This is a genomic window from Streptomyces mobaraensis NBRC 13819 = DSM 40847 (assembly GCF_017916255.1).
Taxonomy (GTDB): domain Bacteria; phylum Actinomycetota; class Actinomycetes; order Streptomycetales; family Streptomycetaceae; genus Streptomyces; species Streptomyces mobaraensis.
Window position 1 is genome coordinate 3,364,277 of the sequence record NZ_CP072827.1, and the last position, 115,343, is coordinate 3,479,619.

Sequence of the window (115,343 nt, forward strand, 5' to 3'; positions counted from 1 at the left end):
GGCCTCATGGTCACCTTCATCGGCCTGCCCGTGCTGGCCCTCGGCCTCGCCGGGGCCCGGGTGCTGGGCGCGGTGGAGCGGACCCGGACCCGGCTGCTGCTGGACGCGGACGTCGAGGGGCCGCTCCCCGTCCAGGCGGAGAACCGGAACGGCGGCTTCATGGGCTGGGTGTGGGCGCTGCTCAAGAGCGGTGCGTCCTGGCGGCACCTGGTCTACGCGGTGGTGCAGATGCCGTGGGCCGTCTGCACGTTCACGGCGTCGCTGATCCTCCAGTGCCTGGGCTGGAGCCTGTTCCTCTACCCGGCCTACCAGTGGATGTACCCGACGTGGTGGGGACAGCCGGGCATGCAGGTCTTCAGCGACCGCGACCACGAGGTCTACCTCGACAACCCCTTCGAGGTCGCCTCCGCCTCCGCCGTCGGCCTGGTGATCGTCCTGGCCACGCCGTGGCTGCTCCACGGCATGGCCACCATGGACCGGATGCTGGTGAAGTCCCTGCTCGGCCCGTCGAAGCTGGCCGTCCGGGTCGCCCGGCTGGAGCAGGACCGCGGCGTCGTGGTCGACACGGCCGCCGCCGACCTGCGGCGCATCGAGCGCGACCTGCACGACGGCGCCCAGGCCCGCCTCGTCGCCCTCGCCATGGACCTCGGCATGGCCAAGGAGAAGCTGCTGGAGGACCCGGAGGCCGCCGCGAAAATGGTCGACGAGGCGCACGGAGAGGTGAAGATCGCCCTCCAGGAGCTACGCGACCTCGCCCGCGGCATCCACCCCGCCGTCCTCACCGACCGCGGCCTCGACGCCGCCCTCTCCTCCGTCGCCGGCCGCTGCACCGTCCCCGTCGCCGTCCACGTCGACCTCGACAGCCGCCCGGCCCCCGCCATCGAGGGCATCGCCTACTTCACCGTCTCGGAACTCCTCCAGAACGTCAGCAAGCACAGCCGGGCCCGGAGCGCGCGGGTGGAGGTGTGGCGCTCGGGCAACCGCGTGATGCTCCAGGTGTGGGACGACGGGCGGGGCGGCGCGTCCACCGCCGAGGGCAGCGGGCTGGCCGGGCTCGCCGAGCGGCTCGGCTCGGTCGACGGCCTGCTGGTGGTCGACTCCCCCGCCGGCGGCCCCACCACCGTCACCGCGGAGCTGCCCTGGCGCGACCGCTGACGCCGCCCGGCCCCCTTACGGCCCCGGAACGTCCGTCCCGGGGCCGTTCGCCACGATGCCGAAGCGTTTCCCCTGCGATGCCCGGGGCCGATTCCCCTGCGATGCCCGTGGCCGTTTCACTGCGATGCCGGGCCCGTTTTGCTGCGATGCTGTGAGGCGTCGATGCTGTGGGGCGTCGCAGTCGTAGCGCGGGCCGGAGCGTCCGCCGGAAACAGGGGGCCGGACGCGTGGTCGAGAACGCCGCGGACAGGGTGCGGGTGGTCATCGCCGAGGACTCGGTGCTGCTCAGGGAGGGCCTGACCCGGCTGCTCACCGACCGCGGCCACGAGGTCGTGGCGGGGGTGGGGGACGCCGAGGCGCTGCTGAAGGCGGTGCGGGTGCTGGCCGACGAGGGGGCGCTGCCGGACGTGGTGGTGGCGGACGTCCGGATGCCCCCGACCCACACGGACGAGGGTGTCCGCGCCTCCGTCCAGCTCCGCCGGGACCACCCGGACCTGGGTGTCCTGGTCCTTTCGCAGTATGTCGAGGAGCAGTACGCGACCGAACTGCTCGCCGGCAGCAGCCGCGGGGTCGGCTACCTGCTCAAGGACCGGGTGGCCGAGGTGCGGGAGTTCGTGGACGCCGTGGTCCGGGTGGCCCGCGGCGGCACCGCGCTGGACCCCGAGGTCGTCGCGCAGCTCCTGGGCCGCAGCCGCAAACAGGACGTCCTGGCCGGACTCACCCCGCGCGAGCGGGAGGTGCTGGGGCTGATGGCGGAGGGCCGGACGAACGGCGCCATCGCCCGGCAGCTCGTGGTGAGCGACGGAGCCGTGGAGAAGCACGTCAGCAACATCTTCATGAAACTTGGGTTGTCGCCCAGTGACGGGGATCACCGGCGGGTGCTCGCGGTGCTCACCTATCTGCGGTCGTGAGGGGCGCGGCGGTCGCGGGGGCCCGCCGGTTCCGGGGGCCGCGCCCCCGGGCCTCCCGGGAACGCGCCGTCCCCAGGCCCCGGGCGGACCGGAGCGTCCGGCGGGACGCGCTTGAACACCCGCCCGGCGATTCCGCTTCCGCTCACCTGACACCCCGTCAGCCCAGCCGGGATCGCGATCGGACGCCCGGCCTCCTCCTCCGGTCCTGGTCCTCGGGACGGAGGGCGTGCGCCGGAGCACCGGCGGGATCGAGGATGGCCGGAAGCGGGCATGCCAGGATGGGGGTGCTGCGGGGCCTTCCCATCCCGTGATCCGTCCCGGATGGCCATGCCCCGCCCACGTACGATGGCGATGGGAACGCCGGTCGGCACCTCGTGTGCGGGACCGCCGTCACGAGGGAGGTCCGAAGCAGTGACCAGCCAGGTCAGCAGCCCGGCCGAACAGGCCGAACCAGCCGAACAGCAGCCAGGCTTCTCCCCGCCCGGGGACGGGGACGAGCCGTCGCACCTCACCGGACAGCGCGCCTCCGCGCCGGAAGCGGGCTCGGGCGGCAAGGAGGTCCGCCGCCTGGACCGGGTGATCATCCGGTTCGCGGGTGACTCCGGTGACGGTATGCAGCTCACGGGTGACCGTTTCACGTCCGAGACGGCCTCGTTCGGCAATGACCTGTCCACCCTGCCGAACTTCCCCGCCGAGATCCGCGCCCCCGCCGGCACCCTGCCGGGCGTCTCGTCCTTCCAGCTGCACTTCGCCGACCACGACATCCTCACCCCCGGTGACGCCCCGAACGTCCTGGTCGCCATGAACCCCGCCGCCCTCAAGGCCAACATCGCGGACGTCCCGCGCGGCGCGGAGATCATCGTCAACACCGACGAGTTCACCAAACGCCCCATGGCCAAGGTCGGCTACGCCACCAGCCCGCTGGAGGACGGCTCGCTGGACGCCTACAACGTCCACCCCGTCCCGCTGACGACGCTGACGATCGAGGCGCTCAAGGAGTTCGGACTTTCCCGCAAGGAGGCCGAGCGCAGCAAGAACATGTTCGCGCTGGGGCTGTTGTCGTGGATGTACCACCGGCCGACGGAGAACACCGAGACGTTCCTGCGGAAGAAGTTCGCGAAGAAGCCGCAGATCGCCGAGGCGAACGTGGCGGCGTTCCGGGCGGGGTGGAACTTCGGCGAGACGACGGAGGACTTCGCCGTCTCCTACGAGGTCGCCCCGGCCGCCTCCGCCTTCCCGGCCGGTACCTACCGCAACATCTCCGGGAACCTGGCGCTGTCGTACGGGCTGATCGCCGCCTCCCGCCAGGCGGATCTGCCGCTGTACCTGGGCTCGTACCCGATCACCCCGGCCTCGGACATCCTGCACGAGCTGTCCAAGCACAAGAACTTCGGGGTGCGCACCTTCCAGGCCGAGGATGAGATCGCCGGCATCGGCGCGGCGCTGGGCGCGGCGTTCGGCGGGTCGCTGGCGGTGACGACGACGTCGGGGCCGGGCGTGGCGCTGAAGTCGGAGACGATCGGGCTGGCGGTCTCGCTCGAACTGCCGCTGCTGATCGTGGACATCCAGCGCGGTGGCCCCTCGACCGGTCTGCCGACCAAGACCGAGCAGGCCGACCTGTTGCAGGCGATGTACGGGCGCAACGGTGAGGCGCCGGTGCCGGTGGTGGCGCCGAAGACGCCGGCGGACTGCTTCGACGCGGCCCTGGACGCGGCGCGCATCGCGCTGACGTACCGGACTCCGGTGTTCCTGCTCTCCGACGGGTACCTGGCCAACGGCTCGGAGCCGTGGCGGATCCCGGAGCAGGACGAACTGCCGGACCTGCGGGTGCAGTTCGCGACCACGCCCAACCACGAGCTGGCGGACGGCACGGAGATCTTCTGGCCGTACAAGCGCGACCCCGAGACGCTGGCCCGCCCCTGGGCGGTACCGGGGACGCCGGGGCTGGAGCACCGCATCGGCGGGATCGAGAAGCAGGACGGCACGGGCAACATCTCCTACGACCCGGCCAACCACGACTTCATGGTCCGCACCCGGCAGGCGAAGATCGACGGGATCGCGGTTCCCGACATCGAGGTGGACGATCCCGCGGGCCAGGCGAGGACGCTGGTCCTGGGCTGGGGTTCGACCTACGGTCCGATCACCGCGGCCGTGCGCCGGGTACGCGCCGCCGGCGGACAGGTGGCCCAGGCGCACCTGCGTCACCTCAACCCCTTCCCGCGCAACCTGGGCGAGGTCCTGGGGCGCTACGAGACGGTCGTGGTGCCGGAGATGAACCTCGGCCAGCTCGCCACGCTGCTGCGTGCCAAGTACCTGGTGGACGTGCGCTCGCATACTCAGGTCAGCGGCATGCCGTTCAAGGCCGAGCAGCTCGCCACCGTGCTCAAGGAGGCCATCGATGTCTGAGGCGCTCAAACTGGTGCCCAAGGCGGAAGCCAAGCAGTCCATGAAGGACTTCAAGTCCGACCAGGAGGTGCGCTGGTGCCCGGGCTGCGGCGACTACGCCATCCTCGCCGCCGTGCAGGGGTTCATGCCCGAACTGGGGGTGGCGCGGGAGAACATCGTCTTCGTCTCCGGCATCGGCTGCTCCTCCCGCTTCCCGTACTACATGAACACCTACGGGATGCACTCCATCCACGGCCGCGCCCCGGCCATCGCCACGGGACTCGCCACCTCCCGCCGCGATTTGTCGGTGTGGGTGGTCACCGGTGACGGCGACGCGCTGTCCATCGGCGGCAACCACCTCATCCACGCGCTGCGCCGCAACGTCAACCTCAAGATCCTGCTGTTCAACAACCGGATCTACGGGCTGACCAAGGGCCAGTACAGCCCGACCTCCGAGGTCGGCAAGATCACCAAGTCGACGCCGATGGGCTCCCTCGACGCGCCCTTCAACCCGGTGTCCCTGGCGATCGGCGCCGAGGCGTCCTTCGTCGCCCGCACCATCGACTCCGACCGCAAGCACCTGACCGAGGTCCTGCGCCAGGCCGCCGACCACCCCGGCACGGCGCTGGTCGAGATCTACCAGAACTGCAACATCTTCAACGACAACGCCTTCGAGGCTCTGAAGGACAAGGAACAGGCGCAGGAGGCGGTGATCCGCCTCGAGCACGGGCAGCCGATCCGCTTCGGCGCGGACCTGTCCAAGGGCGTCGTCCGGGACCCGGCGACCGGTGACCTCGCGGTCGTCGAGGTCACGCCGGAGAACGAGGCGCAGGTGCTGGTGCACGACGCGCACTCCGCCTCCCCGACGACGGCGTTCGCACTGTCGCGGCTCGCCGACCCGGACACGCTGCACCACACCCCGATCGGGGTGCTGCGGAGTGTGGAGCGGCCGGTGTACGACACGTTGATGGCCGATCAGTTGGAGACGGCTGTGGAGCAGCGGGGCAAGGGGGACCTCGCGGGGCTGCTCGCGGGGGGCGACACGTGGACGGTGGTCGGGTAAGGGGTCCCCAAACCCGCCCTTTCACCGTTTCTTCCAGGGCTGCGCCCCGGACCCCGCATCGCGGCTTCGCCGTGAGGTCCTCAAACGCCGGACGGGTATTCAGCCCGCCCGGCGTTCGAGGTGAAAGGGCGGGACCGGGGCACCACCAAACGAGTGCCCCCGCCGCGTCGGGCCCGCCCGCCCCTACGGCGGCCCGCTGTCATAGGGGCATGGCCGATGCCGACGTCCCCCTCCCCCCCGACCGCCTCCGCTACCGCGTGAAGCGCGCCTTCCTGGGCCCCCCACTGGTGACCGAGCGGCTCGCCCAGGAGAAGCTGTCCAACCCCCTGGCACTGGGCGTCCTCGCCTCCGACTGCGTCTCCTCCACCGCGTACGGCACGGAGGAGATGCTCCGCATCCTCGTCCCCGTCGCCGGGGTCGCCGCGTTCACGCTGGTGCTGCCGGTGACCGGGGCGATCCTGCTGGTCCTGCTGCTGGTGACGCTGGCCTACCGCGACGTGGTGTCCGTCTACACCCGGGCCGGCGGCTCGTACGTCGTCGCCCGGGAGAACCTGGGGCCGCGCGTCGCGCAGGTCGCGGCCGTGGCGCTGCTGGTGGACTACACGGTCACGGTCGCCGTGCAGACCGCCGCCGGCACGGACGCGCTGATCTCGCTCGCCCACCTGATCGGCCACGGCTACCACGGCATCGACCATCTCAAACTGCCGCTCACCATCGGCGTCGTGGTGCTGCTGATGTACGGGAATCTGCGCGGGATCCGTGAGGCGGGCCGGGCGTTCGCACTGCCGGCCTATCTCTTCATGGCGGCGGTGGCGCTGCTGCTGACCGTCGGGCTGGTCCGGGGGCTGGTCGGCGGCGGGCTGCCGCACGCCGACACGGCCGCGCCCGGTGCCGTCCCGCTGGGCACGGGCGGGCACGGCTGGCTGTACGGCGCGTCGCTGTTCATCGTGCTGCGCGCGTTCGCGAACGGCGGTTCGTCGCTCACCGGTCTGGAGGCGATCTCCAACGGCGTGTCCGCCTTCCGGCACCCGCAGGGCCGCAACGCGCGCCGCACGCTCACCGTGATGAGCGTGATCCTGGGGATCATGGTGTTCGGCGTCTCGGCGCTGGCCCACTTCACACACGCGATCCCGTACGAGGACGGCAACCCGACCGTCCTCGCCCAGGAGGCGCACCTGGTCTTCGGCGACGGGCGGGCGGGGACGGCGGGTCTGGTGTTCGTGCTGCTCGCCACCGCGCTGATCCTCTACACCGGCGCCAACACGCCGTTCACCGGCTTCCCCTTCCTCGCCAGCTTCGTCGCGGAGGACCGCTTCCTGCCCCGCCAGCTCACCCGGCGCGGGCACCGCCTCGCCTTCTCCAACGGCATCATCTGCCTCACCGTCGTCTCGCTCGGGCTGCTGCTCCTCGCCGGCGGCAATGTCGACAAGCTGGTCGCGCTGTACGCGATCGGCGTCTTCACCGGCTTCACCATGGCCGCCGCCGGGATGACCGCGCACCACCTGCGCTCGTCCGGGCCGGGCCGGCGGGCGAAGGTCGCGGTGAACCTGGCCGCCGCCGTCGTCTCCGCGCTGGTGGTGCTGATCTTCGCGATCACCAAGTTCACGGAGGGCGCGTGGCTGGTGGTCGTCGTGTTCCCGCTCGGGGTCTGGGCGCTGATCCGCATCAACCGCCACTACCGGACGGAGGCGGCGGTGCTGGAGAACGTCCCCGCCTTCACCACCGGCCGGCCGCACTGGCGGCGGCACCTGGTGTTCGTCCTGGTGGACAGCCTCGACCTGGCCGCCGTCAAGGCCCTGCGGTACGCGCACGAGCTGCGGCCGGACGAGGTCCGCGCCCTGCACTTCGTCATCGACGAGGCCCGGGCGCGGCGGCTGGCCGAACGGTGGGAGGCGACGCCCGGCACGAACGTCCCGCTGGAACTGATCGACTGCCCGGACCGGCGGCTGCGGCGCGCCGTCCTCGAACTCGCCGCCCGGACCACGGCGGACGGTTCGACCGCGCTGACCCTGCTCGTCCCCCGGCGGACGTACTCGACGCCGCTGGGGCGGCTGGCGCACCGGGGCACGGGCGAGCAGATGGCACGGGCGCTGGCCCAGCTGCCGAACGTGGCCGTCACGGTCCTGCCGTTCGACGTCTCGCGGGCGGTGGAACGGCTGCGGGGGACGCTGGGGGCGGAGTCACCCGGTCCGTAACCGTCCGGCGTCATGACCGTCATTCGGTACGGACATGACAGGCACCCCCGGACGGCGTTACCTTCGCGAGGTCGTCGTCGCACCGCCGGGAGGGATCCGTGAAGCCGGACACGCAGCAGAACGAGACGCGCACGGGGTTCCTGTGCGGTCTCGCCGCCTACGCGATCTGGGGGCTGTTCCCCCTGTACTGGCCGCTCCTGGAGCCGGCCGGGGCGTTCGAGATCCTGGCGCACCGGATGGTGTGGTCCCTGGTGACGGTGGTGGCCGCGCTCGCCCTCACGCGGCGCTGGGCCTGGATACCCCCGCTGCTGCGGCAGCCGAAGCGGCTCGGGATGATCGCGCTGAGCGCCGCGACGATCTCGGTGAACTGGGGCATCTACATCTGGGCCGTCAACGCGGGCCATGTGGTCGAGACGTCGCTCGGCTACTTCATCAACCCGCTCGTCGTCATCGCCCTCGGCGTCGTCGTCCTGCGCGAACGGCTGCGGCCCGCGCAGTGGGCGGCCGTCGGCGTCGGCGCGGCGGCGGTGATCGTGCTGGCGGTGGGCTACGGCAAGCTGCCGTGGATCGCGCTGGGCATCTCGGCCTCGTTCGGCACCTACAGCCTCTTCAAGAAGCAGGTGGGGCTGGGCGGACTGGAGTCGATGGCCGCCGAGACGGCCGTCCAGTTCCTGCCCGCGCTGGGCTTCCTGCTCTTCCTCGGCGCGGACGGCAAGAGCACGTTCGCGAGCGAGGGCGCGGGGCACTTGCTGCTCCTGCTGGCTTCGGGCGCGATCACCGCCCTCCCCCTGGTCTCCTTCGGCATGGCGGCGGTCCGCCTGCCGCTGTCGGTCCTCGGGATGCTCCAGTACCTGGCCCCGATCTTCCAGTTCGCCCTCGGCCTCGCGGTCTTCCACGAGTCCATGCCGCCGGAGCGGTGGGCGGGCTTCGCCCTGGTGTGGCTGGCGCTGGCCGTCCTGACCTGGGACGCGCTGCGCTCGGCGCGGGCGACCCGGGTGGAACTGGCCGCGGCCCGCGACCGGGCGGCGGCGGACGCCGCGACCCCGGCGGATCTTCCGCGGCCGGAGGCCGCCGTGGAGGCGGCGACGGGCGGCGTGGGCGAGCGGGACGCAACGACGGGGCGCGGCGGGGCGTGAACGCCCTGTGGTCCCCGCGCACGCGGGGCCGCCCCGCCCGATATCCGGATAGCGAACCTCCCTGTCCGAATTCCGCCCTTGACGGATCTCCGAAAACCCCTTGAACATCATGGGCACGTCAAAAGGACGGGAGCCCCCCATGCTTGATGTCCAAGGTCCCACCCTGCCCACCAGCCCCCGAAGACGCCACCGGTCCGCCACGCTGCTGGCGTGCGCCGCGGTCGCGGCGGCGACGCTCATCGGCGCGTCGCCGGCCACCGCGGCACCGGCCGCGGCGGCGACCACGGCGGTACGGGCCGCCGACGCGCCCGAGATACCCGCCGCCAATGTCAAGGCGCACCTCAATCAGCTCCAGTCGATAGCCAACACCAACGGCGGCAACCGGGCCCACGGCCGCGCCGGGTACAAAGCGTCGCTCGACTACGTCAAGTCGAAGCTGGACGCGGCCGGTTACAAGACGACCGTGCAGCAGTTCACCACCAGCGGCGCGACCGGCTACAACCTGGTCGCCGACTGGCCGGGCGGGGACGCGGACCACGTCGTGTTCGCCGGGGCGCACCTCGACTCGGTCAATGCCGGGCCGGGGATCAACGACAACGGATCCGGGTCCGCGGGCGTCCTCGAAGTGGCGCTCACCGTGGCCAAGTCCGGCTACAAGCCGGACAAGCACCTGCGGTTCGGCTGGTGGGGCGCGGAGGAGCTGGGGATGCGCGGCTCCTCGTACTACGTCAACCAACTGCCGTCCACCGAGCGGTCGAAGATCGACGCGTATCTGAACTTCGACATGATCGGGTCGCCCAACCCCGGCTACTTCGTCTATGGATACGACGCCTCGCTGAAGAGCCTCTTCGAGGACTGGTTCGCGGCCCGGCAGATCGCCACCGAGGTCGACACCGAGGGCGACGGGCGTTCGGACCACGCGCCGTTCCAGCAGGCGGGCATCCGCGTGGGCGGTCTGTTCAGCGGTGCGGACTACACCAAAACCGCCGAGCAGGCCCGCAACTGGGGCGGGACGGCCGGCAAGGCGTTCGACAGCTGCTACCACCGCTCCTGCGACACCATCGCGAACATCGACGACAAGGCGCTCGGCACCAACAGCACCGCCATCGCGGGCGCCGTCTGGAAGCTCAGCGGCGGCGGGTCCACCAACCCGCCCACCGGCACCAGCTTCGAGAGCAAGACGCCCGTCGCCATTCCCGACAACGGCCCGGCCGTCGAGTCCCCGATCACCGTCAGCGGCCTCACCGGCAACGCCCCGGCCGCGCTCAAGGTCTCCGTGGACATCACGCACACCTACCGCGGCGACCTCACCGTGGACCTCGTCGGCCCGAGCGGGCGCACGTACCGGCTGAAGGGGTCCAGCGCCAACGACTCGGCCTCCGACGTCGTCGCCACCTATACGGTCGACGCCTCGTCCGAGACGGCCAACGGCACCTGGAAGCTGCGCGTCCAGGACGTCGCCGCCCAGGACACCGGCACCGTCAACAGCTGGAAGCTCACCTTCTGAGCCCGAGCGGCGCGGGGCGGGGCGGACAGCGGCCCGCCCCGCGTCGTCATGCCGTCATGCCGTCATGCCGTCACGTCCTTCGACGTGAAACGGGCCCACGCCGCCGACCCGAACACCGCCGCGTACAGCGCCTGGAGGCCCAGGTTCCGTCCGATCTGGTCCCAGTACACCGGGTCCCGGAGGAGGTCGGAGAAGCTCAGCCAGTAGTGCGGGAACAGGTACGGCTGGACCGCGTGGAGCTGCGGGAACTGGTCCAGGATCTGCACGGTGATCAGCAGCCCCACCGTCGTCGCCATCGCCGCGATGCCGCTGCCGGTGAGGGTGGAGACGAACAGGCCCAGCGCCGCGACGCCGATCAGCGACGCCGCCACCACCCCGGCGATGGCCACGCCGCGCAGCAGCCCGTCGCCGAAGGACACCGTCGTCCCGCTGATCAGCGTGACGTCGCCCAGCGGGAACAGGAGCGCGCCCACCAGCAGGGCCGAGCAGGCGACGACGAGGGTGGCGGCGAGGCAGAAGACGACCGTGGTGGTGAACTTCGCGAGCAGCAGCCGGGTGCGGCCGGCCGGGGCGACCAGCAGGTAGCGCAAGGTGCCGCTGCCCGCCTCGCCGGCGATCGAGTCCCCGGCGATCACCCCGATCGCCATGGGCAGGAAGAACGGGAGCGTCGCGGCGAGCGAGGCGAAGACGAGGAAGAGGCCGTTGTTGGTGACCTGGCTGATGAACGCCGGGCCCTCGCCGCCGCTCCCGCCGCCGAACGAGCCGTCCCCGTCGCTCGTCTCGATCTTGACCGCGATGCCGACCAGCACCGGCACGGCCGCGAGCACCCCGAGCAGCGCCAGCGTGCGCCAGCGCCGGAAGACGGTGGTGATCTCGTTGCGGAACAGCGACAGCCGCCACACCGCGCGCGGCGGGCGGACGGCGGACGCGGGGACGGGCGCGGGGGCCGCTCCGGGCTCAGCCCGCGACATCGAAGCCCTCCCCGGTGAGCGCGACGAACGCGTCCTCCAGCGAGACCCGTTCGGTGCCGAAGGAGCGCACCCGGACGTCCGCCCGGACCAGGGCGGCGTTGAGGTCCGCGAGGTCGGGCGGCGGGGTGCCGGTGGGCAGTTCGCCGGTGACGCGGTCGTCGGCGACCGCCAGATCGTTCACGCCGTGCTCCTTGAGGACGCGGACCGCGTCCGCCGTGTCGGGGGTGGTGACGGCCAGCCGGCCGCGGGTGGACGAGGCCAGGTCGGCGACCGTGCCCTGGGTGAGCAGCCGGCCGCGCGCCATCACCGCGGCGTGCGAGCAGACCTGCTCGATCTCGTCGAGGAGGTGGGAGGAGAGGAAGACGGTGGTGCCGCCGGCGGCCAGCCCGCGCACCAGGGCCCGGATCTCGCGCATGCCCTGCGGGTCGAGACCGTTGGTCGGCTCGTCCAGGACCAGCAGCTCGCGCGGCTGGAGCAGGGCGGCGGCCAGGCCGAGCCGCTGCTTCATGCCGAGCGAGTAGGCCCGGGCCTTCTTCCCGGCCGCCCCCGCCAGGCCCACCCGGTCCAGGGCGTCCGCCACCCGGGCGGCGCGGGTGCGCGGGTCGGCGGTGGGGTCGGCGGCGTCGTACCGGACGAGGTTGTCGCGGCCGGAGAGGAACCCGTAGAGGGCCGGGCCCTCGATGAGGGCCCCCACCCGGGGCAGCACCCGGCCGCCGGCCCGGGGCATCGGCTCGCCGAGCACCCGGGCCTCCCCCGAGGTGGGCTCGATCAGCCCCATGAGCATCCGGATCGTCGTCGTCTTGCCCGACCCGTTGGGGCCGAGGAAGCCGAACACGCTGCCGCGCGGCACGACGAGGTCGAGGCCGTCCACCGCGAGCTGCCCGCCGCGGTAGCGCTTGGTCAGCCCCCGGGTCTCGATGACCGGCTCGATGACCGGCTCGGGGCCGGAGGCCGGGCCGGGCCCGGGGCGCGGCGGCGCGGGCTCCGCACCGGGGTTCGGCGGCCCCGGCGCGCGCTTCGGCCCCGCTCCCGGCGGCGCCGCGGATCCCGGCGCCGGGTCCGCGCTCGGTTGCGGCCCCGGCCGCGCCCCTGGTCGCGGCCCCGGCTCAGCCTCCGGCTCCGTCCCCGGTTCCGTCACAGGCCCCTCTCCCCTCCCCCGTGCCGCTCGCGCCCTACCGAGCCGTACCGGTTCCTACCGGTGGGCTTCCGCGGCCTTCAGCAGCGCTTCCTTGGTCACCGCGCCCGCGTACACCTTGCCGTCGTCCGTCAGCAGCACGTTCACCAGGCGGGTGCTGACGATCCTGCCGGAGCCGAACGAGCCCGTCACCTTGCCGCCGAAGCTGTCGAGCAGCTTCTCCGCGTCCTTGCCGTGGGCACCGCCCCTCGGACCGACGCCCTTGCCGGAGCCCATCGCACCCGGGCCCTTGCCGGCGTCGAGCTCGGCGATCGTCGCCCAGCCGGTACCTGTCGTCTTCGGGGCGGACGCCGCGTCCGTCCCGGGAGCGGCCGGGAGCCGGCCCTTGCCGTGCCCGTCCGCACCCTGGCCGTCCGCACGGTGGCCGGCGTCCTTGCCCTGCCGTCCCTCGGTCACCTTCGCGCCCTTGGGCGGGGTGAACGAGAAGGTGGACGCGCTCGGCCGGTCGAAGGAGACCTTGGTGAAGGCCACGTCGACGGCCGCCTTGCCGCCGCCCTTCGGGGTGACCGTGAACTTCAGCGGGACGCCGTTCTTCGCGTCCACGGCTATCCGGACCGACCCGATCGTCGACTCGCTCTGCTTGGGCGTGAGGGTCAGCCGGTAGGCGTCCCGGCCGGCCACCTTCGCCGTGCCGTCGACGGCCACGTCCGTGGTGCCCTGGGCCGCGGCGAGGGCCTTCTTCGCCAGCTCCTGCGGGGAGGCGTCGGCGAGCCCACGCGGAAGCTCGCGTTCCTTCCTCGCGCCGGCCGCGTCCTTGGGCGCCGTCGTGTGGTACGCCGTGTTGCTGCCGCTGTCGTACGCCCAGACCTGCTGCCCGTCGCGGACGACGCTGTACTCCGCGGCCCGTTCGACGATCGACACCCGCTGCTTGTCCGGGCCGTCCGCCGCGACACGCAGCGTGTGCGAGCCGGAGGCGAGTTCGGTCAGCTTGCCGGCCGGGTTCGCGTCGCCCTTGCCCGCGCCGCCCCCCTTGCCCATCGCCCCGCCGAGCGAAACGCCCGAGGGGAGGGAGGGCAGGCCGAGGTCGGTGGTGACGCGGACGGAGCCGGAGAACTGCTGCACGTCCGAGGCGGCGACCTTGGCCAGCAGGTCCTGTGCGCTGATCTTCGGCAGGTCGGGGTCGCCCGAGGTGGCGAGGGCCGAGCCGATGCCGATCGTGGCGGCGGCGACCCCGGCCACCGCGACGGGGACCGCGTAACGGACGGCCTTGCGGCGGCCGGCCCCCGAGGGCCCGGTGGCCCCGGCCGGCTCGTGGCCGTCGGCGCCGGGTGTCGGTTGGTTCCGTGCCATGTGCTCTACCTCCGTCGTCTGCGGCGGTCTCTCGCGTCGTGCACTCGCCCATCCCCTGGCTCATGGTGGCCCGACCGCTCGGTGGGGGCGCCGGAGTCGGGAGGGCCGCTGCCCCGCCCTCCCGCACGACTCCGTCCATTCCACCAACGCGCGGTGCCCCGGTCATCAGCCGCCGGACTCAACTCACGGTACCTCTCGGGTATGACAAGCCCTAGGGGACGAACCGCCGGGAGGATGAGCCGGGTTCTTCCCGGCGACCGGCCGCGCCCGGTCCGTCAGCCCGGCCGGTGGCGCAACGGCGGGCTCACCACTGTGACTTGTGTGTGCCCGTTTCGCCCTGAATGAAGGGTGGTGCGTACGGGCCGGTGCTCACCGGCCCCACCCGTCACCCGCTGCTCGTCACCCGCCACCCGGTGGCCGGTTCGCGCCGTCCGGCTCCGGCGGCCGGTTCCCGCCGGTCGCGGAAACCGCCCCGGAAGCCACTCCGCAGGGCACAGCGGAGCTGCCGCAAAATGCCCGAAAGCCCCTGAAAGCCGTCTGGAAGCCGCCTAGGAGCCGCCGCCCCCGGACCGTCAGCCCGCGCGGTGCACGACCGCGTCGCAGAGCTCCTCCAGCGCGGCCCTGGCCGGGCACTCGGGCAGCGGCGCGAGCGTGGCGCGCGCCTCCTCGGCGTAGCGGACGGTGTCGCGGCGCGCCTGCTCCAGGGCCGGGTGGGCGCGCAGCCGGCGGAGCACCTCGGCGAGCCGGCCGTCGTCGGCGAGGTCGCCGTCGAGCAGGGCGCAGAGCTCCAGGTCGTCCGGGTCGCCGGTGGCCTCGGCGCGGGCCCGCAGGTGCAGGACGGGGAGGGTGGGGATGCCCTCGCGCAGGTCGGTGCCGGGGGTCTTGCCGGACTCGTGGGAGTCGCTGGCGATGTCGAGGACGTCGTCGGCGAGCTGGAAGGCGGCGCCGAGCCGTTCGCCGTAGTGGGTCAGGGTCTCCACGACGCGCTCGTCCGCACCGGACATCATGGCGCCGTAGCGGCCCGAGACGGCGATCAGCGAGCCCGTCTTGCCGCCGATGACGTCGAGGTAGTGCTCGATCGGGTCGCGTCCGTCCAGCGGGCCCGCGGTCTCCAGGATCTGGCCCGTCACCAGGCGTTCGAACGCCTCGGCCTGGATCCGGACGGCCTCGGGACCGAGGTCGGCGAGGATCCAGGACGCGCGGGAGAAGAGGAAGTCGCCGGTGAGGACGGCCAGGGAGTTGCCCCAGCGGGCGTTGGCGCTGGGCGCCCCGCGGCGCATGTCCGCCTCGTCCATGACGTCGTCGTGGTAGAGGGTGGCGAGGTGGGTGAGCTCGACGACCACGGCCGAGGGCACGACGCCGGGCGCGTACGGGTCGCCGAACTGGGCGGCGAGCATCACCAGCAGCGGCCGGAAGCGCTTGCCCCCCGCGCGGACGAGGTGCTGCGCGGCCTCGGTGATGAAGGGCACACCGCTCTTGGTGGCCTCCAGGAGGCCCTCCTCGACAGCGGCCAACCCGGCCTGGACATCGGCTTCAAGAGCCTGGTCCCGCACGCTCAGCCCGAAGGGCCCGACGACGGTCACGAGGGGTACTCCTGTCTGCCTGCGATCACGGGGATTGTCGATGTGTCGCTGTCTTCACCAAAAGTCAGCGTATCCGGTCGGTTGTGGATCACCGTGGGCGGCTGCCCGAACAGCGGCCCGCCACCGACCCTCCCCAGGGCGTTTTGTCCCCTTCTCCGCGGCTTCCCCTCGACTGCTTACCGGCCGTTTTCCCGGCCCCCGCCACCCCTCGCCGGGCCATACCGGCCGCCCCCGCCCGTCGAAAAGGGGCCGGACGGGCCGGAATCAGCCCGTCCGGCGGGTGGACGGAGGGGAGGGGGGCCGGACGGGAACGGGCGGGCGCGCACCGGAGGCGACGGGAAACGGAATTGTCGACTCCGGCACCGTTGCCGGCTCCGCGGCCGCTCTCGACCCCGCCGCCGACGGCGTTCCCGACCCCGACGCCGGACCCCACCTCCGTGGAATCGGCATGACGAGAAGTGCCCCTTCCGGGGGACACCGCCCGGTGATCACGGTCCGTCAGAGCGCGGCCACCGCCCGTGCCAGCCGCGGCGACGCGTACGCCGTCCCGCAGACGAAACGCATCACCGGGCCGTAGCTCGCCGCCGCGGGCAGACCGGTGAAGAAGAGGCCGGGGACGGATGAGTGGTAGCCCGCGCCGAGGCGGGGGCCGCCGGCGCTCGCCGCCAGCCGGGCGCGGACACTGTCGCCGAGGAAGTCCAGGGCGCCGAGGTCCACCCGGTAGCCCGTGGCGGCGATCACATGGTCCGCGACGAGTTCGCTCTCCGGCCCGGCGGCGGACTCCGCGAGCGTCAGCACCGGCCGGCCCTCGGCAAGCCGGGCCCGGACGACCCGCTTGCCCTCGGTCACCCGCACCCGGCCCACGAAGCGCTCCCGCAGCCACCAGGCGCCGAGCGGCCCCAGCACCCGGCGGACCAGGTACGCGCGGGTCCGCGGGGGCAGCCGGCGGAAGCCGTCCGCGTGGTACGAGAACGCGTACAGCGACCAGGCCCGCCCGAACGGGGTGTCCGGCCGCAGCGGCGGCTGCCCGTCCGGTGGCGCCCCGAACCGGACCGCCCCGCGCCGCCGGGCCACGACGCGTACCGAGGCGGCGCCCGCCTCCACGAGCAGCACGGCGGTCTCCAGCGCCGACTGCCCCGCCCCGATCACGGCCACGTGACGGCCCGCGAAGCCGGACAGGTCGCGGTGGTGCGAGCTGTGCGAGAACGGGACGCCCTCGGCCGGCCCGCCGGGCGCCGCCGCGGCCAGCTCGGCGGGCATCCGGGCCAGCCCGCTCAGCCCGGTGGCCACCACGACCGCGCGGGCGGCGAACTGCTCGCCGGAGTCCAGCTTGAGCTCGAACCCGGGGCCGCCCTGGCGCCGCTCCACGGACGTCACCCGCACCTGTTCCAGCCCCGGCACCAGCCGCCGCTGGAACCACTGCCCGTATGCTGCGAAGGTCTCGACGGGGATGACGTCCCAGTCCGACTCGTAGCGCCGCTCCCCCACCTCCAGGCAGTAGTCGAGCAGGGTGTGACCGGGCTGCGGGGCGTCGATGTCCGAGGCCGAGGGGGTGGATTTCAGCAGCATCCCGGCGGGCATCGCCTCCCGCCAGCTCACCATCGGCGAGCCGAAGACCCGCGTCGGAACCCCGCGCGCCGCCAGGTGGGCCGCGGTCGAGAGGCCGTACGGGCCGGCCCCGATGACTGCTACCGGAAGTGTCACGTGTCCCCTCCCAGGGCGTCTCCCGGCCCACGCGGCGCTCGCGGGACCGGCCTGCTGCGTCACTTCCGCGCACGCGGTGCGTACGCGGGCGTTGCGGGGCGGGCGTGACCGAGGGGAGTGCGGGAGCCTCGCGAGGCGGGTGCGGCCCTTACGCGCACCGAGTACGTGCACCGAGCCGAGCGCCCCCTCACACGGCCGGCCGAAGGCACCGGTCCCGCCGCCGTCGCCCGTCGTCCCGGCCGCCCCCGACCGCCGTCACCCGTCGTCCCGGCCGCCGTCACTCCGTCCGCTCGGCCACCGCCGCCGGGGCGGCGGGCACCGCCCGGGCGGCGGCCGCGTGGGCCCGGCGCCGGGAGCGCCACAGCTGCCACAGATGTCGCGTCCCCGGCCGGACGAGCCGGGCGAGCATGGTCAGGAACGGCTTCATGTCGTCGCGCGCCGCCCAGGCCAGCTCCGTCCCGTTGGCGCGGGCCGGGGCGTGCGGGGTGGTGTAGCCGCTGCGCCGGTAGGCGGCGAGGGCGGGCAGGTCGATGTTCTCGACGACGAACCGCCGGCCCGTGAGCTGTTCGCCCTCGGGGACCGGCCGTCCGGTGAGGTCGAGGTGCTGGGCGCGGACGACGTCTATGCCCGCCTCGTTCTCGAAGAGGCGGAACTGGGCGCCCATCCGGGGGTTGAAGTCCAGCAGCTTGTACCGGCCGTCACGGCGGTCGAAACGCCAGTCGAGGTCGACGATGCCGCAGAAACCGATCTGTTTGATGAACTGCGCGGTCATGGAGGCCAGTTCGGGGTTGTCGACGACGTAGGCGTTGGCGGTCATGCCCGCGTGCGGCGGCCACGAGCGCACCTTGACACCGGTGAACAGGGCGCGCGGCACGCTGTCGGCGTCGAAATAGGCGTGGACGATCCAGTCCTCGGCCTCCTCGCGCGGCAGGTACTCCTGGAGGATCACCCCCGGTTGGGGCCCCCAGTCGCGGGCCAGCTCCAGCAGCCGGCGGGCGTCGGCGATCCGCGTCGTCCCGGCCACGGCCGGCCTGCGGCGGCGCTCGAACGCCTCGCGGTTCTTGGCCACCAGCGGGAAGACGGCGGTGGCGGCGTACTTCTCGATCTCCTCGTAGGTGGCGGGGAACAGTGTCGTCGGGGCCGGGACCCCGTGTTCCACGCACAGCTCGTACAGCCCCTGCTTGCTCGCCAGCCGCCGGGGCAACTCCCGTTCCACCGGCGGGAAGAGGAACGGACCGGCCAGCGCCTCCGCGTGCTCGGCGATGAGGACGGCCGCTTCCTCGTCGGTGGGCAGCAGCACGGTGGGACGGCCGATCCGCTCGGCTATCCGGAGCAGGCCCCCCACCAGCTCCGCGGCCCCCTCGGTGCCGGTCGTCGGCCAGACGAATCCGGCGCTCAGATAACGCGAGACGGCCGCCGGGGTCCACCGGTCCTCGGTGATGGCGTACATCGGTACGCCGAGTCTGCCGAGGCTGCGGATCGCACCGACGCCGCCGTGGTGCAGGGGATAGTCACCGAACTTCACGATCAACCCGGGCACTGACCCGTCCGCCGATACGGACGCGCTCCTGCTCGCCACCAGCTCCCCCCTCGGCCACCCCGCCCTCAGCGGCCCCCCACTCTGTGTGACCCGACTTAGGACGCTACTTCGGAATCATCGGCTCCAGCAAGGAGTTACCGGACATTGCCCTACCTTTTCCCCGCATTGGAACACCGTTTCCCAGAGCGGGAACGCCGCTCGAACAGCTCTTGCCCGTCGGCCGTCAACCCGTAATGTGAGGCTCCCGTGCATCCGACGTGCACTCCGAGTGGAGAAGGCGAGGCCGCGAGACCCATGCCCCAGCACAGCCCCCACGAACTGCCCGAAGGCGACCCCTTCGGCGCGGACGCACTCCCCTATGGCGTCTTCACCACCCCGGGCGCTCCCGACCACCCGCGCATCGGCGTGCGCTACGGCGCGTACGTCCTCGACGCCGCGACCGCCGCCGCCGAGCGCGGGTCGGCGTACGCCGATCTGCTGGACCAGCCGGTGCTCAACCCGCTGATGGCCGCCGGACGCCCGGTCTGGCAGGCGGTACGCGCGGAGATCCGCGGCATGCTCGACGACGGCACCCTGCCCGGCGGGCACGCCCACCCGCTGGACGAGGTGACCCTGCACCTGCCGTTCGAGGTCGCGGACTACGTCGACTTCTACGCGAGCGAGCACCACGCGACCAACGCGGGCCGCATCTTCCGCCCCAACGGCCAGGCGCTGCCGCCGAACTGGAAGCACCTGCCCATCGGTTACCACGGCCGCGCGGGCACGGTCGTCGTCTCCGGCACGGACGTGGTGCGCCCCCAGGGGCAGCGCAAGGCACCCGACGAGGAGCTGCCCTCGTTCGGTCCGTCCCGGCGGCTCGACATCGAGGCCGAGGTCGGCTTCGTCGTCGGCACCCCGGCGCCCGCCCGGACGCCCGTACCGCTGGACGCCTTCCGCGACCACGTCTTCGGCGTCTGCCTCGTCAACGACTGGTCCGCGCGCGACATCCAGTCCTGGGAGTACGTGCCGCTCGGCCCCTTCCTCGGCAAGTCCTTCGCCACGTCGGTCTCCGCCTGGATCACTCCTCTGGAAGCGTTCGACGCTGCCCGCGTCGCACCGCCGGCCCGTGACTTTCCGCTCCTCCCGTACCTCGACGACTCCTCGGCGCCCGAGCCCGGCGGCATCGACATCCGCCTGGAGGTCCGCATCAACGGCGAGGTCGTCTCGCGGCCGCCCTTCTCCGCCATGTACTGGACGGCGGCGCAGCAGCTCGCCCACATGACCGTGAACGGGGCGTCGCTGCGGACCGGTGACTTCTACGCGTCCGGGACGGTGAGCGGGCCGGAGTCGGATCAGCTCGGGTGCCTCCTCGAAATCACGGCGGGGAAGGGGCCGTTCCTGGCGGACGGGGACGAGGTCGTGATCACGGCTTGGGCGCCCGGGCGCGACGGGGCGCGCATCGGACTGGGGGAGGTCACGGGGCGCGTACTTCCGGCCGGGGGCCGGTAAGGGTCCCCGATCCCGCCCCTTCACCGTTTCTTGCGGGGGCTGCGCCCCCGCACCCCCGAAGCGCCCTTCGGGCGCTGTCCTCAATCGCCGGACGGGCTGATTTCAGCCCGTCCGGCGATTGAGGACGAGCGGCGAAGCCGCGATCAGCGGGGTCTGGGGCGGCAGCCCCAGGAAACGGTGAAGGGGCGGGACCGGGGCACCCTCACCGCACGAACACCCCCGCATCCCCGGCCAGTTCCAGGAAGTACTGCGGCGCCACCCCGAGCGCCAAGGTCACCACGACCCCCACCCCGATCGCCACCGACGTCAACGCGCTCGGCACGGCGACCGTCGGCCCGTCCGCCCGCGGCTCGTTGAAGAACATCAGCACGATCACCCGGATGTAGAAGAACGCGGCGATCGCCGACGACACCACACCCACGATCACCAGCGGAGCGCCCCCGCTCTCGGCCGCCGCCTTGAAGACCGCGAACTTCCCGGCGAAGCCGCTGGTGAGCGGGATGCCGGCGAAGGCGAGCAGGAAGACCGCGAAGACGGCCGCGACGAGCGGCGAACGCCGCCCGAGCCCGGCCCACTTCGACAGCTGCGTCGCCTCGCCGCCGGCGTCCCGCACCAGGGTCACGACGGCGAACGCGCCCAGCGTGACGAAGGAGTAGGCGGCCAGGTAGAAGAGGACGGACGAGACGCCGTCGGGGCTGATGGCGATGACGCCGGCGAGGATGAAGCCGGCGTGGGCGATGGAGGAGTAGGCGAGGAGCCGCTTCACGTCCGTCTGGGTGACGGCGACGATCGCGCCGACCAGCATCGTCAGGATGGCGACGCCCCACATGACCGGCCGCCAGTCCCAGCGCAGGCCGGGCAGGACGACGTACAGCAGCCGCAGCAGGGCGCCGAAGGCGGCGACCTTGGTGGCCGCGGCCATGAAGCCGGTGACGGGCGTGGGGGCGCCCTGGTAGACGTCGGGCGTCCACATGTGGAAGGGCGCGGCGCCGACCTTGAAGAGCAGGCCCATGAGGACCATCGCGCCGCCGATCAGCAGCAGCGCGTCGTTGCCGGTGGAGGAGGCGAGGGCCGGGGAGACGGTGCGGACGGTGCCGTTGACGACGTCGGCGATGCCGGAGTAGGTGACGGTGCCGGCGTAGCCGTAGAGCAGGGCGACGCCGAACAGCAGGATCGCCGAGGAGAAGGCGCCGAGGAGGAAGTACTTGACCGCCGCCTCCTGGGAGAGCAGCCGCTTGCGGCGGGCCAGCGCGCACAGGACGTACAGCGGGAGGGAGAAGACCTCCAGCGCGACGAAGAGCGTCAGCAGGTCGTCGGCGGTGGGGAACACCAGCATGCCGGCCACCGCGAACAGCAGCAGCGGGAAGACCTCGCTGGTGGTCCAGCCGGCCTGCACCGCTTCCTGTTCGGCGTCGCCGCCGGGGACGGCGGCGCCCTGGGCGGCGAAGGAGTCGACGGGGCGGCCGTGCGCGGCGGGGTCGAGCCGGCGTTCGGCGAAGCCGAGGGCGGCGACCAGGGCGACGAGGAGGATCGTGCCCTGGAGGAAGAGGGCCGGGCCGTCGACGGCGACCGCGCCCATCGCCGCCACGTGTGCCTTGCCGGTGGCGTAGCCCTTGGCGGCGAGGGCGACGACGGCGGCGAACGCGGCGGCGAGCCCGACGACGGTGGTCGCCACCTGGGCGAGGTGGCGGGACCGGCGCGGCAGGAACGCCTCCACGAGGACGGCCACCACGGCGGCGCCGAGGACGATCAGCACCGGTGAGAGCTGGGCGTACTCGATGTGCGGGGCGGGGATCTTCCTGGGGGCGTCGGCGAGGACCGCCGACGCGGACGAATCCGTCCACAGGCTGTGGACGGCGGCTGCTCGGCTCACTTCGCGCCCTCCGCGGTGCTCACCCGGACATCGGGCCGGGGGTCGGTCTTGTGGACCTGGGACATGGTGTGTTCGACGGCGGGATCGAGGATCCGCGTCACCGGCTTCGGGTAGACGCCCAGGAAGAGGAGCAGGGCGATGAGCGGCGTGACGACGACGAGTTCACGGACTCGCAGGTCGGGCATGCCCTTCACCGGCTCCTTGACCGGGCCCGTCATGGTGCGCTGGTACAGCACCAGGACGTAGAGGGCGGCGAGGACGATGCCGACGGTCGCGATGGCGCCCGCTACGGGGTAGCGGGTGAACGTGCCGACCAGGACCAGGAATTCGGAGACGAACGGCGCCAGCCCAGGCAGGGAGAGCGTGGCCAGGCCGCCGATCAGGAAGGTGCCCGCGAGGACCGGGGCGACCTTCTGCACCCCGCCGTAGTCGGCGATGAGCCGGGAGCCCCGGCGGCTGATCAGGAAGCCGGCGACGAGCATCAGCGCCGCCGTGGAGATCCCGTGGTTGACCATGTAGAGCGTGGCGCCGCCCTGGCCCTGGGTGGTCATCGCGAAGACGCCCAGGATGATGAAGCCGAAGTGGGAGAGCGAGGCGTAGGCGATCAGCCGCTTGATGTCGCGCTGGGCGACGGCGAGCAGGGCGCCGTAGAGGATGCTGACCAGCGCCAGCACGATGATCACCGGGGTGGCCCACTTGGACGCGCCGGGGAAGAGCTGGAGGCAGAACCGCAGCATCGCGAAGGTGCCGACCTTGTCGACCACGGCGGTGATCAGGACGGCGACGGGCGCGGTGGCCTCGCCCATGGCGCCGGGCAGCCAGGTGTGCAGCGGCCAGAGCGGCGCCTTGACGGCGAAGGCGAAGAAGAAGCCCAGGAACAGGGCGCGTTCGGTGACGGTGGCGAACTGCAGCTTGCCGGCGGCCCGCGCCTGGACGATCTCCTGGAGCGAGAAGGTGCCGGTGCCCAGCTGGTCGGCGGTGACGGCGTACAGCCCGACCACCGCGGCCAGCATGACGAGCCCGCCGGCGAGGTTGTAGAGCAGGAACTTCACGGCCGCGCGGGAGCGGCGGGCCGCCGCCTCGCCCGCGTCGGCGGGGTCCCCGGTCCGGTCCCCGAAGCCGCCGATGAGGAAGTACATCGGGATGAGCATGGCTTCGAAGAAGACGTAGAAGAGGAAGACGTCGGTGGCCTCGAAGGAGATCACCACCATCGCCTCGACCATGAGGATCAGGGCGAACAGGCCCTGGGTGGGCCGCCAGCGCCGGTCGGTCGCCGCGGTCTCCAGGGGCTCGGCGTCGTGCCAGCCGGCCAGCATGACGAACGGGACGAGCAGTGCCGTCAGGGCGACGAGGACCACGCCGATGCCGTCGACACCCAGGTCGTAGCGGACCCCGAAGTCCTTGATCCAGGCGTGGGATTCGGTGAGCTGGAAGGTGGACCCGCCCGGGTCGAAGCGGGCCAGCTGGACGGCGGCCAGGGCGAGCGTGGCGAGCGAGAAGGCCAGGGCGAGCCATTTGGCCGCCTCGCGGCGCGCGGCCGGTACGGCGGCGGTGACGACCGCGCCCACGGCGGGGACCGCGGCCGTCGCGGTGAGCAGGGGAAATGACATGATCAAACCGCCCTCATCAGCAGGGTCGCGGCGATCAGCACCGCCGCGCCGCCGAACATCGAGACCGCGTACGACCGCGCGTAGCCGTTCTGCAGCCTGCGCATCCGGCCGGAGAGCCCGCCGACGGTGACGGCGGTGCCGTTGACGGCCCCGTCCACCACCGTGCGGTCGATCGCCTCCAGGCCGCGGGTGAGCTGCTCCCCGCCGCGGACGAGGACGATGTGGTTGAAGTCGTCCTGGAGCAGGTCGCGGCGGGCCGCCCGGGTGAGCAGCGAGCCGCGCGGCGGGGTGACGGGGACGGGCTTGCGGCCGTACTGGAACCAGGCGAGCGCGACGCCGACGACGAGGACGGCCATGGTCGCCCCGGTGACGGTGAGCGCGCTGACCGGGGAGTCGCCCTCCTCGTGCCCGGTGACGGGCTCCAGCCACTTCAGGAAGGTGTCGTTGAGGGTGAACAGGCCGCCCGCGAAGACCGATCCGACGGCGAGCAGGATCATCGGGATCGTCATCGACTTCGGCGACTCGTGCGGGTGCGGGAGCTCCCCGGCGCCGTGCGTCCCGTCGCCCCGGGTCCCGGCGGCAGGCTCCGCGCTGGGCGCGTCCGGCGAGGGGGCCGGGGCCCACCGCTTCTCGCCGAAGAACGTCATGATCATCACGCGGGTCATGTAGTACGCGGTGATGGCCGCGCCGAGCAGGGCCGTGCCGCCGAGGATCCAGCCCTCGGTGCCGCCCTTGGCGAAGGCCGCCTCGATGATCTTGTCCTTGGAGAAGAAGCCGGAGAGGCCGGGGAACCCGATGATGGCGAGGTAGCCGAGCCCGAAGGTGACGAAGGTGACCGGCATGTACCGCCGGAGTCCGCCGTAACGGCGCATGTCCACCTCGTCGTTCATGCCGTGCATGACCGAACCGGCGCCGAGGAAGAGCCCGGCCTTGAAGAAGCCGTGGGTCACCAGGTGCATGATCGCGAAGACGTAGCCGATCGGGCCGAGCCCGGCGGCCAGCACCATGTAGCCGATCTGCGACATCGTCGAGCCGGCCAGCGCCTTCTTGATGTCGTCCTTCGCGCAACCGACGATCGCACCGAAGAGGAGGGTGACCGCCCCCACCGTGACCACGGCGAGCTGGGCGTCCGGTGCCCCCTCGAAGATGGCGCCGGAGCGGGTGATCAGGTAGACGCCGGCGGTCACCATGGTCGCCGCGTGGATCAGGGCGGAGACCGGGGTCGGGCCCTCCATGGCGTCCCCGAGCCAGCTCTGCAGCGGCACCTGGGCCGACTTGCCGCAGGCGGCGAGGAGCAGCATCAGCCCGATCGCCGTCAGCTTGCCCTCGCCCGCCCGGTCCGCGTCGCCGAGCACCGGGTCGAAGGCGAAGGTGCCGAACGTGGTGAACATCAGCATGATCGCGATGGACAGGCCGACGTCGCCGACGCGGTTGACGAGGAACGCCTTCTTGGCGGCGGTCGCGGCGCTCGGCTTGTGCTGCCAGAACCCGATCAGCAGGTACGACGCCAGGCCGACGCCCTCCCACCCGACGTACAGCAGCAGGTAGTTGTTCGCCACGACGAGCAGCAGCATCGCGGCGAGGAAGAGGTTCAGGTAGCCGAAGAAGCGGCGGCGCCGCTCGTCGTGCTCCATGTACCCCACGGAGTAGAGGTGGATCAGCGTGCCCACGCCCGTGATCAGCAGGACGAAGGTCATGGACAGCTGGTCGAGGTGGAAGCCGACGTCGGCCCGGAAGCCGCCGACCGGCACCCACTGGAAGACGGTGACGTCCAGCGCGCGGTCGTCGGCGTCGCGGCCCAGCATGTCGGCGAAGAGCACCGCGCCGAGCGCGAAGGAGGCGGCCGCGAGCAGGGTGCCCAGCCAGTGCCCGGCGCGGTCCAGGGTCCGTCCGCCGCAGAGCAGGATCCCCGCCCCCAGCAGGGGCGCGAGGACGAGCAGTCCGATGAGGTTCTCCATTGGCGGCGTCCCCTTACAGCTTCAGCAGACTGGCGTCGTCGACCGAGGCCGAGTGGCGGGCGCGGTAGACCGAGACGATGATCGCGAGCCCGATGACGACCTCGGCCGCGGCGACGACCATCGTGAAGAAGGCGATGATCTGGCCGTCGAGGTTGCCGTGCATCCGGGAGAAGGTGACGAACGCCAGGTTGCAGGCGTTCAGCATCAGCTCGACGCACATGAAGACGACGATCGCGTTCCGCCGGACGAGCACCCCGACGCCCCCGATGGTGAACAGCAGGGCGGACAGGTAGAGATAGCTGACCGGGTTCACTTGACGGCTCCCTTCCGGTCCTCGTCGCCGTCGCGCTCCAGCCACTCGCGCGACCGCCGCTCCAGCGCCGCGAGGTCCGCGAGCGCCTCGCCGGAGACGTCCCGCACCTGGCCGCGGGCGCGCAGCGTGGGGCTGACGCTGAGCTCGGACGGGGTGCCGTCCGGCAGCAGGGCGGGGATGTCGTTGGCGTTGTGCCGGGCGTAGGTGCCGGGGGCGGGCAGCGGCGCCAGGTGGCCGCCCTCGCGCACCCGCTGCCGGGACAGCTCCTTCTGGGTGGCGGCCCGGCGGATGCGCTCGCGGTGGGTGAGCACCATGGCGCCGACCGCGGCGGTGATCAGCAGAGCGCCGGTGATCTCGAAGGCGAAGACGTACTTGGTGAAGACCAGGGCGGCGAGCCCCTCGACGTTGCCGCCCGCGTTGGCCTGGCCGAGGCCGTCGAAGTGGTGCAGCGAGGCGTTGGCGATGCCGGCGACCAGCAGGACGCCGAAGCCCAGTCCGCACAGGGCGGCCAGCCACCGCTGGCCCCGGATGGTCTCGCGGAGCGAGTCGGCGGCGGTGACGCCGACGAGCATGACGACGAAGAGGAACAGCATCATGATCGCGCCGGTGTAGACGACGATCTGCACGATGCCCAGGAAGTAGGCGCCGTTGGCGAGGTAGAACACCGCCAGCACGATCATCGTCCCCGCGAGCGACAGCGCGCTGTGCACCGCCTTCCTCATCAGCACGGTGGCCAGCGCGCCGCCCGTGGCGACGACCGCGAGGATCCAGAACTGGACGGCCTCGCCGGTGGAGGTCATGGAGTCCGCGGCGAGATTCACGCCTCCACCCCCTCGGACGCCGGCTTCTCGCCCTTGCCGACCGCCACTTGCCGCTCGGTACCGGGCGCCGCCTCGGACACCAGCCCTCGGTAGTAGTCCTGTTCGGTCATGCCGGGGAAGATCGCGTGCGGGGAGTCGACCATGCCGTCCTCCAGGCCGGCGAGCAGCTCCTCCTTGGTGTAGATGAGCGATTCCCGGCTCTTGTCCGCGAGTTCGTACTCGTTCGTCATGGTGAGCGCCCGGGTCGGGCACGCCTCGACGCACAGCCCGCACAGGATGCAGCGCAGGTAGTTGATCTGGTAGACGCGCCCGTACCGCTCGCCCGGCGAGTAGCGCTCCTCGTCCGTGTTGTCCGCGCCCTCGACGTAGATGGCATCGGCCGGGCAGGCCCAGGCGCACAGCTCGCAGCCGATGCACTTCTCCAGGCCGTCCGGGTGGCGGTTGAGCTGGTGCCGGCCGTGGAAGCGCGGCGCGGTGGGCTTCTTGTACTCCGGGTACTGCTCCGTCAGCCGCTTCTTGAAGACGTCCTTGAACGTCACCCCGAAACCGGCCACGGGGTTCTTGCGGGGACGCGGGGCGTCCTCGCGGGCAGACTCAGGCACCGCCGGCCTCCTTTCCGTCACGAGATCCAGCAGACTCGTCACTCAGAGTATGCACTCCACCACTGACAGAGACCTCGCTCAGCTCCCGCTCCCGCCGTGACCTGCGGCGCGGCACCGGCGGCAGCGTCTGCCCGGGCAGCGGCGGAACGGGGTACCCGCCCGCCATCGGGTCGAAGGAGCCGTCGCCGTCGGGCACTTCGCGCTCCCGCTCCCCCCGGCCCCGGAAGAGGTCGGCGACGAAGGAGACGAGCAGGATCGCGACGACCGCGCCCGCGACGTAGAGGACGATCGACTGGAAGTCGTAGTCCTCGTTCCGCAGCGCCCGTACCGTCGCCACGAGCATCAGCCAGACCATCGAGACCGGGATGAGGATCTTCCAACCCAGCTTCATGAACTGGTCGTAGCGCAGCCGCGGCAGGGTCGCGCGCAGCCAGATGAAGAAGAAGAGGAGCAACTGGAGCTTGACGACGAACCAGAGCATCGGCCACCAGCCGTGGTTCGCGCCCTCCCAGAACGCCGAGACCGGGTACGGCGCCCGCCAGCCGCCGAGGAACAGCGTCACCGCGACCGACGAGACCGTCACCATGTTCACGTACTCGGCGAGCATGAACATCGCGAACTTGATGGACGAGTACTCGGTGTTGAAGCCGCCGACCAGGTCGCCCTCGGACTCCGGCAGGTCGAACGGCGCCCGGTTCGTCTCGCCGACCATCGCGACGATGTAGACGATGAACGACACCGGCAGCAGCAGCACGTACCAGCGGTTGTGTTGCGCGTCCACGATCGCCGAGGTGGACATCGAGCCGGAGTAGAGGAAGACCGCCGCGAACGACAGGCCCATCGCGATCTCGTAGGAGATCATCTGGGCGCAGGAGCGGAGGCCGCCGAGCAGCGGGTAGGTGGAGCCGGAGGACCAGCCGCCGAGCACGATGCCGTAGATGCCGACGGAAGCCGTGGCCAGGATGTAGAGGACGCCGATGGGCAGGTCGGTGAGCTGCATCGTGGTCCGGGTGCCGAAGATCGACACCTCGTCGCCGGCGGGCCCGAACGGGATCACCGCGATCGCCATGAAGGCCGGCACGGCCGCGACGATCGGCGCCAGGATGTACACCACCTTGTCGGCGCGCTTGACGACGATGTCTTCCTTCAGCATCAGCTTCACACCGTCGGCCAGGGATTGCAGCATTCCCCAAGGCCCATGCCGGTTGGGGCCGATGCGCCGCTGCATCCAGCCGATCAGCTTGCGTTCCATGACGATCGACAGCAGCACCGTCACCATCACGAACGCGAAGCAGAAGACGGCCTTGACGACCACGAGCCACCAGGGGTCGTGGCCGAACACCGACAGGTTCTCGGCGGCCAGCCCGCCGAGGGAGCCGGGCTCCCCCGGCCGGACCGTGTCCACGGCGGGGATCACGACAGCACCTCCGGTCCCTCGACGTCCCCGCCGGGTGCGATGCGCACGGCCTCCCCGGGGCGCGCCCCGATGTCGGAGGCGACGCCGCCGCCGGCGGAGTTCAGCGGGAGCCAGACCACCCGGTCCGGCATGGGCGTGATCAGCAGCGGCAGCCGGACGGTACCGGCCGGTCCGGTGACGGCCAGCGGCTCGCCGTCCGCGACCCCCGTCTCGGCCGCGGTCGCCGGGGAGAGCCGGGCGACGGCCGGGTGCCGGGTGGCGGCCAGGGCGTCGTCGCCGTCCTGGAGCCGGCCCTGGTCGAGCAGCAGCCGGTGGCCGGCGAGCACGGCCTCGCCCGGGCCCGCGGCGGGTGCCGGGCGGGCGGGTTCCGCGGGGTCGGCGGCGCGGGCTCCGGTCCAGGCGCCCAGCCGGGCCAGTTCGGCGCGCGCGGCCCGGACGTCGGGCAGCCGCAGCGGTACGGGCCCGTGCGGCCCGGTGGCCCCGGCGGCCATCGCGTCGGCGAGCATGTGCAGCACCCGCAGGTCCGGCAGGACGTGCCGGCGGACCATCTGGTCGGGCTTGAGCGCCGCCTCGAACGGCCGGGCCCGGCCCTCCCAGTCGACGAAGGTGCCGGACCGCTCGACGACGGCCGAGACGGGGAAGACCACGTCCGCCCGGTCCGTCACCTCGCTCGGCCGCTGCTCCAGCGAGACCAGGAAGCCGACCGCGTCCAGCGCCTCGCGGGCCCGCGCCGGGTCGGGCAGGTCGGCGGGCTCCACCCCGGCGACGAGCAGGGCGGCCAACTCGCCAGTGGCGGCCGCCTCGACGATCTGTCCGGTGTCCCGGCCCGTGGCGCGCGGCAGTTCGGGCAGGCCCCAGGCGGCGGCCGTCTCCTCGCGGGCGCGCGGGTCGGTGGCGGGCCGGCCGCCGGGCAGCAGCCCGGGCAGGGCGCCCGCCTCGACCGCGCCGCGCTCCCCGGCCCGGCGCGGGATCCACACCAGCTCGGCGCCGGTCGCGGCGGCCGTCGCCACGGCGGCGGTGAGCAGGCCCGGCACCCCGGCCGCCCGCTCGCCGACGACGATCACGGCGCCCTCCGCACGCAGCGCCCCGGCCGCCGCGCGGGCGTCCCGGGCGGTGCCGTCGGCGAGGGCGCGCAGCCACTCGGGCTCGGTGCCGGGGGCGGCGGGCAGCAGCGTGCCGCCCGCCTTCTCCAGCCCGCGGGTGGCGAACGGCGCGATCGAGAAGACGCGTTGACCGTGCTTGCGCCACGCCTTGCGCAGCCGCAGGAAGACGCTCGGCGCCTCCTCCTCGGCCTCGAAACCGACGAGCAGCACGGCCGGCGCCCGCTCCAGCGAGCGGTACGTCACCCCCGCGCCGTCCAGGTCCCGGCCGCGGCCGGCCACCCGGGCGGCCAGGAAGTCGGCCTCCTCGCCGCTGTGCACCCGGGCCCGGAAGTCGACGTCGTGCGTGCCGAGGGCGACGCGCGCGAACTTGGCGTACGCGTAGGCGTCCTCCAGCGTCAGCCGGCCGCCGGTCAGCACCCCGGCCCGGCCGTGCGCGGCGGTCAGCCCGCGGGCCGCGGCCTCCAGCGCCTCCGGCCAGCTCGCCGGCTCCAGGACGCCCTCGGCGGTCCGGACCAGTGGCGTCTCCAGCCGCTCCGGGCGCTGCGCGTAACGGAACGCGAAGCGTCCCTTGTCGCACAGCCACTCCTCGTTGACCTCGGGGTCCTCCTGCGCGAGCCGGCGCATCACCTTGCCGCGCCGGTGGTCGGTGCGGGTCGCGCAGCCGCCGGAGCAGTGCTCGCACACCGTCGGCGAGGAGACGAGGTCGAACGGCCGGGCGCGGAACCGGTACGCCACCGAGGTCAGCGCGCCCACCGGGCAGATCTGGATGGTGTTGCCCGAGTGGTACGAGAGGAAGGGGTCGCCCTCGCCGGTGCCGACCTGCTCCAGCGCACCGCGCTCCAGCAGTTCGATCATCGGGTCGCCGGCGATCTCGTTGGAGAACCGGGTGCAGCGGGCGCAGAGCACGCACCGCTCCCGGTCCAGCAGGATCTGCGGCGAGACCGGCACCGGCTTCTCGTAGGTGCGCTTGCGGCCCTCGAACCGGGTGTCTGCCTGCCCGGCGGTCATCGCCTGGTTCTGCAGCGGGCACTCGCCGCCCTTGTCGCAGACCGGGCAGTCCAGCGGGTGGTTGATGAGCAGCAGCTCCATCACCCCGCGCTGCGCCTTCCCGGCGACCGGGGAGGTGAGCTGGGTCTTCACCACCATCCCGTCGGTGCAGGTGATGGTGCAGGACGCCATGGGCTTGCGCTGGCCCTCGACCTCCACGATGCACTGCCGGCAGGCACCCACCGGGTCGAGCAGCGGGTGGTCGCAGAACCGGGGGATCTCGATGCCCACCAGCTCGGCGGCGCGGATGACGAGGGTGCCCTTGGGGACGGAGACCTGGATGCCGTCGATGGTGACGGACACCAGGTCGTCGGGGGGTACGGCCGCGTTCCCCCCGCCGGAGGGCGCGGACGTGGTGACGGTCATACGTGCACCTCCGGGTGCGACTGGTCGGCCCACACCGTGGACTTCGCCGGGTCGAAGGGGCAGCCACGGCCCCTGACGTGCTGCTCGTACTCGGCCCGGAAGTACTTCAGCGAGGAGAAGATCGGGCTCGCCGCGCCGTCGCCGAGCGCGCAGAACGACTTGCCGTTGATGTTGTCGGCGATGTCATCGATCTTGTCGAGGTCGGTGAGCCGGCCGCGGCCCGCCTCGATGTCCCGCAGCAACTGGACGAGCCAGTACGTCCCTTCGCGGCAGGGCGTGCACTTGCCGCAGGACTCGTGCGCGTAGAACTCCGTCCACCGGGTGACCGCCCGGACCACGCAGGTGGTCTCGTCGAAGCACTGGAGCGCCTTGGTGCCGAGCATCGAGCCGGCGGCGCCCACCGCCTCGTAGTCCAGCGGCACGTCCAGGTGCTCGTCGGTGAGCAGCGGGGTCGAAGACCCGCCGGGCGTCCAGAACTTGAGCCGGTGGCCGGGGCGCATCCCGCCGCTCATGTCGAGCAGCTGCCGCAGGGTGATGCCGAGCGGCGCCTCGTACTGGCCCGGGCGGGCGACGTGGCCGCTCAGCGAGTACAGCGTGAAGCCCGGGGACTTCTCGCTGCCCATCGAACGGAACCATTCCTTGCCCCGGTTGAGGATCGCGGGAACCGAGGCGATGGATTCGACGTTGTTCACCACAGTGGGGCAGGCGTAGAGGCCCGCCACCGCGGGGAAGGGGGGTCGGAGCCGGGGCTGGCCGCGGCGTCCTTCGAGCGAGTCGAGGAGGGCCGTCTCCTCGCCGCAGATGTACGCGCCCGCGCCCGCGTGCACGGTGATGTCCAGGTCGATGCCGCTGCCGAGGATGTTCCGGCCCAGGTAGCCGGCGGCGTACGCCTCGCGGACGGCCTCGTGCAGCCGGCGCAGGACGGGGACGGTCTCGCCGCGCAGGTAGATGAACGCGCGCTCGGAGCGGATCGCGTAGCAGGCGATGATCATTCCCTCGACGAGGGAGTGCGGGTTGGCGAAGAGGAGGGGGATGTCCTTGCAGGTGCCCGGCTCGGACTCGTCCGCGTTGACGACGAGGTAGTGCGGCTTGCCGTCGCCCTGCGGGATGAACTGCCACTTCATCCCGGTGGGGAAGCCCGCGCCGCCGCGGCCGCGGAGTCCGGAGTCCTTCACATAGGCGATCACGTCGTCCGGCGACATCGCCAGGGCCTTGCGCAGTCCCTGGTAGCCGTCGTGCCGGAGGTAGGTCTCCAGCGTCCAGGAGCGGGGCTCGTCCCAGAAGGCGCTGAGCACGGGCGCGAGCAGCTTCTCGGGTCCGTCGCCGCCCCCGGCCTCCGGCCGCGGGGTCCCGCCGTAGTCGGTGGACACGGTCATCCCTCCCCCTCCTCGGTGGTCCCGGTGACCGGTCCGCTGGGGTGCTCGGGATCCGAGGCGGACGTGGGCTGGGGCGCGTCATGGGAGCTCGGATGCTCCGGGGGGCGCTCGCCCAACGGCGGTGCGCCGCGCGGTGGTCCGACGCGCGCCGGGCCGTTCTCGCCCTTCGCCAGCCGCAGCCCGGCCAGCGAGGCATGCCCGGCGCCGCCGCCCGCCTCCACCGCGCCCGGCCGCTCGTCCGGGAAGCCGGCCAGGATGCGGGAGGTCTCGCGGTAGGTGCACAGGGGCGCCCCGCGGGTGGGCTCGACCGTGCGCCCGGCGCGCAGGTCGTCCACCAGGCGCTTGGCGCTCTCGACGGTCTGGTTGTCGAAGAACTCCCAGTTGACCATCACCACGGGCGCGAAGTCGCAGGCCGCGTTGCACTCGATGTGCTCCAGGGTGACCTTGCCGTCGCCGGTGGTCTCCCCGTTCTCCACGCCCAGGTGCGTCTTGAGCGCGTCGAAGATGGCGTCGCCGCCGAGCACCGCGCAGAGCGTGTTGGTGCACACCCCCACCTGGTAGTCGCCGCTCGGTTTGCGGCGGTACATGGTGTAGAAGGTCGCGACCGCCGTCACCTCGGCCGTCGTCAGCCCGAGTTGCTCGGCGCAGAAGCGGACGCCGGTGCGGGTGACGTACCCCTCCTCCGCCTGCACCAGGTGCAGCAGCGGCAGCAGCGCGCTGCGGCTGTCGGGGTACCGGCCGATCACCTCCCGGGCGTCGGCCTCCAGCCGGGCGCGCACGTCGGCGGGGTAGTCGGGTGCGGGGAGCTGCGGCATCCCCAAGTGCGTCTCCGTCGTCACGGCGCCTCCTCGTTCGCTTCTCCGCCCGCGCGGCGCAGAGGTGCGGCCAGCACGGTCAACTGCGGCCCGGCGGCCGCGCGTGCGACGCTCACCGGTCGACGCCTCCCATCACAGGATCGATGGACGCCACCGCGACGATGACGTCGGCGACCTGGCCGCCCTCGCACATCGCCGCCATGGACTGGAGGTTGTGGAAGGAGGGGTCGCGGAAGTGGACCCGGTAGGGGCGGGTGCCGCCGTCGCTGACGACGTGGGCGCCCAGCTCGCCGCGCGGCGACTCGATCGCCGCGTACGCCTGCCCCGGTGGCACCCGGAACCCCTCCGTCACCAGCTTGAAGTGGTGGATCAGGGCCTCCATCGAGGTCCCCATGATCTTCTTGATGTGGTCGAGCGAGTTGCCGAGCCCGTCCGGGCCCAGGGCGAGCTGCGCGGGCCAGGCGATCTTCTTGTCCGCGACCATGACCGGTCCCGGCTCCAGCCGGTCCAGGCACTGCTCGATGATCCGCAGGGACTCCCGCATCTCCTCCAGCCGGAGGAGGAGGCGCCCGTACGCGTCACAGGTGTCCACCGTCGGCACCTCGAACTCGTACGTCTCGTAGCCGCAGTACGGGTCGGACTTCCGCAGGTCGTGCGGGAGCCCGGCGGCGCGCAGCACCGGGCCGGTGACGCCGAGGGCCATACAGCCGGTGAGGTCGAGGTAACCGACGTTCTGCAGGCGGGCCTTGTAGGCGGGGCTGCCGACGACGAGCTTGTCGTACTCGGTCAGGTTCTTGCGCATCTTCTTCACGAACTCGCGCACCTGGTCCACCGCGCCGGGCGGCAGGTCCTGGGCGAGGCCGCCGGGGCGGACGTACGCGTGGTTCATCCGCAGGCCGGTGATCAGCTCGAAGATGTCGAGGATCATCTCGCGGTCCCGGAAGCCGAAGATGGCGACCGTGGTGGCGCCCAGCTCCATGCCGCCGGTGGCGATGAACACCAGGTGCGAGGAGATGCGGTTGAGCTCCATGAGCAGCACGCGCAGCGTCGTCGCCCGGTCCGGGATCTGGTCCTCGATGCCGAGCAGCCGTTCCACGCCCAGGCAGTACACCGTCTCGTTGAAGAGCGGCATGAGGTAGTCCATGCGCGTGACGAAGGTGGTGCCCTGCGTCCAGTTGCGGAATTCGAGGTTCTTCTCGATACCGGTGTGGAGGTAGCCGATGCCCGCGCGGGCCTCGGTGACGGTCTCGCCGTCGATCTCCAGAATCAGCCGGAGCACACCGTGGGTGGAGGGGTGCTGGGGGCCCATGTTGACGACGATGTGCTCGTCGTCGGTCGTCCGGGCCGCGGTGACGACCTCGTCCCAGTCGCCTCCGGTGACGGTGTAGACGGGCCCCTCGGTGGTCTCGCGGGGTCCTTCGGTGCTCCGGGGACCCTGGGCGGTCTTCCCGGAACCGTGCGGGCTCGTGGGGGATTCGCTGGTGGACATCAGCTGTACGACCTCCGCTGGTCCGGAGACGGGATCTGAGCGCCCTTGTACTCGACGGGGATGCCGCCGAGCGGGTAGTCCTTGCGCTGCGGGAAGCCCTGCCAGTCGTCCGGCATCATGATCCGGGTGAGCGCCGGGTGGCCGTCGAAGACCAGGCCGAAGAAGTCGTAGACCTCGCGCTCGTGCCAGTTGTTGGCCGGGTAGACGTCGACGACGGACGGCACGTGCGGATCGGCGTCGGGTGCGGTGACCTCCAGCCGGATCAGCCGGGCGTGCGTCACCGAGCGCAGGTGGTAGACGGCGTGCAGCTCGCGGCCCTTGTCCCCCGGATAGTGGACGCCGCTGACGCCGGTGCAGAGCTCGAAGCGGAGCGCCGGGTCGTCGCGGAGCGTCCGGGCGACGCGCGGCAGGTGCTCGCGGGCGATGTGGAAGGTGATCTGGCCGCGGTCCACGACGGTCTTCTCGATGGCGTCCGACGGGACGACGCCCTGCTCCTCCAGCGCGCCCTCCAGCTCGTCGGCCACGTCGTCGAACCAGCCGCCGTAGGGCCGGGCGGTCTCGCCGGGCAGCCGGACGGTGCGCACCAGGCGGCCGTAGCCCGTGGTGTCACCGCCGTTGTTCGCGCCGAACATGCCCCTGCGGACGCCGATGACCTCGCCGTTGTCACCGCGCTGGACGGGGACCCGGTCGTCCGGACGGCCGCGCTCGTCCTGCTCGCTCACGGCAGCAGCCCCTTCATCTCGATGAGCGGCAGGGACTTCAGCGCCGCCCGCTCGGCCTCGCGGTCGGCCTCGGCCCGGTGCGGGCCGAGCTTCTCGCCCTGGATCTTCTTGTGGAGCTTGAGGATCGAGTCCATGAGCATCTCCGGCCGCGGCGGGCAGCCGGGCAGGTAGATGTCGACGGGGACGATGTGGTCGACGCCCTGGACGATCGCGTAGTTGTTGAACATGCCGCCGCTGGAGGCGCAGACGCCCATGGAGATGACCCACTTGGGGTTGGGCATCTGGTCGTAGACCTGGCGCAGCACCGGCGCCATCTTCTGGCTGACCCGGCCGGCGACGATCATCAGGTCGGCCTGCCGGGGGGAGCCGCGGAACACCTCCATGCCGAAGCGGGCCAGGTCGTAGCGGCCGGCGCCGGTGGTCATCATCTCGATGGCGCAGCAGGCGAGGCCGAAGGTGGCGGGGAAGACCGACGCCTTGCGGACCCAGCCGGCGGCCTGTTCGACGGTGGTCAGCAGAAAGCCGCTGGGCAGCTTCTCCTCAAGACCCATGTGCGGTGGCCCCCTAGTCCCATTCCAGGCCGCCGCGCCGCCAGACGTAGGCGTAGGCGACGAAGACGGTGAGTACGAAGAGCAGCATTTCGACGAGGCCGAACAGCCCGAGGGAGTCGAAGGCGACCGCCCAGGGGTAGAGGAAGACGATCTCGATGTCGAAGACGATGAAGAGCATCGCCGTCAGGTAGTACTTGATCGGGAAGCGGCCGCCGCCGGAGGGCTGCGGCGTCGGCTCGATGCCGCATTCGTAGGCTTCGAGCTTGGCGCGGTTGTACCTCTTCGGCCCGATGAGCGATGCCATGACCACGGAGAAGATCGCGAAGCCGGCACCGAGGGCTCCCAGTACGAGGATGGGCGCGTAGGCGTTCACCGCTCCTCGCTCCTTCCAGTCGACGCTGACTGCTGGCTGACCGGACCTTCGCGCGGACCGCTCACCGGCGAACACCGCGGAAGGGTTCTGCGAAGATCGCGGGTATGTGAGGCAGTTCACAAGCCCGGGTCGAGGGCATCTTATGCCCGGTGGTCTGTGATCTGCGACACGGCGTACAGCACGGCGTTTGTGATCTCCACCACCTGACGAACGATCATCAAGTCGGATGAGCGGTGATCTTCTCACCCGAAGCATCCGAGTGATCGCCAGTGGTCACATTCCGGTGGTTTTCCGCTGGTCGAGGCGGGCTGCGGGGGCTGAGGCGTTATCAAGCCAACGATCATCAGCGCAAATTGGCATCTGCCACCGTCAACTGATATAAGAGCGCGCTCCGCTGAAGGGTCGTGACCGACCGTCGGCTCGTGCCCCGATTCACCATCCGCCGGGCGGCCGCCCGGGCGCCGCGCGACGCCCGCACCCCGGCCGTCGGCAAGAGGGCGTGCGCGTGAAGTCCGCCACGTAGGCGTTCGATCGGTGTCCGATTTGCCCGGCGATCTTCGACGGCCGAGACCGGAACGTGATATGCCGTGCCGCCGATCGCCCTCGGCGCCCAAATGCCATGCTTAACCGCATGATCACGATTGGGGGAACGGGCAGCGGAAAGACCGCTTCCGGTGCGCCTGCCCCGAATTCCGGGCACTCGAACGCCGTTTGTGGTCCACGTCACTTATATTGAACTCCACCTACGGCGCCTGGTAAGCCCTTGTCCCATGTCCCCCAACGCGCACATAACCAGCCACCGGAAGCCCCGTCGCCCCGCGACGCAGTCGTGGGCCATCCGCTCGGGTGTTGCCGGTGGCGTCCTCAGCACCCTGGCCGTCACGGGCGCCGCGCAGGCGACCGCCGCCGAGAAGCCGGCCGAGGCCACGATCGAGATGCCGGCCATCAACGCCGCGCTCTCCGCCTCGGTCGCCGAAAGCGCCGCGGCCACGCAGCAGACCGCGAACGACTACCAGGTCCGTGCGCAGGTGGACAAGGCGGTCGACCACGCCCGCGTCGCCGCCAAGAAGGCCAAGCAGGAGGCCGACCGCAAGGCCGAGGCCGAGCGCAAGGCCGCCGAGGCCAAGGAGAAGCGCGAGGCCGAGCAGGCCCGCGCCTCCCGCGACGCCCAGCGCACCGCCCTCGGCACCAAGGCCACCGCCTCCGCCGACAGCGACGACGAGGGCACCGGCACCGGCGCGAAGGGCTCCGGCACCGGCACCACCACGACGTCCACGAAGAGCACGGGTGCGACCGGCAACGCCGCCACCCTCATCTCCTTCCTCCGGGCGCAGGTCGGCAAGGCCTACGTGATGGGCTCCACCGGCCCGTCCTCCTACGACTGCTCCGGCCTGGTCATGGCCGCCTACCAGCAGATCGGCATCAGCCTCCCCCGCGTCTCCCAGGACCAGTCGACCGCCGGCACCCAGGTCTCCCTCTCCAACCTGCAGCCGGGCGACATCCTCTACTGGGGCCCCGCGGGCAGCGCCTACCACGTCGGCGTCTACATCGGCGGCGGCAAGTTCATCGGCGCCCAGAACCCCAGCACGGGCATCGTCGAGCGCGACATGAGCTACTCCCCGCCCACCGGCGCGGTCCGCGTCATGTGACGCACGGGCACATTCGAGACAAGGGCCGCCACCTCGGACAGAGGTGGCGGCCCTTCGCCGTGAACGCCTGCGCCGTCGACACGCCGTCACTACGATCGGCTCATGCCCGAGTCGGAGACGGCCTTCCGTTCGCTGGACGGCACCGCCCTCACAGGAACCCTGACCGCACCGGACGGACCAGGGCGCGGGCTGGTGGCGCTGGTGCACGGAGCCGGGGTGACCCGCGAGGAAGGCGGCTTCTTCACCCGCCTCGCCAACGGACTGGCCACCGCCGGATTCCAGTCCCTCCGCTTCGACCTCCGCGCCCACGGTACGAGTGGCGGGCGGCCGGAGGATGTGACCGTCACCGGTATAGCCAACGACATCCGCGCGGCCGGCGACCACCTCCGCACGGCCGCCGGCTCGGACCGCGCCGTCGACGTCGTCGCCGCGTCCTTCTCGGGTGGCGCGGCCGCCCTGCACGCCGCCCACCGCCCTCGGGACGTCCGCCGCCTGGTCCTGCTCAACCCCCGCCTCGACTACCACGAGCGGTACGCGACCAGCCGCCCATACGTCACGGACGACTACCTCACACCGGAGGCGGCCGAGGCTCTCGACAGCCGGGGATTCACCGAACACAGCCCGTTCGCCCTGGGTCGGGCCCTTCTGAACGAGGTTCACCACCTTGACCCCGCGATCTTCCTCGGGGAGGTCCAAGCCCCCACCCTCCTGGTTCACGGAACGAAGGACACCTTCGTCCCCGTCGATTCCTCCCGCCGCTATCTGGGCTGTTTCGGCGGCCCGGCGGAGCTGCTGGAACTCGAAGGAGCGCAACACGGCTTCGCCGTGCACGACGATCCCGGGTACCTCCACCCGCGATCTCAGGCGTGGCAGGCCGAGGTCATCGAACGCGTCACGGCCTTCCTGACCTGCTAGACCGGCAAGGAGGCGAGCGCGCGACGCAGCTCGCGCACGGTGGATCGCCTGCCGTACGGTCGCAGCAGGCCGGCAGAACGTCGCAGCTCGCGGAGCGCCTGGCCGAAACGCGGTGCGGCGGCCAGGCGCAACACGGACAACCCGGTCATCGCTGCCTCGTCGGGGTGGCCGGCCGCCGCCAACGCGCCCGCCAGGTGTGCTGTGAAGAAGGCCCGGTCCCGTGGGGCGAACGCGCCGGTGGCCAAGTGCTCTCGCAGGAGGGTGGCGGCCCGCTCCGGCCGTCCCGCCTCCCGGTGACAGACGGCGCTCTGCGCCATGAGGCGGTCGAGGTCGTATCCGCCGCACAAGGGGCCGATGCACGTCGCGGTGCCAACGGGGCCGCCAGGCGGAGCCGCATCGAGCGCTTCGCCGGCCCGGTCAAGCAGACGCGCGACGTCCTCTGGCGCCGCTCCGCCGAGTGCAAGGGCTCGTGCTTCCTGTTGCAACGCCTCCGCGCGGGCGCGGAGCGGCAACGACCAAGGACCGTGCACGGCCGCGTGCGCGAGGTCGCGCATACGGGCCGGGTCGGTGCGCTCGGTCGCCTGTGCCTTCCGGAGCAGGACGTAGCCGTGCATCGCCCCGTCCCCGCACAGATCAGCCCACTCGATCGCCCGGTCGTGCCAGTAAAGAACGGTCCCCGCGGATGCCCCACTGTCGCGATACAGCCAGGCCGTGAACTCGGCGGCTCGGCTGCCCAAATACAGCAGCTCCCGACGGACGTCGGCACGGGCTTCCCTCGCCATGCCCTCGATGGATCGCACCAGCTCCAGGGTGACCGGCAGAACGCCTCCGGGACCTCTCCGTCCGTCCAGGTAAGCGGCCCTCTCCAAAGCCGTGCCAAGACGGCTGACCAGCTCCCGTCCGCCGTGCCGGCGCACCTCGGCGCCTTCGACGAGCGGAGGGATCGGCGCCTCCTCCGGTGCAGATTCGGGAACCCGGTGGAAGGCAGCTCCCGACGCTATCGGGCGGACGAAACCCAACTGCTCCAACGGCAAGCCGAACATGCTCTCCAGCACGCGACGCGCATCGCGGTTCGGCCACTCCGATCGGCCCGACTCCCAGCGCCGCACCTGCCGGACAGAGATACCGGTGCGCTCTCCCAGCGTCAGCGCGTGGCGTTCATAGGCATCGGCGAATTCCTGCTGTGTGTGCCAGCCGTGCCGCACCCTGGCGGTCACGAGGAGCGTATTCCGCGACGCTGCTTCGGACATGGCGCCAGACGCTACTGCGCCGCCCGCCAGCCAGGAGCCGGCCCGGCGAAGTGTCCGCTGATGTGGCCTCGTTCACCCGCCGCCCGGGCGGTGCAATCGGCGTACCGACGCGCGCGCCGCGCGCCGGACCCGAAAGCTCGGCCCTGAGGAGCATTCTGTGCACGACACGACGCCCGGTCATCGGGCCACACGTCTCACCTCCATGCTGACCGGGGATTCGGCGCCCCTGGATCTCGTCACCATCCGGGCCACCGTCCGGCGGGCCCTCCAGGACCGCGGATCCGTACTGCCCCGGCCGGAAGACGTAGCCGAGCTGACCATGGCCCTGCGCGGGCACCTGCGGGCCATGCTGGACGAAGCACTCGACCGCGCCGCCCGGCTTGACCGCCATACCGGCCCTTGGCATCGCTGGCAGACTCTCATCGACCGGGTACGGACGGACCTGTCCCGCGACGCGGGTGCGGGCCTGTGTTCGGCTACCTCCTATATGCGGGAACTCGGGAGAACGGCGCGGTACCTCGCCGACTGCCTCGACGAGTAGTCCGTCGGCCGCCGGCCGGGCCGGACCTGGCGGTCTCAGCCGTTCCGGACCTTCAAGGCGCCGCTGGACGTCTTCAGGTCAAGGTGGTGGGGGGCCGAGGAGGACTGGGGGACGGATATGTTCCGGGAGCCGCTGTCGGTGTCGGCGGCGACGCGGTACGGGCCGCCGGGGGCGGTGACGGTGAGGGAGCCGCTGGAGGTCTCGGCTTCGACGTCCTGGGGGGACGCGAGGGTGAGGTTCAAGGCACCGCTGGTGGCCTTCGCCTTGACGGGGCCGGTCCCGAGGTCGTGTCCCGTCACCGAGCCGCTGGTCGACTCGACGTCGACCGGGCCCGCGGTGTCGGTCAGCTCGATGGCGCCCGACGAGGACTTCACGTGCGTCGCGCCCACGCCCGTCAGGTCGATGGAGCCACTGGACGTCTCGCCGCTGACGGGGATTCCGGCGGGGACGGTGGCCTCGTACTCGACCGAGCAGTCCTCGCCGCAGCCGCCGAGGACGAGGACGCCGTTCTCGACGCGGTAGGTGGGGCCGTCCGGGCGGTCGTCGCGGTAGCGGACGGTCCGGTGCAGCTCGGCGCCGGTGGTGCCGGGCTTGCCGTGGAGGGTGATGGCGCCCGAGTCGCCGTCGATGCGGATCGCGCTGATCTTCCGGGACACCGTGGCGTCGTCCTCGGACTTCTTCATCGGACCCAGATCGCACGCGCTCAGCGCGCCGACGGCGGCCGCGGCCGTCAGGAGGGCGGCGGCGATCGGACGGAGGCGGGAGCGCATGGGAATTCACCGTTTCTCGGGAGTCGGAGCGACTTGGCTGTACGACGAGGCTATGGCCGGCCGCCGGTACGCCGGTATGGGGGAAACCCCCGGTTCTTCCCTGATCCCCTCACCACCCCGCCTCGGGGTCGCCCGTCCGGGAATCCCGGAAATCCTCGGGAAGCCCCGGCTCGACCAGGCCGTCAAGTGTCCTAGACGGCTCCTACCGTCACCCGCATGACCGACACCGACGGCTCAGCCATCACCCCGTTCCGCATCGACATCCCGCAGTCCCGCCTGGACGACCTGCGCGACCGCCTCTCCCGGACCCGCTGGCCCGACGAACTGCCCGGCGCCGGCTGGGACTACGGCGTCGCGCTGCCGTACCTCAAGGACCTCGTCGCCTACTGGGCCGACGGCTACGACTGGCGCGCGCACGAGGCGAGGATCAACGCGTTCCCTCAGTTCACCACCGCCGTCGACGGGCAGAACGTGCACTTCCTGCACGTCCGCTCCCCCGAACCGGACGCCCTGCCGCTGATCGTCACCCATGGCTGGCCCAGCACCGTCCACGACTTCGTCGACGTCATCGGGCCGCTCACCGATCCCCGGGCGCACGGCGGCGACCCGGCGGACGCCTTCCACCTCATCGTCCCGTCCGTGCCGGGATTCCCGTTCTCCGGGCCGACCCGGGAACGCGGCTGGGGCACCCGGCGCATCGCGCTCGCCTGGGACGCGCTGATGCGCCGGCTCGGCTACGAGCACTACGGCGCCCAGGGCGGCGACTTCGGCGCGCTGGTCTCGCCCGAGCTGGGCCGGATCGCCCCCGAGCGGGTCGTCGGAGTGCACGTCAACGCGCTTGTCGACGCCGCGACCGCACAAGGTCCGGAGGAACTGGAGCGGCTGTCCGAAGCGGACCGCGAGCGGGCACAGGCCAACGAGCAGTGGTGGTACGCCCACTCCGGGTACGCCGTCCAGATGAGCACCCGACCGCAGACCGTCGCCTACGCGCTCAACGACTCGCCGGCGGGACAGCTCGCCTGGAACCTGGAGTGGTTCGTCGACCACGACCCCACGGCCACCCGGCAGCCGCTCCCCGACCGCGACGCCGTGCTCACCAACGTCTCCGCGTTCTGGCTGACCGGTACGGCCGGTTCGGCCGCCCGGCTCTATCGGGAGGCCGGCGCGGACGGCTGGGGTGTCCGGCCCGCGCCGTCCGGCGTGCCGACCGGAGTGGCCGACTTCCTCGGCGACCGCGCGCTGCGCGGGCTGGCCGAGCTCTCCCACCGCGTCACGCACTGGACCGAGTTCCCGGCCGGCGGCCACTTCGCGGCCCTCCAGGCGCCGGACCTGCTGGTGGGCGACATCCGGACGTTCTTCCGCGGCCTGCGCACCCCTTAAGGGGGTTCCGGGCGGGAAGCCGGGCCCGCGGCGGCTCCGGGCCCGGCTTCCCGTTCCAGGCCGGCGTTCCAGGCGAGTGCCATTCACGCAGGTCACAGGGTGTTTCGACGGTTCAGCGTCCCCTCTTCTCCGCGGCTCGTTGCGGGTCCGGCCGGAGCGCCGTGAAGCTTCTTCCCGTCGACGGCGGCGCCGTTCTCCGCGCCGTTCCCGACCGATCCAGTGAGACCACTACGGGGGGACCCACCCATGCGCAAGAACCTCATCCGCTCGGCCGCGCTGGCCGCCACGGCGCTGGCCGGTGTGCTGTCGCTGAGCGCCTGCGACAAGGGCGATTCCGGATCCGAGGCTTCCGCGCCGGCCGCCTCGTCAGCCTCCTCCGCCTCGTCAGCACCGGCTGACCCGTCCGCCCTGTCTCCGTCGGCCGGCGCCGCCCGCCCCGCCGAACAGGGATCGCCGAGTCATGCCGCCCGGCAGTCCGACGGCGGCGCCGCCAAGGGTTCGCGGTCCCCCGGCGCCACGGCGGAGAAGGGGACCGGAAAGCCCTCCCACAGCGGCGAGAGCAGCGGCAAGAACGGCGACAAGAACGGCTACGGCCAGGTCTGCGGCACCAACGACCTCACCTGGGCCGCCACCTCCAAGTCCCAGGCCGGCGGCTACATCGAGATATCCGTGCGCGCCAAGCCGGGCATCACCTGTTGGCTCCCCGGCGTCTACCCGGTCGTGGCGATCGGGTCCGACGGCACCGAGGCGCAGCCGGCCGAGCAGGCCGTCGGCAAGGAGATCAAGCTGAGCGGCGGCACCACCGCGTACGCCGGGCTGAACCCCAAGACCACCAACGACGACTCCGGCAAGGAACTGGCCGACATCATCGTCACGGTGAGCCGTGACAGCGCCGGCGACCCGGTCGGCCTCAAGGTCGGCAGCACCCTGTTCGACCGGCCGGAGGTCACCAACTGGCACGCCTCGCCGCGGGAGGCCGTCCCCGGCGCCGGCGGCCGGTAGCCCGAACCCTTAGGGGATCCGGCCCAGCGCCCGGTCCACCAGCTCCCCCGCGCTCCCCGTGTACCGCGCCGGATCGCAGAGTTCGGCGCACTCCTCCGCCGTGAGGACGCCGGTGAGCCGGGGGTCGGCGGCGAGGACGTCGGACAGGGGGCGGCCCGTCCGGGTCGCCTCGCCGGTGAGTTCGGTCAGCAGCCGCTTGGCCGCCGCCTTCCCCAGGCGGGGGGCGAGGACGGCCGAGACCCGCTCCGACACCATCTGCCCGCCCGTCAGTTCCAGGTTCCGCCGCATCCGTTCCGGGCGGACCTCCAGCCCCTCGGCCAGTTCGACGGCCGTGTGCGCCGCGCCGCCGGTCAGCCGGAGGCACTCGCGCAACGGCAGCCACTCGGCATGCCAGGTGCCCCCGGAGCGCTCGTCCTCGGCCAGCAACTGCTGGGTGAGGACGGTCGCGAGCGCCGGCACCTGGAGAGCGGCGGTACGGATCATCGTGGCCAGCACCGGGTTCCGCTTGTGCGGCATGGCCGACGACGCGCCGCGCCCGGCCACCGCCGGCTCGGCGACCTCGCCGACCTCCGTGCGGGTCAGGTTCTGCACATCCACGGCGAACTTGCCGAGCGCCCCCGCGGTCAGCCCGAGGACCGCCCCCAGGTCGGCCATCGGCGTACGCAGCGCGTGCCACGGCAGGACGGGCCGGCCCAGCCCGGTCTCCTCGGCGAACAGCGCGCCGAGCCGGCCGGCGTACGAGTCGAGGTCGGGCTCCCCCGCCAGGCGCGCGTACTCGAGGTAGCCCGCCAGCGTGCCCGCCGCGCCGCCCAGCGCGACGGGCAGGCCGCCGTCCAGCAGCCGGGCGATCCGCCCGGCGGCGTCCAGCACGAGCTGCCGCCAGCCGGCGGCGCGCAGGCCGAAGGTGGTGGGGACGGCCTGGAGGGCGAGGGTACGGGCGGCGGCCGGCGTGCCGCGGTGGGCGGCGGCCAGTCGGCCGAGCGCGTCGGCGGTCCGCAGCAGGTCCGCGTGGATCAGCCGCAGCGCCCGCGCGGCGACCAGCAGGGCGCCCGTGTCGAAGACGTCCTGGCTGGTCGAGCCCCGGTGGACGTACTCGGCCGCCGCCGGGTCCCGGTCCGCGACCACCGCGGTGAACGCGGCGACCAGCCCCACCACCGGGTTGGCCGTCTCGCGCGCCGCGAGCGCCAGCGCGCGGACGTCCAGCCGCGCCGCGCCCGCCGCCTCGCTGATGACCAGGGCCGCTTCCGGCGGCACGGTCCCGAGCCGGGACTGCGCCCGCGCCAGGGCCGCCTCCGCGTCGAGCATGGCCCGCACCCAGGCGGCGTCCCCGGTGGCCTCCTCCACGGGGGTGCCGGCCCGTACGGGCGAGAGCAGGCCGGTGTCGTGGAGGGCGTGCCGGTCGTGGGTGGTCATCGTTTCTCCTCGCGCGTGTGTCGCGGTACCTGCCGGATCAACCCGTGCCCGGCCGCGAGGAGTTCCGGCCGTCTCCCCCCACGGCCCAGCGGCGGAGGCCACCGGCCCCCGTCGGAGCCGGGCCGGTGGCCTCCGCCGCGCAACCCACCCGTCAGACGGGTACCCCCGCGAGCGCCGCCGACGCCTCCGGCGCCGCGTCCGCCGGTGTGAGCCCGAGCACGGAACGGGCGATGGCGTCCGCGTCGGCGAGCGTCACCGAGTCGACGCCGGGGCGGGTGCCGGCGGCCGTCACCCAGTGGACGCCCTCCGTGGGCACCCCGTAGGCGAAGCGGCGCGGGTGCGCGGTGCCGTCGGCGGCGACGACGCGGTACGGGCGCTCGGTGACGGCGAGTCCGCCCGTCTCGTACGCCGGCCCGCCCTCCGTCGGGACGCGGTGCGGCGCGCACTGCCCGGTGTCGAGCAGGTGCCGGAGCAGCGGGTCCTCGGTGCGCCGCAGGTCGGGTTCGGGGAGCCGGGCCTCGATCAGCACCCGGGCCCGTACGGGCTCCCCCGGCACCAGCGTCGACGAGGCGGTGAACGCGCCGGCCGCCGGGTCGAGGCGTACGTCGGTGCCGGGGCCGGTGACCTCCAGCAGGCCGGCCTCGACGAGCGCGGCCATCTCCTCGATCCGGGAGGCGGGCGGGCCGATGGAGAGGAAGGCGTTGAGCGGCGTGTACCAGCGCTCCAGTTCGTCGCGGTGGGAGGCGCCGTCGAGCCCGGCGTGGTCCACGGCGAGCCGGATCTCGTTGCGGAGGTCGCGCAGCACGTCCAGGGCGGCCTTGAGGGGGCCGTCCACGTTCCCCTCGCGGGCGGCGCGCGCGTCGGCCCGCAGCCGGTCGAGCAGCCAGCGGCGGAACTCCGCGCGGTCGGCGAAGTCGCGGCCCTTGTGCGGGGCGGCGAGCCGCTCCCAGTCCCAGCGGTGGCGCGGGGCGATGCCGAAGGCGTCGAGGAGTTCCTCGCGCTCCCCGGCCGCGCCCGACCCGGAAGACCCCGACCCGGCCGTCCCGGCGGCCAGGTACCGCTCGGTGAACTCGGCGCGCTCCGCGCCCCGGCCGAGGGCGGTCAGCAGGGTGCCGTAGTAGACGCTCTCCACCTCGGCGGCGATCAGCGGCCAGAGGTCGGCGGTGAACCGGACCGGCTCCCCGTTCCGCGCGCGGGCGCGCAGCGCGTCGATGCGCTCCGGCGTGAGCAACCGGGGCAGATACCGCCCGGAGACGCCCTTCTGGTTCTCACCGCGCGCGTGGTACGGGACGCCGCGCCGCGAGAACGCGTACAGGCGCGGCTCGCGCCCGGACGGCCGGTAGGCGAGACCGCCGTCCTCCGCGCGGACGTAGGTGCCTCCCCGCCCGGTGGTGAACAGGGCCATGTAGTCGAAGAAGTTGAGCCCCAGACCGCGCAGCAGGACGGGGTCGCCGGGCTCGATGCCGTCCAGGTCGGCGTCGGCCGGGTTGACCGGCGGCAGATAGCTGAGCCCGTGCAGCCGCGCGAGGTGGGCGGCGCGCGCCTCGGGGACGGTGGGCCGCGCGGGGACGTGCCCCTGGGCGAGGACGACGGCGTCGAGCCCGTCGAGCCGCGTTCCGTCGGCGAGCAGCAGGCTCTGCGGCCCGCCCGCCGCGCCGAGCGCGTCGGTGAGCGCGACGGCGCGCGAGCGGTGTGTACGCACGGTGAGGTGCGCGGGGGCGCCCGACAGCACGCGCCGGTAGCAGTCGTGCAGATAGCGGCCGTAGAACGCGCGGGTGGGGTACGCGTCGGGGCCGAGCGCCCGCGCCTCCCGCAGCACCCAGTCGTCCTCGCCGGCGCACTCGGCCAGGGACGCCACGTCCCGGGCCCACTCGTACAGGGTGGGCCCGGGTTCCACGGGCCCGTCGATCCGCGAACTGCCGTCCGTGAACAGGGTGATCTGCGAGGCGACGGTGTTCATCAGCAGGTGCCGCGACTGGTCCGGGCGCCAGACGGCGCCCGCTCCCGGCAGCGCCGGGTCGACGAGGTGGACGGTCACCGCGCCGTGCGAGGGGGCGGCCCGCTCGTTGGCGCAGAGCCGCTCCAGTACGGAAAGGCCGCGTGGTCCCGCGCCCACCACGCATGTCTCGAAGGTGTCGGTCTGCGCACGAGGCGCTCGGGCAGCCACGGAACGCGCTCCATTCGGTACGCCCGCGCGGACCGGTCGGACCGCGGGGGCAGGGGCTGTTGAGGGGGGTTGGCGGACCGAGGGGGTTCGCCCCCGGTCCGTACGGGCGAGCGGGCGGGGCGATCGGCCACCGCGGCACGGCACTCCGGGCGAGGACGCCCGGCCGCCGCGGCACGACGCGACGGCCGGGGCCCGGGCCCTGGTCAGCCGGTCGGCGACTCCTCGGAGGCGGCGGACCCGGCGGACGCGCGAGGCTTCCCGCCCCGGACCGGGCCGGCCGGATCCCCCGGCCCGTCGGCGGCCGCCGCCGTCCCGCCCCGCAGCCACACCAGCGCGACGACGGCGGAGAGCAGGCCGATGCCGGCCGTCAGCCACATGGTGGTCTGGAGGGCGTCGAGGAACGCGTCCGCCGCCCGGTCGAGGATGGTCCGGGCCGACCGGACGGCGGGCAGCAGCTCCTTGAGCTCCGCCTGCGACGCGGCGTCCCGGGCGCCCTGGAGCTCCCCCGCCCGCTCGGTCACCTCGCGCAGCGCGCCCGCCGTGCTGCCGAGGGAGTCCCCGGCCTGGTCGCGGACGGAGGCGGGCAGCGGGTCGGTGGTGTCGCCGAGCTTGTGGCGGTACACCGCGCCGAGGACCGCGCCGAGCACGGCGATGCCCAGGGCGCTGCCGACGTGCCGCGCGGTGTTGGCGAGGGCGCTGCCGGCGCCCGCCTTCTCCTCCGGGACCATGGCGACGGTCGCCGCCATCGCCGCCGAGAACGCCAGGCCGAAGCCGAGGCCGCCGACGAACTGGGCGGCGCCGAACCGCCAGATGGGCGTGGACGCGCCGAGCAGGCCGATCAGCCCCAGCCCGGCGGACATCAGCACCGCGCCCACCGCGATGGCGGAGGCCGCGCCGAACCGCTTCACCAGTCCGTCGCTCACCCCGGCGCTGATCATCGAGCCGACGGCGAGCGGCAGCATCAGCAGCCCGGAGTCCAACGGGCTGTAGCCGCGCAGGATCTGAAGGTAGAAGACGACGACGAAGCTGGCGCCCATCGCGGTGAAGAAGATGATCGCGAGGGCTCCGGAGCCCGCCGCGAACCGCGGCCTGCGCAGCAGCCCGAGGTCGACGGCCGGGTTGGCGGCCCGCCGTTCCACCTTCGCCAGGACGGCGTAGAGGAGGACGCTCGCGACCAGCGGCACCCAGACGACCGCATCCGCGAGGGTGGAGCGTTCGCCGCCCTCGATGATGCCGAACACCAGGGCGCCGGTGGCCGCGGTGGAGAGCAGGACGCCGGGGAGGTCGATCCGGGCGGTGCTGTTCCCGCCGCGGTTCTCCGGCACGCAGAAGACGATCAGGCCGATCGCCACCAGCACGAACGGCACGTTCACCAGCAGGGCGGAGCCCCACCAGAAGTGCTCCAGCAGGGCGCCGCCGATGATCGGGCCGGCGGCGATGCCGACGCCGGCCGCGGCCGACCAGAGGCCGATGGCCTTGGCCCGCTCGTGCCGCGGCACGGCGGTGGTGATCACGGCCATGGTGCAGCCCGGCACCACCGCCGCTCCGACGCCCATCGCGGCCCGCCAGCCGATGAGTTGGCCCGCGCTCCCGGACCACGCGCCGGCGGCGGAGACCAGGGCGAAGAACACCAGCCCGGCGACCAGCACCTTGCGCCGCCCGTAGCGGTCGCCCAGCAGTCCGGCGGTGAGCAGCAGGGCCGCGAAGGTGAGCGTGTAGGCGTCCATCGACCACTGGAGCGAGGCGTTGGAGGCGTCCAGGTCCTTCTGGATGGAGGCCAGGGCCACGGTCAGGACGGTGTTGTCCATGACGGCGATGAACATGCACAGCGACATCGCACCGACGATCAGCCACCTGCGGGGGTGACCGGCCTCCGATGGCCCTGGCGCCGTACCGCTGCTCTCGGTCTCGGTTGTCATCTTTCCTCTCAGCGGGTCGGCCGGCCGGACGGCACGGCGCGCGGACGTGCCCGCGAGCGGGGTCCGCGCGCCGCGCCCTCGCGGCCGGTTGACGTGACCGCTACGTCCAGGTGCCGTAACCGATGCCGTCGGCGTCCTTGAGCAGCTGCTCGCGGAGCATGACGCGGCGCACCTTCCACGTGGCGGTTCGGGGGAACTCGTCCCACCGGATGTGGATGGGCTCGGCCATCTCCGGCAGGTCCGCAGTGGCCGCGCGCCACTGCGCCTCGGTCACCGGCTGGTCGAACTGGGAGCTGTAGACGGGCTGCGGCTTCCCGCCCGCGACGGCGAGGACGATCACCTCGGTGGTCCGCGGCAGCCGGTCCAGCAGCACGTCCTCGATCTCCAGGGCGCTGGCGCCGGGGATCCGGTCGACCTCGCGGTCGATGAGCCGGACGGCGCCGAGGCGGTTGATCACCGCCATGTCGCCGAGGTTCCACCAGTGGCCCTCGCGCTTGAGGTCGTGCCGCTCCTTCTCGCCGACGTAGGTGAGGCAGCGGCCCGGCGCGGAGAACTGGATCAGGCCGACCTCGCCCCGGCGCACCGGGATGCCCGTGTCCGGGTCGACGGCGCGGAGCCTGCCGAAGCCCGGGACGGGCCAGCCGAGGACCTGGGTGGGCGGCGGACGGTGGCCGCGCCGCTTGACCGAGCCGCGCGTGTACGGGCGGATGGCCACCGCGCCGGCCTCGGTCTGGCTCCAGGACTGCACCCAGACGGGCAGCTTCCGCTCGGTCGCGGCGAGGAAGGTGCGCACGGTGCGGGTGTGGATGGCGTCGAAGGAGTTGACGAAGACGCGCACGTTGGCGAACGGCTTGGCCGGGTCCTGTGCCAACTCCTCCCAGGCGAGGAAGGCGTTGGGCAGCGTCTCGACGAACGTCGGCTTGTGCTCGACGAGCAGGTCGCGGACGACCGGCGCGAGCGGGTCCGACATCATGACGAGCTTGGGCGCGACGGTCGCCAGCGGCAGCAGCCCGGTGATGATGCGCTGGTGCGAGTACGGCTCGCAGAACGCGACGGTGTCGTCGTCCCGCAGCCGGAAGAACGGCCACCGCTCGGCCTCGACCAGCCCCAGCGAGTACAGCGACTCGGCCGAGTGCAGCACCAGCTTGGGGACACCGGTGGTGCCCGAGGTGTGGGTGATGACCATCGGCTCTTCCCAAGCGCGCAGCCGGGGTTCGACGACCGGGCCGCCGCGCAGCCCGTCGAAGGAGACGACGTCGGGCCGGTCCTCCGGGACGTCGTCGACGCAGGCCGTCTTCTCAGTGAGCTCGGCGACGGCCTCCTTGTCCAGGCCCATCCGCTCCAGCGCCTGCCGGTCCGTGATCAGGAACGGCTTCTCCAGCCGGCCGAGCATCACCGCGAGGGTGCGCGCGTCGTGGTGGTCGGTGATCAGCGCGGGCACGGCGCCGATCCGCGCGGCGGCGGAGGCGAGCAGGGCGACGTCGAGGTGGTTCCGCTTCACGACGGCGACCCGGTCCCACTCCCGCACCCCCAGCGCGTGCAGCCGGGACGCGAGGTCGTCGACGAGCGCGGCCCACTGCAGGTAGCTGCGCTCCAGCGGACCGTCGCGGTCCACGTCGGGGGCGCGGTCGACGATGACCGGGTTGCGGGGGTGCCGCTGGGCGGCGAGGTGCCAGACCTCGCCTATGCGGCCGGTGATGGGGACTCGGGAGAGGGGGGTGAGGCGTTTGCGGTAGCGGGTGGGGGCGTAGTCGGTGAGGAAGGTGGGGCGCGTGCGCTTGGCTTGTGTGGTTTCTGCGGTCATGGGGTCCACCTGTGGTCGTGAGTGAACGTTGCTGTGGGGGGAGTTGGGGGTGCCCCTGTCCCGCCCTTTCACCGTTTCTTGCGGGGGCAAGCCCCCCGCAACCCCCGGGGACGGGCTATCCAGCCCGTCCGGCGTTTGAGGACGAGCGGCGAAGCCGCGAAAAGGGGGGGTCTGGGGCGCAGCCCCAGGAAACGGCGAAGGGGTGGGACTGGGGCGAACCCCCCGGCTATCCGGCCCGCACCGCCGCCCCCTCCGCGATGTACCGAGCCATCCCCTCCAGCGACCCGATCACCGCCTCCTCCACATCGTCGTCCCAGATCAGATCGAACTCGTCCTCGACCGCGACCAGGAACTCCATCAGCCGCACCGACGTCAGCCCGAGGTTCCGGAGCGATCCCGGACCCGTCTCGGTGACCGGCCGGCCGTCCAGCTCGACGGCGGCGACCCGCTCCAGCAGGGCGACCAGCCGGTTCAGCACCTCGTCCGTCATACGAGCGCTCCCGCCGCCCGCGGCACGAACGTCTCCGGGAACCCGCCGCCTTCGACGGACGCCACGAACCGGGCGATCGCGTCCTGGAAGTCGTCCGGCCGCTCGAAGTACGGCAGGTGCCCGCACTCCTCGATGATCTCGACGGCGGCGCTCTTCAGCAGCCCGGCGACGTTCCGCAGCGTCGACTCGGTCGTCGAGAAGTCGTCGTCGCCGCTGAGCAGCAGCGTCGGCGCGGAGATCCGCTCCAGCAGCTCCGCCTTGTCCTCCGCCTCCAGCGCCTCGCGCAGGTTGGCGGCGAGCTGGGCCGTGGAGTTCATGGCGAGGAAGCGCTCGCGGAGGGCGAGGTAGGCGCCGGAGCCGCCCTCGGCGATGGCCTTCTCGCCGAAGACCAGCGGGTAGATGAGGTCGAACAGGGCCCGCGGCCCGCCCGTCTCCAGCGCGTTCAGCCAGGACTTGGCAATGCGGCGGCGGCGCGACGAGCCCTTCGGGCTGAGCGGCGGGCCGACGAGCACCAGGCCGGCCACCCGGTCGGGGTGGGCGACGGCGAAGTCGCGGCAGATCAGCGTGGAGATGGAGGTGCCGACCAGGTACGTCTTCTCGATCCCCAGCCCGTCCAGCAGCGACCGCAGGTCGTCGGCGTGCCGGGCGAAGTCGGCCGGCTTGCTCTCCGAGGCGCCCTGGTTGCGCAGGTCGTAGGTGAGCAGCCGGTGGCCGTCCACCAGGGAACCGGTGAAGTTCCGCCAGGCCGTGCTGACCACGTAGATGGTGGAGACGAAGGTGACCACCGGGCCGCTCTCGCCGCGCACCTCGTAGTACAGCTTGCAGCCGTCCTCCGTCTCGTGGAGGTCCTGCTTGCCGTCGTAGGCGAGGTCCCAGGACTCGATGCCTTCGCGCTTCACGCGTTCTTTCCCTTCCGTGCGCGGTGGTGCTCCAGGTACCAGCCGATGAACTCGGCGAGCCGCTCGCGCGGCAGGGCGTGGCTGAGGACGTCGTCGTCGCCGAGCAGCTTCTGCACGTTGGCGACGTCGAACTCCTTGGTGCCGTTGACGTACGAGCGGTAGAACTCGACGCGCTCGTCGACCCGTTCGTCGATGAGCGTGAACTCGTCGGTGCTGTCGACGTAGTGCGGGTGCTTGATCGCGAGCTGGTCGCACAGCTCCGCGAGGGTGTCGCCGACGGTCGGCTGCTCGGTGTTGGCCAGGTGGTAGACGTCGGTGGGGCCGTCCGCCAGGGCCACGCCGACGGCCGCCGAGACGACGAGGTCGACGGGGATGAAGTTGACCAGCGCGTCCTCGGTGGCGCGGAGCCGCAGCGGGCGGAAGACCAGCATGTCGCCGAGGGTGGCGCGGACCTCCGAGCGGGCCTTCTGAAGGCCCTTCACAAAGCCGTAGAGGCCGGTGAAGCTGGTCGCCGCGAAGGTGCGGCTGTGACCGATGACGATGCTGGGGCGGAAGATGCGGGTGCGCTCGAACCCGGCCGCGTACACCGCCCGTTCGGCCTGGATCTTGCTGTGCTCGTAGGCGTTGTTGCTGACCACGCCTTCCCCGACCCGCTCGGCGGGGATGAAGCCGGTGCGGTCGCCGGCCACGTAGGCCGTGGAGACGTAGTTGAACGTGGGCGACTTCAGCGCCCGGGCCAGCTCCAGGACGTGCTGGGTGCCGCCGAGGTTGTCGCGGAGGATCTCCTCCCGGCGGTGCTCCTCGTAGGCGAGCGAGGCGGCGACGTGCCAGACCTGCTCGACCTCGGGCAGCGCCGCCGCGTCCACGCCGCACGCCTCGGCGGTGAGGTCGCCGGCCACGGCGTGGCAGCGGGTGGCGATGGCCTCGTCGAGGTCCGTGATCCCGTACGAGGCGGCGGCCGTGGTCAGCGCCGAGCGCAGCCGCTCGTCGGCGGAGAGGTCCTGGCGCGGCCGGACGACGCAGTGGATCTCGGCGTCGGTCCGGGCGAGGAGTTCGAGGACGAGGGCGCCGCCGACGAAACCGGTGGCACCGGTGACCAGGTGGTGGGGGACGTGCGTCATGCCGGGCTCCCGGAGGTGGGCAGGGCCGCGGCGAGCGCGGGCCAGTCGTTCAGGTCGTCGCCGTGGGCGTTGATCAGGGCGAGCGCGATGCGCTCCAGGCCGAAGGCGGCGCAGGCGCTGTGCGCGGTGCCGCCGCCGGGCAGCCGGACGGCGAACCGGGCGCCCAGGTGGTCCTTGTGGCAGTTGGCGGAGGCGATGGCCGTGCCGGGGTCCTCGGGGGACACCTTGGCCACGAACTCGTACTTCAGGTCCTGCTCCAGCTGGCTGGCGCGCATCAGGCGCCCACCGGGCCCGAAGAACGGATCGGTGGCCGACTTCACCTCGACGGCCACGCCCAGCTCGGCGAAGAGCTTCTCGCCGCGCTCGATCCAGGCGTTCCGCCAGGCGGTCACCGGCTCCTCGGCGCCGACGGTGACGAACTCGCGCATCCGGAACGTCCGGAACCGGCCGAGCTCGCTGGTGGCCTCGTGGCGGTAGCAGTAGCCGGCCACGTCGAAGTGGGCCTGCCCCTCGACCGTGCCGTCGGCGAGCCCGGGGTAGACCGGGTAGCAGGCGGCGGGCGCCAGCACGACGCCGTCGGCGTCCCCCTCCGTGGCATTCTGCGGGGCCATGGCGTTCACCGAGCCCAGCAGGTGCGGGAACGACTCCGCGTACTCGGCGCGGTCGATGAGGGACCGGGAGAGCACCGGCGGGTGCCAGACCGGCCCCTCGGTGCCGCCCAGGGCGGTCAGCCGGGCCTGGAGACCGGCGATCACCGCCTCGAACTTCGGGGTGAAGCGGTGGGTCCCCACCGCGCCGGCGGGCAGCGCCCAGCCCCCGGCCGTCAGGTCGTCGGCGGCGCGGGCCGCCGGCGTGTCGATGCTCGTCATTCCTGTATCAGGTCCCCCGTGAGAAGCAGCAGTTCCGAATTGGCCAGCTCGAGGCGGCCGTTGGCGATCATCAGGCGGGCGGAGTAGAGGTCCCGCAGGTGGCGGGCGACGGAGTACGGGCCGGACTCGCTGTATCCGGCCATCCCGCAGATCTCCAGCGCCTGCTCCACCACCCGTACCGCGTCGACCGACACGCCGGTCTTCAGCGCGTTGGCCCGGACGGTCATGGCGGTGGTGTCCGCGTCCTGGGCGGCGTCCCACACGGCGTAGTCGTCGGCGAACCGCCGCACCGTGTCCTGGAGCACCCGCAGGCCGGCGTAGGCCCGGCCGAGGCGCGGGTCGTCCGCCGTGCGCCCGGCCTTGAGCTGGGCGCGCATCCGGATCTTGGAGTACGCCACCGCGCGGCGCACGGCGTCCGCGGCGACGCCCGTCCACACGCCCGACCACAGCAGGTGCGAGAGCGGCACCATGCAGCGGGTGGCGGTCTCCCCGAACGGCTCGGGCAGCACCATGCCGGCGGGCACGGTCGCGCTCATCGTGAACGGCGGGCTGCACGTGCCGCGCATGCCCAGCGGGTTCCAGTCGCCGGTCCGCTCCAGCTCCGCGTGCTCGGCCATGACGAGCACGGCGACCTGGTCGGTCGGGGCGGCGTCGGGGCCCGAGCGGGCGGTGACGAGGAAGCCGTCGGCGTGCTCGCCGTACGAGACGGTGGTGGCCTTCTTGGTCAGCCGGACCGTGCCGTCGCCGGCCGGCTCCACGGCGGCGACGCTGCGCCGCATGTCGCCGCCGACACCCACCTCGGAGGTGATGGAGGCGATCAGCAGCTGCCGCCCGGCGATGTCCGCCAGGGCCGCCGCGATGGCGGGCGAGGCCGCGGCGCTCCGGGCCAGGCAGGCGACCTGGAGCTGGTGCATCGCCCAGATCATGGCGGTGGCGGCGCACCCGCCGGCCAGCCGGGCGCCGATCCGGGTCAGGGTGAGCGGGTCGAGGCCCTGGCCGCCGTACTCCTTGGGGATGGCGGCGGACAGCAGACCGTGCTCGCGGAGGGCGGCGACACCGGCGGCCGGGAAGGCCGCGTCGCGGTCGGTGGCGGCGGCGTGCTCGGCCGCCGCCTTCGCCGCCTCGACGGCCGCGTCCAGCGCCTGACGCTCCGTCAGAACGACGCGCTCGGCGGCGGGTGCGGTCATCGTCCGGCCCCCACGGCCTGGTCGCGGTCGCCGGTCAACTCGGCCAGGACGCCGGAGAGATGGGCGATCGAGGCGAACAGGGCGCGGCCGATGCGCTCCTCGGGGATCTCGACCGAGAGCCGCTCCTCCAGGGCGAGCATCACCCGCACGGAGGCCAGCGAGGTGAGCCCGGCGGCGTAGAGGTCGCCGTCGGCGGGCAGCTCGTGCGCGGTCGCGCCGAGGTCGGAGTGCCGGGCGAGCGCCTCACGGACGGCGTGCTCGCAGGGTATTGCGCTTTCGGGCACGGGAAGTACTCCTAGCCTTACAGAGAGTGCTGATGCGCGAGTGCGCGAAGCAAAGGGTGGGAGAGTGGAGAGATCGAACCCGCGGGGAGCCGCCCCTACGGGCTCACCCTAGGGGAACTGCCGTTACGGATCGATGAGTTCGGGGCTACGCGCCCAGGGCGGCGACGGCTTCGTCGACGTGGGCCGCCAGCCGCTCCTCGCGGCCCCGCAGGTCGCGCAGCATGCGGACCAGGCGCCGCCGCCCCTCCGGCGAACCGCCGGACTCACGGGACAGCGTGTGCACCAGGTACCAGCGCCGGGTGAGGGACGCCGCCTCGACGGCGACGGCCTCCAACTCCGGTAGGGAGACCGCCAGATGGCGGAAGAGTCTGCCGAGGAAGTGCCGGTCGGCGGCGGCGCCGCTCACGTCGAGGGTGCCGGACTCCGCCGCGTCGCACGCCTCGATGTACGCCGCGAGGGCCGCGGTGTCGCGTTCGTGGTGCGCGCGCCGGTCCTCGCTCACCGCCCGCGCCAGGTCGTGGGCGGACGGCTTGCGGGTGGGGCCGCCGGACAGCAGGAAGGTGCGGAAGCCGTCGGCCGCGTCCGCCGAGCGCAGGGTCCGCCAGCGCTCCTCGGGGTACCGGACGGGCTCCGGGTGGTTCATGGGGTCGACGACGGTGACCCCGTCCGCGTCCCGGCCGGTGAGCAGGACGCAGTGGGCGAGGTGTTCGACGCCCTCGTACTCCGAGGGCAGCCAGTAGGCGTCGACGGCCGCGGCGAGCGGGCGCCCGGCGGCCAGTTCGGCCTCCTCCAGGGCGCGCAGCTCCTCGTAGGAGCCGAACCGCCGCTCCTGGACCGGCAGTCCGTGGAGGCGGGCGGCCGCCGTCACCCAGCGGTCACCGCCCCGCAGGACGGATCCGCCGTCCCAGCCGAAGCCCCCGGTGGTGACGAGGACGTCCTCGGCGTCGGACAGCCCGTACCAGGCGGCGAGGTTCGCCACGCACTGCTGGTAGCAGGTGCCGAACGGCGTGGTCCCGGTATGGGCGGGTATGAGTTCTATGTCGGTGCGATGGGTCTGGTCGGTGTGCGGCACTGTGCTGTCTCCCCCGTTCCGCCCGGTCCACCCGGGCGGCGGCGCACCGGCGGTGGTCCGCCGGCTCTGGTCGATGTGGAGCACGTTCCGTTGGTCGGTGGGCCGTGGCGCGACGTGACGCGGCGGGCCCGACGGTCAGTCGGGTACCGCGAGGAGCTGGACCCAGCTCTGGGTGTAATGCAACCTGCCGTCGAGAGTGACGGGGCGCATTCCGGACACCGGGCCGCCGGCCAGTTCCTCGGCCAGTTCGCTCTCGATGCGCGCCGCGGTCTCCGCGGGCGTGCGCGCCTGCTCCAGCCACGGCCCCAACGGCCGCTGGACGTCGATGACTTCGGTGCCGCGTACGCTCCCGCCCGCGGCGGTGAACAGCTCGGTGATCCGGTCGACCGTGAGCATCGCGCCGTGCGAGGGATCGCGCAGCCGCTCGATGCGGTCGGGGTCGCCGCCCAGCTCGGGGCGGCGGACCATGTCGGCGACGACGATGCGCCCGCCGGGCCGGCAGACCCGCACCAGCTCCCGTACGACGGCCTCGGGGGAGGCCACGTGGTGGAGCGAGAAGCGGGTGACGACCAGGGAGAAGGAGGCGTCCAGGAACGGCAGCCGGGCGGCGTCGCCCTGCTGGTAGACGACCTGGGTCAGCCCCTCGGCGTCGGCCTCCCGCTTGCCCGTGGCGAGCATCTCGGGCGTGGCGTCCAACGCCGTCACATGCCGGACGCGGCCGGCGAGCGCCCTCGACACGAGCCCCGTGCCGCAGGCGACCTCCAGACAGACGTCCTCGGGCCGGGGGGCGGCGAACTCAACCAGTTCCCGCAACCGCATGGTGAACGCGGTGTTCAGCCGCGCGTCCTCGAACGTACTCGCCTGACGCGCGAACTCCTGCCGGTTACGCGCTAACTGGTCCTCGCCACCACTCCGGAGCGACATGAAGTCGAGCCTTTCCCTGTACGGAGAGTCACAACTGTTTCACCAAGCACGTATGACCCTACTCGTCCGTAGCAAGCAATTGTCAAGACCTGTTGGGAAATAGCTGTATCGAACGGGTTAATACCAACGGAACGCGGCGTCCTGGACCCTGACACGTAAAGAATCAGGGCCCGGAACGCCGCGCTCCGAAAGGGTGGTTGGGGCTCGCCGCGTCGCCCCCGGCCGGTCAGGCCTTGGGGGCGATCCTGCTCAGGCCGTTGATGACACGGTCCATGGCATCACCATGCGTCGGATCCGTGAGATTCGCCAGGAGCTTTAGTGTGAACTTCATCAACATCGGGTGCGTCAGGCCGCGTTCGGTGGCCAGCTTCATGATCTTCGGGTTGCCGATGAGCTTCACGAAGGCGCGCCCGAGCGTGTAGTAGCCGCCGTAGGTGTCCTTGAGGACCTTCGGGTAGCGGCGCAGGGCGAGTTCACGCTGCTCGGGGGTGGCCCGGCCGAGGGCCTGGACGATGACCTCGGCCGCGATCTGGCCGGATTCCATCGCGTAGGCGATGCCTTCACCGTTGAACGGGTTCACCAGCCCGCCCGCGTCCCCCACCAGCAACAGGCCGCGCGTGTAGTGCGGCTGGCGGTTGAACGCCATCGGCAGCGCGGCGCCGCGGATCGGGCCGGTCATGTTCTCCGGCGTGTAGCCCCACTCCTCCGGCATGGAGGCGCACCACGCCTTCAGCACCTCGCGCCAGTCCAGCTCCTTGAAGGACGCGGAGGTGTTGAGCACGCCGAGGCCGACGTTGCTGGTGCCGTCGCCCATGCCGAAGATCCAGCCGTAGCCGGGCAGCAGCCGGTCCTCGGCGCCGCGCCGGTCCCACAGCTCCAGCCACGACTCCAGGTAGTCGTCGTCGTGGCGCGGGGAGGTGAAGTACGTGCGGACGGCCACGCCCATCGGCCGGTCGTCGCGGCGGTGCAGGCCGAGGGCGACGGAGAGCCGGGTCGAGTTGCCGTCGGCGGCGACGACGAGCGGGGCGTGGAAGGTGACCGGCGCCTTCTCCTCGCCCAGCTTCGCCTCCACGCCGGTGACGCGGCCGGTGCGCTCGTCGAGGATCGGCGCGCCGACGTTGCAGCGCTCGTACAGCCGGGCGCCCGCCTTGACGGCCTGCCGGGCGAGCTGCTCGTCGAAGTCGTCGCGCTTGCGGACCAGGCCGTAGTCGGGGAACGAGGCGAGATCCGGCCAGTCGAGCTGGAGCCGGTTGCCGCCCGCGATGATGCGCAGGCCCTTGTTGCGCAGCCAGCCGGCCTCTTCCGAGATGTCGATGCCCATCGCGATGAGCTGTTTGGTGGCGCGCGGGGTGAGGCCGTCGCCGCAGACCTTCTCGCGCGGGAACGCCGTCTTCTCCAGGAGGAGGACGTCGAGGCCGGTCCTGGCCAGGTGGTACGCGGTGGCGGAGCCGGCGGGGCCGGCCCCGACCACGATCACATCGGCGGTGTGTTCGGCAGGGACGTCGGTCACGTCGGCTCTCCCGTTCGGGTGCGTGGAGGGGACTGCTCGGTCTCCGACGAGTCTAGGAGCCGGACGCGGCGGGCCGGCCGGTGGGCCGGTGCCGCCACGGGGGCGCGGCGGGCCGGACGCGCGCGCGGGCGCGCGCCGTCCTCACACCCCAGGACGTCCCTACGGGACGCGGTCAGTCCTTCCCGGCCGTCCAGTAGTCCAGCGCGGTGTCGAACGTCCGGTGCCAGCCGTCCTGGCTCCCCATGCCCTCACGGCCCTGGTAGAGGATGGCGTACTCGGTCCCGGAGGCGTCCACGTACGCCTGGTTGACGGCGTGCATGGTGCGGCCGTGGTCGTTCCAGGTCCACTCCCACAGGGCGCCGGGGCGGCCCTTGAAGGTGTTGCGGGTCAACTGGAGCCGCCGGTAGCCGTCCTCCTTGGCGACGGTCCGCTCCAACTCGCCGAAGTGGTCGTACGCCGACTGCTCCGCCTTCTTCACGATGCCGACGCGCAGGTGCTCCGGCCCGGTGGGGCCGTGCCAGTCGATCTGGCCGCTGCCCTTGTCCTCGCGGCGCCAGCCCTCGGGGACGGCGAGCGCGAAACCCTCCGGGGCGGCGGTCAGCTCGTAGTACTTCGGCGCGTTCCGGGACGGGTCCGTCACGTGCTCGTGCGCGTCGGGGGCGGCGGTCCGGACGCCGGCGGGGACGTCCGGGGAAACCGACGGGGACTCGGTGCCGGCCGGGTCGCTCGAGGCGCCCTCCGACGGGGTCGCCGGACCGGCGGACGGGGAGTCCGACGGCGCGGGGGACGCGGAGGCGGCGCCGCCGGTCTCCCCGGCCGGGCGCCGGCCGCCGCTCGTGGACTGCCGGGACGCGTGGTCGTCCTTCCCGCCGGCCTTGCCGCCGTCCTTGTGCACGAGCAGCACACCGGCCGCGGCCACGCCGCCGACCACGAAGGCCGCCACACCGACGGCGGCCCACCGCAGGGCCCGGCCGCGCGTCGGCGCGGGGGCGGGCGCGGCGACCGACGCAGTGGGATCGACGGCGGTGGCGGGCTCCGCGTGCGCCGTCCCGGCGGGCCCCGCCGACGGGCCCGTTCCCTCGGCCGCGCGCGGCCCGCCGACGGCGGACTGCCCGATCGCGGTGGGCGCCTCGGCGGGCGTCGACGGACCGGCGGGCGACGGCGGGCCGGCGGGTGCCGGCGGGCCGGCGGGCGGGGTGGCACCGGCCGCGGCGCCCGCGTCCGCGCTCCCTGCCGGGGGCGCGGACGGCCCGGCGGGCGGAGTGGCCGGAGGGGGCGTCGGCGGTGTCACCGGCGGCGTGCCGGGGGATCCGGGAGCCCCAGGAGCCCCGGGAGACACAGCCGGGGGCATGGGAGGCACCCCGGGGCCGGGGACGCCGGGGGCGCCCATCGGGGGAGCGTACGGCGCGTGGAACGGCGCGGGCGGCCCGGGCGGGGGCCCGTACGGACCCGCGTACGTCCCGCCGGTCCCGCGCCCGCTGCTGATGAGCACCGCGAGCAGCACCGCGCCGGCCGTCCACAGCATCCCGAAGAGGAACAGCTCACCGCCGTTGACGCCGAGTTCGGTGTTGGCGAAGGAGCCGATCAGATCCCCGCCGGAACGCCCCTTCCACTCGCTGGAGATGCCCGCGGCGAGCCCCAGCAGCCACACCGCTGCCAGGAAGAACACCCCTGACAGCACCTGCTCCTTGCGGCCCTCACGCGAGCGGCGCACCACCATCAGGGTCAGCGACAGGGCGCAGAGCACACCCATCGCCACGATGCCCGCCTGGGCCCAGGCGCCCCAGACGTCACCGGCTTCGGAGAGGCCGAAGTCGTGGTTGCGGCCGAGGCCGGAGGAGGACCCGAAGGAGCCGGAGGAGCCGAAGGACCCGGACGAACGCCCGTACCCGAAGCCCCCGTCGTCGTACCCGCCGCCGTAACCGCCGTTCGTCCCCAGCCGGGCGCTCAGGTCGGCGCCCCAGGAGCCGCCGACGCACACGAGCGCCGCGTTGACCAGGAAGACCAGGATGCCCACCAGGGCCCAGCCGTTGAGGTCGCCCTCCTTGTCGAGCTGGTAGAGGACGATGACGAGGAGCGCGACGGACCAGAGGCCCACGGCCAGGGCGAGGGCGCGCAGGGCAGTGCCGAGCGCCCGCAGGACCATCCGCGCGCCGGGGCCGAGCCGGGTGAGGGCGGTGTCCCGCGCGAGCACGGCACCGCTGAGCACCGTGGTGAGCGCGAAGGTGAACAGCGCGGCGAGCGCCGGTGTGGTCGACAGCTCGACGCCGTTCTCCTCCGGCTGCCCGTAGAGGCCCAGCGCCAGGACCACCACGCCGGTCAGCAGTCCGACGCGCGGCGCGGCGTCGAGCCCGGCCCCGGCCGGGCGGGCCCGGCGGAGCCACCGGGCCCCCAGGACCACGGCGCCGATCCACAGGACCGTCATGGTGAGCAGCCAGAAGGATATGGACCCGCTGACCCGCGACGGGCCGAACGGCGACCCGCCCCCCGAGACCTCGGCGGTGCCGCCGAGTCCCTGGAGCATCAGGGCGATCACCATCCGGAACCGCCCGGACCAGGACAGGTCGTCCTCGTCCGAACCCCAGGAGGGCGACGAGAAGCAGATCGCGAGGAGCAGCAGCAGTCCCACCGGCCACAGGGCCGCCAGGACCGAGCCCGCCCAGTCACCGGTGAACACCCGGCGCACGAAGACGGCCACGGGTCCCGGCGCGGCCGGCACGCCCGGAGGGGCGCCCGGCGGCGGACCGTACGCGCCGGCCTGCGGGGCGTGCGCCGCGTACCCGCCCTGCGCGGCGTACGGTGGCGCGGCCGGCGGCGGAGCGAACGGCGGGGGCGCCACACCGGGCCGGGGTGGTGCGGCGGGCGGTGGAGGCGGCGCGCCGGCCGCCTCCACCGCGGGCCGCTCCTTGCCGCACGCCATGCAGAAGCGGGCATCAGCCACGAAGGCAGCCCCACAAGACGGGCAGAACGACGTCATAAACGCTCCGGTGACTCGGTGTCTCCCGGCTCTGAACAGGAAAGCCGGGGCCGGAACCTTACCGAACGTCAGCCCGCGGACGTGGCCGCTTTCCGACCCCGGTGCAGGGCGACGATCCCGCCCGCGAGGTTGCGCCACGCCACGTCCGTCCAGCCGGCCTGCCGCATCCGCCCCGCGAGGGCCGGCTGGTCCGGCCAGGCGGGGATGGACTCGGCGAGGTAGACGTACGCGTCGGGGCTGCTGCTCACCGCGCGCGCGACCGTGGGCAGCGCCCGCATCAGGTACTCGGTGTAGACGGTCCGGAACGGCTTCCAGGTGGGGTGGCTGAACTCGCAGATCACCACCCGGCCGCCGGGCTTGGTCACCCGCAGCATCTCGCGCAGGGCGGCGTCGGTGTCCTGCACGTTGCGGAGTCCGTAGGAGATGGTGACGGCGTCGAACACCTCGTCCGCGAACGGCAGCCGGGTCGCGTCACCGGCGGTCAGCGGCAGCCACTCGTGCCGCTTCTTCCCCTCGCGCAGCATGCCCAGCGAGAAGTCGCAGGGGACGACGTACGCGCCGTCCGCGCTGAACGGGATGGACGAGGTCCCCGTACCGGCCGCGAGGTCCAGCACCTTCTCCCCCGGCCGCCCCCCGACGGCCGCCGCCACGTGCTTGCGCCACCGCCGGGCCTGGCCCAGCGAGATCACATCGTTGGTCAGGTCGTACTTGGCCGCCACGTCGTCGAACATCGCGGCGACTTCGTGCGGCTGCTTGTCCAGGGAGGCTCGGGTCACGCCCCCCATTGTTCACCTCCGCCCCGCGCCCCCGGACACAGGGGCCTCTGGACGGCCCGGCCGCTCCGCGACGACGTCACCTCCGCGGCACGGTGAGCGCCCCTCCTGCGAGCCCCCGCGCCCCCAGGCCCACCGGCACGTCCCCCGGGACCCGGCACCGCCCGTCGGCGGCCGCCGTCCCGCGCCGATGGCACTCGCTCTTCCGGCCCGCCGTCGAACGGCCGGGCCCTCGACTCCGCACCGCGGACGACCGGAGCGGCCGGCCCGCGGTGATCACTCTGCCGAAGAGATCGGAGGCGATCATTCCTCTTGACGGACTGCTGACGCTTCCGGGTCCGCTCGCTACGGATCCTTGACGGACGCGCCGCCCTCAGAGCTCGACCAGGCTCGCCAGATCGATGACGACGGGGAACGGCCGGTCCGTCTCCAGCTTGCCCGTGTGCACCGGCCGGTCGGGGGCCGATACGTACTGCCCGGTCTCCTTGTGCAGCCAGAACTCGTGCACCTCCGGCAGCCCGTCCTCGCCGCGCTCGACGCGCCAGTAGTTCTTCACCCCGGCGGAGGCGTAGAGAGCGGGCTTGCGGACGCGGTCGTCCTGGCGGGAGCCGGGGGAGACGACCTCGACCATGAGGACGGCCTTCTCCACGGGGATGTACTTCGCCTCGAAGAGATTCAGCCCTGTCTTGTCGAAGACGACGATGTCAGGGACGGGGGGGTTGTTCCTGTCGATGAACACACACTGTTCGGACTCCACCAGGTAGGGCGCTTGCGAGGCGTCCTCCAGGCAGCGTGCGATCCTGCCCCGCACCCTGTTGTGCCACCACACCGTCCGCCCCCTGACCACGATCACTCCATCCACGAGCTCCCAGTCGAACGGCAGCTCCAGGTCCTCCACCTGGTCCACCGTCCATCCGTTCTCCGGTGGGAACATCCAGTTCTCAGGAGTGGCCTTGTCCGGCTCGGCGGCCTGCTCCAGCCGTTCTGCGATCATCACTGCTCCCATGAACGCGAGTGTGGACGCGCGTGCGGACCGCGGTCCTGAATACGACGGTACCGTCACCCGATGTGATGAGCGGGGCGCACCGCGCCGCCCTCAGGCGCCCCGGTAGACCAGCCGTCCGGCCAGCACCGTCGCCACGCACGTACCCGCACCCGCCGCCACCAGGCCCGCCTCGTCCGGGACGTCGAACGCGGCCAGGTCGGCACGGCCGCCGACGGTCAGGGGGGCGGGGATCGCGTCGGCCAGGGCGGCCGCGTGGTGGAACGGGTCGAGGTTCGGGAGGTCGTCGAGGACCCCGGGGGCCAGGGTCGCCGGAACCTCCCGCAGGCCGGAGCGGGCCACGGCCGTGCGGACCACCGTGTCCCGGAAGGGGCCGCCGACCGCCGTCGTGCCGTACCGCAGCATGCGCTGCAAGCCCCGCCGGACACTGCCCGACCTGCGGGTCTCCGGCAGGTCCAGGGCCGCCAGGCGGTCACCCGTCAGCGGGCGGTCGCCGAGTTCGTCGTATTCGCGCGGGTCCGGGTGGTAGGCGCGGGTCAGCAGCCACAGGCCGTGCCACTGCCGCAGCCCGGGCGTGAGCACGCCCGGCCAGCGCCGTACGCGCGCGCCCGGGTACGCCGCCGTCACCTCGTCGAGCGGGCCGAGCGCCGCGACGGCCCCGCCGTCGACGAGGACCGCGCCGCCGGGGACGGGCGCCGCCGCCGGGTCGCCGGTGAGCAGCAGCCCGGCCGCGTGGATCGTCAGCACCGGAGGACCCGTCTCAGTCGGCGGTGACGAGCTTGAGCTCCGGGTGGGCCGTGCCGCCCTCGATCGCCGTGGAGGAGAGGTGCGAGACGACGCGGTCGTCGACCGGGTCGTTCGCCGGGTCGTCGTGGACCACGATGTGCTCGTACGTCGTCGTCCGCTGCGCCGGGACGCGGCCCGCCTTGCGGATCAGGTCGATGATCTCCTGCCGGTTCGAGCGGTGCTTGGCGCCCGCCGAGGAGACGACGTTCTCCTCCAGCATGATCGAGCCCAGGTCGTCCGCGCCGTAGTGCAGCGAGAGCTGGCCGACCTCCTTGCCGGTGGTCAGCCAGGAGCCCTGGATGTGCGCGACGTTGTCGAGGAACAGCCGCGCGATGGCGATCATGCGCAGGTACTCGAAGATCGTCGCCTGCGTCCGGCCCTTCAGGTGGTTGTTCTCGGGCTGGTAGGTGTACGGGATGAACGCGCGGAAGCCGCCCGTGCGGTCCTGCACGTCGCGGATCATCCGGAGGTGCTCGATCCGCTCGGCGTTGGTCTCGCCCGTGCCCATCAGCATGGTGGAGGTCGACTCGACGCCCAGGTTGTGGGCGATCTCCATGATCTCCAGCCAGCGCTCACCCGACTCCTTCAGCGGCGCGATGGCCTTGCGCGGCCGCTCCGGCAGCAGCTCGGCGCCGGCGCCCGCGAAGGAGTCCAGGCCCGCCGCGTGGATCCGGCGGATCGCCTCCTCGGCGCTCACGCCCGAGATCCGCGCCATGTGGTCGACCTCGGAGGCCCCAAGGGAGTGGATGACGAGCTGCGGGAACGCCTTCTTGATCGCGGAGAAGTGCTCCTCGTAGTACTCCACCCCGTACTCCGGGTGGTGGCCGCCCTGGAACATGATCTGCGTGCCGCCCAGTTCCACGGTCTCCGCGCAGCGGCGCAGGATGTCGTCGAGGGGCCGGGTCCAGACCTTGTCGCTCTTCGGCGGGGCGTAGAACGCGCAGAACTTGCACGCCGTGACGCACGAGTTCGTGTAGTTGATGTTGCGCTCGATGATGTACGTCGCGATGTGCTCGGTACCCGCGTAGCGCCGGCGGCGCACGGCGTCCGCGGCCGCGCCCAGCGCGTGCAGCGGGGCGGACCGGTAGAGGACGAGCGCCTCCTCCGGAGTGATCCGCCCGCCGGCGGCGGCGCGGTCGAGGACGGCTGCGATCTCAGAGGGCGAGAGGTCGGCGTGCTCTGTCACCGTGCGTCCCTTCGGAGCGGGTTCGTGAAGTCCGAACCAGCCTACGCCAGGGGTCCGACAGCGCCGGGGGCGGCCGGGGTCAGCCACCGGAGCGGGTGAGGGTGGCGGTGGGCGAGCCGCCCTGGGCGTCGTCGGAGGCGTAGGAGAGCGTGCCGTCGGAACCGAGGGTGTAGACGAGGGTCGCCTCGCTGCCGGTACAGCCGGCCGCCTTCGGGCCGTCGGCCACCTCCCGGAGCGTGATCCTCGTCGCGGTGGCCGACCGCAGCGCGGCCTTGGCGCGGCACTGGAAGACGCCGAGGACGTCGTAGCTGTTGCGGACGACGTACTCGCCCTTCCGCCCCTGGCCGATGACCGAGGTCACCGTCCCGTTGGGGGTGCCGTCGCGCTGCTTGATCCCCCCGGTCCAGGTCCCGACGAAGCCGCGCGGGACGTCCCCTTCCGCCGGGGCCGCGGACCCGGCGGACCCCTCCGCCTCGCCGCCGTGCCCGTCGCCTCTCTCGAACGGCCACACCCCCAGCCCGAGGAGCACGGCGAGGACGGCCACCACGGCGCCGGCCGCCGGGAGGACGACCCGCAGGACCCGGCGCCGCGCACTCCGCTTCCCCGGCCCGGCCGGTGCCGGGCCGCGGTCTCCGTACGGGCCGCGGTCGCTGTACGGGCCCGCGCCCGGCCCACCATGGGTCTTCGCGCCGGAGGCGTCGTACACGTCCCCGCCGCGACCGTACGCGTCCCCGGCGAGCCCGTACGCGCCCTCGTCGCGGTCGTACGCGCCCCCGCCGCGTCCGGACACACCCTCGCCAGGGCCGTACGCGCCCCCGGCGAGCCCGTACGCTTCGCCCGGCCCACTGCCGTCCCGCGCCGGGAGCGCGCCGCCGGGCCACTCCGCGTAGGAGCCCGGCGGGGGCGCGGGGGGCACCCCGAAGGCGCCGCCCGCCCCCGCCGGTTCCCGTGCGCCCGCCGGACCCCCGTTCCCGCCTCCCGTGCCGCCCGGACCCCCCGGGACGTTCGTGCCGTCCGGGCCGCTGCCGCCGCCGTCCCCCGCCGTCGGCGGCCCGCCGCCCCACTCCGTCGGCGCGTAGCCCGTCGCCGGGCCGAAAGCACCGCCGGACGAGCCCGAGGGGACGCCACCGCCTTCCAGCCCCAGCAGCTCCACCGCCTGCCGGCTCACCTGCTCCACCAGCGGCGCCGGCAGCCAGCCCGGCCCCACGAGGTCGCCCGCCGGGCGGCCGCCGGTGAGCCGGCGGAGGAGGTCCGTGGGGGCCGGGCGGTCGGCCGGGTCCTTGGCGAGGCAGGCCGTGATCAGCTCGCGCAGCTCACCGTCCAGGTCCGGCGCGAGCTCCGGATCGCCGTGGACGACGCGGTAGTTGATCGACGCGTGGTGCTCGCCGGGGAACGGCGCCGCGCCCGCGGCGGCGAAGGCGAGGACCGCGCCGAGCGAGAAGACGTCCGCCGCCCCGGTCAGCGGGCGCCCCAGCACCTGCTCGGGCGCCATGTACCCGGACGAGCCGATCACGACGCCGGTGGCGGTGAGCGAGGCCGTGCCGTCCATGGCCCGGGCGATGCCGAAGTCGATCAGCCGCGGACCGTCGAGCGGCAGCAGCACGTTGGAGGGTTTGACGTCCCGGTGGACGAGCCCCAGCGCGTGCACGGCGGCCAGCGCCTCGGCCAGCCCGGCGCCCACCGCGCGGACGGCCGGTCCGGGCAGCGGCCCGACGTCGGCGACGGCCCGGTCCAGGGAGGGCCCGGCCACGTACCCCGTGACCACCCAGGGCATCGGCGCGTCCGGGTCCGCGTCCAGGACCGGCGCGGTCCAGGCGCCGCCGACCCGCCGCGCGGTCTCCACCTCGCGCCGGAAGCGCGTGCGGAACTCGTCGTCGAGGGCGAGCCTCGGGTGCACGACCTTCACCGCCACCGTCCGGCCGCCGGGGTTGCGGCCCACGTAGACGCGGCCCATGCCGCCCGCGCCGAGCACCCCCAGCAGCCGGTACGGGCCCACGGCGCGCGGGTCTTCCTCCAGCAACGGCCGCATCGGGACCTTCGCCTCCCCCCAGAAGGGGCCGTACGCCCCCTGCCGGACCCTGATTTTCAGCCTATGACTCAATTCATGGGCTGTCCCAGGAACCCGCCTCCCCGGTTTGCCCATCCACTAGGGAGGAACAAACCGTCATGTCCTTCGGGGCAGCAGAATCGTCCGGAGCGACGCGATGACGCACTCGAGCGGGACCTACCGGTCTCAGAGCCGCCGGCGGGCCTCTGGCCGGAAACGCTGGATCATAGTGGTGGCCTCCATAGCCGTCCTCGGCCTGATAACCACCGGTGTCATGAAGTACATGGAGATCGGCCCCTTCTCCCGGAAGGGCGAGCCGGTCAGCTTCGGCCAGGACATTCCGGCGGGCGGCGGTCAGGCCGGGGGGAACGACGGCGGCAAGGGCGCCCAGCAGGCGTCCGACTCCAAGGTCGCGATGCCGACGGGTCCGGCGGCCCCGTTCAAGAACGCCAACACCCTGAGCGACGGCACCGAGATCGGCGTGGTCACGTACCAGGGCAAGAAGTCCGGCTTCACCGGCAAGGTCTGGGTCTGGGCGCCGAAGCAGTACAAGGACCCGAAGTACAAGCACAGCGGCTTCCCGGTGCTGATCGCCCTCCCCGGCGGTCCCGGCTACCCCATGAACTACTGGATGGGCACCGACCTCGGCCTGGAGTCGAGCGTCGCCAAGTGGTCCGAGGAGGGCACGGGCAAGCCCTTCATCATCGCGATGCCCGTCCTCAACCCGCGGAACGCCGACCCGCTGTACTGGGACGGCAGTGACATCCCGGGCCAGCCGAAGATGGGCACCTGGCTGACCGAGGACGTCCCCCAGCTGATCAAGGAGAACTTCCGGACGATCAAGTCCCGTGACGGCTGGGCGTTCATGGGCTCCTCCACCGGCGGCTTCGCGGGCCTGAAGGCCGTGCTGAAGCACCCGGACAAGTTCAAGGCCGTCATCGCCTCCGGCCCGGACATCGTCCCGGACTCCCGGCTGTGGCAGGGCCACCAGAAGGAGATGGACGCGAACAACCCCGAGCTGCTCTCCAAGAAGCTGATCGCCAAGGGCGGCCCGGACGTCTACCTCGCCTTCCAGTACGGCACCCTTGAAGGGACCGTGAAGGGGAAGGTGGACAAGTACATCGCCACCTACGGCAACAAGGGCCCCATCCACACCCACCTCCAGGTCATCCAGGGCGGTTCGCACAACGCGAAGTCCTATGTGAAGGGGATGGGCGAGGGCAGCATGAAGTGGATCAGCGAGCACATCTCGGGACCGGTGGACCCCTCCTGATCACCCCCGTGGGGCTCCGCCCGGGGCCCCACGGCGGCACCGCACCCGGTCCACGCGGCGATGACCGCACCCATACGGAAACGACCGCCATGTCCTTCGGGACAGCAGAAACGTCCAGAGGGATCCGAGGGACAGGATGAGCAACTCAGCCAACGGCGCCTACCAGTCGAGGGGCCACCGCAGGGCCAAGCGGGCGAAGCGCTGGTTCCTGGTCGCGGTGTGCATAGCCGTGCTCGGGGCCGTCGCCTACCCGGTGCTGAACTACTTCGACGTCTTCTCCGACAAGGGCGACCCGATCTCCTTCGACGACGGCGGCGGGAAGAACGGCGGCGGGAAGCCGGGCGCGAAGGCGCTGATGCCGACCGGCCCCAAGGCCGACTTCAAGATCTCCGGCACGGTGCAGGACGGCAGCAAGATCGCCGTCACCACGTACCAGGGGAAGAAGTCCGGCTTCACCGGCAAGGTCTGGGTCTGGGCTCCCGAGGAGTACAAGGATCCGAAGTACAAGGACAGCGGCTTCCCGGTGCTGATCGCGCTGCCCGGCGGCGCGGGGTTCCCCAACAACTACTGGATGGGGTCCAACCTCAAGCTGGAGGACTCCGTCCAGAAGTGGGCGAAGGAAGGCAAGAGCCTCCCGTTCATCATCGCCATGCCGGTCCTCAACCCGGAGAACCACGACGGGAAGGGCGACCCGACCCCCGGCCGGTACTGGGACGGCAGTGACATCCCGGGCCAGCCGAAGATGGGCACCTGGCTGACCGAGGACGTCCCCCAGCTGATCAAGGAGAACTTCCGGACGATCAAGTCCCGCGACGGCTGGGCCTTCATGGGCTCCTCCACCGGCGGCTCCGCCGGCCTGAAGTCGGTGCTCCAGAAGCCGGACAAGTTCAAGGCCGTCATCGCCTCCGGCCCGGACATCGTCCCGGACTCGCTGCTGTGGAAGGGCCACGAGAAGGAGCGGGCGGACAACAACTCCAAGGTGCTCGCCCAGCGGCTGATCGCCAAGGGCGGCCCCGAGGTCTACCTGGGCCTCCAGGTCGGCGCGAGCGAGCCGGTCAAGCCGCCGATCGACGCCTTCGTCGCCAAGTACGGCAACAAGGGCCCGGTGAAGACGAAGTACCACGTCATCCAGGGCGGCGAGCACAACGCGGCCACCTATGTGCCCAACATGGAGTCCGGCGGCCTGATCCAGTGGATCAGCGAGCACATGCAGGGACCCGTCGCCTGAGGCAAGCGGCCCGGTCCCCGAGAGCGCGGACCGGGCCGCCCCGAGCATGGAGCCCTGACCCCTCCCCCAAGGGGTCAGGGCTCCAGCAGTTCCACCCGGACGTCGGCGGGGAAGCCGGTCGTCGGCCCGGTCAGCCGGGCGAACTCGGTGACGCCCTCCAGCTGGCGGGAGCCGAAGCGGAAGTCCAGCGTGGTGAAGTAGCGCTCCAGCAGCTCCGCGTCGAACGCCTCCCAGCGCGCCGCCTGCTCCGCGACCTTCCCGACCTCCTCCAGGGACAGGTCCCGCGAGGCCAGGAACGCCTCGTGCACCTTGCGGACGGTCTCCGGCTCCCGGGCCAGGTAGTCGCGGCGCACGGCCCAGACGGCGAAGACGAACGGCAGCCCCGTCCACTCCTTCCACATCCGCCCCAGGTCATGGACCTCCAGGCCGAGCTTGGGCGCGTAGTGCAGCGAGGCCCGCAGCGCGGCGTCGCCGATGAGCACGGCGGCGTCCGCCTCGCGCATCATCAGGCTCAGATCGGGCGGGCAGGTGAAGTACTCCGGCCGTACGCCGATCTGCTCGGCGAGCAGCAGCTGCGCCAGGCGCACGGAGGTGCGGGAGGTGGAACCGAGGGCGACGCGCGCCCCGTCGAGCTCCTTCAGCGGCACCTGCGAGACGATCATGCAGGACATCACCGGGCCGTCGCAGCCGACCGCGATGTCGGGCATGGCGACCAGCTCGTCCGCGTGGCGCAGGTACTCGACGAGCGTCACCGGGCCGATGTCCAGGTCCCCTCGGATGAGGGCCTCGCTGAGCCGCTCGGGGGTGTCCTTGGACAGGTCCAGATCGAGCAGGGCCCCGGTCCGGGCGAGCCCCCAGTACAGGGGCAGGCAGTTCAGGAACTGGATGTGACCGACCCGGGGGCGACTGCGCCGTCTGGGGTGGGCGCCGTGGGCCGGCGCGTCGCAGGCCGGTACGTCGGGGACGGGTGCGTCGGATGCTGAATTGTCCACATCCGGAGGCTAGCCCCGCGGCATCCGGGCCACCCGTCCGGGGGTCGGCTCGGGCTCGACTCGGGACCCGGCTCGGGGCCGCGTCCGACAGACGAGCTTTTCCTCCTTTGGCGGACCGAAAACCCACCTTGAGCGTGATCTTCGACTCTTCCACCGGAAGAAGGCTCCGTGCTACGCTCGCCGCAAGTTGCAGTTTGGTTTCCCTTGCAGTACAGAGCCTGCGGAGCATGTAACCCGCAGGCTTTTGTAGTTTTCAGACTTCTTGCAGGTTCTGGAGCAGGGCAACCCTTTGGGCCCAAGGAGGGCTTTATGGCTACCGGAACCGTGAAGTGGTTCAACGCTGAAAAGGGCTTTGGCTTCATCGCCCAGGACGGCGGGGGCCCCGATGTCTTCGTCCACTACTCCGCGATCAACGCCTCCGGCTTCCGCTCCCTCGAGGAGAACCAGGCCGTGACCTTCGACGTCACCCAGGGTCCGAAGGGCCCGCAGGCCGAGAACGTCACCCCCGCGTAACACGGGGCCGGCCCCCGGGCCGGCAAGCGGTGACCGGCCGATCGCGGTCGACTCGCAGTACCACCAAGGAGCCCTGCCCCGCCGTTTCGACGGCGGGGCAGGGCTCCTGCCTTTGCCCGGCCCGATCCCGTCTGGATCCCCCTTCGATCCCCTTCACTCCCACCCCGATCGCGGCCTTGATCCGTCCCCGACCCCGGCTCCGGCCCCGCCCACGGCGCCGGCCCGCCGGACGATCACGGATTTCCGGACTTTCCCGCCCCGGGCACCCCGCCCGCCGCACCCTTCCCGCCGCAAACCCCCTCCACGTTCCGCTTGACAAAGCCTTAACCCCATACGTCCATACGCCGTTCGTACAGTGCGTCGATTTCCCTCGCATGCCGTTCGAGGATTACCGAACGGCGCAGTTTGAGGGTGGGCGTCAGCTCTCCGCTCTCCACCCCGAAATCGCCCGGCAGGATCGCGAACGCCCGGATCCTGGCCGGCCCCGCCGAGCGGGCGTTCACCGCGTCCACCGCCTCCTGGCACAGCCGCCGCACGGCGGGGTGCCGCTCCGGCCCGTCCGGGCCCAGGTCGACACCCTCGCGGGCCGCCCAGGCCGCGATCTCGGCGGCGTCCAGGGTGAGCAGCGCCACCGGGTACGGGCGGCGGTCGCCGGCGAGCACCGCGTGGGAGATCCAGCGGGACTGCCGGAGGGCGGCCTCGGGCAGGGCGGGGGTGATGTTCTTGCCGTTCGACGTGATGACGAGGTCCTTCTTGCGGCCGGTCACCGTGAGGAACCCGTCGGCGTCCAGCGTGCCGAGGTCCCCGGTGCGGAGCCAGCCGTCCGCGTCCAGCACGGCGGCGGTGGCGGCCGGGTCGCGGTGGTAGCCGGGGAAGATCCCGGGCCCCCGGGCGAGGATCTCGCCGTCGGGCGCGATGCGCACCTCGCAGCCGGGCACCGGCCGGCCGACCGTGCCCGGCCGGTACGCTCCCGGCCGGTTGAGCGAGATCACTCCGGCCGTCTCGGTCATCCCGTACCCCTCGTGCACCAGGACACCGCAGGCACGCAGGAAGTCCAGGGTGGCCGGCGCGATGGGCGCGGCGCCGGTCAGCGCCCAGCGCAGCCGCCCGCCGAAGACCTCCCGCACCGGGGCGAACACCCGCTCCTCGGCGGCCTCCCAGGCGGCGCGCAGCGGCCCGTCGGGCGCCTCCCCGCGCTCGCGCAGGGCGGCGGCCTCGACCCCGGCCCGTACGGCCGCCGCGAGCCGCGCCCGCCCGTCCGGGCCCCCGGCGTCGGCCAGGGCCAGCGCCGTGCCGTGCACCTTCTCGAACAGGCGGGGTACGGACGGCAGGTGCGTCGGCCGGGTGGCGGCCAGCCCGGCGACGATGTCCTCGTTCCGGCCGGAGTGGTAGCAGAGCGTCGCGCCGCGCAGCAGGGCGCCGAACTGCACGAGCTGTGCCAGGAGATGGGCCAGCGGGAGGTAGAGGTACGTGCTGTCGCCGGGCGCGTAGGTGATGAAGCCGGCCGTCGCGTCGTGGGCGGCGGCGAGGTTGCCGTGGGTCAGCCGGCAGCCCTTGGGGAGGCCGGTGGTGCCGGAGGTGTAGATGATGCCGCAGAGGTCGGAGGGGGTGACGTGGTCGGCGCGGTCGAGGAGTTCGGAGAGGGAGGCGGTGACTTCGATCTGCGCCAGGAACGGGTACCCCTCCGCAGCACCCTCCATGACGACGACGTGCCGGAGGCCGGGCAGCCGGGCGCGGAGGGCGGCGATCCGGGCCGCCTGGGACGCGTCCTCGGCGACGGCGACGCTCGCGCCGGAGTCGGAGAGCACCCAGCCGAGCTCCTCGTCCCCGGCCGTCGGGTAGACGGGCACCACGACGGCGCCGGCGGCGAGCGCCGCGAGCTGGACGTACGTCCACTCGGGCCGGGTGCGGGCGAGGACGGCGACCCGGTCGCCGGGCCGCACGCCGAGGGTGAGCAGGGCGCGCCCGACGGTCCGTACGGTCCCGCGCAGCTCGTCGTAGCCGACGTCCGTCCAGCCCCCGTCGTCCGGCCGGCGGAAGCGGAGGGCCGGGCGGCCTGCGTACCGGTCGGCCGTCCACTCGGCGAACAGGGCCAGGGTGCGGGGTCGGTCGGGCATGGCGCCTCCGGCGGTCGGGGTGGTGCGGCCCGTCGGGGAGCGGCCGCGGGGCCCTCCGGACCGCGTTCCGGACCCTACGCACGCCGTCGCGCCCCGGGATTGACCGGAACGCTCGGCACCCCCGTCCGTACCGCTCGGCGCACCATGCCCTCATGCCTGAACCCGCCCTCCTCACCCCGCGGTTCACGACCGGCGAGCCGACGATCGGCGCGCACTTCGTCCGGGCGGCCCTCGCTGGCGCGGTCCGCCTGGGCCACGACCCCGTCCCCCTGCTCCAGACCGCCCGCATCCCGCCGCTGCTGCCGGGCGACGACCGGGCGCGGGTGACGCCCGAGCAGTTCACCGCGCTGGTCAGAGCGGTACGCCGGACGACGCGGGACGAGTTCCTCGGCCTGGGGACGGCTCCCAGCAGACCCGGCACGTTCGCGATGATGTGCCACGCGTGCGTCGGCTGCCCGGACCTCGGCACGGCCGTCGACCGCGCGGTCCGCTTCTACGGCCTCTTCCCGGGAGGGCCCGCCCTGGCGCTCGAACACGGCGCGGAGGAGGCGGTGTTCGCCGTGCGGAACGACCTCCGCCGACTGCCGGAAGGCCGCTTTCTCGCCGAATGCGCGCTGGTGGTCTGGCACCGGCTGGCGAGCTGGCTCATCCGGCGGCGGATCGCCCTGAGGTGGGCGGAGTTCGCGTATCCGGCGCCGCCGTACGCGGCGGAGTACGGCCGGATGTTCGGCTGCCCGGTACGGTTCGGCGCCCACCGGACGGGCGTCGGCCTGGCCCGGCACTGGCTGTCCGCGCCGCTCCTCCGGGACGAGGCGGGCCTGACCGACCTCCTCCGGCGCGCCCCCGCCGACCTGCTGCGCCGCCGCGACTACGGCACGACCGTCACCGAACAGGTCCGCGGGGCCCTGGCCGCGGCCCTGCGCGAGGACCACCGCCCGGCCCGCCTCCCGGAGGCCACCGAGACGGCGGCCCGCCTGGCGGTGAGCCCGGCCACCCTCCGCCGCCGGCTGGCCGCCGAAGGCACGTCCTACCGCCGCGTCAAGGACCAGGTGCGCCGCGACGCGGCCCTGTCCTCCCTGGCCGCGGGCCGCGAACCGACCACGGAACTGGCGGCCCGCCTGGGCTTCTCGGAGACCACGGCCTTCCACCGCGCGTTCCGCCGCTGGACGGGCACGACACCGGGCACGTACAGGCGGCAGTCGCCTGCGCCCGCTCCCACTTCCACCAGCCCGTCCGGCGTTTGAGGACAGCGCTCGCAGCGTGCTGGGGGGTGCGGGGGCGCAGCCCCTGCAAGAAACGGTGAGAGGGCGGGGCAGGGGCATCCCACACACAACGAGCCCCCCGGCCAACAAACCCGAGCACTCCGGCCACCCCCGTACTTACCAGTCGGTCACTACGGTGCGGCCCAACAATCGCCACACCCAAAAGAGTTGGGAGCGCCCATGCGCCTCCGCACCCTGGCCCGCACGGCCGCGGCCACCGTGACAGCGACACTGGCCTTCATCACGTCGGCCGCCGCCGGCACCGCCACGTCGGCCACAACAACCCCCACACCACCCCCCGCCCCCGGCGACATCCTCACCTCCACCCCCACCACCTTCCACCCCCTCCCAGGCCAACCCACTCCCACCCGCGCCTGGCGCATCACCTACCGCTCGACCACCGCCAAGAACACCCCCAACACCGTCTCGGGCACGGTGATCGTCCCGCGGGACGGCAGACCCGACCGCGACCGCCCGCTGATCACCTACGCGGTGGGCACCGTCGGCCTGGGCGACCAGTGCGCCCCGTCCGCCGGCTTCCCACGGGGGACGGCGGTCGAGGCCAACCTCATCCAACTTCTCACCGCTCGCGGCTGGGCCGTCGCCGTGACCGACTACGAGGGCCTGGGCACCCCGGGCGACCACACCTACGTCGTAGGCCGCTCGGCGGGCCACGCCGTCCTCGACGCGGCCCGCGCCGCGCTGCGGCTCCCCGAGGCGGGCCTGTCCCCGGACGCGCCCGTCGGCATCATGGGCTACTCCCAGGGCGGCCAGGCCACCTCCTGGGCGGCGGAGCTGCACGACGGCTACGCCCCCGAGCTGAACGTGAAGGGCACGGCCACCGGCGGCGTCCCCGCCGACCTCCTCAGGACCGCGGATCACAACAACGGCGGCATCGGCGCCGGCCTGATCCTCATGGCGGCGTCCGGCCAGAACGCCGCCTACCCCGAACTCCGCCTGGACGACTACCTCAACGACCGCGGCCGCGCCTACATCCGCTTCTTCAAGGAGAACTGCGTGGCGGCCGACGTGGCCGCCGGCCTCTTCAGGAAGATATCCGACGTCACCGTCCGCAACCCGCTCTACGAGGCGGACTGGCAGCGCGTCCTGCGCTCCTCGAACCTGGGCACGCACGCCCCCGACCGCCCCGTGTACCTCTACCACGGGACGGCCGACGAGCTGATCCCCTACGACCTGGGCCGGCGCCTGCGCGCGGACTGGTGCGCACGAGGAGCGAGCGTCCGCTGGACGGCACTGCCGCTGACGGAGCACGTGGGCGGCGCGGTGATCCAGGCGATCCCGGCGGCGAACTGGCTGGCGGAACGTTTCGCCAACCACCCGGACCACGGCGACTGCGCCTAGGGCGGGTACCGCGTCCTGACCCACGGGAGCGGCCTGGCGCTCCGCCGCCGGGCAGCGGTCCCGTGGCCGCGGCCGGCTGCCGGTCAGGGCCGGTCGGGTCCGCGGTAGGACAGCGTTCGGCTGTAGACGACGCTCGTGGTCGTGCTGCCGAAGCCGGCCAGTTCGTCCACGAGCGTCTCCAGGTGCTCCATGGAGGTCGCGGCCACCTTCAGGGTGTAGCAGTCGTCGCCGGTGGTGCGCAGGCACTCCAGGATCTCGCGGCGCTCGGCAAGGAGGTGGTGCAGTGGCTGGTGCCGGTTGCCGGGGTACTTCAGGCGGACGACCGCGAGTACCGGGTAGCCGACCTTGGCCAGGTCCACGGTGGCGTGGTAGCCGGTGATGACGCCCAGCGACTCCAGGTTGCGCACCCGCTCGGTCGTGGCCGACGGGCTGAGGCTGACGCGGCGTCCCAGCTCGCTCAGGGAGATGCGGGCCTCCTGCTGGAGCTGCTCGATGATCGCCCAGTCGAGGTCGTCGAGGTTCACGGCCATGGCGCGATAGTACCGGGAGATCCACGGCGAAAGGCGGGCACTACCGGGAAGATGCCGTTCCCTTCGACGTGATCACCGCAATAGCCTCATGGCATGCAACTTGGCGTCAACGTACCGAACTTCGGGCCGGGGACCGACCCCGGCGTGCTGCGCGAGTGGGCGCGGGTCGTGGCCGGGCTCGGGTTCGACCTGCTGATGGTGTCCGACCACGTGGCCGTCACCCCGGATGTGGCCGAGCGGTATCCGGAGCCGTTCTACGACCCGTTCACCACACTGTCCTGGCTGGCGGGGACGGGCGGCGGCGAACTGCGGCTGGGCACGACCGTGTTGGTGCTGCCGTACCGGCATCCGCTGCTGGTGGCGCGGATGGCGAGCAGCCTGCAACGGCTCAGCGGCGGGCGGTTCGTGCTCGGCGTGGGAGTCGGCTGGTCGCGGCAGGAGTTCGACGCGCTCGGGGTGCCGTTCGGCGCGCGGGGCCGGCTGACCGACGAGTACCTGGCAGTGGTGCGGGACACGTGGAGGGCGGAGGGCGGGGCCGCGCCCGCGGTGTGGGTCGGCGGGCACAGTGCGGCGGCGATCCGGCGGGCGGTCGAGTTCGGCGACGCCTGGCATCCGCTGCGGCTGCCGGTGGCGCGGATGCGGTCGGTTCTCGCGGACCACGCCTTGCCGGGGTTCGCGCCGCGGATCGCCCTGCGGCTGAGCGACGCTCCGGTCCGGGAGGCCGAACGGCCGGCCGGCGTCGGGGACCTGGAGCAGATCGTGGGTGACCTGGGAGAGCTTCGCGGGCTCGGTGCGCAGGCGGTGGTGCTCGACCCCTATCACGGGGATCCGGCCCAGACCCGTCGGCCCGAGGCCGCGTGGCGGGCGCTCACCGCGGTCGCCGAGCGGTGGGGGACGGTGTCGTGATCACCTCTGCCGACGAGGCGCTGCTGCGGCGGGCCATCGGCATCGCGGCGCGCGCGGTGGAGCTGGGCGACGCGCCGTACGGCTCGCTGCTGGCCGGTCCGGGCGGGGCGATCCTCGCGGAGGCGCACAACACGGTCCGGCGGGACGACGACATCACGGCCCACCCGGAGTTGAAGCTGGCGCGGTGGGCGGCCCGCGAGCTGAACCCGGAGACGGCCGCCCGCACCACGATGTACACCAGTTGCCAGCCGTGCGGCATGTGCGCGGGCGGCATCGTCCGCTCCGGCATCGGCCGGGTCGTGTACGCGCTCTCCACCGAGCAACTGGTGCGGCTCAACCCGCGATCGGGGGACTGGCCGTCCGTGACGCAGGACGGCCCTGCCCTCTTCGCCGAGGCACGCGCACCCCTCACCGCCTACTACGGGCCGAGCCCGTCGGACGGCACGTGACCCGCAGACCTCCTCGATGCGCGCCCGGGCGGCGGGAACGCATCAACCGGACGACACCACCCCCGCCTTGGAGGCCGCCGCCTCCCACCTCCTGCCACTCACCAGGTTCTCCAGTCCCACCCACGCCACGTTCATCAGCGTCTCCGCCGTCTCCTTGGCCGAGGGGACGGCGCCGGCGGGTCCGTTCGCCCACCCGGCGAGCGACTCGGCCGCGCCGACGAGGGCGTGGGCGAGCCCGGTCACCTCGCGCCCGTTGAGCGGCGCCCGACCGGCCGCCGCACCACCGACGGCGTCCTCGGCGGCCTCCTCTATCAACCGCACGACGACCTCCACGATCTCCTCGCGCAGTTCGGCCACGACCCGGTCGAACGGTTCCCCATGCGTACGGGCCCGGCAACTGAGCACCGCCCACCCCTCCGGATGCGCCGCGGTGTGCGCGAAGAACGCGCGCAGCCCGTCCCAGAGCCGGCGGTCGGCCGGGGCGTGCGGCTCGACGGCGGACCGCACGGCACCGAGCAGCGCCGCCGCCTCCCGCCGGATGCAGGTGCCGAACAGGTCCTCCTTCGAGTGGAGATACAGGTAGATCAGGGGCTTGGACGCCCCGGCGAGCTCCGCGATCTCGTCCATCGAGGCGGCGCTGTAGCCGCAGCGGGCGAACACCCGCACGGCGGCGTCGATCATCTGCCGCTCCCGCACCTCCCGGGGCATCCGCCGGACCCTGGGTTTCGGCACCCCGCCCGGCATGGACGCCTTGGCGCCGGCCGGGCCCCTGACAGCGTCGGTCTGTGCAGTGGTCACAACAAGCATCCCTCCGCCCCCGCTACAGTACCGGCAGGTAACATCACTCCGCCGCAACCGTCAAGGGCGACCACCACCCCGCCCCCGCCACTCAAGCCACACCAACTCCCGCCCCACCCATCACGGCAGGCCCACGCGTCCGGACCCCGGACCCGCACGCCGTCACCGTCGACCGACGGCGCGACCGAGACCCCCTCTCGCCGAGGTCGAGGCAAGCGGCCACCCGCCGACCGGCGCGACCGCATCGGTGCGGCAGGGATCGCCGGGACGCCCCCGCGATCACTCCCCCGGCCGGCGAACCGCCGGAAGCCCGCTTCCACCCGCTCGACGCGCTCGACGATCCGCTCGCCCCCTGGCGGAGCGCGGGACGGTCAACTCCGAGCGAAGGCGCAGGCATCGACGGGGTGACGGGACGGGTCGGCGTGAACACCGCACTCCCTTCGAGCAGTTCCGGTCAAGCGCTCCCGGGCCGGTTCACCCGGACCGGGGTGGCGGACGGGTTTGGCCGGGCAGTGGGTGATCCCGTGAGTATCGGGCAACGCCCGTTTACGGAAGAGGAGTTCGAGGTTCGAGCGCCGACACGGCGGTGGACGGCGGGAACGGCGATGGTTCGCCGTCGGATGTTTTGACTGCGGGCCGATCACACCGGTACTCCTCTTCCCGTACACCGTGCGAGGTCGGCCGTCCGGCCGTTCCCGTCGGCAACGGCCGGCGCCTCGGGCGTCCCCCTGGTCCCGCCGCGCCGCGGCACGGCGCGCGCGGAGCCTGCCGCGCCGCCGGCCCCCGTGCCGCGGCGAGCAGGCCGGCGTCGTCCCCGTACCCCCCCTCGACCGGGGGCGACGCCCCCACCCAGCCCCCAAGGAACGCGCCGTGTCCGACGATCCGAGGCTGCCCCTCCCGTCCGCCCGGCGGCGGTCGGCCACGCCGCCCGCATGGCGCTGACCGGTCCGCTCAGCGGCGTGCTCGCCGCACCCCAGCCCGCCCGGGCGGCCGCCGAGCCGCACGGCCGCATGCCCTTCACCAGGCCGGGAGTCTCGTTCTTCTCCCCGCCGGAAAGCGTCAGCCACCTGACGGTCTCCCTGTGGGGCGCGGGCGGCAGCGGCCCGGGCGGATCCGGCGGCGACGGCAGGGCGAAGACCGGGCCGAGCGACGGCTCGGACGGGGATGCCGGGGATGCCGAGGACGCCGGCGCCAAGGGGCGGACCGGCGCCCCCGGAGCCGTCCTCATCGAGTGGTGAGCCCCCGCCGTCCGGGAGCGTGAGACGTGAGAACGGCGGGAGCCCCCGGCCTCGTCGGCGTGGACGAAGGCCGGGGGCTCCCCCCGTCGGAACCGCGGGCGCGTCACGCCGCGCTGAGCACCGGCTCCTGCTCCCGGGCGGGCTCCCGCTCCGGCTCACCGTCCAGCTTGGAGCCATCGGCCGTGGCGTACGCCTCGCGGTCGAGGATGCCCTCGCGGGAGGCGACGATGATCGGGACGACGGACTGGCCGGCGACGTTGGTGGCGGTGCGGATCATGTCGACGATCGGGTCGATCGCGAGCAGCAGGCCCACGCCCGCCATCGGCAGGCCCAGCGTCGACAGGGTCAGGGTGAGCATCACCGTGGCGCCGGTCAGACCGGCGGTCGCGGCCGAGCCGATGACCGAGACGAACGCGATCAGCAGGTAGTCGCGGACCTCCAGCGGCACGTCGAAGACCTGGGCGACGAAGATCGCGGCGATGGCCGGGTAGATGGAGGCGCAGCCGTCCATCTTCGTCGTCGAGCCGAACGGCACGGCGAACGACGTGTACTCCTTCGGCACGCCCAGCCGCTCGGTGACCCGCTGGGTCAGCGGCATGGTGCCCACGGAGGAGCGGGAGACGAACGCGAGCTGGATCGCGGGCCAGGCGCCCTTGAAGAACCGCAGCGGGTTGACCTTGGCGACCGTCGCGAGCAGCAGCGGGTAGACGCCGAAGAGGACGATGGCGCAGCCGACGTAGATGTCCGCGGTGAAGGTCGCGTACTTGCCGATCAGGTCCCAGCCGTACTTGTGGATGGCGTGGCCGACGAGGCCGAGGCTGCCCAGCGGGGCGAGCCGGATGACCCACCACAGCACCTTCTGGAGGAGCTCCAGGACGGACTCGCTCAGGGTGAGCAGCGGGCGGGCCTTCTCGCCGACCTGGAGGACGGCGATGCCGGCGACGGCGGCCATGAAGACGATCTGGAGCACGTTCAGCTGGGTGAACGGCGTGACGACGTCGGTCGGGACGATGCCGGTGATGAAGTCGAGCCAGGAGCCCTTCTTCTTGGGGTCGGCGCCGTCGGCGGCCGTGAGGCCGGTGCCGGAGCCGGGGTCCGTGAGCAGGCCGATCGCGAGGCCGATGGAGACGGCGATCAGCGACGTGATCATGAACCAGAGGAGGGTCCGGGACGCCAGCCGCGCGGCGTTCGAGACGTTCCGCAGGTTGGTGATCGAGACCAGGATGGCGAAGAAGACCAGCGGGGCCACCACGACCATCAGCAGCTGGACGAAGATCTCACCGATCTTGTCGAGCGTGGTCTGCAGCCAGGCGATGTCGCCGCTGCGGGCCGCCCAGCCGAGCAGGGCGCCGAGGACGAGGCCCAGCAGGATCTGCGCCCAGAAGGGCACCTTGGGTATCCGGCCGAGGGTCGCGCGGACCCCGGAGGACGGGGTCGCGGGGGAGGGGGGCGTCGAGGACAACGGATTCTCCGGGGACAGACGGGGGGTGAAGAGGGGCGCGAGGCGCCAGGAGGTCCGTACGTACGGGATCTCCGGCCGCGTCGGGGTGATCGGCGTGGAGCGATCAGCGGCGGCGACAGGCCGCGGACAGACAGCGGCAAAGATCGACGTGCAGGCGCGCCACGAGGCCGGGGCCCGTGGGGATTCGGTGCGCTGCTGCTGTCTTCATATCGACACGTTAACACTGGAACTTTGAGGAACCCAAAGAGATTCTTTGAGTCCCAGGGGTCCAGGGCATGAAAAAGCACCGCGCGTCTCGCCGCCGGACGGTTGTCCGGCGGCGAGGCGGCGGTGCGATGGAGTGCGCGATGTGGTGCGCGGTGTGACGAAAACTACCCTTGGCGGCGATGGCCGCCCTTGATGGGAGTTGTCCGACCGTGCCCGGTTACGCCCGGTCCTCCTGGCCCGCGTTCGCCTGCAGCCGCTCCCGCGTCCGCTCGACGCGCTCGGCCACCTGCACGGCCATGGCGTCCCGCTGCTTGCGCAGCAGCACCCAGCTCAGCGGTGCCGAGATGATCAGCGCCAGCAGGATCATCCAGACGAAGTTGGAGCCGTTCGCCCCGAGCGGGATGGCGCGGAGGTAGCAGAGCACCCACACGACGGCGAAAGAGGCGACGAGCAGGCCGAATCGCAGAGCGGTGTAACGGAGCGAGGCGTACTTCTGGCTACTCACGGGACGGACCTTCTTCTCAACGGCAGCCGAAAGGGTCCCTACCAGTCAAGCACGAGCGCGAGTGGATCAATCCAGAGGGAGCCGCGTCGGCGTCCGGAGGAGCCGCACCAGCGTTCGACGGGAGCCGCGCCGGCCGTCCGGAGGGACTCGCCTCGGACTCCGGGGGGAGCCGCGCCGGCGTCCGGTCGCATCCGCTCAGTCCAGCGCGAGCCACATCAGGACGTCGTCGCGGTAGTCGTCGGCGGACAGCCGCAGCCCGCCCGGCACCCGGCCGACCTCCTTGAACCCGAGCCGCCCGTAGAAGCCCTCCAGCCCCATACCGCCGCGCACCTCCAGCCGCAGCGCCTCCAGACCGGCGTCGCGGGCCATGTCGATCGTCTCCCGCATCAGCCGGAGCCCGTGACCGCCGCCCTGCAGCGCGGGGTCGAGCATGACCAGGACGACCATGGACCAGTGCCGCATCTTGAAGTCGGCGTGCAGCCGGAGGAACGCGGTGCCCACCAGCCGCCCGCCGGCGTCGTACGCGCCGAGCATCCGATGCTCCCCGGCGGCCACCCGCGCGAGCTGCGCAACGGCCGCCTCGCGCACCTCCTCCTCGGACACCGAGGGCACGAACCCGACCGAACCGCCGGCCCGGGAGACCTCGTACCAGAGCCGCGAGAACTCCTCGCGCAGCTCGGGGGCCACCTGCGGATCACGTACGAAGGTAAGAGTCATAAGCCAGATGCAAGCATTACCCACCGCGTCCGCGCAAGAGAAGGAGCCCCGGCGAGGCGGTTGCCTCACCGGGGCTCCGGCGTCAACTGGCGACGGATCAGACCCGCATCGCCTGCGGCGTCTCGCGCCGCGCCGGGTCCGGACCGTCGTACTCCCGGATGACCTCGTACCGCGTGTTCCGCTCCGCCGGGCGGAAGCCCGCGTCGCGGATGAGGTCCAGCAGGTCGTCGCGGGTCAGCTTGTTCGGCGTGCCGTAGTTGTCCGCGTCGTGCGTGATCTTGTACTCGACGACCGAGCCGTCCATGTCGTCGGCGCCGTGCTGGAGGGCGAGCTGCGCGGTCTGGAGGCCGTGCATCACCCAGAAGACCTTGACGTGCGGGACGTTGTCGAACAGCAGCCGGGAGACCGCGAACGTCTTCAGCGCCTCGGCGCCGGTGGCCATGGAGGTCCGCGCCTGGAGCCGGTTGCGGATCTTGCCGTCCTTCATGTCCACGAAGTCGTGCTGGTAGCGCAGCGGGATGAAGACCTGGAAGCCGCCGGTCTCGTCCTGGAGCTCGCGCAGCCGCAGCACGTGGTCCACGCGGTGGCGCGGCTCCTCGATGTGCCCGTAGAGCATCGTGCACGGGCCCTTGAGGCCCTTCTCGTGCGCGAGCCGGTGGATGCGCGACCAGTCCTCCCAGTGGGTCTCGTGGTCGACGATGTGCTGCCGGACCTCCCAGTCGAAGATCTCCGCACCGCCGCCGGTCAGCGACTCCAGGCCGGCGTCGATCAGCTCGTCGAGGATCTCGGAGGCCGGCATGCCGGAGATCTTCTCGAAGTGGTGGATCTCGGTGGCGGTGAACGCCTTCAGGGAGACCTGCGGCAGCGCCTCCTTGAGCGCCTTCAGCGACCGCGGGTAGTAGCGCCACGGCAGGGTGGGGTGCAGGCCGTTGACGATGTGCAGCTCGGTGAGGTGGTCGTTCTCCATCGCCTTGGCGAGGCGGACGGCCTCCTCGATGCGCATGGTGTACGCGTCCTTCTCGCCCGGCTTGCGCTGGAACGAGCAGTAGGCGCAGGAGGCCGTGCACACGTTCGTCATGTTGAGGTGGCGGTTGACGTTGAACAGCACCGTGTCGCCGTTCTTCCGCGTCCGCACCTCGTGGGCCAGACCGCCGAGCCAGGCGAGGTCGTCGGACTCGTAGAGGGCGATGCCGTCCTCGCGGGTCAGCCGCTCACCGGCGCGCACCTTCTGCTCCAGCTCGCGCTTGAGTCCCGCGTCCATGCGATCGCCTCTCTGGTATGTCCGGAGTACGTCCGGTTTCCTCCGCCTGGCCCGGTCGAGCCTACTCCCCCGGGCAGGCACGCCTTCAGACGCCCTCGGGCCCGGTCCTGGACCCGCGGAGGCCCCGGCCCCCGGCCCGCCGGCCGTCAGATGTCCTCGGGCAGCTCGCCCACCCGGTTCTCCCACTTGGTGGAGAGCACGATCGTGGTGCGGGTGCGGCTCACGCCCTTGGTCCCGGACAGCCGGCGGATGGTGCGCTCCAGGCCGTCCACGTCGCCGACGCGCACCTTGAGCATGTACGAGTCGTCGCCGGCGATGAACCAGCAGTCCTCGATCTCCTCCAGGTCGCGCAGCCGCTGCGCCACGTCCTCGTGGTCGGCGGCGTCCGAGAGCTGGATGCCGATCAGCGCCGTGACGCCCAGGCCCAGCGACGCGGCGTTGACGGTCGCGCGGTAGCCGGTGATGACGCCGGCCGCCTCCAGGCGGTTGATCCGGTCCGTGACGCTCGGGCCGGACAGCCCGACGAGCCGGCCCAGTTCCGCGTACGAGGCCCGCCCGTTCTCCCGGAGGGCCTGGATGAGCTGCCTGTCCACCGCGTCCATGGCTGGAACCTTTCAATAATCAGCGAACTTGCCGTCTTGCATGTAGAATCTAAGGCATTGAAGGGCTGACGCCCCGAAAATCTTTCACCGAACGCTCACGGCACCAACGATCCTTCAGGAGTGAACCCCGTGTACACGATCGAGATGGCCTACGCCCGCATGCGCGAGCTGCAGGACCTGGCCAACCGCTCGCGTGCCCACCAGTCCGTCACCGCCGCCCGTCGCGCCGAGGCCGCAGGGGCCCGCGCCGCGCGCGCCGCCAAGAAGCGCTAACTCCCCTCCGGGGCCCGGCCGCCGCCGAGCTCCCCCTTCCACCTGCGGTAGTACCGGTGCGGCACCCCCGCCGCGTCCAGTACCCGCCCGGCGACGAAGTCCACGAGATCCTGGATGTGCGTCGCCCCCGCGTAGAACGCCGGAGAGGCGGGTAGCACGATCGCGCCCGCCTCGTCGAGCGCCACCAGCTGGCGCAGCGTCTGACCGCTCAGCGGCGTCTCGCGCACCGCGACCACCAACGGCCGCCGCTCCTTGAGCGTCACGCTCGCGGCCCGCTGCAACAGGTCCTTCGACAGCCCGAGCGCCACACCCGCCACACAGGCCGTGCTCGCCGGGACGATCAGCATCCCCTTCACCGGGTACGAACCCGACGACGGCCCCGCCGCCAGATCACCGGCGGCCCAGTACCGCACCCGGGCCAGCTCCGCGTCGCCCACGTCGAACGCCTGCGGCTTGCCGTCCGCCCCCAGCGACAGCCACTGCCGCAGGTCGTCCCGCCAGTGCGCGTCCCGGAACGAGATCCCGGTCTCGTCCAGCAGCGTCAGCCGCGAGGCCCGGCTGACGACCAGGTCCACGCCCTCCCCCGCGGCCAGCAGCCCGCGCACCACGGCCGCCGCGTACGGCGTCCCGGACGCGCCGGAAACACCGACCACCCAGGGCCGGCGCTCGGATCGTTGCGTTGCGTGTTCGTACGGCTCCACGCCCCCGAGCCTAGTCGGCCGGGGGGCGGGGGCTCCGTCGGGCGGGTCAGCGGGCCGGATCGACGGGCAGACCGGAGGTGTCGAACACCAGGGGGCCGACGGTGGACGCGATGGTGACCGTCTTCCCGTAAGGGATGGTGTCGCGGCCGAGATAGCCGTCGGGGCCGGGGTTCCAGAGGGTCACGCAATGCCCCTGGTACGGGTCGAGAATCAGGTGGTTCGCGATGCCCGCCCTGGCATAGGCACGGTCCTTGACCAGGTAGTCCTGGCGAACGCTCCCCGGTGAGACGACCTCGACGGTCAGCTCGATCAGGCCGGCCGGGTAGGAGTCGAGGTTCCGTGCCGCCGCCGCGGGAACGACGGCCAGGTCCGGGCAGAGCAGCGCTTCCTGTTCCGCGAACACGAAGCCGACGCCCCCGACCGCCGTCCACCGTTCCGGCAGCGCGGCCTCCAGCATGCTCCAGACGCGCTGCCTGGTGCTCCCGCAGAACGGCCGGTGGGGGGTGATCAGGATGGAATCCTCGAAAACTCTCCCACGCAGCCTTCGAGGTGGCTCTCCATCCGGGCGAGCTTCGCCCGTAGGCGGTCGAACTCCCGGACGACCATGAGGGTCCCCTTCCGTACACCGGCGACAGGGAAACCCCACTACACCCCCAGCCCCCGCACCCCCAGGTCCAGCAGCGCGCACACGAACAGGGCAATGCCGATGAAGCCGTTGACCGTGAAGAAGGCGCGGTTCAGGCGGGACAGGTCGTGCGGGCGGACGATCGAGTGCTCGTACAGGAAGGCCGCGACGACGATCAGCAGGCCGGTCCAGAAGAAGGCGCCCGCGTGGGTGGCGGCGCCGTACCAGGCCAGCAGGGCGGTGGTGATCACGTGGCAGACGCGGGCGCCGTACAGCGCGGCCGGGATGCCGAAGCGGGCGGGGGTCGATTTCACGCCATGCGCGCGGTCCGCGGCGACGTCCTGGCAGGCGAAGATCAGGTCGAAACCGCCGATCCAGACGCCGACCGCGAGCCCGAGGATCACCGCGTCCCAGGACCAGGAACCGGTCACCGCCAGCCACGCGCCGACCGGACCCATGGCCTGCGCCAGACCCAGGATCGCGTGCGGGAAGTTGGTGAACCGTTTCCCGTAGGGGTAGACCACCATCGGGATCACCGCGATCGGGGCCAGCGCCAGGCACAGCGGGTTCAGCAGGCCGGCGGCGCCCAGGAAGAGGACCACGGCCACCAGGGCGCCCGTCCAGGCCGAGCGGACGGAGACCGCGCCGGTGACGAGTTCGCGGTTGGCGGTCCGCGGGTTCCGGGCGTCGATCTCGCGGTCGATGATCCGGTTGCAGGCCATCGCGAAGGTGCGCAGCCCGACCATGGCCACGGTGACCAGGAAGAGCTTCCACCAGTGGATGCGCCCGTCCTCCTGGAACATCGCCGTGAACGAGGCGATGTACGCGAAGGGCAGCGCGAACACCGAGTGTTCTATCAGCACCAGGCGCAGGAACGCCCGGGTGCGCCCCGGCTGCGGGACGGCGGCGGCGGAGGCGCTCACAGCCCGTACTCCTTCCAGCGCTTCGTCACCCGGGCGGCGGTCTCCGGGTCCGACTCCACCATCGACGGCCAGCCGCCGTCCCGCGTGTAGCCCTCCTCGGGCCACTTCGCGGTGGCGTCGATGCCCGCCTTGCCGCCCCAGAACTGCTGGTACGACGCGTGGTCGAGGTGGTCGACCGGGCCCTCGACGACGGTGAGGTCGCGCGCGTAGTCGACGTTGCCGAACGCGCGCCAGGACACCTCGTGCAGGTCGTGGACGTCACAGTCCTTGTCCACGACGACGATCAGCTTGGTCAGCGACATCATGTGCGCGCCCCAGACCGCGTGCATGACCTTCTGCGCGTGCTTCGGGTACTTCTTGTCGATCGAGACGATCGCGCAGTTGTGGAAGCCGCCGGACTCCGGCAGGTGGTAGTCGACGATGTCCGGGATGATGATCTTGAGCAGGGGCAGGAAGAAACGCTCCGTCGCCCGCCCCAGCGGCCCGTCCTCCGTCGGCGGCCGGCCGACGACGATCGACTGGAGCAGCGGGCGCCGCCGCATGGTGACGCAGTCGATGGTCAGCGCGGGGAACGGCTCCTGCGGCGTGTAGAAGCCGGTGTGGTCGCCGAACGGGCCCTCCGGCAGCATCTTCCCGGGCTCCAGCCAGCCCTCCAGCACCACCTCGGCCGCGGCCGGCACCTGGAGCGGGACGGTCTTGCAGTCGACCATGTCGATCCGCTTGCCCTGCACGAAGCCGGCGAACAGGTACTCGTCGATGTCGGCCGGCAGCGGCGCGGTCGACGCGTACGTCACGGCGGGCGGGCAGCCGAAGGCGATGGCCACCGGCAGCCGCTCGCCGCGCCGGGCGGCGACCTGGTAGTGGTTCCGGCTGTCCTTGTGGATCTGCCAGTGCATCCCGATGGTGCGCTTGTCGTGGCGCTGGAGCCGGTAGAGGCCGAGGTTGCGGACGCCGGTCTCGGGGTCCTTGGTGTGGGTGAGCCCCAGGTTGAAGAAGGAGCCGCCGTCCTCGGGCCAGGTGAAGAGCGCCGGGAGCGCGTCCAGGTCGACGTCGTCCCCGGTCAGCACCACTTCCTGGACCGGCGCGTCGCCGGGCTTCACCTTGCGCGGCGGCACGTGCGCCATCGCGCCCAGCTTGCCGAACGCCTCCCGGATCCCGACGAAGCCCTGCGGCAGCTCGGGCTTGAGCAGCCCGCCGATCTTCTCGCCGATCTCGTCGTAGGACTTCAGGCCGAGCGACTTCAGCAGCCGCCGGTCCGTCCCGAAGACGTTCATCGCCAGCGGCATCGCCGAGCCCTTGACGTTCTCGAAGAGGAGCGCCGGGCCGCCGGCCTTGTTCACCCGGTCGACGATCTCCCCTACTTCCAGGTGGGGGTCGACTTCGGCCTTGACGCGCTTGAGGTCGCCGTCGCGTTCGAGCGCTCTGAGGAACGAGCGGAGATCGTCATAAGCCATGCGTTCCAGTATCGAGCACGGACTACCCTGGGCTTGTCACGGGGCCGCGGGACGGCCCCACCGCCACGTCCCGGGGGGCCTTCGGCCAATGCTCAGGTATCTGCCGTTCCTGCTGGTCCTGGCGCTGTGGATCTACGCGTTCATCGACTGTCTGAACACGCCCGAGGAAGAGGTCCGCAAGCTGCCGAAGACCGCCTGGGTGATCATCATCCTGCTCTTCGGAGAGGTGCTGCTCGGGCCGGTCGCCTGGCTGGCCGTCGGCCGGCCGCGGGCGGCGGGCCGGACCGCCCGGCGCGGTGGCGCGGGCTCCGGCGGGGGCGGCTGGGTGGCGCCGGACGACAACCCCGAGTTCCTGCGCTCGCTGGACAAGGACCGCCGGCCGCGCGGGGAGGGCGAGGACCGGGGCTGAGCGCCGCGGCGGAGCCGGGACGGCAGGGACCGTAGAGGCGGTAGGGCGGCAAGCGCGCGGCCGGAACGGCCGGGGCCCGGCGCGCGGTGACGGCCGGGGCCCGGCGTCGAGTCCGTACCGATCGCCCGGCCCCCGGCCCTCCGCTCCCCGGTCACCCACCCGCCCGTTCGGCGGGCGCCGTATCCGCCCATCGGACCAGCCCCCGATCCCCCGATCGGGTAATACGATCACCATTCCATCGCCCCCACCACCCCCAACTCCCTCCCCTTTACGTCCCATTGCCGAGCATTTCACCCGCACTCCCCTATCCCCCGCACTCCCGGGCCGGGAGAGTCGCAACGGCCACACTGTGGCCTGACGCGACCTCAGGGAGGGTGCAATGCCCGGGATCATCAGCAGACGAAGACTCCTCGGCTCGGCCGCGGCCGGCGCCGGCGCCGCCGCGCTCTCGCTGCTTCCGCCCAGCGTCCAGCGCGCCGTGGCGGCCGGACCGCCGCGCCGCGGCTCGCTGGCGGACGTCGAGCACGTGGTCATGCTGATGCAGGAGAACCGCTCCTTCGACCACTACTTCGGCACCCTCAAGGGCGTCCGCGGCTTCGCCGACCCCAAGGCCCTGCGGCTCTCGACCGGACGCAGCGTCTTCCACCAGCCGGACGCCGAGAACCCCAAGGGCTACCTGCTCCCCTTCCACCTCGACACCCGGAAGACGAGCGCCCAGGCCATCCCGTCCACCAGCCACGCCTGGTCCGTGCAGCACGAGGCGTGGAACGGCGGGAAGATGGACAAGTGGCTGCCCGCGCACCGCAAGGCGGACGGGAAGAACGGCCCGTACGTGATGGGGTACCACACGCGCGAGGACATCCCGTTCCAGTTCGCCCTCGCAGAGACGTTCACCATCTGCGACAACTACTTCTGCTCGGTCTTCGGTCCCACCTGGCCCAACCGCCTCTACTGGATGACGGGCACCATCGACCCCGGCGGCACCAAGGGCGGCCCGGTCATCAGCAACACCATGCCGTCCCCCTACCGCTGGACCACCTACGCCGAGCGCCTCCAGGCGGCGGGCGTCAGCTGGCGGGTCTACCAGCAGGAGGACAACTACGGCTGCAACATGCTGGAGTGGTTCAAACGGTTCCGCGACGCGAAGCCCGGCGACCCGCTGTACGAGCGCGGGATGCGCCGGCAGCCGGAGGGGACGTTCGAGGACGACGCCCGCAACGACCGCCTGCCGGCCGTGTCGTGGATCATCCCCACGGGCCCGCAGTCCGAGCACCCGTACTTCATGCCGGCCGCCGGCGCGGACTTCGTCGCGAAGAAGATCGAGGCGATCGCGGACAACCCCAAGGTCTGGGCGAAGACCGTCTTCATCCTCAACTACGACGAGAACGACGGCCTGTTCGACCACGTGCCGCCGCCGGTGCCGCCGAAGGGGACGAAGGACGAGTTCGTGAAGGGCCTGCCGATCGGGGGCGGCTTCCGGGTCCCCTGCCTGATCGTCTCGCCGTGGACGGTGGGCGGCTGGGCGGCGGGCGAGGCGTTCGACCACACCTCGGCGCTGCGCTTCCTGGAGCGCTTCACGGGCGTCCGGGAACCCAACATCAGCGACTGGCGCCGGCGCACCTTCGGCGACCTCACCTCGGCCTTCGGCTTCGACGCACCGGCCCCCCGGGCGCCGCGGCTGCCGCGCGACACGGCGAAGGAGCTGGAGGAGGCGGAGTGGGAGGTCGCCCACCTGCCGAAGCCGACGCTGCCGGGGGCGACGCAGAAGGTCCCGGTACAGGAGAAGGGCACCAGACCGCGCCGGTAAGCACGCCCTGGGGGGTGGCCCCGCACCGGGACCGCCCCTAGGGAAGCTCCCGCTTCCCCTTCCCGTACTCCTCCCGGAGCTCCCGCCACCGGTCGAGCCGCCAGGCCGCCCAGTCGGCGGGACGCCCGGCCAGCGCCTGCAGCAGGTACTCGAAGTGGTGGTGCCACCCGGCCAGGCAGTCCAGCCGCTGGTCGTCCGTCCCGGGCATCTCGTTGGTGAAGTGCAGCAGCGTCCCCCCGACGCTCGCCGGCGCCTTCTCCAGCTCGAACCGGATGCGTCCGTGGATCTCGACGGTGTACTCGGCGAGGCTCTCCGGCTCCCAGGCGGTCACCCGGCCCGGCGCGACGGTGGCGTTGCCTTCCGGATCGGTGTTCAGCCACCGCAACGTGATGGCCCCGCCCTCCCGCCGCTCGAACGGCTCGGCGGCGGCCAGCCAGGTCGGCAGCCCTTCCGGCGTCGCGACGGCCTCCCACACCCGCTCCCGGGGGTACGGGAGCGACAGCTCGTAGCAGAGCGTGTGGACGTCGCCGTGGGTCTCCGAGGCCCCGTAGGGGGACGGCATCTCCATGTCTCCAGCACACCACAGCCCCACGCGTCCCGCGCGTCAGTCGCGGGGCCAGGAGGTGGTGTCGATCAGGATGCCGGAGGAGGGGAGGGTGAACTTCTCCCCGAAGGTGTGGCTCGTCTCGTCCGTGTACACGCCGTCGCGCGGCGCGTGGAAGACGTGCGCCACCCCCGTCTTCGGGTCGGCGATCAGGTACGTCGGGATGCCGGCGGCGGCGTAGACCTTCAGCTTGGCGTCGTAGTCGTCGCGGCGGCTGCCCTTGGAGACGACCTCGGCGACGAACTCGACGTCGCGGTAGTCATAGCACCCGCGATCGTCCTCTTCCGCCCCCTCCTTCACCAGAGCGATGTCGGGGGCGTAGCCGTTGAGCGTTCCCGGGAAGTCGATACGGACGTCCCAGAGAATGTTGGCGTCGATCCCGAGACCGGCTTCCAGGGCGCGATTCAACCCTCGAATGATCATTGCGTGCACCGCGCGCTGCGGATTCATGACGATCTCCCCCTCGATGATCTCCGCCCGATACCCCGCAGGCACATTCATGGCCTCGATGAGGGCGAACATCTCATCCAGCTCGGCCGAGTCCTCAACGGTCACCATCGGCACCTCCCCGTCTGAAATCCGAGTCTAGGAACGCACTCCCGCCCTCACCCTCGCACAAAGGCCCGCTCCCCCGAAGGAGGGAGCGGGCCCATGCGGGTGACGCGCGGCGGGTGCCGGTCAGACGCCCGAGTAGGAGTGCTTGCCGCCGAAGAGGAAGTTCACCCCGTAGTAGTTGAAGATGTAGCAGGCGAACGCGGCCAGGCCCAGGTAGGCGGCCTTGCGGCCCTTCCAGCCGGCGGTGGCGCGGGCGTGCAGGTAGGACGCGTAGGCGACCCAGGTGATGAAGGACCAGACCTCCTTGGGGTCCCAGCCCCAGTAGCGGCCCCAGGCGGCCTCGGCCCAGATCGCGCCCGCGATGATCGTGAAGGTCCACAGCGGGAAGACGGTCGCGTTGATCCGGTAGCCGAACTTGTCGAGCGTCGCCGCGGACGGCATCCGGCTCAGCATGTTGTCCCAGGCCATGTGGAGCCGGACGCCCAGGCGGATGCCCAGGCCGGCGTCCTTCGACAGGCCCTTGAGCTTCTTCTCCAGGACGCCCGGACCCGTCTTGCCGGCCGCCAGCCGGACCTCGTAGCCGTCGCGGAAGCGGTAGAAGAGGGTCGAGACGGCGCCGACGTACAGCGAGGCGCCGGAGACGATCGCGCAGGAGACGTGGATCCACAGCCAGTACGAGTGCAGCGCGGGCACCAGCTGGTCGCTGGAGGTGTAGAGCACGCTGATGGCCAGACCCAGGTCGAGCAGGATCGTGGTGACCAGCGGCAGGCCCAGCCAGCGGATGTTCTTCTTGGCGACGAGCAGCCCCAGGTAGACCGCGACGGCGACCATGCCGAAGGTCGTGGAGAACTCGTACATGTTGCCCCACGGCGCCCGCCGCACCGACAGGGCGCGGGTGAGCACCCCGCCCGCGTGCAGCGCGAACGCCAGCACCGTCAGCGAGACCGCGATGCGGCCGTACAGGTCGCCCTTCTCGCTGGTGCCGGCCGCGCCCGGGCCGTCGGGGACGTCGTCGCGGGTGCCGGGGGCCGATCGGGTGACGACCTTGGGCCGCTCCAGCACCGCCGTGCCGCCCGCCTTGCGGACGGTGACCGCGACGGCGGCCGGGCGGGGCTCCGCCGTGATCGCGGCGGCGGTCCGGCCGACGGCGCTGCGGCTGCCGAAGACCCACTCGGTGATGTGGGCGAGGAAGGCGAGGGTGTAGACGGCCATCGCCGAATAGATCAGCACATTGCTGGTGTGGGCCATGTTCTCGTTGGCCGCGGCAGCGATGTTCACGCGCGCGCTCCTTCGGAGGAATCCGTGGGTTCAGCGGATCGGGTGGGTTCTTCGGCGGTCGCGTCGGCGTTCGCTCCGGCGGGCTTGTCCACGGCCCGTTCCTCGGCTGTCTCCACGGCCTTCTCTTCTTCGCTCTTTGCGGAACTCTTGCCGGAGCTCTCGTCCGAGCCCTCGCCGGACGAGTCCTCGCCGGACGGACTCTCACCGGACGAGCTCTCACCGGACGAGCTCTCACCGGAGGGGGTCGTCCCGTCGGGCTCCTCCTCCGCCACCGGCGGCGCCGCGCTCTGCAGCGCGACCGCCAGCTCGTACAGCTCCTCCGGCACCTTGGCCGACTCACTGCGGCCGAGACCGGCCAGCTCCACGACAGTACGCCCGTCCGCCCCGCGCACGGCACGCACCCACACCCGGCGGCGCTGGATGAACAGCGATCCGGCGACGCCGATCAGCGCCGCGACGGCCCCGGCCAGCGCCGGCATGTCACCGGGCTTGTGCGAGATCTGGAAGGTCGCCCAGGTGCTGATGCCGTCGAACTTCAGCGAGCCCGCGCCGTCGGGCAGCGTCATGGTCTCGCCGGGCTTCAGCGCCCGCGCGAAGGGCCGGTCCCCCTCCATGAACTGCTTCATCCGCTTGGTCTCGAGCTTGTAGACGCTCTGCGGCAGGCCGGAGTCGATCCCCAGGTCGCCCTTGTACGCGGTGAGGATCAGCACCGGGTTGTCCAGCGCCGGGAAGACCGACGCCATCCGCCCGGTGCGCAGGTCGAGCGTGGGGACGAAGTTGCCCGTGAACCCGAGCTGGCTCTTCTTGCCGTTCTTGTCCCAGTAGTCGGGGACCTTGATGACGGTGGTCTCGGTGATGTTGTTGTCCAGCGGCAGCGAGGCCACCGCGCCGTGGTAGACCACGGTGCCCTGGCCGTCGCGGATGGTGACCTTCGGCGCGTAGCCGTGGCCCTGGAGGTACACCTTCGAACCGCCGACCTCCAGCGGTTCGTTCACCTTGATCGTGGTGTCGCGCGGTGTGCCGTCCGCGCCCTCCCAGTAGCTGATGTGCGCCCGGTAGTCGCGCGGCGTGCCCTTCTGCGGGCCGGTGCGCTCGTACGTCCCGGTGAAGCCCTTGAGCTGGAAGCCGAACGGGGGCAGGTCGTCGGTGCTGAACAGCGAGCCCGACTTGAAGTCGTCGTACTGCGTGAGCGTGTTCGAGAACTTGTCGCCCTCGACGACGAGCTTGCCGCCCTCGTACTTCCAGAGCTGTGCGGACGCGAACGCCACCAGCATCACGATCAGCGAGACGTGGAAGAGGAGGTTGCCCGCCTCGCGCAGGTAGCCCTTCTCGGAGGCGACCGAGTCGTCCGCCGCGACCGTGCGGAAGCGCTTGCGGCGCAGCGCCCGCCGGGCCGCCGCGAGGACCTCGTCCGGATCGGCGTCGGTGCGCCAGGTGGCGTAGGCGGGCAGCCGGTCGAGGCGGCGCGGCGCCTTCGGCGGCCGGCCGCGGAGCTGGCCGACGAACTGCCAGGTGCGCGGGACGATGCAGCCGATCAGCGAGACGAACAGCAGGATGTAGATCGCGGAGAACCACACCGAGCTGTAGACGTGGAAGAGCTGAAGCTTCTCGTAGATCGGCGTCAGCGTCTTGTGCGCTTCCTTCCACGTGTCGGCCTTGACCGAGTCGACGCTGGTCTGCGGGATCAGCGAGCCGGGGATGGTCGCGAGGGAGAGCAGGAGCAGCAGGATCAGCGCGACCCGCATCGAGGTCAGCTGCCGCCAGAACCAGCGCAGCCAGCCGATGACCTCCCGCCCGGTCCAGGCGAGCGCGCCCAGCGCGCCCGGGCGCCGGACGCCGCCGAACGAACCCGGGACCGCCTGGCCACGGTCCTCGGCCGGGGCCGTGGACAGCCGGGCGCCCGCGGCGTCGTCCTCCTGCGCCTCGGTGGTGGGCGTGCTATCGGTCTTGGCCATGGTTCAGATCCCGGGTTGGTACTTGTTCGACCACGTCTGCAGGTCCTGGATGAGGTAGTCCCACGCTCCCGTCACCAGCAGGAGGCCGACCAGGACGAGCATGCCGCCGCCGATCCGCATCACCCATGCGTAGTGCTTCTTGACCCAGCCGAAGGCGCCGAGCGCCCGGCGGAAGGCGAGGGCGGTGAGTATGAACGGCAGGCCGAGCCCGACGCAGTAGGCGAGGGTCAGCAGAGTGCCCCGGCCCGGACTGGCCTCCTTGAACGACAGGGCCTGGACGGCGGCCAGCGTGGGTCCGATGCACGGGGTCCAGCCGACGCCGAAGCCGATGCCCAGCAGCGGCGCCCCGAGCAGTCCCATCGTGGGTTTCACGTGGAACCTGAACTCGCGCTGACCGAATCGGTTCAGCAGGCCCGTGAAGAGGAGCCCGAGGACGATCATGACGGCGCCGAGCACCGTGGAGATCGTCCCCTCGTACCGCTTGAGGGTGGTGCCGAAGTAGCCGAAGGCCGCGCCCATCGAGACGAGGACGGCGCTGAAGCCCAGGACGAACAGGGAGGAGCCGGCCAGCATCCGGCCCCGGCGGGTCTCCGCGAGGTCCGCGCCGCCGACCCCCGTCACATAGGAGAGGTAGCCCGGCACCAGCGGCAGCACGCACGGCGAGAAGAACGACACCAGCCCGCCGAGCACCGCCACGGGCAGCGCCAGCAGCAGCGCTCCGGAGAGGACGGTGTGGTTCAGGCCGTCGCCGGAGGCGGCGAGGACGAGCGACGCGGCGTTCACGGCGTCACTTCTCCGCGACCAGCTGGTCGAGGGTCTCGGTCAGCTCGTCCTCGGTCAGCGGCTTGAGCGCCCGGCCGGCGATCTTCCCGTTCCGGTCGATGAAGACGGTGGAAGGGATGGCCTGCGGGTTGAGGTTGCCCTTGGGGAAGCGCAGGATCAGCTGCCCGCCCGAGTCATGGATGCTCGGGTAGGGGACGTCGAAGGACTTCTCGAAGGCGACGGAGTTCGCCTTGTCGGGGTCGCGGACGTTGAGGCCCACGAACTCGACGCCCTTGCTCTTGAAGTCCCGGGCGGCCTTCACCAGGTTCTTCGCCTCGGCCCGGCAGGGAGAGCACCACGAGCCCCAGACGTTAAAGACAATGATCTTGCCCTTGAACTTCTCGGTGGCGTTGAGCTGCTCGCCCTGCAGGGTCGTGCCGGACAGCTCCGGCGCGTCCTTCCGGGCGTCGCGGTCCTTGACGATGTCGACCCCGCCGGTGCCCTGCACGAACTGCGTCTCACCGCCGCCACCGGAGGTCCCTCCGGACCCGCAGGCGCTCAGCGTCAGCGCCACGAGGACGGCGCCGACGGCCGGCACGGCGGTACGACGGCGGAACGGGCGGAACCGGGTGCGTCGATCGGCGCGGCAGGCACTCATGTGAAAAGTTTCGCATGGCGATTTACGGGATCTTCCGCGCCCCCCTTGCCCCACCCGACCCTGGTGCTCAGCGGCCCGGAGTCCACTTCTCCCCGGTACGCAGCCGGCGCAGCCCTTCCAGCACTGCCGGGTCCTGGGCGTCCAGCCAGTCGCACAGCTGCCGGAAGGAGACCGGGCGGACGTCCTTGTGCCGTTCGTCGGCGATGCGTTTGAGCGCCTCCTCCACGGCGTCCATGTAGATCCCGCCGTTCCAGCGCTCGAAGTGGTTGCCGATGAAGAACGGCGCCCGGTTGGTCTCGTACGCGCGCCGGAACCCCGCGAGGTACGCCTCCGTGGCCTGCCGGCGCCAGCCCGGGTAGTGGGCGGGCGGGGCCTTGGTGGAGTTCCGGGACTGGTTGGCGAGCAGGTTGTAGTCCATGGAAAGCAGCTCGAAAGAGTGACCCGGAAAGGGGATCAACTGCAACGGAAAGTCCCAAATCCCCTGCCGCTTCACCGGCCACACCTGGCGTCCGCCCGGCGAGCTCGCGTCGTACCGCCAGCCCAGCCTCGCCGCCGCGGGCAGCAGGTTCCCCCGGCCCAGCAGGCAGGGCGTCCGGCCGCCGACCAGCTCGCGGCGGTAGTCGAAGGGCAGCGGCTCGACGTCGGTGAAGCCGGTGTTCGTCCGCCACGACATGACGAACGAGACCGCCTGCTTGATCTCCGACTCCCACTGCTCCGGGGTCCAGCGGGCCACCGAGCCGGGCCCCGAGCAGAAGTGCCCGTTGAAGTGCGTGCCGATCTCGTGGCCCTCCAGCCACGCCGCGCGCACGTTCCGCAGGGTCTCCTTGATGTGCTCGTCGGCGAGGTAGCCGATGGCCGAGGCGCCCACCGGGTTGTTCGGCGGCCGGTAGAGCGACTTGCGGGACTCCGGCAGACAGTAGAGGCCGGTGAGGAAGAAGGTCATCCGCACGCCGTGGTCCCGGGCGAGCCCGCGGAAGCGCGGGAAGAGGCCGTCGCCGACCTCGCCGGCGCCGTCCCAGGAGAAGACGACGAACTGCGGCGGGCGCTGGCCCGGCTCCAGCCGCTCCGGAGGGGGCAGCCGGCCCGGCTGCCGGCCGGTGTCCGCCGTCGAACCGTCGCCGATCGGCCGCACATGGGCCAGCCCCCGGGCGGGGGCCACCACCGGGTCCGCGGCCCGGTCCGGGGCGGACGAGCAGCCCCCGGCGGCCGACGCGACGGCCGCGCCCGCGACCGCGCCCAGGAATCCTCGTCGGCCGATGTCCGGCACGCGCGGCCTCCGCTCGTCGTCGACGCGCCCCACCCTCCTGCCGTCCATATAAGACGACGAAGAGGGGGACGGCGCGCCGACGTACGGCGGTCGCGTTACCCCCGGAGCCGCGCGGTCAGGCCCCGAACGCCTTGGGCCCGCCCTTGACCGGCTTGGCGCCCGCCCGCAGATGGGCCGGGACCAGGTCGCGGGCCGGCTCGCTGTAGCCCACCGAAACGATTTTGTCGCCGCGGTAGGTGAACGTCGTCAGGCTGGCCAGCGTGCACTGCCGCTTCCGCGGGTCGTGCCACAGCCGGCGCCGCTCCACGAAGCTGCGCACGATCCAGATCGGCAGCTGGTGGCTGACGCACACCGCCTCGTGCCCGCGGGCCGCGTCCCGCGCCGCGTTCAGCGCGCCCATCATCCGCACCACCTGCTCCACGTAGGGCTCGCCCCACGACGGCCGGAACGGGTTGGTCAGGTGCTTCCAGTTGGCCGGCTTGCGCAGCGCGCCGTCGCCGACGCCGAAGGTCTTGCCCTCGAAGACGTTCTCCGCCTCGATCAGCCGCGCGTCCGTCGCCAGGTCCAGACCGTGCGCCTTGGCGATCGGCGCCGCCGTCTCCTGCGCCCGCTCCAGCGGCGAGGCCACCACGTGCGTGACGTCCCGCCCGGACAGGTGCTCGGCCACCCGGTCCGCCATCTCCCGGCCCAGGTCCGACAGGTGGTAGCCCGGTCTGCGGCCGTACAGCACGCCCTCCGGGTTGTGCACCTCGCCGTGCCGCATCAGGTGCACGACGGTGATGTCGTTGCCCTCGCCACTCACTTCTGCTCCTCCGTCGCCTCGGCCGCCGCCCGCGCCGCCGCGGGCAGGGCCGCCGCGATCCGCTCGATCGCCGCGCTGTCGTGGGCCGTCGACACGAACCAGGACTCGAACGCCGACGGCGGCAGGTAGACGCCCTGCGCCAGCATCGAGTGGAAGAAGGCGGTGTACCGGAACGACTGCTGCCGCTTGGCCAGCTCGTAGTCCGTGACCTCCCGGTCCGTGAAGAAGACCGAGAACATGTTGCCCGCCGTCTGCAGCCGGTGCGCCACGCCCTCCTTCGTCAGCGCCGCCGTCACCAGCCCGCTGATCTCCGCGGAGACCGCGTCCACCCGCTCGTACGCGGCGTCGTCCAGCAGCCGCAGCTGCGCCAGGCCCGCCGCCGTCGCCACCGGGTTCCCGGACAGGGTGCCCGCCTGGTAGACCGGGCCCGCCGGGGCCAGGTGCGCCATCACATCGGCCCGGCCGCCGAACGCCGCCGCCGGGAAACCGCCGCCCATGACCTTGCCGAAGGTCATCAGGTCCGGCTTGACGCCGTCCACGCCGTACCAGCCGGCCTTCGAGACCCGGAAGCCGGTCATGACCTCGTCGGAGATGAACAGGGCGCCGTTCTTGGCACACGCCTGCTTCAGACCCTCGTTGAAGCCCGGCCGCGGCGGCACCACGCCCATGTTGCCCGGCGACGCCTCGGTGATCACACAGGCGATCTCGCCGGGGTACGCGTGGAACGCCTCGTGCACGACCTCCAGGTCGTTGTACGGCAGGACGATCGTGTCGCCCGCCTGGGCACCGGTGACACCGGGCGTGTCCGGCAGCCCGAACGTCGCCACCCCCGAGCCGGCCGCGGCCAGCAGCGCGTCCACGTGGCCGTGGTAGCAGCCCGCGAACTTGATCACCTTCGCCCGGCCGGTGAACCCGCGCGCCAGCCGGATCGCCGACATCGTCGCCTCGGTCCCGGACGAGACCAGGCGCACCTGCTCCACCGGCTCCACCCGCGCCACGATCTCCTCGGCGAGGGCCACCTCGCCCTCGCCGGGCGTGCCGAACGACGTGCCGCGGGCCACTGCGGCCTGCACCGACGCGATCACCTCGGTGTGCGCGTGGCCGAGAATCATCGGCCCCCACGAGCAGACCAGATCCACGTACTCCCGGCCGTCCGCGTCGGTGAGGTACGGACCGGTCGCGGACACCATGAACCGGGGCGTACCGCCCACGGCGCGGAACGCCCGCACCGGAGAGTTCACGCCACCGGGCGTCACGACCGCCGCGCGCTCGAAGAGCGTCTGGGACACTGGGGCTTCATATGAATAAGGCACTCTGTTCCTGCCTGCGACAGACGTAGGGAGGGACGGCGACGGCCGCCGCACGCCCCGGCTTGTGGACCCTGCTCGGGTTCGCTCGGGTTCGCTGGTTTTTCTCCTGCTTCCGACCGGGTGTCAGCCCCCGCGCATCTGGGACACTGGGGCCGAAGAGGGGTAGCTCACGCTAGCCATGGTCTCAGAGCCCCGTGGGCACGTGTGTCCGGGCGTTTCACACGCTCTCGACGGGGGAGGTGTCTGAGACGATGATCGGGTTGCGCGGCGGGGGCTGTGCTGCGTAAAAAAGCGATCGGGTGGAGATATGCATCGCGGTGGCGGACTGGGTGAGGGCACCGACGACCTGGGGCCCGAGCGAGCCCGGCCGCCCCGCAGGGGCCGGCACCGGCGGGACGACCACCTCAGGGCCGGCGGCCCGGACGGCGTCGGGGGACCCGGCGGGGCGGGCAGGGCCGACGGAGCCGGCAGGCCCGACGACAACGACAGGGTCGACGGGGGACACAGCGCGATCAGGAGTGGCCGAGTGGGGGTGACCTACAAGTACTTCGGCGCGCCCAACGGGGCCACCGCGGCACGCGTGCCCATTTCCATGCGCCCCGAAGAGCTCGGCGGTGACGAGCTGGGCATGGGCGGCATGTTCACCAGGATCAAGCCGGAGACCGTCGCCGCCATGGTGCTCACCGGCATCCAGGGCATACCCCTGCACAAGGTGCCCCCGCTGGAACTGGTCGTGCTCCACCCCGACTACGCGGTCGTCAAGCTGCCCATGACGGTCGTCGACCCGCTGCGCGGCATCGGCGAGGAATCCGTCGGCGCCGCCGCCTTCATCTGGTCCACCGTCCCCGACCGGGGCGGCCCCCGCGACGCCTTCACGGTCTACCGGCTGCTCCACGAGTGGCAGGACTTCAGCCACCGGCTGCACGAGGCCGGCCACCAGCCGTACTGCCTGGTCTGGCCCTGACGGCCCGGGGCCCGGCGGCTCGGGCTCCCGCTCGGGCTCCCTGAAGACCCGACGGCCCGACGGCTCAGCTCCCTGGCGCCCCGAAGGCCCGGCGACCCGAAGGCCCCCGCACCCCACCCGAACACCCGTCATATCCTCGGCACCAGCCACGCCCGTCCGTGCCGCCACCGCCGCCCGAGGAGGCCCCATGACCACCCCCACCGCCGTGATCACCGGAGCGAGCAGCGGGATCGGCGCCGCCACCGCCCGCGCCCTGGCCGCCGCCGGCTACCGCGTCGTCCTCACCGCCCGCCGCAAGGACCGCATCGACGCCCTCGCCGCCGAGCTGACCGAGGCCGGCCACCAGGCCGTCGCCTACGAACTCGACGTCACCGACCGCGACGCCGTCACCGTCTTCTCCGTCTTCCTCGACGACTACGCCCCGGTCGAGGTCCTGGTCAACAACGCCGGCGGCGCCATCGGCACCGAGACCGTCGCCACCGCCGACCCCGCCGACTGGCGCGCCATGTACGAGGTCAACGTCCTCGGCACGCTCCAGACCACCCAGGCCCTGCTGCCCCTGTGGAAGGACTCCCCCGGCACCGTCGTCATCGTCTCCTCCACCGCCGGCCTCGCCACCTACGAGGGCGGCGGCGGCTACGTCGCCGCCAAGCACGGTGCCCACGTCATCGCCGAGACCCTGCGCCTGGAGCTCAACGGGCTGCCCGTCCGCGTCATCGAGATCGCCCCCGGCATGGTCCGCACCGAGGAGTTCGCCCTCAACCGCTTCCGCGGCGACGAGGGCAGGGCCGACGCCGTCTACACCGGCGTCAGCGAACCGTTGACAGCCGAGGACGTGGCGGAGACGATCACCTGGGCGGTCACCCGGCCGCACCACGTGAACGTCGACCTGCTCGTGCTGCGCCCCCGCGCCCAGGCGTCCAACTACAAGGTGCACCGCGAGCCCCAGGAGAACTGACCCATGCGCGTCACCGGCTTCGACCACCTCGTCCTCAACGTCACCGACGTCGAGCGCTCCCTGGCCTTCTACACCGGCCCACTGGGTCTGGAGCCGGTCCGCGTGGACGAGTGGCGCGCCGGGAAGGTCCCCTTCCCCTCGGTCCGCGTCTCCGCCGGCACCATCATCGACCTGTTCCCGCGCGACCGCGGCGAGACCAACGTCGACCACTTCTGCCTGGTCGTCGAGCCCCTCGACTGGCAGCAGGTCATCGACGCCGGCACCTTCGACGTCGTCAGCGGCCCCTCGAACAACTTCGGCGCCCGCGGCCAGGCGGAGTCCCTCTACGTCCGCGACCCGGACGGCAACACGATCGAACTCCGCTGGTACCCGCAGGACGCGTGACGGGCGGGGGCGCGCCGGAATAGCGGTGCGCCCACCCGTTCGGGTGACCGAAATACGTTCACCCTCGCGGGCGTGGTCACACGTTCGACGATCGAGGCATGACCTTCATGGACCTCGAAGATCCGCGGTACGCCTACATGTTCGGCTTCCTGCAAGCCGACGGACACCTGCACGCGGGCCCCGGACGCAAAGGCCGCCTCAGCGTCGAGATCAGCCACCGGGACATCGACATCCTGCACGCCTTCCAGGAGCTCTGCCCGTACCGCAGCACGATCAGGGAGCGCACCAGGAACACGAACTTCGCAGAGAACCACAGGACCGCCATCTGGACCCTGTGCGCGGAGGAGGCCAGAGCTCGGCTTAACGAGGCGGGCCTTCCATACGGGAAGAAGTCGCGCACCATCGCCCCGCCCAGGGTGCCCCTCTCTCAGCGCGACTACCTGCGCGGGCTCATCGACGCCGACGGCGCGGTCGGCTTCACCGGCGAGGGGCTGCCGTTCGTCAGCCTGGTCACGGCGAGCACCGCCGTGGCGACGTTCTTGTGCCGGCACACCAAGCTCCAACTCGGCCTCCACAAGCTGACCAGCCGCAACTCCCGCGACCAGGTCTACAACGTGATGTACATGCGCGAAGCAGGAGCGGCTGTGGCCGAGCACCTGTACTACCCGGGCTGCTTGGCTCTGCGCAGGAAATCCGTTGCCGCGGCCGAAGTGGCGGCTTGGAAACGCCCGTCCCACATGGCACCGCCTCGGCAGCGGCGGACCTGGGCACCCTGGGAGGACCAGATCCTTCTGACAGCTCCAACCATCAGCGAAGCCGCCGAACAGCTCGGCCGGTCGGAGAAATCCTGCCAGCTCCGCCGCTGGCGCCTGCGGTGCCAGTGAACGACGTCAGCCCTTGACGCAGACGATCTGCTTCAGCTTGGCGACCACCTCGACGAGGTCCCGCTGCTGGTCCATGACCTGCTCGATCGGCTTGTAGGCCGCCGGGATCTCGTCCACCACACCGCGGTCCTTGCGGCACTCCACACCCTGGGTCTGCTCCGCCAGGTCCCGCTCGGTGAACCGCTTCTTCGCCTGGTTGCGGCTCATCCGGCGGCCGGCGCCGTGCGAGGCCGAGTTGAAGGACGCGGCGTTGCCCAGACCACGCACGATGTACGAGCCCGTGCCCATCGAGCCGGGGATGATGCCGTACTCGCCGCCGCCCGCGCGAATCGCGCCCTTGCGGGTGACGAGCAGGTCCATGCCCTCGTAGGTCTCCTCCGCCACGTAGTTGTGGTGGCAGGAGATCACGGGCTCGAAGGTCACCTTCGCCTTCCGGAACTCCCGGCGGATCACGTCCAGCGACAGCGCCATCATGATCTCGCGGTTCAGGCGCGCGTACTCCTGCGCCCAGAACAGGTCGTTCCGGTAGGCCGCCATCTGGGGGGTGTCCGCCACGAAGACGGCCAGGTCACGGTCGACCAGCCCCTGGTTGTGCGGCAGCTTCCGAGCCTGCTCGATGTGGTACTCGGCCAGCTCCTTGCCGATGTTCCGCGATCCGGAGTGCAACATCACCCACACCGAATTGTCCGAATCGAGACAAAATTCCCAAAAGTGATTTCCGCCGCCGAGCGATCCCATCTGCTTCAACGCCCGATCCCGACGGAATTTGACCGCCTCCGCGATCCCGTCGAACCGCCGCCAGAAGTCGTCCCACGGCGCCGTCGGGAAGCCGTGCAGGCGGCTCGGGTCCACCGCCTCGTCGTGCATCGCGAAGCCCACCGGGATCGCGCGCTCGATGCGGGAGCGGAGGTGGGAGAGGTCGCCGGGGAGGTCGTTCGCCGTGAGGGAGGTCTTCACGGCGGACATCCCGCAGCCGATGTCCACGCCCACGGCGGCCGGGCAGACCGCGCCGCGCATGGCGATCACCGAGCCGACGGTCGCGCCCTTGCCGTAGTGCACGTCCGGCATCACGGCCAGGCCCTCGATCCACGGGAGGGTGGCCACGTTCCGCAGCTGCTGCATGGCGCCGTCCTCGACCGACGCCGGATCCGCCCACATGCGGATCGGCACCCGGGCGCCGGGCAGCTCGGTGTACGGCATGATTTCCTCATTCCCCCATAAACGGTAGATAACGCAAAAGCCGGATGAATCCGTGGATTCACGACAGCGGACCAGCGGTGCGGCGGCGCGTGCGGTAGACATTGTGTCCAGCGGCCCCCCAGCCGCGACAACCGGTTTTCGGCCCCCGAACGGGCCGGGAGCACGTGGACGAGCGGGCGAAGGGAGCCACGGACAGTGCAGCGAAAGGCGCACCGGCTGGTAGCTGCACCGGTGGCCGGGCTGGCCGCCGCCGTGCTCGCGGCGGGGCTGGCCGGGTGCAGCGGCGGCTCGGGAGGGTCGGGCGGGGACGACGACCCCAAGCCCGGCCTGGGCGAGTCCGCGGCGCCCGCGGCCGAGCCGGGCAAGTACCACAGCCTCCCCGAGCCGTGCGGCTACGTCAGCCGCGAGACGCTCCGCCGGATGCTCCCCGGCGGCGGCGAGGACGGCGACCCGGACGCCGAGAAGCTCTACCGCGGGCAGCCCACCATCACGTACGACGCGGACCGCCGCGTCGGCTGCCGGTGGAACCAGGAGACCCCGGACGGCACCCGCCGGCTGTCGGTCGACTTCGAGCGGGTGGTGTCCTACCAGGCCGGGGTGAGCGACGAGGAGCGGGCGCGGCAGCTGTACGACAAGCTGGCCGACGCGGCGCACATCCCCGAGGCGTCGTCGGGGTCCTCGCCGTCCTCCCCGGCGAAGGCGCCCTCGCCGCCGCCGTCCGGCAAGGACAAGGGCACCCCGAAGGATTCCAAGGGAGCCAAGGACGCCAAGTCCAAGGGCGCGAAGAACGACCCGAAGGCCACCGACGCCTCTTCCCGCCCCGCCGCCACGGCCACCCCGCCGGCCCGCGACGAGCCGGAGCTGGGCTCCCGGCCGCTGGACGACGTCGGCGACGACGCGTTCGTCAGCGACCGGCTGACGTCCGGCGGCGCCGATGTGCACCGGGACGTGACGCTGGTCTTCCGCGCCGCGAACATCCTGGTGACGATCGTCTACCACCAGCAGCCCACCGACCGTACGCACGTCCCGGGCAGCCAGGACCTCCAGGGCAAGGCGCACGGCCTGGCCCGCGAGATCGAGGCCGGGCACTTCAGCAACTGACCCGGCGAGTACCACTCCCTTTTCGGCCGCCGCCGCGGCCGGGCCGCGTACCGTGCCAGTAGCCCTGTCCGGCCCCGCACCGATTGAGCGAAGGACCCATGCACCGACCAACAGCTCCGCGACTCGCCCGACTCCTCGCCTGCGCCGCAGTACCGGTGATGCTCGTCGCCGGCTGCTCGGACTCGGACGGCGGGAAGAAGAGCTCCTCCTCGAACTCCGCCACGCCCTCGGCCTCCGCCCCGGCCAAGTCCAGCGCCACGCCGCCGGCCACCGCCGGCAAGTACGCCAAGGTCCCCGACCTGTGCAAGGCCATCTCGGCCAAGACGGTCGAGAAGCTGGTGCCGAAGGCGAAGGACAAGAACGGGCAGCAGCTCACCGGCAGCTGCTTCTGGAACGGCCTGGACAGCGAGGACACCGACAACCAGCAGTTCCGGTCGGTGAACCTGCACATGATGGCCCTGAGCGGCGACCCGAACCAGAGCTCCGCGGACCGGCGCGCCCAGATCTACGCGGACGGCCAGGTCAAGAAGGCCACCACCGAGGACGACCCCAAGGACGTCAAGACCACCAAGACCTCGGGCATCGGTGACTGGGCGACGACGGTGACGACGACGACCAAGAAGCAGGACGTCGAGTTCTCCAACGTCACGGTGGTCGCCCGGACGGCGAACGTGGTGGTGGCGCTGAAGTACAGCGGCGCGGGCTACGAGGGCGCGAAGAGCCCGAGCGCGGCCGACCTCACCAAGGACGCGCAGGCCGCGGCGAAGGAGGCGGTGGCCTCGGTGCCCGCCGCCAACAAGAAGTAGCGGAAGTACGCGGAAGGGCCCGCTTCCCCTCGGGGAGGCGGGCCCTTCCGCGTACGCGCGTCAGACGGCGAGCAGCTTGCGCACCCGGTCCGCGCCGACGGCGAGGAGCAGGGTGGGCAGCCGCGGCCCGGTGTCCCGGCCGACGAGGAGCTGGTAGAGCAGCGCGAAGAAGGAGCGCTGGGCGACCTTCAGCTCGGGGGTGGGCTTGGCGTCCGGCTCCAGGCCCGCCTGGATCTTGGGCACGCCGTAGACCAGGGTGGTGAGCCCGTCGAGCGACCAGTGCTCGTCCAGCCCGGCGAGGAGCAGCCGCAGCGATTCGCGGCTCTGCTCGTCGAGGGCGGCGAGGGTCTCGGTGTCGGGTTCGTCGCGGACGATGGTCCGCTGGTCGGCCGGGACCTGGGTGTTGATCCAGTACTCGGCGCGGTCCAGCCGGGGCCGGGTCTCGTCGAGCGAGGTGACCGGGTTCTCCGGGTCGAGGTCGCTGAGGATGCGCAGCGTCTGCTCGTCGTGGCCGGCGGTGATGTCGACGACCGAGGCGAGCGTGCGGTACGGCAGCGGGCGCGGGGTGCGGGGCAGCTCGCCGGCGGCGGTGCGGGCGGCGCGGCTGTACGCGGCGGCGTCGGCGGGCAGCACCGAGCCGTCGGCGACCTTGGCCTCCAGCTTGTCCCACTCGTCGTAGAGCCGCTGGATCTCCTGGTCGAAGGCGATCTTGAAGGACTGGTTGGGCTTGCGGCGGGCGTAGAGCCAGCGCAGCAGCGGCGCCTCCATGATCTTCAGCGCGTCGCCGGGGGTCGGGACGCCGCCCTTCGACGACGACATCTTGGCCATGCCGCTGATGCCGACGAAGGCGTACATCGGGCCGATCGGCTGCTCGCCGCCGAAGACCTTGCGGACGATCTGGCCGCCGACGACGAAGGAGGAGCCGGGCGAGGAGTGGTCGACGCCGGAGGGCTCGAAGATCACGCCCTCGTAGGCCCAGCGCATCGGCCAGTCGACCTTCCAGACCAGCTTGCCGCGGTTGAACTCGCTGAGCAGGACGGTCTCGGAGTGGCCGCAGACGCAGGTGTAGGCCAGCTCGGTGGTCTCGTCGTCGTACGCGGTGACCGTGGTGAGGTCGCGCTCGCAGGCGCCGCAGTACGGCTTGTACGGGAAGTAGCCCGCGCCGCCGCCGCTGCCGTCGTCCTCGCTCGCCGCGCCGGAGCCCTCGGCGGCCTCCAGCTCGGCCTCCTCGACCTTCTTCTGCTGCTGCTTCGGCTTGCCGGTCGCCTTGTCCTTCGTCCGGTACTGGTCGAGGATCGCGTCGATGTCGGCCCGGTGCTTCATCGCGTGCAGGATCTGCTCGCGGTAGACGCCGGAGGTGTACTGCTCGGTCTGGCTGATCGGGTCGTACTCGACGCCCAGCTCGGCCAGGGACTCGACCATGGCGGCCTTGAAGTGCTCGGCCCAGTTCGGGTACGCCGAGCCGGCGGGGGCCGGGACCGAGGTCAGCGGCTTGCCGATGTGCTCGGCCCAGGACTCGTCGATGCCGGGGACGCCGGCCGGGACCTTGCGGTAGCGGTCGTAGTCGTCCCAGGACAGCACGTGGCGGACCTGGTGGCCGCGGCGCCGGATCTCGTCGGCGACCAGGTGCGGGGTCATGACCTCGCGCAGGTTGCCCAGGTGGATCGGGCCGGAGGGGCTGAGGCCGGACGCGACGACGATGGGTTTGCCGGGCGCGCGGCGCTCGCCTTCGGCGATGACCTCGTCGGCGAAACGGGAGACCCAGTCGGCCTCGGTGCTCTGAGCCTGAGCCACGGCACTTCCTTCCTTACGGTCTGGCATGACCATTGTCCCAGACGGCGGCGGGGGGCCGCCGGTTGCCCGGGGAGGCGGGAAAAAGCGCGCGGGGCCTGTGATATCGGCATGGGATACTCGGTGCGACGGCGCCGTTCTGCCTGCATACGTCGCCCTCAGCACGCACGCCTCCTACAAGGAATGGGCCCGCTTCCCATGGCTTTGGTTCCCTCCCTCGCTTCCACGCTCGACCGGCGCATCGCGGACGCGCTCTCGGCGGCCCTGCCGGAGGCCGGTTCCGCCGACCCGCTGCTGCGACGGAGCGACCGGGCGGACTTCCAGGCCAACGGGATGCTGGCGCTGGCGAAGAAGCTCAAGGGGAACCCGCGCGAGCTGGCGGGCAAGGTCGTCGAGAACCTGCCGGCGGACGAGCTGATCGCGGACGTCGAGGTGTCCGGCCCGGGCTTCCTCAACGTCACCCTCACCGACGGCGCGATCCTCAGGACCCTCGCCGCCCGGTACGCGGACGACCGGCTGGGCGTGCCCTTCAAGGAGCACCCCGGCACCACGGTCATCGACTGGGCGCAGCCGAACGTGGCGAAGGAGATGCACGTCGGCCACCTGCGGAACTCGGTGATCGGCAACTCGGTCGTCAGGATCCTGGAGTTCGTCGGCGAGAAGGTCGTCAGCCGCCACCACATCGGCGACTGGGGCACCCAGTTCGGCATGCTCATCCAGTACCTGATCGAGCACCCGCACGAGCTGGACCACAAGGGCGAGGTCTCCGGCGAGGAGGCGATGTCCAACCTCAACCGGCTCTACAAGGCGTCCCGCGCCCTCTTCGACTCCGACGACGCGTTCAAGGCCCGCGCCCGGCGCCGGGTGGTGGACCTCCAGGCGGGCGACGAGGAGACCCTCGCGCTCTGGCAGCGCTTCGTCGACGAGTCGAAGATCTACTTCTACTCGGTCTTCGACAAGCTGGACGTGGAGATCCGCGACGAGGACATCGTCGGCGAGTCGGGCTACAACGACATGCTCGCGGAGACCTGCCGGCTCCTGGAGGAGTCCGGTGTCGCGGTCCGCTCGGAGGGCGCGCTGTGCGTCTTCTTCGACGACGTGAAGGGCCCGGAGGGCAAGCCGGTCCCGCTGATCGTGCAGAAGTCCGACGGCGGCTTCGGCTACGCGGCGACGGACCTGTCGGCGGTCCGCGACCGGGTGTTCAACCTGAAGGCCGACACCCTGCTGTACGTGGTGGACAGCCGCCAGTCGCTGCACTTCAAGATGGTCTTCGAGACGGCCCGCCGGGCGGGCTGGCTGGCCGACGACACCAAGGCCGTGATGCTCGGCTTCGGCACGGTCCTCGGCAAGGACGGCAAGCCGTTCAAGACCCGTGAGGGCGAGACCGTCCGGCTGGTGGACCTGCTGGACGAGGCGATCGACCGGGCCACGGCCGTCGTGCGCGACAAGGCCGAGAAGGTCGGCCTGAGCGAGCGGGAGATCGTGGAGAACGGCCGGCACGTGGGCATCGGCGCGGTGAAGTACGCCGACCTGTCCACCTCGGTCTCCCGCGACTACAAGTTCGACCTGGACCAGATGGTGTCGCTGAACGGCGACACCTCCGTGTACCTCCAGTACGCCTACGCGCGGATCCGCTCGATCCTCCGCCGGGCGGGCGAGGTCGCGCCGGCCGCCCACCCGGAGCTGCCGCTGGCCCCGGCCGAGCGGGCGCTGGGCCTGCACCTGGACCAGTTCGGCGAGGTCGTCACGGAGGTCGCCGCGTCGTACGAGCCGCACAAGCTGGCCGGGTACCTGTACCAGCTGGCCTCGCTGCTGACGACGTTCTACGACCAGTGCCAGGTGCTCTCCGACGAGAACGCGCGGGAGGTCGTGGAGAACCGCCTGTTCCTCGTCGACCTGACCGCCCGCACGCTGCGGCAGGGCATGGCGCTGCTGGGCATCCACACGCCCGAGCGCCTCTGACGCCTCAGCCGGCCGGGGCCGCCGGCGCTCCCAGCTCGAACCAGATCAACTTCCCCACCAGCCCCTGGGGTTGATCCCGGAGCGCGAACCCGCCCCAGCTGTCGGCACACCGCTGCACGAGGCCGAGCCCCCGCCCCTGCTCGGCCTCGTCGGCGACCGGGGCCACGTCCAGCGCGGGCATCCGCGGATTGGTGTCCCACACGGCGACCCGCACCCGGTCCCCGTCCCGCCGCACCCGCACGGACGCGGGCCCGTCCGAGTACCGGTAGGCGTTGGTCACCAGCTCGGACGTCAACAGCTCGGCCGTGTCCGCGAGTTCGAGGAACCCGTGCTCCTCGAAGATGGTGCGGAGGGTGCGCCGGGCGATGCACGGTGCCATGGGGTCGGAGGGGACCTGGAGCGTGTATTCCCAGTCGTCGGCGAGATCCGGCTCATGACTCATGCACGCCTCCACAGAGTGAGCGATCTGACACGCAGAGTAGTCATGTTCGGTTTGCGGACGCCAGGGGTGACCGGTTTCGGGGAGAGACGACCTATGTGGGTGACACGGGGGGTTTGAAACGGTGGGTGTGCCCCGGTCCCGCCCCTTCGCCGATTCCTGGGGGCAAGCCCCCAGACCCCCCTTTCGCGGCTACGCGCGGTTTCGGGGGCGCGGGGGCGCAGCCCCCGCAAGAAACGGTGAAAGGGCGGGACAGGGGCAACCCCCAAGGCGTCAGCCCAACTGCCGCGCAACCTCCGTCGCCCAATACGTAAGGATCATGTTCGCGCCGGCCCGCTTGATCCCCGTAAGGGTCTCCAGAATGGCCCGCTCCCGATCGATCCACCCGTTCGCGGCCGCCGCCTCGACCATCGCGTACTCACCGGAGATCTGGTAAGCCGCGACAGGCACGTCCACCGCCTCCGCGACCTTCGCGAGCACGTCGAGATAGGGCAGAGCCGGCTTGACCATCACCATGTCCGCCCCCTCCTCCAGGTCGAGCGCGAGCTCGCGCATCGACTCCCGAAGGTTGGCCGGGTCCTGCTGGTACGTCTTCCGGTCGCCCTGCAAGGACGACCCGACGGCCTCCCGGAACGGCCCGTAGAACGCGGACGCGTACTTGGCGGTGTAGGCCAGGACGGAGACGTCCTCGTGCCCGGTCTGGTCGAGGGCGTCCCGGATGACCCCGACCTGACCGTCCATCATCCCGCTGGGGCCCACCACGTGCACGCCCGCATCGGCCTGCACCTGCGCCATCTCGGCGTACCGCTCGAGAGTGGCGTCGTTGTCGACCCGCCCCTCCGCGTCGAGCACACCGCAGTGCCCGTGATCGGTGAACTCGTCCAGGCACAGGTCGGACATGATGACGAGCTCGTCGCCGACCTCGGCCTTCACGTCCCGGATGGCGACCTGGAGGATGCCGTCCGGATCCGTGCCCGCCGTCCCGAGGGCGTCCTTCTTCGCCTCCTCGGGCACACCGAAGAGCATGATCCCGGAGACGCCCGCGGCCACCGCCTCGACGGCGGCCTTCCGCAGCGTGTCACGGCTGTGCTGCACGACCCCGGGCATGGCCGAGATCGGCACCGGCTCGCTGACCCCCTCCCGCACGAAGGCGGGGAGGATCAGGTCGGACGGGTGCAGCCGGTGCTCCGCGACCATCCGGCGCATGGCCGGGGTGGTGCGGAGCCGTCGGGGCCGGGCCCCCGGGAACGTGCCGTACGTGGTGCTCAACTCCGTGCCCTTCTACGCGATCCGGGCCGCCGCTCGCTCGGGCGCGTGACCGGGTCACCGGCCTCGATCGCGGCGTCGCGCCGCGCGGCCCCGAACTCCGCGAGCGCCTCGGCGAGCTTGTGCACCGAGGGCTCGGGCGACAGCACGTCCACCCGCAGGCCGTGTTCCTCCGCGGTCTTCGCGGTGGCCGGGCCGATACAGGCGATGACGGTGACGTTGTGCGGCTTGCCGGCGATGCCGACCAGGTTCCGCACGGTGGACGACGAGGTGAAGAGCACGGCGTCGAAGCCGCCGCCCTTGATCGCCTCGCGGGTCTCGGCCGGCGGCGGCGAGGCGCGCACCGTCCGGTAGGCGGTGACGTCGTCCACCTCCCAGCCCAGCTCGATCAGGCCGGCCACCAGGGTCTCGGTGGCGATGTCGGCGCGCGGCAGGAAGACGCGGTCGATCGGGTCGAAGACCGGGTCGTAGGGCGGCCAGTCCTCCAGCAGCCCGGCGGCCGACTGCTCGCCGCTCGGCACCAGGTCCGGCTTGACGCCGAACTCGATCAGCGACTTGGCGGTCTGCTCGCCGACGGCCGCGACCTTGATGCCGGCGAAGGCCCGCGCGTCGAGCCCGTACTCCTCGAACTTCTCGCGGACGGCCTTGACGGCGTTGACCGACGTGAAGGCGATCCACTCGTAGCGGCCGGTGACCAGGCCCTTGACCGCGCGCTCCATCTGCTGCGGGGTGCGCGGCGGTTCGACGGCGATGGTCGGCACCTCGTGCGGCACGGCGCCGTACGAGCGGAGCTGGTCGGAGAGCGACGCGGCCTGCTCCTTGGTGCGCGGCACCAGGACGTTCCAGCCGAACAGCGGCTTGGACTCGAACCAGGACAGCGGCTCGCGGTGGTCGGCCGCGCTGCGCTCGCCGACCACGGCTATCACCGGCTGCCCGCCGTCGGGCGACGGCAGCACCTTCGCCGCCTTGAGCACCTGGGCGACGCTGCCCAGGGTGGCCGTCCAGGTGCGCTGGCGGGTGGTGGTGCCGGCGACGGTGACGCTCAGCGGGGTGTCCGGCTTGCGGCCGGCCGCGACCAGTTCCCCGGCGGCGGCGGTGACCGAGTCGAGGGTGGTCGTCACCACGACCGTGGCCTGGCTCGCGCCCACCTCGGACCAGCAGGTCTCGGAGGCGGTCCGGGCGTCGACGAACCGCACGTCCCCGCCCTTGGGGTCGCGCAGCGGCACCCCCGCGTAGGCGGGTACGCCGACGGCGGTGGCGATGCCGGGGACCACCTCGAAGGTGATGCCCTCGGCGGCGCAGGCGAGCATCTCGTCGGCGGCGTTCCCGTCGAGGCCGGGGTCGCCGAGGACCGCACGGACGACCCGCTTGCCGCCGCGCGCGGCCGTCATGACAAGATTGGCCGTGTCCCTGAGGACAGGGACGCCGACGGCCTTTGACGCCTCGTCAGGGACCGGCTGCGCCGGCATGTCCACATGTGCGCGCGCATGCGCGCGCACCACCTCCAGCACCTGTGGGTCGGCGATCAGGACGTCCGCGGACGCCAGCGCCTCGACGGCGCGGAGCGTCAGCAGTCCCGGATCGCCGGGGCCCGCACCGAGGAAGGTGACGTGCCCGTGCGCGGGGTGGTTCGGGGCGGTGGGGTTCAATGTGCTCGCTCCCCCATAAGACCGGCCGCACCCTTGTCCAGCATCTCGGCCGCGAGTTCGCGACCGAGGGCCAGGGCGTCGTGGTGCGACGCGGGAACGGGACCGGTGGTGGACAGCTGCACCAGCGTCGAGCCGTCGGTGGTGCCGACGACGCCGCGCAGGCGCATTTCGGGTACGTCCTGCTCGTCTCCCAGGAAGTCGGCCAGCGCACCCACGGGTGCGGAGCAGCCGGCCTCCAGGGCGGCGAGCAGGGAACGCTCGGCGGTCACGGCGGCCCGGGTGTGCGGGTCGTCGAGCTCGGCGAGCACGGCGGCGAGCGGCGCGGCGGACGCGGCGCACTCGATCGCCAGGGCCCCCTGGCCGGGGGCGGGCAAAACGGTGTCGGGCGACAGGAACTCGGTCGCCACGTCGATCCGGCCGAGCCGGGTCAGCCCGGCGGCGGCCAGGACGACCGCGTCGAGCTCCCCGTCGGTGACGAAGCCGAGCCGGGTGTCGACGTTGCCGCGGACCGGAACGGTCTCGACCTCCTTGCCGAGCGTCCTGGCCCAGGCGTTGAGCTGGGCCATGCGGCGCGGCGAGCCGGTGCCGATCCGGGCGCCGGCCGGGAGCTCCTCGAAGGTCAGGCCGTCGCGGGCGA

General features: G+C 72.2%; 100 protein-coding genes (2 of these 100 running past the window's edge). 31 read left to right on the top strand and 69 right to left on the bottom strand.

Features of this window, described 5'->3' with window-relative positions; translation table 11 throughout:
* The 7 genes from J7W19_RS14195 to J7W19_RS14225 form a co-directional block, all read left to right on the top strand.
* Positions 1-1,155, top strand: partial view of a sensor histidine kinase gene (locus J7W19_RS14195; RefSeq protein ID WP_004941695.1) — the 3' portion only. It extends 186 nt beyond the left edge of the window; 1,155 of the gene's 1,341 nt are visible here — the last part of the coding sequence; its start codon lies beyond the left edge, outside the window; the stop codon is at positions 1,153-1,155.
* A 251-nt stretch (positions 1,156-1,406) separates the two neighbouring features.
* Positions 1,407-2,066 carry a response regulator transcription factor gene (locus J7W19_RS14200; protein ID WP_004941698.1) on the top strand — a complete coding sequence of 220 codons (660 nt, stop codon included), beginning with the start codon at positions 1,407-1,409 and terminating at the stop codon, positions 2,064-2,066.
* A 411-nt stretch (positions 2,067-2,477) separates the two neighbouring features.
* Complete coding sequence (locus tag J7W19_RS14205) at positions 2,478-4,472, top strand: 2-oxoacid:acceptor oxidoreductase subunit alpha (RefSeq protein WP_004941699.1); 1,995 nt, start codon at positions 2,478-2,480, stop codon at positions 4,470-4,472.
* Complete coding sequence (locus J7W19_RS14210) at positions 4,465-5,514, top strand: 2-oxoacid:ferredoxin oxidoreductase subunit beta (protein ID WP_004941702.1); 1,050 nt, start codon at positions 4,465-4,467, stop codon at positions 5,512-5,514. The genes J7W19_RS14205 and J7W19_RS14210 overlap by 8 nt, the downstream gene beginning before the upstream one ends.
* A gap of 209 nt (positions 5,515-5,723) precedes the next feature.
* Positions 5,724-7,709: an APC family permease gene (locus J7W19_RS14215; RefSeq protein WP_004941704.1), complete on the top strand. Its 1,986-nt coding sequence runs from the start codon at positions 5,724-5,726 to the stop codon at positions 7,707-7,709.
* A gap of 98 nt (positions 7,710-7,807) precedes the next feature.
* A complete protein-coding gene (gene rarD, locus J7W19_RS14220; protein ID WP_004941707.1) occupies positions 7,808-8,845 on the top strand; it encodes an EamA family transporter RarD in 1,038 nt (345 codons plus the stop codon).
* Positions 8,846-8,984: 139 nt separating this feature from the next.
* The gene (locus J7W19_RS14225; protein ID WP_004941709.1) at positions 8,985-10,352 is read left to right on the top strand and encodes a M28 family metallopeptidase; all 1,368 of its coding nucleotides are present in this window, start codon (positions 8,985-8,987) and stop codon (positions 10,350-10,352) included.
* A 62-nt stretch (positions 10,353-10,414) separates the two neighbouring features.
* On the opposite strand, the gene J7W19_RS14230 is transcribed toward J7W19_RS14225, so the two are convergent.
* The 6 genes from J7W19_RS14230 to J7W19_RS14255 all read right to left on the bottom strand — a co-directional run bounded on the left by J7W19_RS14230 (position 10,415) and on the right by J7W19_RS14255 (position 18,635).
* The gene (locus J7W19_RS14230; protein WP_004941712.1) at positions 10,415-11,323 is read right to left on the bottom strand and encodes an ABC transporter permease; all 909 of its coding nucleotides are present in this window, start codon (positions 11,321-11,323) and stop codon (positions 10,415-10,417) included.
* Positions 11,310-12,254 carry an ABC transporter ATP-binding protein gene (locus tag J7W19_RS14235; RefSeq protein ID WP_078587842.1) on the bottom strand — a complete coding sequence of 315 codons (945 nt, stop codon included), beginning with the start codon at positions 12,252-12,254 and terminating at the stop codon, positions 11,310-11,312. Before J7W19_RS14235 ends, J7W19_RS14230 begins: the two co-directional genes overlap by 14 nt.
* A gap of 261 nt (positions 12,255-12,515) precedes the next feature.
* Positions 12,516-13,808 (bottom strand): LolA family protein, encoded by a 1,293-nt coding sequence (locus J7W19_RS14240; protein WP_004941719.1) that lies wholly within the window; start codon positions 13,806-13,808, stop codon positions 12,516-12,518.
* Positions 13,809-14,380: 572 nt separating this feature from the next.
* Positions 14,381-15,391: a polyprenyl synthetase family protein gene (locus tag J7W19_RS14245; RefSeq protein ID WP_004941721.1), complete on the bottom strand. Its 1,011-nt coding sequence runs from the start codon at positions 15,389-15,391 to the stop codon at positions 14,381-14,383.
* A gap of 498 nt (positions 15,392-15,889) precedes the next feature.
* The gene (locus tag J7W19_RS14250; protein WP_004941724.1) at positions 15,890-17,095 is read right to left on the bottom strand and encodes an FAD-dependent oxidoreductase; all 1,206 of its coding nucleotides are present in this window, start codon (positions 17,093-17,095) and stop codon (positions 15,890-15,892) included.
* 277 nt (positions 17,096-17,372) lie between these two features.
* On the bottom strand, positions 17,373-18,635 hold the full coding sequence (locus tag J7W19_RS14255; protein ID WP_004941727.1) for a carboxylate--amine ligase: 1,263 nt from the start codon (positions 18,633-18,635) through the stop codon (positions 17,373-17,375).
* 294 nt (positions 18,636-18,929) lie between these two features.
* Between J7W19_RS14255 and fahA the strand changes: the two genes are divergently transcribed.
* Positions 18,930-20,123: a fumarylacetoacetase gene (fahA, locus tag J7W19_RS14260; protein ID WP_004941728.1), complete on the top strand. Its 1,194-nt coding sequence runs from the start codon at positions 18,930-18,932 to the stop codon at positions 20,121-20,123.
* Positions 20,124-20,325: 202 nt separating this feature from the next.
* Here the strand turns inward: fahA and nuoN are convergent, their stop codons facing one another.
* The 14 genes from nuoN to J7W19_RS14330 all read right to left on the bottom strand — a co-directional run bounded on the left by nuoN (position 20,326) and on the right by J7W19_RS14330 (position 36,559).
* Positions 20,326-21,996 (bottom strand): NADH-quinone oxidoreductase subunit NuoN, encoded by a 1,671-nt coding sequence (gene nuoN, locus J7W19_RS14265; protein ID WP_004941731.1) that lies wholly within the window; start codon positions 21,994-21,996, stop codon positions 20,326-20,328.
* Positions 21,993-23,606 carry an NADH-quinone oxidoreductase subunit M gene (locus J7W19_RS14270; RefSeq protein WP_040888717.1) on the bottom strand — a complete coding sequence of 538 codons (1,614 nt, stop codon included), beginning with the start codon at positions 23,604-23,606 and terminating at the stop codon, positions 21,993-21,995. Before J7W19_RS14270 ends, nuoN begins: the two co-directional genes overlap by 4 nt.
* Positions 23,607-23,608: 2 nt before the next feature.
* On the bottom strand, positions 23,609-25,564 hold the full coding sequence (gene nuoL, locus J7W19_RS14275; protein ID WP_004941736.1) for an NADH-quinone oxidoreductase subunit L: 1,956 nt from the start codon (positions 25,562-25,564) through the stop codon (positions 23,609-23,611).
* Positions 25,565-25,577: 13 nt separating this feature from the next.
* Complete coding sequence (gene nuoK, locus J7W19_RS14280; RefSeq protein ID WP_004941739.1) at positions 25,578-25,877, bottom strand: NADH-quinone oxidoreductase subunit NuoK; 300 nt, start codon at positions 25,875-25,877, stop codon at positions 25,578-25,580.
* Positions 25,874-26,677 (bottom strand): NADH-quinone oxidoreductase subunit J, encoded by an 804-nt coding sequence (locus tag J7W19_RS14285; protein ID WP_051072532.1) that lies wholly within the window; start codon positions 26,675-26,677, stop codon positions 25,874-25,876. Before J7W19_RS14285 ends, nuoK begins: the two co-directional genes overlap by 4 nt.
* Before the next feature lie 17 nt (positions 26,678-26,694).
* Positions 26,695-27,300, bottom strand: a complete 606-nt coding sequence (gene nuoI, locus J7W19_RS14290) for an NADH-quinone oxidoreductase subunit NuoI (RefSeq protein WP_004941745.1) — start codon at positions 27,298-27,300, stop codon at positions 26,695-26,697.
* Complete coding sequence (gene nuoH, locus J7W19_RS14295) at positions 27,293-28,717, bottom strand: NADH-quinone oxidoreductase subunit NuoH (protein ID WP_004941749.1); 1,425 nt, start codon at positions 28,715-28,717, stop codon at positions 27,293-27,295. Before nuoH ends, nuoI begins: the two co-directional genes overlap by 8 nt.
* A complete protein-coding gene (locus J7W19_RS14300) occupies positions 28,714-31,233 on the bottom strand; it encodes an NADH-quinone oxidoreductase subunit G (RefSeq protein WP_004941752.1) in 2,520 nt (839 codons plus the stop codon). The genes nuoH and J7W19_RS14300 overlap by 4 nt, the downstream gene beginning before the upstream one ends.
* The gene (gene nuoF, locus J7W19_RS14305) at positions 31,230-32,609 is read right to left on the bottom strand and encodes an NADH-quinone oxidoreductase subunit NuoF (RefSeq protein WP_004941756.1); all 1,380 of its coding nucleotides are present in this window, start codon (positions 32,607-32,609) and stop codon (positions 31,230-31,232) included. Before nuoF ends, J7W19_RS14300 begins: the two co-directional genes overlap by 4 nt.
* Positions 32,606-33,424, bottom strand: a complete 819-nt coding sequence (gene nuoE, locus J7W19_RS14310; RefSeq protein WP_040888720.1) for an NADH-quinone oxidoreductase subunit NuoE — start codon at positions 33,422-33,424, stop codon at positions 32,606-32,608. Before nuoE ends, nuoF begins: the two co-directional genes overlap by 4 nt.
* A 112-nt stretch (positions 33,425-33,536) precedes the next feature.
* Positions 33,537-34,913 (bottom strand): NADH-quinone oxidoreductase subunit D, encoded by a 1,377-nt coding sequence (locus tag J7W19_RS14315; RefSeq protein ID WP_004941761.1) that lies wholly within the window; start codon positions 34,911-34,913, stop codon positions 33,537-33,539.
* Positions 34,913-35,635, bottom strand: coding sequence for an NADH-quinone oxidoreductase subunit C (locus tag J7W19_RS14320; RefSeq protein ID WP_004941762.1), 723 nt, complete (start codon positions 35,633-35,635; stop codon positions 34,913-34,915). Before J7W19_RS14320 ends, J7W19_RS14315 begins: the two co-directional genes overlap by 1 nt.
* Complete coding sequence (locus J7W19_RS14325) at positions 35,632-36,186, bottom strand: NuoB/complex I 20 kDa subunit family protein (protein ID WP_004941765.1); 555 nt, start codon at positions 36,184-36,186, stop codon at positions 35,632-35,634. Before J7W19_RS14325 ends, J7W19_RS14320 begins: the two co-directional genes overlap by 4 nt.
* A 13-nt stretch (positions 36,187-36,199) precedes the next feature.
* The gene (locus tag J7W19_RS14330; RefSeq protein ID WP_004941767.1) at positions 36,200-36,559 is read right to left on the bottom strand and encodes an NADH-quinone oxidoreductase subunit A; all 360 of its coding nucleotides are present in this window, start codon (positions 36,557-36,559) and stop codon (positions 36,200-36,202) included.
* Between the two features lie 770 nt (positions 36,560-37,329).
* On the opposite strand from J7W19_RS14330, the gene J7W19_RS14335 reads away from it, so the two are divergent.
* Both J7W19_RS14335 and J7W19_RS14340 read left to right on the top strand, forming a co-directional pair.
* On the top strand, positions 37,330-38,208 hold the full coding sequence (locus J7W19_RS14335) for a C40 family peptidase (RefSeq protein WP_004941768.1): 879 nt from the start codon (positions 37,330-37,332) through the stop codon (positions 38,206-38,208).
* A 102-nt stretch (positions 38,209-38,310) separates the two neighbouring features.
* On the top strand, positions 38,311-39,123 hold the full coding sequence (locus J7W19_RS14340; RefSeq protein WP_004941770.1) for an alpha/beta hydrolase: 813 nt from the start codon (positions 38,311-38,313) through the stop codon (positions 39,121-39,123).
* Here J7W19_RS14340 and J7W19_RS14345 read toward each other — a convergent pair.
* Positions 39,120-40,373 (bottom strand): helix-turn-helix domain-containing protein, encoded by a 1,254-nt coding sequence (locus J7W19_RS14345; protein WP_040888722.1) that lies wholly within the window; start codon positions 40,371-40,373, stop codon positions 39,120-39,122. The genes J7W19_RS14340 and J7W19_RS14345 overlap by 4 nt on opposite strands.
* A 157-nt stretch (positions 40,374-40,530) precedes the next feature.
* Here J7W19_RS14345 and J7W19_RS14350 point away from each other — a divergent pair, with 157 nt between their 5' ends.
* Positions 40,531-40,914 carry a DUF6415 family natural product biosynthesis protein gene (locus tag J7W19_RS14350; RefSeq protein ID WP_004941774.1) on the top strand — a complete coding sequence of 128 codons (384 nt, stop codon included), beginning with the start codon at positions 40,531-40,533 and terminating at the stop codon, positions 40,912-40,914.
* Between the two features lie 35 nt (positions 40,915-40,949).
* Here the strand turns inward: J7W19_RS14350 and J7W19_RS14355 are convergent, their stop codons facing one another.
* Positions 40,950-41,684 carry a DUF4097 family beta strand repeat-containing protein gene (locus J7W19_RS14355; RefSeq protein WP_004941777.1) on the bottom strand — a complete coding sequence of 245 codons (735 nt, stop codon included), beginning with the start codon at positions 41,682-41,684 and terminating at the stop codon, positions 40,950-40,952.
* A gap of 216 nt (positions 41,685-41,900) precedes the next feature.
* On the opposite strand from J7W19_RS14355, the gene J7W19_RS14360 reads away from it, so the two are divergent.
* Positions 41,901-43,064, top strand: a complete 1,164-nt coding sequence (locus J7W19_RS14360) for an epoxide hydrolase family protein (protein WP_004941780.1) — start codon at positions 41,901-41,903, stop codon at positions 43,062-43,064.
* A gap of 246 nt (positions 43,065-43,310) precedes the next feature.
* Complete coding sequence (locus J7W19_RS14365; protein WP_004941782.1) at positions 43,311-44,066, top strand: DUF4232 domain-containing protein; 756 nt, start codon at positions 43,311-43,313, stop codon at positions 44,064-44,066.
* Positions 44,067-44,075: 9 nt separating this feature from the next.
* On the opposite strand, the gene J7W19_RS14370 is transcribed toward J7W19_RS14365, so the two are convergent.
* The 19 genes from J7W19_RS14370 to J7W19_RS14460 form a co-directional block, all read right to left on the bottom strand.
* The gene (locus tag J7W19_RS14370) at positions 44,076-45,479 is read right to left on the bottom strand and encodes a nitrosuccinate lyase (protein WP_004941784.1); all 1,404 of its coding nucleotides are present in this window, start codon (positions 45,477-45,479) and stop codon (positions 44,076-44,078) included.
* Positions 45,480-45,630: 151 nt separating this feature from the next.
* Positions 45,631-47,646, bottom strand: a complete 2,016-nt coding sequence (locus J7W19_RS14375; protein WP_106429559.1) for an FAD/NAD(P)-binding protein — start codon at positions 47,644-47,646, stop codon at positions 45,631-45,633.
* Between the two features lie 203 nt (positions 47,647-47,849).
* Positions 47,850-49,565, bottom strand: a complete 1,716-nt coding sequence (locus J7W19_RS14380) for an MFS transporter (RefSeq protein ID WP_063825770.1) — start codon at positions 49,563-49,565, stop codon at positions 47,850-47,852.
* Positions 49,566-49,665: 100 nt separating this feature from the next.
* Positions 49,666-51,369 carry a class I adenylate-forming enzyme family protein gene (locus J7W19_RS14385; RefSeq protein ID WP_004941789.1) on the bottom strand — a complete coding sequence of 568 codons (1,704 nt, stop codon included), beginning with the start codon at positions 51,367-51,369 and terminating at the stop codon, positions 49,666-49,668.
* Positions 51,370-51,595: 226 nt separating this feature from the next.
* Positions 51,596-51,859 carry a phosphopantetheine-binding protein gene (locus J7W19_RS33490; RefSeq protein WP_004954879.1) on the bottom strand — a complete coding sequence of 88 codons (264 nt, stop codon included), beginning with the start codon at positions 51,857-51,859 and terminating at the stop codon, positions 51,596-51,598.
* A complete protein-coding gene (locus J7W19_RS14395; RefSeq protein WP_004954881.1) occupies positions 51,856-52,758 on the bottom strand; it encodes an alpha/beta fold hydrolase in 903 nt (300 codons plus the stop codon). The genes J7W19_RS33490 and J7W19_RS14395 overlap by 4 nt, the downstream gene beginning before the upstream one ends.
* Positions 52,755-53,879 carry an SDR family oxidoreductase gene (locus J7W19_RS14400; RefSeq protein ID WP_004954884.1) on the bottom strand — a complete coding sequence of 375 codons (1,125 nt, stop codon included), beginning with the start codon at positions 53,877-53,879 and terminating at the stop codon, positions 52,755-52,757. The genes J7W19_RS14395 and J7W19_RS14400 overlap by 4 nt, the downstream gene beginning before the upstream one ends.
* Positions 53,876-54,748, bottom strand: a complete 873-nt coding sequence (locus J7W19_RS14405; RefSeq protein WP_004954887.1) for a class-II aminoacyl-tRNA synthetase family protein — start codon at positions 54,746-54,748, stop codon at positions 53,876-53,878. The genes J7W19_RS14400 and J7W19_RS14405 overlap by 4 nt, the downstream gene beginning before the upstream one ends.
* Complete coding sequence (locus J7W19_RS14410) at positions 54,745-55,935, bottom strand: acyl-CoA dehydrogenase family protein (RefSeq protein WP_004954890.1); 1,191 nt, start codon at positions 55,933-55,935, stop codon at positions 54,745-54,747. Before J7W19_RS14410 ends, J7W19_RS14405 begins: the two co-directional genes overlap by 4 nt.
* Complete coding sequence (locus J7W19_RS14415; protein ID WP_004954893.1) at positions 55,932-56,219, bottom strand: acyl carrier protein; 288 nt, start codon at positions 56,217-56,219, stop codon at positions 55,932-55,934. The genes J7W19_RS14410 and J7W19_RS14415 overlap by 4 nt, the downstream gene beginning before the upstream one ends.
* A 145-nt stretch (positions 56,220-56,364) precedes the next feature.
* Positions 56,365-57,291 (bottom strand): BtrH N-terminal domain-containing protein, encoded by a 927-nt coding sequence (locus tag J7W19_RS14420; RefSeq protein WP_004954897.1) that lies wholly within the window; start codon positions 57,289-57,291, stop codon positions 56,365-56,367.
* Between the two features lie 135 nt (positions 57,292-57,426).
* A complete protein-coding gene (locus J7W19_RS14425) occupies positions 57,427-58,215 on the bottom strand; it encodes a class I SAM-dependent methyltransferase (RefSeq protein ID WP_004954900.1) in 789 nt (262 codons plus the stop codon).
* Positions 58,216-58,441: 226 nt separating this feature from the next.
* Positions 58,442-59,725, bottom strand: coding sequence for a geranylgeranyl reductase family protein (locus J7W19_RS14430; RefSeq protein ID WP_004954903.1), 1,284 nt, complete (start codon positions 59,723-59,725; stop codon positions 58,442-58,444).
* A gap of 172 nt (positions 59,726-59,897) precedes the next feature.
* Positions 59,898-62,666, bottom strand: coding sequence for a hypothetical protein (locus J7W19_RS14435; protein ID WP_210455335.1), 2,769 nt, complete (start codon positions 62,664-62,666; stop codon positions 59,898-59,900).
* A gap of 104 nt (positions 62,667-62,770) precedes the next feature.
* Positions 62,771-63,478 carry a demethylmenaquinone methyltransferase gene (locus J7W19_RS14440; protein ID WP_004955969.1) on the bottom strand — a complete coding sequence of 236 codons (708 nt, stop codon included), beginning with the start codon at positions 63,476-63,478 and terminating at the stop codon, positions 62,771-62,773.
* Positions 63,479-63,848: 370 nt separating this feature from the next.
* Positions 63,849-64,481, bottom strand: coding sequence for a Uma2 family endonuclease (locus J7W19_RS14445; protein ID WP_233478108.1), 633 nt, complete (start codon positions 64,479-64,481; stop codon positions 63,849-63,851).
* A 90-nt stretch (positions 64,482-64,571) separates the two neighbouring features.
* Positions 64,572-65,225 carry an amidohydrolase family protein gene (locus J7W19_RS14450; protein WP_004955967.1) on the bottom strand — a complete coding sequence of 218 codons (654 nt, stop codon included), beginning with the start codon at positions 65,223-65,225 and terminating at the stop codon, positions 64,572-64,574.
* A 13-nt stretch (positions 65,226-65,238) separates the two neighbouring features.
* On the bottom strand, positions 65,239-66,450 hold the full coding sequence (gene mqnC / locus J7W19_RS14455) for a cyclic dehypoxanthinyl futalosine synthase (RefSeq protein WP_004955965.1): 1,212 nt from the start codon (positions 66,448-66,450) through the stop codon (positions 65,239-65,241).
* A gap of 79 nt (positions 66,451-66,529) precedes the next feature.
* Positions 66,530-68,479, bottom strand: coding sequence for a serine/threonine-protein kinase (locus tag J7W19_RS14460; RefSeq protein WP_210455336.1), 1,950 nt, complete (start codon positions 68,477-68,479; stop codon positions 66,530-66,532).
* 301 nt (positions 68,480-68,780) lie between these two features.
* On the opposite strand from J7W19_RS14460, the gene J7W19_RS14465 reads away from it, so the two are divergent.
* Together J7W19_RS14465 and J7W19_RS14470 are read left to right on the top strand one after the other, a co-directional pair.
* Entirely contained in the window at positions 68,781-69,770 is a 990-nt protein-coding gene (locus J7W19_RS14465; protein ID WP_004943706.1) for an alpha/beta hydrolase, read from the top strand.
* A gap of 136 nt (positions 69,771-69,906) precedes the next feature.
* On the top strand, positions 69,907-70,998 hold the full coding sequence (locus tag J7W19_RS14470; RefSeq protein ID WP_004943703.1) for an alpha/beta hydrolase: 1,092 nt from the start codon (positions 69,907-69,909) through the stop codon (positions 70,996-70,998).
* A 74-nt stretch (positions 70,999-71,072) separates the two neighbouring features.
* On the opposite strand, the gene J7W19_RS14475 is transcribed toward J7W19_RS14470, so the two are convergent.
* On the bottom strand, positions 71,073-71,990 hold the full coding sequence (locus J7W19_RS14475; protein ID WP_004943700.1) for a menaquinone biosynthetic enzyme MqnA/MqnD family protein: 918 nt from the start codon (positions 71,988-71,990) through the stop codon (positions 71,073-71,075).
* Positions 71,991-72,299: 309 nt separating this feature from the next.
* Between J7W19_RS14475 and J7W19_RS14480 the strand changes: the two genes are divergently transcribed.
* Positions 72,300-72,503 carry a cold-shock protein gene (locus J7W19_RS14480; RefSeq protein ID WP_004943697.1) on the top strand — a complete coding sequence of 68 codons (204 nt, stop codon included), beginning with the start codon at positions 72,300-72,302 and terminating at the stop codon, positions 72,501-72,503.
* Between the two features lie 323 nt (positions 72,504-72,826).
* On the opposite strand, the gene J7W19_RS14485 is transcribed toward J7W19_RS14480, so the two are convergent.
* Complete coding sequence (locus tag J7W19_RS14485; RefSeq protein WP_004943695.1) at positions 72,827-74,620, bottom strand: AMP-dependent synthetase/ligase; 1,794 nt, start codon at positions 74,618-74,620, stop codon at positions 72,827-72,829.
* A 152-nt stretch (positions 74,621-74,772) separates the two neighbouring features.
* Here J7W19_RS14485 and J7W19_RS14490 point away from each other — a divergent pair, with 152 nt between their 5' ends.
* Together J7W19_RS14490 and J7W19_RS14495 are read left to right on the top strand one after the other, a co-directional pair.
* Positions 74,773-75,864, top strand: coding sequence for an AraC family transcriptional regulator (locus tag J7W19_RS14490; protein ID WP_004943692.1), 1,092 nt, complete (start codon positions 74,773-74,775; stop codon positions 75,862-75,864).
* Between the two features lie 198 nt (positions 75,865-76,062).
* Positions 76,063-77,244, top strand: a complete 1,182-nt coding sequence (locus J7W19_RS14495) for a lipase family protein (protein ID WP_004943691.1) — start codon at positions 76,063-76,065, stop codon at positions 77,242-77,244.
* Positions 77,245-77,327: 83 nt separating this feature from the next.
* Here J7W19_RS14495 and J7W19_RS14500 read toward each other — a convergent pair whose 3' ends face one another.
* Complete coding sequence (locus J7W19_RS14500; protein WP_004943688.1) at positions 77,328-77,774, bottom strand: Lrp/AsnC family transcriptional regulator; 447 nt, start codon at positions 77,772-77,774, stop codon at positions 77,328-77,330.
* Positions 77,775-77,867: 93 nt separating this feature from the next.
* Here J7W19_RS14500 and J7W19_RS14505 point away from each other — a divergent pair, with 93 nt between their 5' ends.
* Both J7W19_RS14505 and J7W19_RS14510 read left to right on the top strand, forming a co-directional pair.
* The gene (locus tag J7W19_RS14505; RefSeq protein ID WP_040889426.1) at positions 77,868-78,680 is read left to right on the top strand and encodes an LLM class flavin-dependent oxidoreductase; all 813 of its coding nucleotides are present in this window, start codon (positions 77,868-77,870) and stop codon (positions 78,678-78,680) included.
* A complete protein-coding gene (locus tag J7W19_RS14510; RefSeq protein WP_004943681.1) occupies positions 78,677-79,129 on the top strand; it encodes a nucleoside deaminase in 453 nt (150 codons plus the stop codon). Before J7W19_RS14505 ends, J7W19_RS14510 begins: the two co-directional genes overlap by 4 nt.
* 42 nt (positions 79,130-79,171) lie before the next feature.
* Here the strand turns inward: J7W19_RS14510 and J7W19_RS14515 are convergent, their stop codons facing one another.
* Positions 79,172-79,837: a TetR/AcrR family transcriptional regulator gene (locus tag J7W19_RS14515; RefSeq protein ID WP_004943678.1), complete on the bottom strand. Its 666-nt coding sequence runs from the start codon at positions 79,835-79,837 to the stop codon at positions 79,172-79,174.
* A gap of 1,022 nt (positions 79,838-80,859) precedes the next feature.
* On the opposite strand from J7W19_RS14515, the gene J7W19_RS14520 reads away from it, so the two are divergent.
* Complete coding sequence (locus J7W19_RS14520; RefSeq protein ID WP_004943676.1) at positions 80,860-81,165, top strand: hypothetical protein; 306 nt, start codon at positions 80,860-80,862, stop codon at positions 81,163-81,165.
* A gap of 103 nt (positions 81,166-81,268) precedes the next feature.
* On the opposite strand, the gene J7W19_RS14525 is transcribed toward J7W19_RS14520, so the two are convergent.
* The 5 genes from J7W19_RS14525 to J7W19_RS14545 form a co-directional block, all read right to left on the bottom strand.
* Positions 81,269-82,627 carry a dicarboxylate/amino acid:cation symporter gene (locus J7W19_RS14525; protein ID WP_004943673.1) on the bottom strand — a complete coding sequence of 453 codons (1,359 nt, stop codon included), beginning with the start codon at positions 82,625-82,627 and terminating at the stop codon, positions 81,269-81,271.
* Between the two features lie 424 nt (positions 82,628-83,051).
* Positions 83,052-83,339 (bottom strand): DUF4229 domain-containing protein, encoded by a 288-nt coding sequence (locus J7W19_RS14530; RefSeq protein ID WP_004943672.1) that lies wholly within the window; start codon positions 83,337-83,339, stop codon positions 83,052-83,054.
* A 195-nt stretch (positions 83,340-83,534) separates the two neighbouring features.
* A complete protein-coding gene (locus J7W19_RS14535; protein WP_040889423.1) occupies positions 83,535-84,056 on the bottom strand; it encodes a GNAT family N-acetyltransferase in 522 nt (173 codons plus the stop codon).
* A 97-nt stretch (positions 84,057-84,153) separates the two neighbouring features.
* The gene (gene mqnE, locus J7W19_RS14540) at positions 84,154-85,317 is read right to left on the bottom strand and encodes an aminofutalosine synthase MqnE (RefSeq protein WP_004943666.1); all 1,164 of its coding nucleotides are present in this window, start codon (positions 85,315-85,317) and stop codon (positions 84,154-84,156) included.
* A 146-nt stretch (positions 85,318-85,463) separates the two neighbouring features.
* Positions 85,464-85,919, bottom strand: a complete 456-nt coding sequence (locus J7W19_RS14545; protein WP_004943663.1) for an Lrp/AsnC family transcriptional regulator — start codon at positions 85,917-85,919, stop codon at positions 85,464-85,466.
* A gap of 129 nt (positions 85,920-86,048) precedes the next feature.
* Here J7W19_RS14545 and J7W19_RS14550 point away from each other — a divergent pair, with 129 nt between their 5' ends.
* Positions 86,049-86,192, top strand: coding sequence for a hypothetical protein (locus tag J7W19_RS14550; protein WP_004943659.1), 144 nt, complete (start codon positions 86,049-86,051; stop codon positions 86,190-86,192).
* On the opposite strand, the gene J7W19_RS14555 is transcribed toward J7W19_RS14550, so the two are convergent.
* From J7W19_RS14555 to J7W19_RS14570, 4 genes are all read right to left on the bottom strand, one after another.
* Positions 86,189-86,893 (bottom strand): UbiX family flavin prenyltransferase, encoded by a 705-nt coding sequence (locus J7W19_RS14555; protein ID WP_040889420.1) that lies wholly within the window; start codon positions 86,891-86,893, stop codon positions 86,189-86,191. The two genes, J7W19_RS14550 and J7W19_RS14555, sit on opposite strands and share 4 nt — an antisense overlap.
* A gap of 46 nt (positions 86,894-86,939) precedes the next feature.
* On the bottom strand, positions 86,940-87,350 hold the full coding sequence (locus tag J7W19_RS14560; RefSeq protein ID WP_004943654.1) for a Uma2 family endonuclease: 411 nt from the start codon (positions 87,348-87,350) through the stop codon (positions 86,940-86,942).
* Positions 87,351-87,538: 188 nt separating this feature from the next.
* Positions 87,539-88,441, bottom strand: a complete 903-nt coding sequence (mqnP, locus tag J7W19_RS14565; RefSeq protein WP_004943652.1) for a menaquinone biosynthesis prenyltransferase MqnP — start codon at positions 88,439-88,441, stop codon at positions 87,539-87,541.
* Complete coding sequence (locus J7W19_RS14570) at positions 88,438-89,895, bottom strand: menaquinone biosynthesis decarboxylase (RefSeq protein WP_004943649.1); 1,458 nt, start codon at positions 89,893-89,895, stop codon at positions 88,438-88,440. Before J7W19_RS14570 ends, mqnP begins: the two co-directional genes overlap by 4 nt.
* 88 nt (positions 89,896-89,983) lie before the next feature.
* On the opposite strand from J7W19_RS14570, the gene J7W19_RS14575 reads away from it, so the two are divergent.
* Complete coding sequence (locus tag J7W19_RS14575; RefSeq protein ID WP_004943646.1) at positions 89,984-90,304, top strand: PLD nuclease N-terminal domain-containing protein; 321 nt, start codon at positions 89,984-89,986, stop codon at positions 90,302-90,304.
* 379 nt (positions 90,305-90,683) lie between these two features.
* Positions 90,684-92,111 carry a phosphocholine-specific phospholipase C gene (locus J7W19_RS14580; protein ID WP_004943643.1) on the top strand — a complete coding sequence of 476 codons (1,428 nt, stop codon included), beginning with the start codon at positions 90,684-90,686 and terminating at the stop codon, positions 92,109-92,111.
* Positions 92,112-92,148: 37 nt separating this feature from the next.
* On the opposite strand, the gene J7W19_RS14585 is transcribed toward J7W19_RS14580, so the two are convergent.
* From J7W19_RS14585 to hemL, 9 genes are all read right to left on the bottom strand, one after another.
* Positions 92,149-92,679 carry an SRPBCC domain-containing protein gene (locus J7W19_RS14585; RefSeq protein ID WP_004943641.1) on the bottom strand — a complete coding sequence of 177 codons (531 nt, stop codon included), beginning with the start codon at positions 92,677-92,679 and terminating at the stop codon, positions 92,149-92,151.
* 36 nt (positions 92,680-92,715) lie between these two features.
* Positions 92,716-93,273 (bottom strand): Uma2 family endonuclease, encoded by a 558-nt coding sequence (locus J7W19_RS14590; RefSeq protein ID WP_004943638.1) that lies wholly within the window; start codon positions 93,271-93,273, stop codon positions 92,716-92,718.
* 120 nt (positions 93,274-93,393) lie between these two features.
* Positions 93,394-94,548: a c-type cytochrome biogenesis protein CcsB gene (gene ccsB, locus J7W19_RS14595; protein ID WP_004943634.1), complete on the bottom strand. Its 1,155-nt coding sequence runs from the start codon at positions 94,546-94,548 to the stop codon at positions 93,394-93,396.
* Complete coding sequence (gene resB / locus J7W19_RS14600; RefSeq protein ID WP_004943632.1) at positions 94,545-96,503, bottom strand: cytochrome c biogenesis protein ResB; 1,959 nt, start codon at positions 96,501-96,503, stop codon at positions 94,545-94,547. The genes ccsB and resB overlap by 4 nt, the downstream gene beginning before the upstream one ends.
* Positions 96,504-96,506: 3 nt before the next feature.
* Positions 96,507-97,286 (bottom strand): cytochrome c biogenesis CcdA family protein, encoded by a 780-nt coding sequence (locus tag J7W19_RS14605; RefSeq protein ID WP_004943626.1) that lies wholly within the window; start codon positions 97,284-97,286, stop codon positions 96,507-96,509.
* Between the two features lie 4 nt (positions 97,287-97,290).
* Entirely contained in the window at positions 97,291-97,923 is a 633-nt protein-coding gene (locus J7W19_RS14610; protein WP_004943623.1) for a TlpA family protein disulfide reductase, read from the bottom strand.
* A gap of 67 nt (positions 97,924-97,990) precedes the next feature.
* Complete coding sequence (locus J7W19_RS14615; RefSeq protein ID WP_040889435.1) at positions 97,991-99,190, bottom strand: polysaccharide deacetylase family protein; 1,200 nt, start codon at positions 99,188-99,190, stop codon at positions 97,991-97,993.
* A gap of 115 nt (positions 99,191-99,305) precedes the next feature.
* On the bottom strand, positions 99,306-99,953 hold the full coding sequence (locus J7W19_RS14620; protein WP_051072570.1) for a histidine phosphatase family protein: 648 nt from the start codon (positions 99,951-99,953) through the stop codon (positions 99,306-99,308).
* Positions 99,954-99,988: 35 nt separating this feature from the next.
* Positions 99,989-101,305, bottom strand: a complete 1,317-nt coding sequence (hemL, locus tag J7W19_RS14625) for a glutamate-1-semialdehyde 2,1-aminomutase (RefSeq protein WP_040889416.1) — start codon at positions 101,303-101,305, stop codon at positions 99,989-99,991.
* Between the two features lie 304 nt (positions 101,306-101,609).
* Between hemL and J7W19_RS14630 the strand changes: the two genes are divergently transcribed.
* The 4 genes from J7W19_RS14630 (at position 101,610) to J7W19_RS14645 (ending at position 104,492) form a co-directional block, all read left to right on the top strand.
* Complete coding sequence (locus J7W19_RS14630; RefSeq protein WP_078587967.1) at positions 101,610-102,266, top strand: hypothetical protein; 657 nt, start codon at positions 101,610-101,612, stop codon at positions 102,264-102,266.
* A 187-nt stretch (positions 102,267-102,453) separates the two neighbouring features.
* On the top strand, positions 102,454-103,224 hold the full coding sequence (locus J7W19_RS14635) for an SDR family oxidoreductase (protein ID WP_004943605.1): 771 nt from the start codon (positions 102,454-102,456) through the stop codon (positions 103,222-103,224).
* 3 nt (positions 103,225-103,227) lie between these two features.
* Positions 103,228-103,608, top strand: a complete 381-nt coding sequence (locus J7W19_RS14640) for a VOC family protein (protein ID WP_004943602.1) — start codon at positions 103,228-103,230, stop codon at positions 103,606-103,608.
* Positions 103,609-103,706: 98 nt separating this feature from the next.
* Entirely contained in the window at positions 103,707-104,492 is a 786-nt protein-coding gene (locus J7W19_RS14645; RefSeq protein WP_004943600.1) for a hypothetical protein, read from the top strand.
* A 6-nt stretch (positions 104,493-104,498) separates the two neighbouring features.
* Here the strand turns inward: J7W19_RS14645 and J7W19_RS14650 are convergent, their stop codons facing one another.
* A complete protein-coding gene (locus J7W19_RS14650) occupies positions 104,499-105,692 on the bottom strand; it encodes an RtcB family protein (protein ID WP_004943597.1) in 1,194 nt (397 codons plus the stop codon).
* A 195-nt stretch (positions 105,693-105,887) separates the two neighbouring features.
* Between J7W19_RS14650 and J7W19_RS14655 the strand changes: the two genes are divergently transcribed.
* Together J7W19_RS14655 and J7W19_RS14660 are read left to right on the top strand one after the other, a co-directional pair.
* Positions 105,888-106,793 carry a hypothetical protein gene (locus J7W19_RS14655; RefSeq protein ID WP_040889412.1) on the top strand — a complete coding sequence of 302 codons (906 nt, stop codon included), beginning with the start codon at positions 105,888-105,890 and terminating at the stop codon, positions 106,791-106,793.
* Between the two features lie 98 nt (positions 106,794-106,891).
* Positions 106,892-107,599 carry a DUF3558 domain-containing protein gene (locus tag J7W19_RS14660; protein WP_040889410.1) on the top strand — a complete coding sequence of 236 codons (708 nt, stop codon included), beginning with the start codon at positions 106,892-106,894 and terminating at the stop codon, positions 107,597-107,599.
* Positions 107,600-107,659: 60 nt separating this feature from the next.
* On the opposite strand, the gene lysS is transcribed toward J7W19_RS14660, so the two are convergent.
* Positions 107,660-109,393, bottom strand: a complete 1,734-nt coding sequence (gene lysS / locus J7W19_RS14665; protein ID WP_004943590.1) for a lysine--tRNA ligase — start codon at positions 109,391-109,393, stop codon at positions 107,660-107,662.
* Between the two features lie 195 nt (positions 109,394-109,588).
* Between lysS and argS the strand changes: the two genes are divergently transcribed.
* On the top strand, positions 109,589-111,352 hold the full coding sequence (argS, locus tag J7W19_RS14670) for an arginine--tRNA ligase (protein ID WP_004943587.1): 1,764 nt from the start codon (positions 109,589-109,591) through the stop codon (positions 111,350-111,352).
* 4 nt (positions 111,353-111,356) lie between these two features.
* On the opposite strand, the gene J7W19_RS14675 is transcribed toward argS, so the two are convergent.
* The 4 genes from J7W19_RS14675 to hemC all read right to left on the bottom strand — a co-directional run.
* Complete coding sequence (locus tag J7W19_RS14675) at positions 111,357-111,794, bottom strand: ATP-binding protein (protein ID WP_004943582.1); 438 nt, start codon at positions 111,792-111,794, stop codon at positions 111,357-111,359.
* A gap of 270 nt (positions 111,795-112,064) precedes the next feature.
* Positions 112,065-113,060 (bottom strand): porphobilinogen synthase, encoded by a 996-nt coding sequence (hemB, locus tag J7W19_RS14680; protein WP_004943579.1) that lies wholly within the window; start codon positions 113,058-113,060, stop codon positions 112,065-112,067.
* Entirely contained in the window at positions 113,057-114,706 is a 1,650-nt protein-coding gene (locus J7W19_RS14685) for a bifunctional uroporphyrinogen-III C-methyltransferase/uroporphyrinogen-III synthase (RefSeq protein WP_004943574.1), read from the bottom strand. The genes hemB and J7W19_RS14685 overlap by 4 nt, the downstream gene beginning before the upstream one ends.
* A protein-coding gene (gene hemC / locus J7W19_RS14690) for a hydroxymethylbilane synthase (RefSeq protein ID WP_004943570.1) crosses the window boundary here: on the bottom strand, positions 114,703-115,343 show its 3' portion. Its footprint extends 322 nt past the window's final position; only the last 641 of its 963 coding nucleotides appear in the window; its start codon lies beyond the right edge, outside the window — the gene reads right to left on this strand; its stop codon occupies positions 114,703-114,705. Before hemC ends, J7W19_RS14685 begins: the two co-directional genes overlap by 4 nt.

Excerpts from the sequence above, each read along its gene's own strand:
- J7W19_RS14405 (WP_004954887.1), bottom strand. The coding sequence starts at position 54,748 with ATGACGAGCATCGACACGCCGGCGGCCCGCGCCGCCGACGACCTGACG.
- J7W19_RS14210 (WP_004941702.1), top strand. The coding sequence starts at position 4,465 with ATGTCTGAGGCGCTCAAACTGGTGCCCAAGGCGGAAGCCAAGCAGTCC.
- J7W19_RS14495 (WP_004943691.1), top strand. The coding sequence starts at position 76,063 with ATGCGCCTCCGCACCCTGGCCCGCACGGCCGCGGCCACCGTGACAGCG.
- J7W19_RS14520 (WP_004943676.1), top strand. The coding sequence starts at position 80,860 with ATGGCGCTGACCGGTCCGCTCAGCGGCGTGCTCGCCGCACCCCAGCCC.
- J7W19_RS14545 (WP_004943663.1), bottom strand. The coding sequence starts at position 85,919 with ATGGACGCGGTGGACAGGCAGCTCATCCAGGCCCTCCGGGAGAACGGG.
- J7W19_RS14335 (WP_004941768.1), top strand. The coding sequence starts at position 37,330 with ATGTCCCCCAACGCGCACATAACCAGCCACCGGAAGCCCCGTCGCCCC.
- J7W19_RS14285 (WP_051072532.1), bottom strand. The coding sequence starts at position 26,677 with ATGACCTCCACCGGCGAGGCCGTCCAGTTCTGGATCCTCGCGGTCGTC.
- J7W19_RS14515 (WP_004943678.1), bottom strand. The coding sequence starts at position 79,837 with ATGCCCCGGGAGGTGCGGGAGCGGCAGATGATCGACGCCGCCGTGCGG.
- J7W19_RS14535 (WP_040889423.1), bottom strand. The coding sequence starts at position 84,056 with ATGACTCTTACCTTCGTACGTGATCCGCAGGTGGCCCCCGAGCTGCGC.
- J7W19_RS14355 (WP_004941777.1), bottom strand. The coding sequence starts at position 41,684 with ATGCGCTCCCGCCTCCGTCCGATCGCCGCCGCCCTCCTGACGGCCGCG.
- J7W19_RS14660 (WP_040889410.1), top strand. The coding sequence starts at position 106,892 with ATGCACCGACCAACAGCTCCGCGACTCGCCCGACTCCTCGCCTGCGCC.
- J7W19_RS14315 (WP_004941761.1), bottom strand. The coding sequence starts at position 34,913 with ATGTCCACCAGCGAATCCCCCACGAGCCCGCACGGTTCCGGGAAGACC.
- J7W19_RS14365 (WP_004941782.1), top strand. The coding sequence starts at position 43,311 with ATGCGCAAGAACCTCATCCGCTCGGCCGCGCTGGCCGCCACGGCGCTG.
- nuoE (WP_040888720.1), bottom strand. The coding sequence starts at position 33,424 with ATGCCGCAGCTCCCCGCACCCGACTACCCCGCCGACGTGCGCGCCCGG.
- nuoL (WP_004941736.1), bottom strand. The coding sequence starts at position 25,564 with ATGGAGAACCTCATCGGACTGCTCGTCCTCGCGCCCCTGCTGGGGGCG.
- J7W19_RS14370 (WP_004941784.1), bottom strand. The coding sequence starts at position 45,479 with ATGACCACCCACGACCGGCACGCCCTCCACGACACCGGCCTGCTCTCG.
- J7W19_RS14630 (WP_078587967.1), top strand. The coding sequence starts at position 101,610 with ATGCATCGCGGTGGCGGACTGGGTGAGGGCACCGACGACCTGGGGCCC.
- J7W19_RS14470 (WP_004943703.1), top strand. The coding sequence starts at position 69,907 with ATGAGCAACTCAGCCAACGGCGCCTACCAGTCGAGGGGCCACCGCAGG.
- J7W19_RS14505 (WP_040889426.1), top strand. The coding sequence starts at position 77,868 with ATGCAACTTGGCGTCAACGTACCGAACTTCGGGCCGGGGACCGACCCC.
- J7W19_RS14460 (WP_210455336.1), bottom strand. The coding sequence starts at position 68,479 with ATGCGGCCGTTGCTGGAGGAAGACCCGCGCGCCGTGGGCCCGTACCGG.
- J7W19_RS14465 (WP_004943706.1), top strand. The coding sequence starts at position 68,781 with ATGGAGATCGGCCCCTTCTCCCGGAAGGGCGAGCCGGTCAGCTTCGGC.
- J7W19_RS14325 (WP_004941765.1), bottom strand. The coding sequence starts at position 36,186 with ATGGGTCTTGAGGAGAAGCTGCCCAGCGGCTTTCTGCTGACCACCGTC.
- J7W19_RS33490 (WP_004954879.1), bottom strand. The coding sequence starts at position 51,859 with ATGACGGACGAGGTGCTGAACCGGCTGGTCGCCCTGCTGGAGCGGGTC.
- J7W19_RS14490 (WP_004943692.1), top strand. The coding sequence starts at position 74,773 with ATGCCTGAACCCGCCCTCCTCACCCCGCGGTTCACGACCGGCGAGCCG.
- J7W19_RS14480 (WP_004943697.1), top strand. The coding sequence starts at position 72,300 with ATGGCTACCGGAACCGTGAAGTGGTTCAACGCTGAAAAGGGCTTTGGC.
- J7W19_RS14610 (WP_004943623.1), bottom strand. The coding sequence starts at position 97,923 with ATGAGTGCCTGCCGCGCCGATCGACGCACCCGGTTCCGCCCGTTCCGC.
- J7W19_RS14645 (WP_004943600.1), top strand. The coding sequence starts at position 103,707 with ATGACCTTCATGGACCTCGAAGATCCGCGGTACGCCTACATGTTCGGC.
- J7W19_RS14225 (WP_004941709.1), top strand. The coding sequence starts at position 8,985 with ATGCTTGATGTCCAAGGTCCCACCCTGCCCACCAGCCCCCGAAGACGC.
- J7W19_RS14640 (WP_004943602.1), top strand. The coding sequence starts at position 103,228 with ATGCGCGTCACCGGCTTCGACCACCTCGTCCTCAACGTCACCGACGTC.
- J7W19_RS14500 (WP_004943688.1), bottom strand. The coding sequence starts at position 77,774 with ATGGCCGTGAACCTCGACGACCTCGACTGGGCGATCATCGAGCAGCTC.
- J7W19_RS14445 (WP_233478108.1), bottom strand. The coding sequence starts at position 64,481 with ATGGGAGCAGTGATGATCGCAGAACGGCTGGAGCAGGCCGCCGAGCCG.
- J7W19_RS14215 (WP_004941704.1), top strand. The coding sequence starts at position 5,724 with ATGGCCGATGCCGACGTCCCCCTCCCCCCCGACCGCCTCCGCTACCGC.
- J7W19_RS14270 (WP_040888717.1), bottom strand. The coding sequence starts at position 23,606 with ATGTCATTTCCCCTGCTCACCGCGACGGCCGCGGTCCCCGCCGTGGGC.
- J7W19_RS14560 (WP_004943654.1), bottom strand. The coding sequence starts at position 87,350 with ATGCTGGAGGCCGCGCTGCCGGAACGGTGGACGGCGGTCGGGGGCGTC.
- J7W19_RS14575 (WP_004943646.1), top strand. The coding sequence starts at position 89,984 with ATGCTCAGGTATCTGCCGTTCCTGCTGGTCCTGGCGCTGTGGATCTAC.
- J7W19_RS14400 (WP_004954884.1), bottom strand. The coding sequence starts at position 53,879 with ATGACGCACGTCCCCCACCACCTGGTCACCGGTGCCACCGGTTTCGTC.
- J7W19_RS14675 (WP_004943582.1), bottom strand. The coding sequence starts at position 111,794 with ATGAGTCATGAGCCGGATCTCGCCGACGACTGGGAATACACGCTCCAG.
- J7W19_RS14580 (WP_004943643.1), top strand. The coding sequence starts at position 90,684 with ATGCCCGGGATCATCAGCAGACGAAGACTCCTCGGCTCGGCCGCGGCC.
- J7W19_RS14360 (WP_004941780.1), top strand. The coding sequence starts at position 41,901 with ATGACCGACACCGACGGCTCAGCCATCACCCCGTTCCGCATCGACATC.
- J7W19_RS14620 (WP_051072570.1), bottom strand. The coding sequence starts at position 99,953 with ATGCGGCACGGCGAGGTGCACAACCCGGAGGGCGTGCTGTACGGCCGC.
- J7W19_RS14240 (WP_004941719.1), bottom strand. The coding sequence starts at position 13,808 with ATGGCACGGAACCAACCGACACCCGGCGCCGACGGCCACGAGCCGGCC.
- J7W19_RS14425 (WP_004954900.1), bottom strand. The coding sequence starts at position 58,215 with ATGTCGCTCCGGAGTGGTGGCGAGGACCAGTTAGCGCGTAACCGGCAG.
- J7W19_RS14380 (WP_063825770.1), bottom strand. The coding sequence starts at position 49,565 with ATGACAACCGAGACCGAGAGCAGCGGTACGGCGCCAGGGCCATCGGAG.
- J7W19_RS14340 (WP_004941770.1), top strand. The coding sequence starts at position 38,311 with ATGCCCGAGTCGGAGACGGCCTTCCGTTCGCTGGACGGCACCGCCCTC.
- argS (WP_004943587.1), top strand. The coding sequence starts at position 109,589 with ATGGCTTTGGTTCCCTCCCTCGCTTCCACGCTCGACCGGCGCATCGCG.
- nuoF (WP_004941756.1), bottom strand. The coding sequence starts at position 32,609 with ATGACCGTGTCCACCGACTACGGCGGGACCCCGCGGCCGGAGGCCGGG.
- J7W19_RS14650 (WP_004943597.1), bottom strand. The coding sequence starts at position 105,692 with ATGCCGTACACCGAGCTGCCCGGCGCCCGGGTGCCGATCCGCATGTGG.
- fahA (WP_004941728.1), top strand. The coding sequence starts at position 18,930 with ATGCCCCAGCACAGCCCCCACGAACTGCCCGAAGGCGACCCCTTCGGC.
- mqnE (WP_004943666.1), bottom strand. The coding sequence starts at position 85,317 with ATGGACGCGGGACTCAAGCGCGAGCTGGAGCAGAAGGTGCGCGCCGGT.
- J7W19_RS14485 (WP_004943695.1), bottom strand. The coding sequence starts at position 74,620 with ATGCCCGACCGACCCCGCACCCTGGCCCTGTTCGCCGAGTGGACGGCC.
- J7W19_RS14385 (WP_004941789.1), bottom strand. The coding sequence starts at position 51,369 with ATGACCGCAGAAACCACACAAGCCAAGCGCACGCGCCCCACCTTCCTC.
- J7W19_RS14230 (WP_004941712.1), bottom strand. The coding sequence starts at position 11,323 with ATGTCGCGGGCTGAGCCCGGAGCGGCCCCCGCGCCCGTCCCCGCGTCC.
- J7W19_RS14345 (WP_040888722.1), bottom strand. The coding sequence starts at position 40,373 with ATGTCCGAAGCAGCGTCGCGGAATACGCTCCTCGTGACCGCCAGGGTG.
- J7W19_RS14570 (WP_004943649.1), bottom strand. The coding sequence starts at position 89,895 with ATGGCTTATGACGATCTCCGCTCGTTCCTCAGAGCGCTCGAACGCGAC.
- J7W19_RS14410 (WP_004954890.1), bottom strand. The coding sequence starts at position 55,935 with ATGACCGCACCCGCCGCCGAGCGCGTCGTTCTGACGGAGCGTCAGGCG.
- J7W19_RS14635 (WP_004943605.1), top strand. The coding sequence starts at position 102,454 with ATGACCACCCCCACCGCCGTGATCACCGGAGCGAGCAGCGGGATCGGC.
- J7W19_RS14590 (WP_004943638.1), bottom strand. The coding sequence starts at position 93,273 with ATGGTGACCGTTGAGGACTCGGCCGAGCTGGATGAGATGTTCGCCCTC.
- J7W19_RS14585 (WP_004943641.1), bottom strand. The coding sequence starts at position 92,679 with ATGGAGATGCCGTCCCCCTACGGGGCCTCGGAGACCCACGGCGACGTC.
- resB (WP_004943632.1), bottom strand. The coding sequence starts at position 96,503 with ATGGCCAAGACCGATAGCACGCCCACCACCGAGGCGCAGGAGGACGAC.
- J7W19_RS14300 (WP_004941752.1), bottom strand. The coding sequence starts at position 31,233 with ATGACCGTCACCACGTCCGCGCCCTCCGGCGGGGGGAACGCGGCCGTA.